At 61.2% G+C, this 112,787-nt stretch carries 105 protein-coding genes, 2 tRNA genes and 1 pseudogene (2 of these 108 cut by a window edge); 54 read left to right on the forward strand and 54 right to left on the reverse strand.

Features of this window, described 5'->3' with window-relative positions:
* The 3 genes in view from GGQ68_RS06735 to scpB are tightly spaced (at most 37 nt apart) and all read left to right on the forward strand, a layout consistent with a single transcriptional unit that may run on beyond the window.
* Positions 1-678 carry the 3' portion of a glycoside hydrolase family 3 protein gene (locus GGQ68_RS06735; RefSeq protein WP_183964283.1) on the forward strand. Its footprint begins 303 nt before the window's first position, so the window shows 678 of its 981 coding nt (coding positions 304-981); the start codon falls outside the window, past its left edge; its stop codon occupies positions 676-678.
* Between the two features lie 37 nt (positions 679-715).
* Positions 716-1,516, forward strand: coding sequence for a segregation and condensation protein A (locus tag GGQ68_RS06740; RefSeq protein WP_183964285.1), 801 nt, complete (start codon positions 716-718; stop codon positions 1,514-1,516).
* Complete coding sequence (scpB, locus tag GGQ68_RS06745; protein ID WP_183964287.1) at positions 1,509-2,168, forward strand: SMC-Scp complex subunit ScpB; 660 nt, start codon at positions 1,509-1,511, stop codon at positions 2,166-2,168. The genes GGQ68_RS06740 and scpB overlap by 8 nt, the downstream gene beginning before the upstream one ends.
* A 121-nt stretch (positions 2,169-2,289) precedes the next feature.
* Here scpB and GGQ68_RS06750 read toward each other — a convergent pair whose 3' ends face one another.
* The 4 genes from GGQ68_RS06750 to speB all read right to left on the reverse strand — a co-directional run bounded on the left by GGQ68_RS06750 (position 2,290) and on the right by speB (position 7,636).
* On the reverse strand, positions 2,290-2,484 hold the full coding sequence (locus GGQ68_RS06750; protein WP_183964289.1) for a hypothetical protein: 195 nt from the start codon (positions 2,482-2,484) through the stop codon (positions 2,290-2,292).
* An 83-nt stretch (positions 2,485-2,567) separates the two neighbouring features.
* The gene (locus GGQ68_RS06755) at positions 2,568-4,604 is read right to left on the reverse strand and encodes an ASKHA domain-containing protein (RefSeq protein ID WP_183964291.1); all 2,037 of its coding nucleotides are present in this window, start codon (positions 4,602-4,604) and stop codon (positions 2,568-2,570) included.
* A 696-nt stretch (positions 4,605-5,300) separates the two neighbouring features.
* Entirely contained in the window at positions 5,301-6,449 is a 1,149-nt protein-coding gene (locus GGQ68_RS06760) for a CaiB/BaiF CoA transferase family protein (RefSeq protein ID WP_183964293.1), read from the reverse strand.
* Positions 6,450-6,661: 212 nt separating this feature from the next.
* Positions 6,662-7,636: an agmatinase gene (gene speB, locus GGQ68_RS06765; RefSeq protein WP_183964295.1), complete on the reverse strand. Its 975-nt coding sequence runs from the start codon at positions 7,634-7,636 to the stop codon at positions 6,662-6,664.
* Positions 7,637-7,782: 146 nt separating this feature from the next.
* On the opposite strand from speB, the gene GGQ68_RS06770 reads away from it, so the two are divergent.
* From GGQ68_RS06770 to GGQ68_RS24250, 8 genes and pseudogenes are all read left to right on the forward strand, one after another.
* Positions 7,783-8,079 (forward strand): EF-hand domain-containing protein, encoded by a 297-nt coding sequence (locus GGQ68_RS06770; protein ID WP_183964297.1) that lies wholly within the window; start codon positions 7,783-7,785, stop codon positions 8,077-8,079.
* 113 nt (positions 8,080-8,192) lie between these two features.
* Positions 8,193-9,641 carry an IMP dehydrogenase gene (gene guaB / locus GGQ68_RS06775; protein ID WP_183964299.1) on the forward strand — a complete coding sequence of 483 codons (1,449 nt, stop codon included), beginning with the start codon at positions 8,193-8,195 and terminating at the stop codon, positions 9,639-9,641.
* 994 nt (positions 9,642-10,635) lie between these two features.
* Positions 10,636-14,148, forward strand: coding sequence for a chemotaxis protein CheB (locus tag GGQ68_RS06780; protein ID WP_183964301.1), 3,513 nt, complete (start codon positions 10,636-10,638; stop codon positions 14,146-14,148).
* A complete protein-coding gene (locus GGQ68_RS06785) occupies positions 14,141-14,506 on the forward strand; it encodes a response regulator (RefSeq protein WP_183964303.1) in 366 nt (121 codons plus the stop codon). The genes GGQ68_RS06780 and GGQ68_RS06785 overlap by 8 nt, the downstream gene beginning before the upstream one ends.
* Positions 14,507-14,995: 489 nt before the next feature.
* On the forward strand, positions 14,996-15,712 hold the full coding sequence (locus GGQ68_RS06790) for an endonuclease/exonuclease/phosphatase family protein (protein WP_246429291.1): 717 nt from the start codon (positions 14,996-14,998) through the stop codon (positions 15,710-15,712).
* Entirely contained in the window at positions 15,709-17,145 is a 1,437-nt protein-coding gene (gene cls / locus GGQ68_RS06795) for a cardiolipin synthase (RefSeq protein ID WP_183964305.1), read from the forward strand. Before GGQ68_RS06790 ends, cls begins: the two co-directional genes overlap by 4 nt.
* Before the next feature lie 253 nt (positions 17,146-17,398).
* On the forward strand, positions 17,399-19,765 hold the full coding sequence (locus tag GGQ68_RS06800) for a Tex family protein (protein ID WP_183964307.1): 2,367 nt from the start codon (positions 17,399-17,401) through the stop codon (positions 19,763-19,765).
* Positions 19,766-20,046: 281 nt separating this feature from the next.
* Positions 20,047-20,459: pseudogene (locus tag GGQ68_RS24250) on the forward strand (transposase family protein); the annotation flags it as partial.
* Positions 20,460-21,564: 1,105 nt separating this feature from the next.
* Here the strand turns inward: GGQ68_RS24250 and GGQ68_RS06805 are convergent.
* From GGQ68_RS06805 to GGQ68_RS06825, 5 genes are all read right to left on the reverse strand, one after another.
* Positions 21,565-23,652 carry a methyl-accepting chemotaxis protein gene (locus GGQ68_RS06805; RefSeq protein ID WP_343055880.1) on the reverse strand — a complete coding sequence of 696 codons (2,088 nt, stop codon included), beginning with the start codon at positions 23,650-23,652 and terminating at the stop codon, positions 21,565-21,567.
* Between the two features lie 91 nt (positions 23,653-23,743).
* A complete protein-coding gene (locus tag GGQ68_RS06810) occupies positions 23,744-24,925 on the reverse strand; it encodes a vWA domain-containing protein (RefSeq protein WP_183964311.1) in 1,182 nt (393 codons plus the stop codon).
* A gap of 246 nt (positions 24,926-25,171) precedes the next feature.
* Complete coding sequence (locus GGQ68_RS06815) at positions 25,172-25,342, reverse strand: apolipoprotein acyltransferase (protein ID WP_183964313.1); 171 nt, start codon at positions 25,340-25,342, stop codon at positions 25,172-25,174.
* A complete protein-coding gene (locus tag GGQ68_RS06820) occupies positions 25,339-26,736 on the reverse strand; it encodes a DUF2927 domain-containing protein (RefSeq protein ID WP_425502962.1) in 1,398 nt (465 codons plus the stop codon). Before GGQ68_RS06820 ends, GGQ68_RS06815 begins: the two co-directional genes overlap by 4 nt.
* 2 nt (positions 26,737-26,738) lie before the next feature.
* The gene (locus tag GGQ68_RS06825) at positions 26,739-27,191 is read right to left on the reverse strand and encodes a GNAT family N-acetyltransferase (protein ID WP_183964315.1); all 453 of its coding nucleotides are present in this window, start codon (positions 27,189-27,191) and stop codon (positions 26,739-26,741) included.
* A gap of 812 nt (positions 27,192-28,003) precedes the next feature.
* Between GGQ68_RS06825 and GGQ68_RS06830 the strand changes: the two genes are divergently transcribed.
* The 3 genes from GGQ68_RS06830 to GGQ68_RS06840 all read left to right on the forward strand — a co-directional run bounded on the left by GGQ68_RS06830 (position 28,004) and on the right by GGQ68_RS06840 (position 29,496).
* Positions 28,004-28,471: a GNAT family N-acetyltransferase gene (locus GGQ68_RS06830; protein WP_183964317.1), complete on the forward strand. Its 468-nt coding sequence runs from the start codon at positions 28,004-28,006 to the stop codon at positions 28,469-28,471.
* Positions 28,472-28,552: 81 nt separating this feature from the next.
* On the forward strand, positions 28,553-29,173 hold the full coding sequence (locus GGQ68_RS06835) for a hypothetical protein (RefSeq protein WP_183964319.1): 621 nt from the start codon (positions 28,553-28,555) through the stop codon (positions 29,171-29,173).
* Positions 29,174-29,256: 83 nt separating this feature from the next.
* Positions 29,257-29,496, forward strand: coding sequence for a hypothetical protein (locus GGQ68_RS06840; protein WP_183964321.1), 240 nt, complete (start codon positions 29,257-29,259; stop codon positions 29,494-29,496).
* A 17-nt stretch (positions 29,497-29,513) separates the two neighbouring features.
* On the opposite strand, the gene GGQ68_RS06845 is transcribed toward GGQ68_RS06840, so the two are convergent.
* Positions 29,514-30,353, reverse strand: coding sequence for an AAA family ATPase (locus GGQ68_RS06845; RefSeq protein WP_183964323.1), 840 nt, complete (start codon positions 30,351-30,353; stop codon positions 29,514-29,516).
* 436 nt (positions 30,354-30,789) lie between these two features.
* On the opposite strand from GGQ68_RS06845, the gene dksA reads away from it, so the two are divergent.
* The 4 genes from dksA (at position 30,790) to GGQ68_RS06865 (ending at position 34,542) form a co-directional block, all read left to right on the forward strand.
* On the forward strand, positions 30,790-31,212 hold the full coding sequence (gene dksA / locus GGQ68_RS06850; RefSeq protein ID WP_183964936.1) for an RNA polymerase-binding protein DksA: 423 nt from the start codon (positions 30,790-30,792) through the stop codon (positions 31,210-31,212).
* 103 nt (positions 31,213-31,315) lie between these two features.
* Positions 31,316-32,464 (forward strand): FAD-dependent monooxygenase, encoded by a 1,149-nt coding sequence (locus tag GGQ68_RS06855; protein WP_425502963.1) that lies wholly within the window; start codon positions 31,316-31,318, stop codon positions 32,462-32,464.
* 105 nt (positions 32,465-32,569) lie between these two features.
* Positions 32,570-33,553 (forward strand): XdhC family protein, encoded by a 984-nt coding sequence (locus GGQ68_RS06860; RefSeq protein WP_183964325.1) that lies wholly within the window; start codon positions 32,570-32,572, stop codon positions 33,551-33,553.
* The gene (locus tag GGQ68_RS06865) at positions 33,550-34,542 is read left to right on the forward strand and encodes a molybdopterin-binding protein (protein WP_183964327.1); all 993 of its coding nucleotides are present in this window, start codon (positions 33,550-33,552) and stop codon (positions 34,540-34,542) included. Before GGQ68_RS06860 ends, GGQ68_RS06865 begins: the two co-directional genes overlap by 4 nt.
* Before the next feature lie 89 nt (positions 34,543-34,631).
* On the opposite strand, the gene GGQ68_RS06870 is transcribed toward GGQ68_RS06865, so the two are convergent.
* The 3 genes from GGQ68_RS06870 to infC all read right to left on the reverse strand — a co-directional run bounded on the left by GGQ68_RS06870 (position 34,632) and on the right by infC (position 37,626).
* On the reverse strand, positions 34,632-36,272 hold the full coding sequence (locus GGQ68_RS06870) for a BCCT family transporter (RefSeq protein WP_183964329.1): 1,641 nt from the start codon (positions 36,270-36,272) through the stop codon (positions 34,632-34,634).
* A gap of 72 nt (positions 36,273-36,344) precedes the next feature.
* Positions 36,345-36,953, reverse strand: coding sequence for a class I SAM-dependent methyltransferase (locus tag GGQ68_RS06875; RefSeq protein WP_183964331.1), 609 nt, complete (start codon positions 36,951-36,953; stop codon positions 36,345-36,347).
* Positions 36,954-37,071: 118 nt separating this feature from the next.
* The gene (gene infC, locus GGQ68_RS06880; RefSeq protein ID WP_425502966.1) at positions 37,072-37,626 is read right to left on the reverse strand and encodes a translation initiation factor IF-3; all 555 of its coding nucleotides are present in this window, start codon (positions 37,624-37,626) and stop codon (positions 37,072-37,074) included.
* 184 nt (positions 37,627-37,810) lie between these two features.
* On the opposite strand from infC, the gene GGQ68_RS06885 reads away from it, so the two are divergent.
* Positions 37,811-39,421: a hypothetical protein gene (locus GGQ68_RS06885; protein WP_183964333.1), complete on the forward strand. Its 1,611-nt coding sequence runs from the start codon at positions 37,811-37,813 to the stop codon at positions 39,419-39,421.
* Positions 39,422-39,570: 149 nt separating this feature from the next.
* Here the strand turns inward: GGQ68_RS06885 and GGQ68_RS06890 are convergent, their stop codons facing one another.
* The 6 genes from GGQ68_RS06890 to cysG all read right to left on the reverse strand — a co-directional run bounded on the left by GGQ68_RS06890 (position 39,571) and on the right by cysG (position 45,115).
* Positions 39,571-40,416, reverse strand: a complete 846-nt coding sequence (locus GGQ68_RS06890; protein ID WP_183964335.1) for a ferredoxin--NADP reductase — start codon at positions 40,414-40,416, stop codon at positions 39,571-39,573.
* A gap of 94 nt (positions 40,417-40,510) precedes the next feature.
* Positions 40,511-40,873 carry a DUF934 domain-containing protein gene (locus GGQ68_RS06895; protein ID WP_183964336.1) on the reverse strand — a complete coding sequence of 121 codons (363 nt, stop codon included), beginning with the start codon at positions 40,871-40,873 and terminating at the stop codon, positions 40,511-40,513.
* A 44-nt stretch (positions 40,874-40,917) separates the two neighbouring features.
* Positions 40,918-41,703 carry a phosphoadenylyl-sulfate reductase gene (locus GGQ68_RS06900; protein WP_183964338.1) on the reverse strand — a complete coding sequence of 262 codons (786 nt, stop codon included), beginning with the start codon at positions 41,701-41,703 and terminating at the stop codon, positions 40,918-40,920.
* 3 nt (positions 41,704-41,706) lie between these two features.
* On the reverse strand, positions 41,707-43,380 hold the full coding sequence (locus tag GGQ68_RS06905) for a nitrite/sulfite reductase (RefSeq protein ID WP_183964340.1): 1,674 nt from the start codon (positions 43,378-43,380) through the stop codon (positions 41,707-41,709).
* Positions 43,381-43,424: 44 nt separating this feature from the next.
* The gene (locus GGQ68_RS06910; RefSeq protein WP_183964343.1) at positions 43,425-43,724 is read right to left on the reverse strand and encodes a DUF2849 domain-containing protein; all 300 of its coding nucleotides are present in this window, start codon (positions 43,722-43,724) and stop codon (positions 43,425-43,427) included.
* Entirely contained in the window at positions 43,724-45,115 is a 1,392-nt protein-coding gene (cysG, locus tag GGQ68_RS06915) for a siroheme synthase CysG (protein ID WP_183964345.1), read from the reverse strand. Before cysG ends, GGQ68_RS06910 begins: the two co-directional genes overlap by 1 nt.
* 142 nt (positions 45,116-45,257) lie before the next feature.
* Here cysG and GGQ68_RS06920 point away from each other — a divergent pair, with 142 nt between their 5' ends.
* Positions 45,258-45,713 (forward strand): Lrp/AsnC family transcriptional regulator, encoded by a 456-nt coding sequence (locus tag GGQ68_RS06920; RefSeq protein ID WP_183964347.1) that lies wholly within the window; start codon positions 45,258-45,260, stop codon positions 45,711-45,713.
* A gap of 115 nt (positions 45,714-45,828) precedes the next feature.
* Here GGQ68_RS06920 and GGQ68_RS06925 read toward each other — a convergent pair whose 3' ends face one another.
* On the reverse strand, positions 45,829-47,001 hold the full coding sequence (locus tag GGQ68_RS06925) for a cytochrome P450 (protein WP_183964349.1): 1,173 nt from the start codon (positions 46,999-47,001) through the stop codon (positions 45,829-45,831).
* Positions 47,002-47,057: 56 nt separating this feature from the next.
* Between GGQ68_RS06925 and GGQ68_RS06930 the strand changes: the two genes are divergently transcribed.
* The 7 genes from GGQ68_RS06930 to GGQ68_RS06960 all read left to right on the forward strand — a co-directional run bounded on the left by GGQ68_RS06930 (position 47,058) and on the right by GGQ68_RS06960 (position 56,019).
* Positions 47,058-48,827, forward strand: coding sequence for an ATP-binding protein (locus GGQ68_RS06930; protein ID WP_246429292.1), 1,770 nt, complete (start codon positions 47,058-47,060; stop codon positions 48,825-48,827).
* A 297-nt stretch (positions 48,828-49,124) separates the two neighbouring features.
* Positions 49,125-50,009, forward strand: a complete 885-nt coding sequence (gene purU / locus GGQ68_RS06935; RefSeq protein WP_183964351.1) for a formyltetrahydrofolate deformylase — start codon at positions 49,125-49,127, stop codon at positions 50,007-50,009.
* Between the two features lie 91 nt (positions 50,010-50,100).
* Positions 50,101-51,330 (forward strand): sigma-54-dependent transcriptional regulator, encoded by a 1,230-nt coding sequence (locus tag GGQ68_RS06940; protein ID WP_183964353.1) that lies wholly within the window; start codon positions 50,101-50,103, stop codon positions 51,328-51,330.
* 311 nt (positions 51,331-51,641) lie between these two features.
* Complete coding sequence (locus GGQ68_RS06945) at positions 51,642-52,646, forward strand: DctP family TRAP transporter solute-binding subunit (RefSeq protein WP_183964355.1); 1,005 nt, start codon at positions 51,642-51,644, stop codon at positions 52,644-52,646.
* Positions 52,647-52,792: 146 nt separating this feature from the next.
* Positions 52,793-53,824 (forward strand): DctP family TRAP transporter solute-binding subunit, encoded by a 1,032-nt coding sequence (locus GGQ68_RS06950; protein ID WP_183964944.1) that lies wholly within the window; start codon positions 52,793-52,795, stop codon positions 53,822-53,824.
* A 61-nt stretch (positions 53,825-53,885) separates the two neighbouring features.
* Entirely contained in the window at positions 53,886-54,575 is a 690-nt protein-coding gene (locus tag GGQ68_RS06955) for a TRAP transporter small permease (RefSeq protein ID WP_183964358.1), read from the forward strand.
* A 4-nt stretch (positions 54,576-54,579) separates the two neighbouring features.
* Entirely contained in the window at positions 54,580-56,019 is a 1,440-nt protein-coding gene (locus tag GGQ68_RS06960; protein ID WP_183964360.1) for a TRAP transporter large permease, read from the forward strand.
* 105 nt (positions 56,020-56,124) lie between these two features.
* Here the strand turns inward: GGQ68_RS06960 and GGQ68_RS06965 are convergent, their stop codons facing one another.
* Both GGQ68_RS06965 and tpiA read right to left on the reverse strand, forming a co-directional pair.
* Positions 56,125-56,367 carry a hypothetical protein gene (locus GGQ68_RS06965; protein ID WP_183964362.1) on the reverse strand — a complete coding sequence of 81 codons (243 nt, stop codon included), beginning with the start codon at positions 56,365-56,367 and terminating at the stop codon, positions 56,125-56,127.
* Positions 56,368-56,711: 344 nt separating this feature from the next.
* Positions 56,712-57,461 (reverse strand): triose-phosphate isomerase, encoded by a 750-nt coding sequence (gene tpiA / locus GGQ68_RS06970; RefSeq protein ID WP_183964364.1) that lies wholly within the window; start codon positions 57,459-57,461, stop codon positions 56,712-56,714.
* 119 nt (positions 57,462-57,580) lie between these two features.
* Between tpiA and GGQ68_RS06975 the strand changes: the two genes are divergently transcribed.
* Positions 57,581-58,474 carry an isopenicillin N synthase family dioxygenase gene (locus GGQ68_RS06975; RefSeq protein ID WP_183964366.1) on the forward strand — a complete coding sequence of 298 codons (894 nt, stop codon included), beginning with the start codon at positions 57,581-57,583 and terminating at the stop codon, positions 58,472-58,474.
* A gap of 55 nt (positions 58,475-58,529) precedes the next feature.
* On the opposite strand, the gene GGQ68_RS06980 is transcribed toward GGQ68_RS06975, so the two are convergent.
* The 5 genes from GGQ68_RS06980 to GGQ68_RS07000 all read right to left on the reverse strand — a co-directional run bounded on the left by GGQ68_RS06980 (position 58,530) and on the right by GGQ68_RS07000 (position 63,330).
* Positions 58,530-59,165 carry an aspartate/glutamate racemase family protein gene (locus GGQ68_RS06980; RefSeq protein WP_183964368.1) on the reverse strand — a complete coding sequence of 212 codons (636 nt, stop codon included), beginning with the start codon at positions 59,163-59,165 and terminating at the stop codon, positions 58,530-58,532.
* A 3-nt stretch (positions 59,166-59,168) separates the two neighbouring features.
* Positions 59,169-60,008: an ABC transporter permease gene (locus tag GGQ68_RS06985; protein WP_183964370.1), complete on the reverse strand. Its 840-nt coding sequence runs from the start codon at positions 60,006-60,008 to the stop codon at positions 59,169-59,171.
* A 9-nt stretch (positions 60,009-60,017) separates the two neighbouring features.
* Positions 60,018-60,839 carry an ABC transporter permease gene (locus tag GGQ68_RS06990; protein WP_221235549.1) on the reverse strand — a complete coding sequence of 274 codons (822 nt, stop codon included), beginning with the start codon at positions 60,837-60,839 and terminating at the stop codon, positions 60,018-60,020.
* 183 nt (positions 60,840-61,022) lie between these two features.
* Positions 61,023-62,288 (reverse strand): extracellular solute-binding protein, encoded by a 1,266-nt coding sequence (locus GGQ68_RS06995; protein WP_183964946.1) that lies wholly within the window; start codon positions 62,286-62,288, stop codon positions 61,023-61,025.
* Positions 62,289-62,346: 58 nt separating this feature from the next.
* A complete protein-coding gene (locus tag GGQ68_RS07000) occupies positions 62,347-63,330 on the reverse strand; it encodes an ABC transporter ATP-binding protein (RefSeq protein ID WP_183964374.1) in 984 nt (327 codons plus the stop codon).
* Positions 63,331-63,580: 250 nt separating this feature from the next.
* On the opposite strand from GGQ68_RS07000, the gene GGQ68_RS07005 reads away from it, so the two are divergent.
* Positions 63,581-64,267: a GntR family transcriptional regulator gene (locus tag GGQ68_RS07005; protein ID WP_183964376.1), complete on the forward strand. Its 687-nt coding sequence runs from the start codon at positions 63,581-63,583 to the stop codon at positions 64,265-64,267.
* Positions 64,264-65,097, forward strand: coding sequence for a GNAT family N-acetyltransferase (locus GGQ68_RS07010; RefSeq protein ID WP_183964378.1), 834 nt, complete (start codon positions 64,264-64,266; stop codon positions 65,095-65,097). The genes GGQ68_RS07005 and GGQ68_RS07010 overlap by 4 nt, the downstream gene beginning before the upstream one ends.
* Here the strand turns inward: GGQ68_RS07010 and GGQ68_RS07015 are convergent.
* The 9 genes from GGQ68_RS07015 to GGQ68_RS24680 form a co-directional block, all read right to left on the reverse strand.
* Positions 65,094-65,456 carry a TfoX/Sxy family protein gene (locus tag GGQ68_RS07015; protein WP_221235542.1) on the reverse strand — a complete coding sequence of 121 codons (363 nt, stop codon included), beginning with the start codon at positions 65,454-65,456 and terminating at the stop codon, positions 65,094-65,096. The two genes, GGQ68_RS07010 and GGQ68_RS07015, sit on opposite strands and share 4 nt — an antisense overlap.
* Entirely contained in the window at positions 65,422-65,805 is a 384-nt protein-coding gene (locus GGQ68_RS07020) for a HesB/IscA family protein (protein WP_183964380.1), read from the reverse strand. The genes GGQ68_RS07015 and GGQ68_RS07020 overlap by 35 nt, the downstream gene beginning before the upstream one ends.
* A 28-nt stretch (positions 65,806-65,833) precedes the next feature.
* Entirely contained in the window at positions 65,834-66,562 is a 729-nt protein-coding gene (locus GGQ68_RS07025) for a DUF3307 domain-containing protein (RefSeq protein ID WP_183964381.1), read from the reverse strand.
* The gene (locus GGQ68_RS07030) at positions 66,559-67,164 is read right to left on the reverse strand and encodes a CofD/YvcK family protein (protein ID WP_183964383.1); all 606 of its coding nucleotides are present in this window, start codon (positions 67,162-67,164) and stop codon (positions 66,559-66,561) included. Before GGQ68_RS07030 ends, GGQ68_RS07025 begins: the two co-directional genes overlap by 4 nt.
* Before the next feature lie 54 nt (positions 67,165-67,218).
* Positions 67,219-68,898 carry a mechanosensitive ion channel family protein gene (locus GGQ68_RS07035; RefSeq protein WP_183964385.1) on the reverse strand — a complete coding sequence of 560 codons (1,680 nt, stop codon included), beginning with the start codon at positions 68,896-68,898 and terminating at the stop codon, positions 67,219-67,221.
* A 260-nt stretch (positions 68,899-69,158) separates the two neighbouring features.
* A complete protein-coding gene (locus GGQ68_RS07040; protein ID WP_183964387.1) occupies positions 69,159-70,382 on the reverse strand; it encodes a glycerophosphodiester phosphodiesterase family protein in 1,224 nt (407 codons plus the stop codon).
* Positions 70,383-70,556: 174 nt separating this feature from the next.
* A complete protein-coding gene (locus GGQ68_RS07045; protein WP_183964389.1) occupies positions 70,557-70,919 on the reverse strand; it encodes an SUF system Fe-S cluster assembly protein in 363 nt (120 codons plus the stop codon).
* A gap of 156 nt (positions 70,920-71,075) precedes the next feature.
* Positions 71,076-72,494: a 30S ribosomal protein S6--L-glutamate ligase gene (gene rimK, locus GGQ68_RS07050; RefSeq protein WP_183964391.1), complete on the reverse strand. Its 1,419-nt coding sequence runs from the start codon at positions 72,492-72,494 to the stop codon at positions 71,076-71,078.
* A 119-nt stretch (positions 72,495-72,613) separates the two neighbouring features.
* Positions 72,614-73,444 carry a LytTR family transcriptional regulator DNA-binding domain-containing protein gene (locus GGQ68_RS24680; RefSeq protein ID WP_183964393.1) on the reverse strand — a complete coding sequence of 277 codons (831 nt, stop codon included), beginning with the start codon at positions 73,442-73,444 and terminating at the stop codon, positions 72,614-72,616.
* 320 nt (positions 73,445-73,764) lie between these two features.
* Between GGQ68_RS24680 and GGQ68_RS07060 the strand changes: the two genes are divergently transcribed.
* Positions 73,765-73,841 (forward strand) — tRNA-Asp (locus tag GGQ68_RS07060).
* A gap of 198 nt (positions 73,842-74,039) precedes the next feature.
* A tRNA-Asp gene (locus tag GGQ68_RS07065) sits at positions 74,040-74,116 on the forward strand.
* A 295-nt stretch (positions 74,117-74,411) separates the two neighbouring features.
* On the opposite strand, the gene mepK is transcribed toward GGQ68_RS07065, so the two are convergent.
* Positions 74,412-74,978 (reverse strand): peptidoglycan L,D-endopeptidase MepK, encoded by a 567-nt coding sequence (gene mepK / locus GGQ68_RS07070; RefSeq protein WP_183964395.1) that lies wholly within the window; start codon positions 74,976-74,978, stop codon positions 74,412-74,414.
* A gap of 324 nt (positions 74,979-75,302) precedes the next feature.
* On the opposite strand from mepK, the gene GGQ68_RS07075 reads away from it, so the two are divergent.
* The 5 genes from GGQ68_RS07075 to GGQ68_RS07095 all read left to right on the forward strand — a co-directional run bounded on the left by GGQ68_RS07075 (position 75,303) and on the right by GGQ68_RS07095 (position 80,428).
* Positions 75,303-76,955 carry a L,D-transpeptidase family protein gene (locus GGQ68_RS07075; RefSeq protein WP_183964397.1) on the forward strand — a complete coding sequence of 551 codons (1,653 nt, stop codon included), beginning with the start codon at positions 75,303-75,305 and terminating at the stop codon, positions 76,953-76,955.
* Between the two features lie 192 nt (positions 76,956-77,147).
* The gene (lpxD, locus tag GGQ68_RS07080; protein WP_183964399.1) at positions 77,148-78,239 is read left to right on the forward strand and encodes a UDP-3-O-(3-hydroxymyristoyl)glucosamine N-acyltransferase; all 1,092 of its coding nucleotides are present in this window, start codon (positions 77,148-77,150) and stop codon (positions 78,237-78,239) included.
* A 35-nt stretch (positions 78,240-78,274) separates the two neighbouring features.
* The gene (locus GGQ68_RS07085) at positions 78,275-78,535 is read left to right on the forward strand and encodes an acyl carrier protein (RefSeq protein ID WP_183964401.1); all 261 of its coding nucleotides are present in this window, start codon (positions 78,275-78,277) and stop codon (positions 78,533-78,535) included.
* Positions 78,532-79,740, forward strand: coding sequence for a beta-ketoacyl-ACP synthase II (locus GGQ68_RS07090; protein WP_183964409.1), 1,209 nt, complete (start codon positions 78,532-78,534; stop codon positions 79,738-79,740). Before GGQ68_RS07085 ends, GGQ68_RS07090 begins: the two co-directional genes overlap by 4 nt.
* 190 nt (positions 79,741-79,930) lie before the next feature.
* A complete protein-coding gene (locus GGQ68_RS07095) occupies positions 79,931-80,428 on the forward strand; it encodes a YciE/YciF ferroxidase family protein (RefSeq protein WP_183964411.1) in 498 nt (165 codons plus the stop codon).
* Positions 80,429-80,696: 268 nt separating this feature from the next.
* Here GGQ68_RS07095 and mnmA read toward each other — a convergent pair whose 3' ends face one another.
* Positions 80,697-81,845, reverse strand: coding sequence for a tRNA 2-thiouridine(34) synthase MnmA (gene mnmA / locus GGQ68_RS07100; RefSeq protein ID WP_183964413.1), 1,149 nt, complete (start codon positions 81,843-81,845; stop codon positions 80,697-80,699).
* A gap of 125 nt (positions 81,846-81,970) precedes the next feature.
* Between mnmA and sciP the strand changes: the two genes are divergently transcribed.
* The 5 genes from sciP (at position 81,971) to GGQ68_RS24565 (ending at position 87,593) form a co-directional block, all read left to right on the forward strand.
* On the forward strand, positions 81,971-82,249 hold the full coding sequence (sciP, locus tag GGQ68_RS07105; protein WP_183964950.1) for a CtrA inhibitor SciP: 279 nt from the start codon (positions 81,971-81,973) through the stop codon (positions 82,247-82,249).
* Positions 82,250-82,343: 94 nt separating this feature from the next.
* A complete protein-coding gene (ctrA, locus tag GGQ68_RS07110) occupies positions 82,344-83,060 on the forward strand; it encodes a response regulator transcription factor CtrA (protein WP_183964415.1) in 717 nt (238 codons plus the stop codon).
* Positions 83,061-83,142: 82 nt separating this feature from the next.
* A complete protein-coding gene (gene ligA, locus GGQ68_RS07115; RefSeq protein ID WP_183964417.1) occupies positions 83,143-85,257 on the forward strand; it encodes an NAD-dependent DNA ligase LigA in 2,115 nt (704 codons plus the stop codon).
* Positions 85,254-87,344: an ATP-dependent DNA helicase RecG gene (recG, locus tag GGQ68_RS07120; RefSeq protein WP_183964419.1), complete on the forward strand. Its 2,091-nt coding sequence runs from the start codon at positions 85,254-85,256 to the stop codon at positions 87,342-87,344. The genes ligA and recG overlap by 4 nt, the downstream gene beginning before the upstream one ends.
* A gap of 126 nt (positions 87,345-87,470) precedes the next feature.
* Positions 87,471-87,593, forward strand: coding sequence for a hypothetical protein (locus tag GGQ68_RS24565; protein WP_281374671.1), 123 nt, complete (start codon positions 87,471-87,473; stop codon positions 87,591-87,593).
* A 198-nt stretch (positions 87,594-87,791) separates the two neighbouring features.
* On the opposite strand, the gene GGQ68_RS07125 is transcribed toward GGQ68_RS24565, so the two are convergent.
* Entirely contained in the window at positions 87,792-88,244 is a 453-nt protein-coding gene (locus tag GGQ68_RS07125; RefSeq protein WP_183964421.1) for an iron-sulfur cluster assembly scaffold protein, read from the reverse strand.
* A gap of 74 nt (positions 88,245-88,318) precedes the next feature.
* Between GGQ68_RS07125 and hisI the strand changes: the two genes are divergently transcribed.
* Positions 88,319-88,678: a phosphoribosyl-AMP cyclohydrolase gene (hisI, locus tag GGQ68_RS07130; protein WP_183964423.1), complete on the forward strand. Its 360-nt coding sequence runs from the start codon at positions 88,319-88,321 to the stop codon at positions 88,676-88,678.
* A gap of 21 nt (positions 88,679-88,699) precedes the next feature.
* On the opposite strand, the gene gluQRS is transcribed toward hisI, so the two are convergent.
* From gluQRS to GGQ68_RS07150, 4 genes are all read right to left on the reverse strand, one after another.
* Entirely contained in the window at positions 88,700-89,560 is an 861-nt protein-coding gene (gene gluQRS / locus GGQ68_RS07135) for a tRNA glutamyl-Q(34) synthetase GluQRS (protein ID WP_183964425.1), read from the reverse strand.
* A 21-nt stretch (positions 89,561-89,581) separates the two neighbouring features.
* A complete protein-coding gene (locus GGQ68_RS07140) occupies positions 89,582-89,791 on the reverse strand; it encodes a hypothetical protein (protein WP_183964427.1) in 210 nt (69 codons plus the stop codon).
* Complete coding sequence (gene trmFO / locus GGQ68_RS07145; protein ID WP_183964429.1) at positions 89,788-91,140, reverse strand: methylenetetrahydrofolate--tRNA-(uracil(54)-C(5))-methyltransferase (FADH(2)-oxidizing) TrmFO; 1,353 nt, start codon at positions 91,138-91,140, stop codon at positions 89,788-89,790. The genes GGQ68_RS07140 and trmFO overlap by 4 nt, the downstream gene beginning before the upstream one ends.
* Before the next feature lie 97 nt (positions 91,141-91,237).
* A complete protein-coding gene (locus GGQ68_RS07150) occupies positions 91,238-92,020 on the reverse strand; it encodes an enoyl-CoA hydratase (protein WP_183964431.1) in 783 nt (260 codons plus the stop codon).
* A 52-nt stretch (positions 92,021-92,072) separates the two neighbouring features.
* Here GGQ68_RS07150 and GGQ68_RS07155 point away from each other — a divergent pair, with 52 nt between their 5' ends.
* A complete protein-coding gene (locus GGQ68_RS07155; protein ID WP_183964433.1) occupies positions 92,073-92,504 on the forward strand; it encodes a PaaI family thioesterase in 432 nt (143 codons plus the stop codon).
* A gap of 399 nt (positions 92,505-92,903) precedes the next feature.
* Here the strand turns inward: GGQ68_RS07155 and GGQ68_RS07160 are convergent, their stop codons facing one another.
* Positions 92,904-93,131: a DUF1127 domain-containing protein gene (locus GGQ68_RS07160; RefSeq protein ID WP_183964435.1), complete on the reverse strand. Its 228-nt coding sequence runs from the start codon at positions 93,129-93,131 to the stop codon at positions 92,904-92,906.
* Between the two features lie 94 nt (positions 93,132-93,225).
* Here GGQ68_RS07160 and GGQ68_RS07165 point away from each other — a divergent pair, with 94 nt between their 5' ends.
* The 4 genes from GGQ68_RS07165 (at position 93,226) to GGQ68_RS07180 (ending at position 97,079) form a co-directional block, all read left to right on the forward strand.
* The gene (locus GGQ68_RS07165; protein WP_343055883.1) at positions 93,226-94,629 is read left to right on the forward strand and encodes an aminotransferase-like domain-containing protein; all 1,404 of its coding nucleotides are present in this window, start codon (positions 93,226-93,228) and stop codon (positions 94,627-94,629) included.
* Between the two features lie 177 nt (positions 94,630-94,806).
* A complete protein-coding gene (gene rplM / locus GGQ68_RS07170) occupies positions 94,807-95,265 on the forward strand; it encodes a 50S ribosomal protein L13 (RefSeq protein WP_183964437.1) in 459 nt (152 codons plus the stop codon).
* Positions 95,266-95,267: 2 nt separating this feature from the next.
* Positions 95,268-95,762, forward strand: a complete 495-nt coding sequence (gene rpsI, locus GGQ68_RS07175; RefSeq protein WP_183964439.1) for a 30S ribosomal protein S9 — start codon at positions 95,268-95,270, stop codon at positions 95,760-95,762.
* A 99-nt stretch (positions 95,763-95,861) separates the two neighbouring features.
* Positions 95,862-97,079: a hypothetical protein gene (locus GGQ68_RS07180; RefSeq protein WP_183964441.1), complete on the forward strand. Its 1,218-nt coding sequence runs from the start codon at positions 95,862-95,864 to the stop codon at positions 97,077-97,079.
* Here GGQ68_RS07180 and GGQ68_RS07185 read toward each other — a convergent pair.
* On the reverse strand, positions 97,060-98,190 hold the full coding sequence (locus GGQ68_RS07185) for a glycosyltransferase family 4 protein (RefSeq protein WP_183964443.1): 1,131 nt from the start codon (positions 98,188-98,190) through the stop codon (positions 97,060-97,062). The two genes, GGQ68_RS07180 and GGQ68_RS07185, sit on opposite strands and share 20 nt — an antisense overlap.
* Positions 98,191-98,355: 165 nt before the next feature.
* Between GGQ68_RS07185 and pseB the strand changes: the two genes are divergently transcribed.
* Genes pseB through pseI form a run of 6 tightly spaced genes read left to right on the forward strand, consistent with a single transcriptional unit; the run spans position 98,356 to position 103,956 of the window.
* Entirely contained in the window at positions 98,356-99,354 is a 999-nt protein-coding gene (pseB, locus tag GGQ68_RS07190; RefSeq protein WP_183964451.1) for a UDP-N-acetylglucosamine 4,6-dehydratase (inverting), read from the forward strand.
* Entirely contained in the window at positions 99,354-100,502 is a 1,149-nt protein-coding gene (gene pseC, locus GGQ68_RS07195; protein ID WP_183964460.1) for a UDP-4-amino-4,6-dideoxy-N-acetyl-beta-L-altrosamine transaminase, read from the forward strand. Before pseB ends, pseC begins: the two co-directional genes overlap by 1 nt.
* Positions 100,499-101,188, forward strand: a complete 690-nt coding sequence (gene pseF / locus GGQ68_RS07200; protein WP_183964462.1) for a pseudaminic acid cytidylyltransferase — start codon at positions 100,499-100,501, stop codon at positions 101,186-101,188. The genes pseC and pseF overlap by 4 nt, the downstream gene beginning before the upstream one ends.
* 4 nt (positions 101,189-101,192) lie before the next feature.
* Entirely contained in the window at positions 101,193-102,347 is a 1,155-nt protein-coding gene (gene pseG, locus GGQ68_RS07205; protein ID WP_183964464.1) for a UDP-2,4-diacetamido-2,4,6-trideoxy-beta-L-altropyranose hydrolase, read from the forward strand.
* Positions 102,344-102,904, forward strand: a complete 561-nt coding sequence (pseH, locus tag GGQ68_RS07210; RefSeq protein WP_183964466.1) for a UDP-4-amino-4,6-dideoxy-N-acetyl-beta-L-altrosamine N-acetyltransferase — start codon at positions 102,344-102,346, stop codon at positions 102,902-102,904. The genes pseG and pseH overlap by 4 nt, the downstream gene beginning before the upstream one ends.
* Positions 102,901-103,956: a pseudaminic acid synthase gene (gene pseI, locus GGQ68_RS07215; protein ID WP_183964468.1), complete on the forward strand. Its 1,056-nt coding sequence runs from the start codon at positions 102,901-102,903 to the stop codon at positions 103,954-103,956. The genes pseH and pseI overlap by 4 nt, the downstream gene beginning before the upstream one ends.
* Before the next feature lie 14 nt (positions 103,957-103,970).
* Here pseI and GGQ68_RS07220 read toward each other — a convergent pair whose 3' ends face one another.
* The 9 genes from GGQ68_RS07220 to GGQ68_RS07260 form a co-directional block, all read right to left on the reverse strand.
* A complete protein-coding gene (locus GGQ68_RS07220) occupies positions 103,971-104,588 on the reverse strand; it encodes a TetR/AcrR family transcriptional regulator (protein ID WP_183964470.1) in 618 nt (205 codons plus the stop codon).
* Positions 104,589-104,648: 60 nt separating this feature from the next.
* Positions 104,649-105,524 carry a polyphosphate kinase 2 gene (gene ppk2 / locus GGQ68_RS07225; protein ID WP_183964472.1) on the reverse strand — a complete coding sequence of 292 codons (876 nt, stop codon included), beginning with the start codon at positions 105,522-105,524 and terminating at the stop codon, positions 104,649-104,651.
* 60 nt (positions 105,525-105,584) lie between these two features.
* Positions 105,585-106,529 carry an alpha/beta fold hydrolase gene (locus tag GGQ68_RS07230; protein ID WP_183964474.1) on the reverse strand — a complete coding sequence of 315 codons (945 nt, stop codon included), beginning with the start codon at positions 106,527-106,529 and terminating at the stop codon, positions 105,585-105,587.
* Between the two features lie 21 nt (positions 106,530-106,550).
* On the reverse strand, positions 106,551-107,471 hold the full coding sequence (locus tag GGQ68_RS07235) for a homoserine O-succinyltransferase (protein ID WP_183964476.1): 921 nt from the start codon (positions 107,469-107,471) through the stop codon (positions 106,551-106,553).
* A gap of 165 nt (positions 107,472-107,636) precedes the next feature.
* Positions 107,637-107,801: a hemin uptake protein HemP gene (gene hemP / locus GGQ68_RS07240; RefSeq protein WP_183964954.1), complete on the reverse strand. Its 165-nt coding sequence runs from the start codon at positions 107,799-107,801 to the stop codon at positions 107,637-107,639.
* 185 nt (positions 107,802-107,986) lie between these two features.
* Positions 107,987-108,844: an ATPase gene (locus GGQ68_RS07245; protein ID WP_183964478.1), complete on the reverse strand. Its 858-nt coding sequence runs from the start codon at positions 108,842-108,844 to the stop codon at positions 107,987-107,989.
* A 149-nt stretch (positions 108,845-108,993) separates the two neighbouring features.
* A complete protein-coding gene (locus tag GGQ68_RS07250) occupies positions 108,994-110,298 on the reverse strand; it encodes an OmpP1/FadL family transporter (RefSeq protein ID WP_183964480.1) in 1,305 nt (434 codons plus the stop codon).
* A 150-nt stretch (positions 110,299-110,448) separates the two neighbouring features.
* The gene (locus tag GGQ68_RS07255) at positions 110,449-111,315 is read right to left on the reverse strand and encodes a DMT family transporter (RefSeq protein WP_183964482.1); all 867 of its coding nucleotides are present in this window, start codon (positions 111,313-111,315) and stop codon (positions 110,449-110,451) included.
* A gap of 95 nt (positions 111,316-111,410) precedes the next feature.
* Positions 111,411-112,787 carry the 3' portion of a phosphatidylglycerol lysyltransferase domain-containing protein gene (locus tag GGQ68_RS07260; RefSeq protein WP_183964484.1) on the reverse strand. 492 nt of this gene lie beyond the right edge of the window, so 1,377 of the gene's 1,869 nt are visible here — the last part of the coding sequence; its start codon lies off the right edge, out of view — the gene reads right to left on this strand; the stop codon is at positions 111,411-111,413.

The following is a 112,787-nucleotide window of genomic DNA, read 5'->3' on the forward strand; positions in this document are numbered from 1 at the left end:
ATCATCGCGCATGGGCTGCGGGCGCTTGGCATTGATGGGAATTGCATCCCGACACTCGACGTGGCCCGCGATGAGACGCACGCCATTTTGCGCAACCGCTGTTACGGCACGGACGTGGACACCGTGGTTCGGCACGGGCGCGCGGTGGTGGATGGGCTGCTGGCCGGGGGCGTTCTGCCGGTGATGAAACATATGCCGGGACATGGGCTTGGCACGCTGGACAGCCACAAGGAATTGCCGCGTGTGGGGGCTGCGCGCTCTGACCTGGACGCGGTGGATTTCGCGGCTTTTGGAGCGTTGAAGGATGTGCCGCTCGCCATGTCTGCGCATCTGGTGTTCGAACAGATCGACCCGCGCCCGGCGACTATTTCGCCGGTCATGGTGGAGCTGATCCGCCAGCAGATCGGCTTTGACGGGCTTCTGATGACCGACGACATCAATATGGAAGCGCTCAGCGGCACTATCCCGGAACGCGGTGCCGCGGCACTGGCGGCGGGATGTGATGTGGTCTTGCACTGCCATGGCGACATGGGCGAGATGCGCGGCCTGTGGGAGCGCTGCGGAGAGTTGTCGGATGCGGCGCAGACCCGCGCAGAGGCCGCGCTGGCGGCCCGGCGCGCGCCCGACGATGTTGACATTGACGCGCTCAATGCGGAATTAGACGGCTTGATCGCCTGAGCGATCCCTGACCGCTCGCAACCCGCGAAAGGGCCATATGGCCGAGGATCTAGAGCCAGAGCCGCAAGAGCCTATCTCTGTCGCCGATCGGATGGCGGCGGAGGCTTTGGTCGTGGATGTGGACGGCTTTGAGGGGCCGCTGGATCTGCTGCTGAACATGGCACGGACGCAAAAGGTTGACCTGCGGCAGATCAGCGTGTTGGCGTTGGCGCAGCAGTATCTGGCGTTTGTGGACAAGGCAAAGACGCTGCGCATCGAACTGGCGGCGGATTATCTGGTGATGGCCGCGTGGCTGGCATTTTTGAAATCACGCCTGCTGTTGCCCCCCGATCCGGAAGAAGACGGCCCCTCCGGCGAAGAGCTTGCCGCGCATCTGGCCTACCAACTGGAGCGGTTGCAAGCCATGCGCGAGGCCGCCGCCAAGCTGATGGCGCGTGACCAGATGGGGCGCGACTTCTTTGCCCGAGGCCTGCCGGAGGAGATGGAGCGCACCCGCAAGGTGGTTTACACCGCGACGCTTCTGGACCTGATGCAAGGCTATGCCCGACTGCGCACGCGCGATGAGTTTCGGCCCTTTGTCATGGATCGCGACAAGGTATTTACGATGGAACAAGCGCTGGAGCGGATGCGGGGCATGATCGGGTTCGCCGGAACGTGGACGGATATTTCCTCATACCTTCCGGTTGGTTGGGGCGAGGAAGAAGGCATGTGGCGGTCTGCCACCGCAGCGACTTTTGCGGCCTCCTTGCAATTGGTAAAGGAAGGGCATCTGGAAATCCGGCAAGAGGATCTGTTTGCCCCGATTCAGTTGCGCCGGACGGAGACACGCGATGAGTGATACGGACAATGCCCCACGCGACAGCCTGTTCGAGCCGCCGGCCATGGCGGAGCAGGAGCGCATGGTTGAGGCGATCCTTTTTGCGACGGCGGACCCTGTGACCGTCAAGGAGTTGGGCGACCGGATGCCGCACGGGTCCGATCCGGCAGAAGCGCTTGTCTCCTTGCGCAAGCGGTACGAGGGACGCGGGGTGCAGGTGGTGCGTGTGGGCGACGCCTGGGCGTTCCGCACCGCAGCGGATCTGGGCTACCTGATGCAGCGCGAAGTGACGGAGACGCGCAAGCTGTCCCGCGCGGCGGTCGAAACACTGGCGATCATCGCCTATCACCAGCCGGTCACCCGCGCCGAGATCGAGGAAATCCGTGGCGTCGCCGTATCTCGTGGCACGGTCGATCAACTGCTGGAGATGGATTGGATCCGTTTTGGCCGCCGCCGAATGACGCCCGGGCGGCCTGTGACCTTCGTGGTCACGCAGGCTTTCCTCGACCATTTCGGGCTGGAATCGGCGCGCGATCTGCCCGGCCTTGCTGATTTGCGCGCGGCTGGTTTGCTGGACAATCGTCCCTCGCCGTTGGCCGCCACGGGACAGGACGAAGACGACGCAGATGCTCTGGAGGCCGGGGAAGGCCAGTCCGAACTGTTCGAAGATTGAGGGCAACCCACCTTAATCGCCAAATATTAGGCGCATTTTGGCGACAAGTCCTGGCAATGCAGACAGCATTGTCCGCCGCTTCGGCGCGCACACGCATTCTGAGATCTGGTATTGCAGCGTTTCAGGTCGTCACGTCAAAGGCGGGCAGCGGGGAGACAGGAACGTCGATCAGAACAGTCGCATGGTGGTTCATCAGGTGATCCGCCAGTTCGTGAACCGTGGCATCAATGCGGGAATGAACGCGGGCGATATCCGGATGGGTCAGTCGCGCGCGCACAAAACGGCGAGATATGGGAAACCAGATTGCCAGAAACATGGATGTGGTCCCGAGCAGCGGCACGCCCGCGTCGCGCAGCGCAAGCTGCGCCAGCGACGCCGCGCCGCCCGCTTCGAAAACGGTTAACGCCGCCGTCTGCGACGCCCGCCCGAGTCCTCGCCGTTGCTGTTGAAGCTGACATCCGGCAGCGTCACATGGGTCAGCAGGTTCGGAAAGGGGTCCGTCGCGTGCGGGATCGCATTGGCGTTGACAAAATGCTCCTGAAACTTCGGCTCGATGGCCGTTTCGACCTTGGTGATCTGCTTCACCATGGTTTCCACTTCGCGGCGCGCGGCCAGTGAACACAGGGCGATGCGCGCGCCGTGACCGGCGGCATTGCCCGCGCTGGTCACTTTTTCAAGCGGCACATCCGGGATCATGCCCAGCACCATGGCGTGCAGCGGCGAGATATGCGCGCCAAAGGCGCCTGCCAGCACGACCTTGTCCACCGTATCGGTGCCACGGGTGTCCATCAGCAGGCGCGCGCCGGCATAGAGCGCCGATTTGGCCAGCTGAATGGCGCGGATGTCCCCTTGGGTGACGGTGATCTTCGGGCCGCCCTCGGCGGTGCCGTCGAAGATCAGGTATTCGTGGGTGCGGCCCGTGGCGAGGCATCGGTCGGACCCGGTCTTCTCCGCCGAGCCGATCAGGCCGGATGGATCGAGCAACCCGGCGATGCGCATTTCTGCCACGGCCTCGATGATGCCGGAGCCACAGATCCCAGTGATCCCTGTTGCCGTGGTGGCCTCGGCAAAGCCGTCCTGATCCGACCAAAGGTCGCAGCCGATGACACGAAAGCGTGGTTCGCGGGTGGCGGGATCAATGCGAATGGCCTCGATCGCACCGGGAGCGGCCCGCTGGCCGGAACTGATCTGCGCCCCCTCGAAAGCGGGCCCGGTGGGCGAGGAGCAGGCGAGCACGCGTGTGGTGTCGCCAAGCAGGATCTCGGCGTTGGTGCCCACGTCGACCACGAGCGTCAGCTCCTCCTGTTGTCCGGGCTGCTCGGACAGGGCTACGGCAGCCGCATCGGCCCCGACGTGGCCCGCGATGCAGGGCAGGATATAGATCTGGCTGGCCGCGGGCAGGGCGGTCAGGGCCAGATCACGGGCGGTCAGGGACAGCGCATCCGAGGTGGCGAGGGCAAAGGGCGCCTGGCCCAGTTCCACGGGATCAATACCCAGCAACAGGTGGTGCATGACGGGATTGCAGACAAACACCGTCTCAAGGATGAGGTTGGTGTCCACCTCTGCATCAGCCGCGATGTCTTGGGTCAATTGGTCGATGGCCTCGCGCACCGCGCGGGTCATCTCGACCTCGCCGCCGGGGTTCATCATGGCGTAGGACACACGCGACATGAGGTCCTCGCCAAAGCGGATCTGCGGGTTCATGATCCCGGCGGATGCCTTCACCTCACCGGTGTCGAGGTCCACCAGATGTGCCGCAACGGTGGTCGACCCCAGGTCGATCGCCAGCCCGTACAGGCCGCTTTCATGCAGCCCGGGCCACAGCGCGATGATCTGCGGAGCCGCAGTCGCATCTGTCTTGTGCAAGGCCACGGTGATCTTGAAACCGCCTTTGCGGAGCACCTTTTGCAACACGGGCAGCAAGGCAGGAGACAGAGTGACGTCTGGTATCTCCCACTGCGTGGCCAGCGCGTGTTTGATGCGCTGCAAATCGCCTGTGGGATCATGCATGTCCGGCTCGGCCACTTCGATGTAATAGAGCCGCGTTGCCGGGTCCATGATGATCGGCTTGGCCGAGGCCGCCTTGCGCACCACTTGCCGGTGAACCTGGCTCTCCGCCGGCACGTCGATCACCACATCGCGCTGTACCGTTGCCTGACAGCCCAGACGTCGCCCGGGCTTCAGTCCCCGCACGCGGTCGTAGCGGTCCTCAACGGCGTTGACCTGCGACAGGGCGTCGTCGGCAACAGTGACCCCATGTTTCGAAAAGTCACCATAAGACGGCTGTACCTGACATTTCGAACAAATCCCGCGCCCACCACAGACGGAATCCAGGTCCACGCCCAGCTTCCGCGCGGCAGTGAGCACAGGCGTGCCAACAGCAAAGCGCCCGCGCTTGCCGGAGGGAGTGAAAATGACGAGTGGGTCTTGCGACATGGGAGGCTCCTGCACGTTCGTCGCGGAACATAGCGGTTTGAGACGCAAGGGAAAGCCGCTTCACGACCGGGGGGCGCGTAAAACCGTCGTTATCGCCGGTGACAGAAACGGTTGAGTTTTGTCGCATGCTGCCGTTTTTCGTGAGTACAGATCAATTCCGAGCTGTGCATGGGAAGACAAGTCATCTCATGCGGTTATGATCTTGGCACCGTGCGCTTCACGCAATTGAACAGTGAGGAAAGATATTGATGAAAAAAGTCTTGGCTACTCTCAGCCTCTTTGTGCCGCAGTCGTGGCTATCGACGTCCTACATAGTTGAACGCATTTCGATCCTGGCCGATGATCCAGACACATGTGAGCATGATTGGGACGTCGTTGCCGGTATTTTGTCTACCGTGGAGCTCCAAGTACAGTGCAGAAAGTGCGCAACCTATAGTGAGGTTCCCAACCCAACCAAAAAAGAATGGGAAGCCTGCGCAGGCGCCATGGAGAACCCGTATCCATGGGAAGATACATCGCGGATCAGATACTATCAGATAGACGGAACCATACATTGATCGTTAAGTCGATATCGGACAAAAACCCCATGACAAAACTTTTAGGCCAAAAAACGGTCCTTTGTTTTGCATGTTTCGCTGCTTGGGCAAATACTCCGGGGGTCCTGGGACTGGCGCCGAAAAGGCTGAGCAGACGCGCCTAGCCCTGTTCGAGCCATCGCAGGATTTCACCCCTGTTGCCATCCAGATCCGGCGCTGGCGCGCGCGAGGTCGGGTCGGGGGCATCGGTCATCTTGATGGGGTTGCCTGCCGCCTTGTACGCTTGTCGTCCGTTCTTATCCATGACGTCCACGACCATGTTGCGGGCAAGGATCTGGGGGTCCTTGAGAACCTGATCGATGGTCTGGATCGGGCCCGTGGGGATGCCGGCTGCGGTCAGCTTGGCAATCCAGAAGGCGCAGGTGTTGTCGAGCGTCACGGCCTCGATCAACCGTTTCAGCAGGCGGGCATTTTCGCAGCGCGCCGGGTTGGTGGCAAAACGTTCGTCGTCCGACAGCGGGAGGTTCAGACATATGCAGAGCTTTTCGAAAAGCTTGTCGTTGCCAGCGGCGATCACGAACAGCCCGTCAGCCGCATGGAAGGTTTCGAATGGCGTGATCGAGGGGTGCCTTGCGCCTGATGGCCCCGGCGCCTTTCCGGTCGTGGTGGTGAGCGCCACCGCATGTTCCAGAATGGCGAGGATGGAATCCAGCATGGCCACGTCGATTTTTCGGCCTTTGCCGGTGCGGTCGCGGTCCATCAGGGCCGCAAGGATGCCCTGGGTCAGATACATGCCCGCTATGATATCGCCGATGGAGGCCCCAACCCGCACCGGTTCACGGTCCTTCTCGCCGGTGATCGACATGACGCCGCCCCGTGCCTGCACGACCATGTCGTAGGCGGGTCGCTTGGCGTCGGGTCCTGTGTGGCCAAAGCCGGACACCGCCCCGTAGACCAGCCTGGGAAACGCAGCGTGAAGATCATCCCAGCCGTAGCCGAGCCGCTCCATCACGCCGGGGCGATAGTTTTCCACGACCACGTCGGCGCGCTCGAGCAGCTTCTCGAAGATCCGTCTGTCACCGTCTTCCTTCAGGTTCAGGGCAATGGATTTCTTGCTATGGTTTATGGCCGCGAAATAGGCCGATTTTCCGTCCTTGAAGGGGGGAAAGGCACGTGTGTCATCGCCTGTTTTCGGAGGCTCAACCTTGATTACGTCGGCGCCAAGGTCCGAGAGGGTCATGGTGCAAAACGGGCCCGCCAGGACGTGGGTCAGGTCAAGGATGGTGTAGCCTTTGAGGGGGGCGGTCATGCGATCGGGCTCCTGTGATGCTGCTCGCCTTATACAAGAACGTGCAGGGCGCGCGACAGCAAGGGAGGAGTGCGCCCCATCGCTGCATTGCGGCAGAGTGTGGCCGATGCGTTTGATCCCGATCAGGCTGGGTGAGGCGGCGTGATCCGAATGAGTGCTGCGCACGCTTTGTTTTTCGGGTTCGGTTGCTCGGGCCTCACCAAGGAAAAGGCTTAGCCCGAGGTTCGGGTGGTCAGGCCGTTGTGGCGGGCGTGGAAGACAAAGCCCAGAAGGTTGAGCAGGAGTTGGGCGGCAAGGATCGACGTTGATCCGGTTGGATCATAGTCCGGTGCAACTTCGACGAGGTCCATGCCGACGACAGGATGGTATTTTGCGACCTGTTGCAGCAGTTCGAGCACCTCGTAGTAGAGGAAGCCGCCGTGGCTGGGTGTGCCTGTGCCGGGCGCAATCGAGGGGCAGAAGGCGTCGATGTCGATCGTGATGTAGACAGGGGCACCTTGCGGGAGACGCGCGGCGGTCGCCTTGGGTCCGAGGGCACGGGTTTGGCGCACGGAGAGGATATCGGACCCGCGGCGTCGGGCGTCCTCGTAGCCGTCTCGCGCGGTGGAGGAGACATTGCGGATGCCCACCTGGGTCAAGCCGGTGATCCAGGGCTTCTCTGCGGCGCGGCGCATGGGATTGCCGTGGCCGCGGGTCACGCCGTGGCGTTCATCGACGAAATCCAGATGCGCGTCGATCTGCAGCAGGTGGAAGGGTTGCTGATCCTCGTAGGCTTCGATGCAGGGAATGTTGATCGAATGATCGCCGCCGAGTGTGACGGGCAGGGCGCCAGCGGCCAGCGCGGCTTCGACACCTTTGCGAATATTCGCGTGGCTTTGCAGCGTGTCGGTGTGGATGATGTCCGCGTCACCCATATCGGTGATCCGCACGCCGTCGAGGTAGGTTGTGTCATCTTCGTGATCATAGGCCCCGGCGTGGCCAAAACTGAACAGGGTGGAGGCCTCGCGGATGGCGCGCGGGCCGAAGCGGGTGCCGGAGCGCCACTGGGTGCCTGCGTCAAACGGCGCGCCGAGGATCGCAACGTCGGTGTCCAAAGCCGACCAATCCGGTTGGTAGGGCCCGCGCGCAAAGGTGCAGATCCCGGTGAAGGGCAGGTTCAGACGCCCGGTGTCGTAGTGATTGGTCATACACGTCCTTTTGGTTCGAGCATTTTCTGAACGAGATCGCCCGTTGGCGAAGCCTTGTCATGCGATGCCGATTCTATCCGCGGATCACATCATATTAACGCGTGACGTGTACAAAGGCCCGATAACGTCCTTGAAAGGAGACAGATATGTCGATGACACCCGTTTCAGGTCCTTTGCCACCTGTCGCGGCGCAGCCCGCAAAGCCACAACAGCAGCGGGCGCTTTCCGACACGTTCGACGAGGTTTTTGACGCGTCCAGGATTGTGCAAGAGTTGGACACCGACGGGGATGGCACGATCAGCGACCAGGAATTCGCGTTCTATCGTGCCGGCAAGCAAGCCCGCGGCGAGTTTGTCCCGGCGTCCGGCCCGGGTACACGCCCGGTGGCGCAATCGGAACAGGTCGCGCAGGCCACCGTTGATGAGCTGCTCAAACGGGTTTGACTGCGTTTGTCGCATTGGCCGGCATGATGCCGATATGCGATTCCACGGCTTTTCATTTCCCTCCGGTCATGAGAAAGGAACGTGCCAACCGATCCCTCCCAAGGAGACCCCCCATGGAGATTCGCGAGGCTCTGACCTTCGATGACGTTCTGCTTGTTCCTGCCGCCTCCAGCGTGCTGCCGTCCACTGCGGACACGCGCACTTGGGTGACCAAGAGCATTTCCCTCAATATTCCACTTTTGTCCTCTGCGATGGACACGGTCACGGAAGCGCGCATGGCGATCTCCATGGCGCAGGCCGGTGGCATGGGGGTGATTCACAAGAACCTTGATGCGGAAACGCAGTCGCGCGAAGTGCGCCGGGTGAAGCGGTTTGAATCCGGTATCGTCTACAATCCGGTCACGCTGCGCCCGGATCAGACTTTGGCGGATGCCAAGGCGCTGACCGAACGCTACGGGTTTTCCGGTTTTCCGGTGGTCGACGAGGACCGCAAGGTTGTGGGCATCGTCACCAACCGTGACATGCGCTTTGCCCAGCAGGACGACACGCCGGTTCGGGTGATGATGACATCGGGAAACCTTGCTATTCTGCAGGAGCCTGCCGACCGTGAAGAGGCGATTTCCCTCATGCGGGCGCGCCGGATCGAGAAGCTGCTGGTCACCGATGGTACGGGCAAGCTGACCGGTCTGCTGACACTGAAGGACACCGAACAGGCGGTTCTGAACCCCACGGCGTGCAAGGACGACCTTGGCCGTTTGCGCGTTGCGGCGGCAACGGGCGTCGGCGATGCGGGCTTTGAACGCTCTGCCATGCTGGTGGACGCGGGCGTCGATATCCTGGTGGTGGATACGGCGCATGGTCATTCGGCCGGCGTGCTGGAAGCGGTGACGCGGGCCAAAACCCTGTCGAGCAGCATTCAGGTGATTGCCGGGAACGTGGCCACCGCCGCTGCTACGCGCGCCTTGATCGACGCAGGCGCGGACGCGGTGAAGGTGGGGATCGGGCCGGGCTCGATTTGCACCACGCGCATGGTCGCCGGGGTTGGCGTGCCGCAGCTCACCGCGGTCATGGACTGTTCGAAAGAAGCGGGTGACATCCCGATCATCGCGGATGGCGGCATCAAGTTCTCTGGCGACTTTGCCAAGGCCATCGCGGCTGGCGCATCCTGCGCGATGGTTGGGTCCATGATCGCAGGCACCGATGAATCTCCGGGTGAGGTGATCCTGTATCAGGGGCGTTCGTTCAAATCGTATCGTGGCATGGGGTCGCTTGGCGCTATGGCACGTGGCTCGGCGGATCGGTACTTTCAGAAGGACGCGGCCAGCGACAAGCTGGTGCCGGAGGGCATCGAAGGTCAGGTGCCTTACAAAGGTCCTGCAGGCAATGTCGTGCACCAATTGGTCGGCGGCTTGCGTGCGGCCATGGGCTACACGGGCAACGCCACTGTGGCCGAGATGCGCACAAATGCGACCTTTGTGAAAATCACCGGGGCGGGACTGAAGGAAAGCCATGTGCACGACGTGCAGATCACGCGGGAGTCGCCGAACTACCGAATTGGCTAGACGCGTGTTGCCAAGTTGAATTTGTGAGGCCGGCGCACGTATGTGTTCCGGCCTTTTTGCTGGAACACATGCTGGACAGGGCGAGATCCGGACAGTGTGTCAGCGGCTTGCCGTATACAGGAAAAGATAGACCGTATTCCGAACGGATTAGGGTCGGACGCGGTCAGCTTGCATGTCGAGGCAACCCTTGGCCCGCTAAACCCCTCAAGATTTTCGCAGCGGCGTTGGGGCCGTTTTCTGGCGCAAGATCCGACTATTGGTGAGCGATGTCGTGCGGATGGCACATCTTTTGCCCAACTTTTCGAACTTTCACGTTAAACCAAGATTAGACGATGGGCGGCTTTTGAGTGGAATTTTATTTCACAATTCCAATTGCTTATGATGGCAGGGTGTGCTGAGGGAATGGCCATTACACGGCGATCAATACCGATTGAATGCGACGGTGTGACAAGGGCATGTTCTCGCGGGTGACGATAGAGGTTGCCAAAGAGTACGGCGCGGAAAAGACGGTGGTGATGGAAGTGAGCAAGCGAAGGCCATGCGGCTGCGTGAGCTTGCGCGTACCTCAAAGGGCAGCCTGTCGCGCCCCCCTATGGACGTAAGAAGCGCGGCGACTGCTTCATGTGAACCGCGGTCCGCAAACACGATTTGGCCGTGTCCAGTGTCCGTCCGATCCTCAGCCCGGAAATGGGAGTGTCGTCCTGGCACGCAACACATCGACGGCATGGCTTTCCCCCGCACTCAAAAAGTTGAAAGATCCCGACCACGGCGGGGCGGTCTTCTGGATGGCCGACAAGCAGTCCGCGCAGGGCGATGAAGCTGCCAGCTGACCATCAGATGACGTCGGTAACATGCAGTGTTGAAATGGATTGAGGGTCTTTGCCTGAGACATCGACGAATGTTGATGCGTGACAGCATGCTGAACCGTCTAATAGCTTTCATTGAAGCTGGTTCTTGTTATTAAGTTGTTAAAAGTTCTTGGGGGAACACGGTCATGTCAGTCATCCCGATTGTTGGTATCGGTGCATCCGCCGGAGGGTTGGAAGCCCTGAAAATCATGATCGGAAATACCTCTCCGCAGACCGGAGCGGCTTTCGTGATTGTCCAACATCTCTCTCCGGACCAGAAATCCATTCTGCATGAGCTTCTTCAGGGGCAAACCGATATGCCCGTCAGCCAGATCGAAGACGGCGAAGCGATACAGGCCAACCATTTTTACGTCGTTCCGCCGGGCACAGTCGCGAGCATCAAGGATAATCACCTGTATCTGGTAGAGCGCGACAGCGAAGACGCGTTGCATCGCCCCATCGACGCGTTTTTCAAATCGCTGGCGGCGGCGCGTGGCCGTAATGCCTATTGCGTGGTGTTGTCGGGGACCGGCAATGACGGTTCGGCCGGTCTGAAAGAGGTTAAAGGGTCGGGCGGGTTTGCCCTCGTGCAGGAAAGCAAGGGCGCGCGGTTCCCGGGGATGCCGGACAGTGCGGTTGCGACCGGGTTGGTCGACTTTATTTTGCCGGTGGAAAAAATCTCCGCGCGGCTGGATGAGATTATTCAGCACCACCTGCGTCTGAGCCGTAGCGATAATCAGGAAAGTCTGAAGGAAGAGATCGAAGCGGCGTTGCCGCGTTTCAGCGAGCGATTGCAGGCCGTTGTTGGCAATGATTTTTCTGACTACAAGCCTGGCACTCTGGTCCGTCGTATCGAACGCCGGATGGCGGTGCTGCGCATCCTGGATGTGGAGCGGTTCATCAAGACCCTGGAGGACAGCAATGAAGCGCGGCTTCTGGCGCAGGAGTTTCTGATCGGGGTCACGCAGTTTTTCCGCAATCCCGAAGCCTTCGAGGTCCTCAAAGACAAAGTCGTCGATCCTATTTTATCGAACTCCGAAAGCACGATCCGCATCTGGGTGCCTGGATGTTCGACTGGCGAGGAAGCCTATTCACTCGCCATGCTTTTCATAGAGGAAATGGAGGCCCGCGGTGACCGGCGTGTCCTACAGGTGTTTGGCACGGACATAGACACGCCGTCTCTCGTGTCGGCGCGCTATGGTCTCTATTCAGCCGATACGGTTGAGAAACTCAGCCCGGAGCGTCGCGAGCGTTTCTTTCATATCGAGAACGGCGAGTACCGGGCCGACCCGAAGTTGCGCGAAGTTTGCGTCTTTGCGCCACACAACCTGTTGCAGGATCCGCCATTTTCACGGCTCGATCTGATTTCGTGTCGCAATTTGCTGATCTATCTTTCGGCCAACCTGCAAAAGAAAGTGATCCCACGGTTCCATTTTTCACTGCGCGGTGAGGGGCATCTTTTCCTGGGGCCGTCCGAAGGGCTTGCCGGTGACGACAATCTCTTTGATGTGGTGGATAAGACCCATCGTATCTTTCGCAGAAATGCCAAGGCCACGACCAGCTTTTCGACGCTGCTTCAAAAACCGGGCCGTCCGAAGGCGCTGCCGGTCGAGATCAAGCAACCTGCACCGGAGCCGAACATGGCGCTCGACCTGTCACGCGAGACAGCGGTCGAGCAGGAATTTTTACGAAACCATGCCGCGCCATTTGCGCTCCTCTCGAGCAGAGGGGAGGTTCTGTACCTTTCCCGGAAGATGACCGAATTGGTGCGGCCGACGCAGGGTGCACCCTCCACCTTGGTTGACGCCTACCTGGCGAACGAATTGCGTCTTCCGGTGCGCACGGCACTGTCCGAAGCGATCAAGACCGGCGAGCCGATGCGCATCGAAAACATCGTTGTTGTGCAGGGTGATACGCGCCGCCTTTTCGATGTGGAGGTCAGCCCCAGCGGCTCGAATTTCATCTTGGTGTTGACCGAAGTCCGCGCCCTTGACGTCGACGATATCGGAGAGGCTGTCGGTGAAAGGGAGACAGCGGACCGTGACATCCTGGAGACCGAAAACGTCAAGTTGCGCAAGCAATTGACGGCAACGATGCAGGAATATGAATCCTCTGGCCAAGAGCTCAAAAGCAGCAACGAAGAGCTGATGAGCATGAATGAGGAACTGCAGTCATCCAACGAGGAATTGGAAACCTCGCGGGAGGAATTGCAGTCGATCAACGAAGAGCTGGAAACAGTAAATGCGGAGCTGCAGGAAAATAACCGGCTACTCATCCGCGCGAACTCGGACCTGAAGAACCTGTTTGAGGCAACCGATTTGGCGGTGCTGTTTTTGGACCGCGAATTCTGCGTGCGCAATTTCACGCCCTCGACCGTGGCACTGTTCGGCATCAGGCAGCGCGATATCGGGCGGCCGATATCCGATTTGTCGTCACGTATTGATTACCCCGATTTGGAAGCCGATGCCCACAAGGTCGACGAAACGCTTCAATCGTTTGAACGCGAGGTCACGATTCCCGCCTCCGGTCAGGTGTTTCTGCTGCGGATCAAACCCTACCGCACAACCGACAATCGGCTCGACGGCTATGTCCTGTCTTTTATCGATATCACGGATCGCAAGAGCTACGAAGAAACCCTCAAGCGGAATGAACGGGCTATGGCCCGGCAATATGCCGAATTGGAAAATCTTTACGACACCACGCCGGTCGGACTGGCGCTGATTGACACCGACTATAAATGGGTCCGTGTAAACGAATGCCTCGCTGAAATAAACGGTTTCTCTGTCGCTGATCATATTGGAAAGTCTTTCAAGGATCTGCTGCCGGCCCTCGCAGATACTTTGGAAAACGTCTGCCATCACGTTATCCAGTCCGGCCAGCCGTTGCTGGAGATCGAGATCGAAGGGGAAACCGTCGCAGCACCCGGGGCCAAACGCAATTGGATCGGCGATTATTACCCGGTCTGGCAGGACGGCAAGGTTTTTGCTGTGGGCATCTGTGTGCGCGAAGTGACGGACCAGGCGCGCATGATGCAGCGCATTCAAAAACAAAACGATCACCTGAATTTGCTGCTCGGAGAGTTGCAACACCGCGTCAAGAACACGCTTGCGACGATCAGTTCGATTTCCAAGTTGCTGCTCAAGGGCGTGGCTGGTGCGGTTGAATATCAGGCGCGTCTCGAAGATCGGCTTGGATCAATTTCCCGCACCCACGACCTGCTGACAGACGCCGACTGGTCAACGGCCAAGTTGTCCGAGATCATTCGCAACGAGGCCGCGCCATATGAACAACGAAACTTTGAACGTATCCGGATTACTGGTCCCGACCTCCGGTTGAGCTCAAAAGAGGCCTTGGCTCTTGGAATGGCGCTACATGAGTTGACCACCAATGCTGCCAAATATGGAGCACTGTCTGTCGAAGGAGGTCATATCGTTATCGGCACACAGTGCGATACGCGCGAAGTGGGAACCAAAGCGCGCATTGTCTGGAAGGAGTTCAATGGCCCCTTGATTGCGTCTCCGCCGGACAAAAAAGGTTTTGGCACCCTCGTGCTGGAGAGAGTCTTGGGGAGTGATCTTTCAGGCGAGGTTAAAATCGAATTCAACGAAGAGGGTCTCTGTTTTCAAATAGATTTCGAGCTGGAGGGAACGAATGAGTAACTCCGAGATACTTGTTCTGGAAGACGAAGCATTGATCGCGATGGATATTGAAATGACCTTGGCCGAGGCAGGGTTCAAGCAGGTTTCGGTCCATTCAAATGCTCAGTCCGCGCTCAATCGGATTGACGAGTGCAGACCTATGGCTGCGTTTTTAGACTTTAATCTTGGAAATGGTAAAAACAGCCTGACAGTTGCAGAAAAGCTGAAAAATCATAGTATCCCGTTTGTGTTCCTGACCGGATATACAGATGCGACAGTGTCTTTGCCCAGAAATCTTTCGGACACAAAAAGGATCGCCAAGCCATTTCGTAGTGCAGATCTTGTCAAAACGATCAACGAGATGGTGCCGCAGGCATAGGTGGTCGATTTTTTCACTTTTCAGTGCCGGTCAGGAACTCCTTGGAATTTCAGCATTCATAGCAGAAACGTAGCCTGAGCTTGATGACCTTTGGTCAAAGCCTCCCTCAGCCATGGAGAGAGTTTGATATCTTGAAACAGCGGCTGGCATGTTATCGGCTCTGATGATGTGACTGCCCGAGTGGCGTCCATGTGCCAAGGTGAGACTGCGATGGTCCGCATAAGGACGGTCATGTTGGAGATCATCAAGGACGGGCTCGATCTCGCGGAGGCGATGTTTAAGGCGTATGTTCGCAGGATCAGGCCAGACTGCGTGTGAAATCGCCTATATTATCTTCGATTGGCTGGCAGCGGTGCTTTTTGTCGGTGGCAGGTTTCTTTTCTACGGTGAGAGCGCAATCTGGCTCGGAAATGGATGATCCGACCGGCGGCGAGGTTGTTTGGCTTGCCACCAACAATCAGGTTATACGGCGTGACCGGGGAGCTGCGGTTGAATGACTATGACTGTTTCAATTGGGGAGGATGTGTGCGGATAGCCAGCTACAATATTCGCAAAGCCGTGGGGCTTGATTGGCGACGGGATCCGGACAGGATAGTCGATATCCTGGGCGAAATCGATGCGGACGTTATCGTGTTGCAAGAAGCAGATAAACGGATCGGCACACGAGCCGGCGTTTTGCCCTTGGACCGTCTGGAAAGTGAACTTGGCTACATCATGACGGACGTTTCGCTTCGCCCGCTCAGTCATGGCTGGCACGGCAACGCGATACTTGTGCGATCATGCTTTGCCGATCATTTATCCGAGCGGATCGAGTTGCCGATGGTGGAACCACGCGGGGCCGTTTCGGTTCGGCTGGAGCATCCGGATCTTGAAGTGATTGGTGTTCATCTCGGGCTCACGCCGGGCATGCGTCGCAAGCAAATGTGTGCTTTGCAAAAGGTACTGGCTGATCGTGATCATCCGGTGTTGCTGGCGGGTGATTTCAATGAATGGAATGCCGCGCGTTTCCCGTTTGATGCACCGGTAACTGTTGTTTCTCCGGGTCTGAGCTTTCACGCAAAGCGGCCAAAAGTTGCGTTTGATCGGTTTGTTCTCGGGCCGGGGTTGCGCGCTGAAACCGCATATGTACATCACTCGGCTTTGGCGAAAAAGGCTTCCGATCATCTGCCTATCGTCATCGACCTTGCCTTTACGGGGATCACATGATTCAGGCGCTTTTGCTCATTTTCCATGTGTTGATCGTCATAGGGGTGACGCTTCGCATATTGTTACGGGATGACTTTTCCCCACAGGCGCGGTTGACCTGGTTTGTCGTGTTGGTGGTGCTGCCATATGTCGGAAGCATCATCTATTTTCTGCTGGGTGAAACGGACCCCTGGAACAAGGCGACCAAGCGCCACAACGAGGTTTTCGACGAAATCCGAGCAAAGGCGTCCCATCTGATGGGGGCGCCGGAAGATACGGAAAGGCTCATCGATCCGCTGTACAGGCCAGCCTTCCTGTATGCGGCGTCGATCAACGGGTTTTATCCGGTCGCCAAAAGCCGCGCTGACTTAATGGCCGACGCTGAAGCCACGAACACACATCTCGTTGCGGATATAGACGCGGCGCAAAGCCATGTTCATGTGCTTTATTATATCTGGCTGGACGACAACACTGGCAGGGCCATTGCGCATGCGCTCATCCGCGCAGCACAGCGGGGCGTGACATGTCGGGCCATTGCGGACGGTTTGGGGTCCCGTGCCGTTATCAAGTCACCCCTTTGGCAGCACATGAAGGATGCAGGGGTGCAGATGGCCGTGGCCATGCCGTTGGACAACCCGATCCGCACAATCCTGAAAAGCCGCGTTGATCTGCGCAATCACCGCAAGATTACGGTGATCGACAGCAAGATCACTTATTGCGGCAGCCGAAATTCCGCCGATCCGGAATTTCGTGTCAAAGCCAAGTATGCGCCTTGGGTCGATATCATGCTGCGGTTCGAAGGCTCTGTCGTGGCGCAGAATGAATTGCTTTTTATCAGTGACTGGATGATGGCGACGGGGAAAATAATCGATGACATCACTCTGACGTCTCATCCTGTCGAGGGCGGTTTTCCCGCGCAGGTGATGGGGGATGGGCCGACGGAACGTCAGGGGGCCACGCCGCAGCTCTTTGCGGTGCTGATCGCCAGTGCGCAGGAGACTTTGACGCTTTCGACCCCGTATTTCGTGCCGGATGAGACAGTGTTGGAGGCCTTGTGTTCTGCGGCGCATCGCGGGGTCGCAGTGACGCTTATCTTTCCCAAAGTGAACGATAGCTGGATCGTCGCAGCTGCGAGCCGCAGCTATTACCGAAAGCTTTTGTCGGCAGGATGCGAAATACGTGAATTCAAAGACGGGCTTTTGCATGCCAAGACCCTGACGCTGGACGGCAAGGTCACCATGATCGGCTCATCCAACATCGATTTGCGCAGCTTTGATCTGAATTATGAAAACAACATTCTTCTGCAAGATCACGGTGTGACTCATGCCGTGCGTGAACGTCAGCAGGAATACATCGCTCGATCAGACCTCATGACCCTTGAAGAGGTGAACGCGTGGCCTCGACGCAAGCGTATCTGGCATAACGTGATTGCCACGATTGGCCCTGTCCTCTGACCGGCGCGTATGTGCCGGGCGAAAGGTCCGCGGGCACACCGATGCGGGGCGCGTGCAATTGGCAGGGTGCTGAAACCCCTGTGCGGAAGCCTGTTGATGCGTCTTGGCGTGGCCCTTCGGGACAGACGAAATTGGCATCGCGATGATTTGCCTTGCCGCTTTTTCGCGACCCTTTGCCGATGCGCCCGCAGGGGCTTGGCGGCATTTCCGCATGACGGTATGAGGGACCTCCCGCAGATCAGGAGTGCCCGTCTTGGACCAGACCGCAGAGCGTATCGCCCGCACCATCGCCACCGAAATCGCTGCCGCCCCAAAGCAGGTCGTCGCGGCGGTGGACCTGCTGGACGGGGGCGCAACCGTGCCCTTCATCGCGCGCTACCGCAAGGAAGCCACCGGCGGGCTGGACGACACACAGCTTCGTACTCTGGGCGACCGGCTGACCTACCTGCGCGAAATGGAAGCCCGCCGTGCCAGCATCCTGGACACGATCAAGGGGCAGGGTAAACTGACGGACGATCTGGCGCGCACCATCATGCAAGCCGACACCAAGGCCACGCTCGAAGACATCTATCTGCCCTACAAGCCCAAGCGCCGGACCAAGGCGATGATCGCCCGAGAAAATGGCCTTGCGCCCCTGCTGGAGCAGATCCGTGAATATCGTGGCAAGGACCCCGCACAGCTGGCCGAAGCGTTTACCGGCGCGTCGGTCGAAACGGTCAAGGACGCGCTGAACGGGGCGCGTGATATCCTGGCCGAGGAGCTGTCGGAAAATGCGCAGCTGCTGGGCGGCTTGCGCGATTTCATGATGCGCGAGGCCAAGATCACGGCCCGCGTTGTGCCGGGCAAGGAGCAGGAAGGCGCCAAGTTCTCCGACTATTTCGAGCATGAGGAAGACTGGTCCAAGATCCCCTCGCACCGGGCGCTTGCCATCTTGCGCGCGGCCAAGGAAGAGATCGTGACCATCGAGATCGCGCCGGACCCCGAGGCGGGTCAGCAGCGCGCCAAGGACATGGTCGCCGCCGCGATTGGCGTGCCGGGCCAGGCACCGGGCGACAATTGGTTGCGGGAGGCCGCCGCGTGGACCTGGCGGGTGAAACTGTCGTTGTCCATGTATGTCGACCTTCTGTCAGAGCTGCGCCGTCGCTCTCACGAGGAAGCGATCAACGTTTTCGCGCGCAATCTGAAGGACTTGCTGCTCGCGGCACCTGCGGGCAACAAGGCAACGCTTGGCCTTGACCCTGGCATTCGCACAGGTGTGAAGGCCGCCGTCGTGGATGCCACCGGCAAGGTTCTGGAAACCGCGACCCTGTATCCCTTTCAACCCAAGATGGACCTACGCGGTGCACAGGCAAAGATCGCAGAGATGGTCGCCCGCCATAAAGTCGAGCTGATTGCCATTGGCAACGGAACCGCGTCCCGCGAGACGGAGCGCATGGTTGCCGACACGATGAAGCTGATGAAAGGCGCGCAACCGACGAAGGTGGTTGTGTCTGAGGCCGGGGCCTCCGTCTACTCGGCGTCGGAACTTGCGGCACGGGAATTCCCTGATCTGGATGTTTCCCTGCGGGGGGCGGTGTCGATCGCGCGACGTCTTCAGGATCCGCTGGCCGAGCTGGTCAAGATCACACCCGAAAGCATCGGCGTCGGCCAGTATCAACACGACGTGGATCAGCGCCGATTGGCCCAGGCTCTGGCAGGGGTGGTCGAAGACGCGGTGAACGGCGTGGGCGTGGACCTGAACATGGCCTCAGCGCCGCTGCTTTCGCATGTGGCGGGCCTGTCTGACCGTCTGGCCGAAGCCGTCGTGTCATACCGCGACACCTACGGCGCTTTCGCGACCCGCAAGGCGCTGCTCAAGGTGCCGGGGCTGGGTCCGAAGGCCTTTGAGCAATGCGCGGGGTTCCTGCGCATCCGCGAAGGTGACGAACCGCTTGATGCCTCCTCTGTCCACCCTGAAGCTTACGCGGTCGCGCGCCGCATCGTCAAAGCCTGTGGGCGCGACATCCGTGACATAATGGGCCAGCCGGAGGCGCTGAAAGGCGTGCGGGCAGAGCAATTCGCCGATGACAGTTTTGGCCTGCCGACAGTGCGCGACATTCTGGGCGAGCTGGAAAAACCCGGCCGTGACCCGCGCCCCTCGTTCAAGACCGCGACTTTTGCCGATGGGGTTGAGGATATCAAAGACCTCAAATCCGGGATGGTGCTGGAAGGGACCGTGACCAACGTCGCGGCCTTTGGGGCGTTCGTGGACATCGGCGTACATCAGGACGGCCTTGTCCACGTCAGCCAGCTGGCGGATCGTTTTGTCAAAGATCCCCACGAGGTGGTCAAGGCGGGCGACGTGGTAAAGGTTACGGTGACCGAAGTGGACGTGTCGCGCAAGCGCATCGGTCTGACGATGAAGAAAGACGGGGGTGCTTCGGCCAAGGAAGATCGGTCTGCGCGCGACACGGGGCCACGTGGAGCGCGCGGTGGCGCAGGGCAGGGGCCAAAGGGCCGTGGTCCCGGTGGCGGCGGCCCGCGTGACAAGGGGCCGATGAGTAGCGCGCCCAAAGGCGGCAGTGCGGGTGGGACAGGTGCGTTTGGCGACGCGCTGATGGCCGCGATGAAGAAACGCTGACCCACCTCAGGTCTTTAGAAGCCGAGAAACCCTGCAAAAACAAACTCAGACGGCGCGCCCCTCAGGAGCGGCGTTTGCGTACGACCCAAGAGCTCTGAAGGCGGTGGACATCGGGGCGTGAGCCTCATGCGCGGTTGGGAGTGATGTTCGGTGAACAGCATGACGTAAGTTTGGAGCGCTGCGGTCGGTTCAGGAGCTTGCCCCGTTCGCACCACTGCGCGTAACACCCCGCTATCGCGATCCTGCCCCCTCGCAGTCTGCCCTTTGGTCGTAGCCATAGGGGCCGGAACATCGGTGTCATTAATAGCAGGTTACATGCAGTCGCGGACTTCAAGGGCCGCACGATCCGGCGTTTTCCCGGCCGCTGGCCACGCCCGTGACGACACCGGGGGCAGAGCCCACTGCCATACGCCGAATGGCCGTTGGGGTATCGCGGTTACGACGCAGACTGGTTTCGGGAAGATTTCAGCGACAAAGACAATCATCCCTGAACCCCAAGCCGAACGTCTCTGGACAAGCCAGGAAAATGCCAAAAGAGGCGCTACAAACGACGCGACAGGTCGGACGCCTGAAGGGTTGGCGCCGCGTCGCCAGATGCTCGAAGGTTTTCCTGTCAGACGTGCCACTCGCGGCAACCCGACCTGTTTCGGCTGAAACTTCAGGAGTCTGGAGCCTGCATTTCGGATCGGACTAGACACTCAGATTTCGTGACGCAACCTGCCTTTCAGGTGAAAGAAAAGTCGACGGCTCGCCTTGGAGCCAACTTCGATCCAATGATCTACGAAGATGTCCTGACTTACGCGTCACGGCGGCAAGCCCAAGCGCCCACTGGTCCTTTTCGACGCCGGGATCCAAGTGTGCCTCTTGACCCAGAACTCGTTCAAGCCACACTTGCGCGTCCGCTGACATGCTGCCTGGGCTGTCAGGCCAGTGCTTGGCGTCTCGACCCCGTGGCGGAGGATGGCGACGCTGGCCCCATGCCGCCGAACCTATGGTCAACAAAGGTGTTCGTTAACGACACGGGCATCAAACGTGTTGGAGACGGCGGGCGGCGGGCCCGCAAGTGTTGGGTGCAAGTCCGACAGGGCCATCTGGGAATGGAGCCCACCATGTTGGACATCCGCGCTGTAGAACTCACCCGCAACTGTGAAGGCGTTAGTACGAACCCGACGGACCTGTGCCGCCAAATTCCTTAGGACGAGCAGATCTGCACTGTGCTTGCGTCCGTTCGGCAGATTACGTCGCAACCGTCGGGCGGCCAGTAAGCAGCGCTTGAACGACACGCCACGTTGCTACTTTCCAATCATATAGTGCGACGCTGTCACTAACATAGTGATCTGCAAGATCAGTCATTTGTAGGCGCCGGACTATTCTTGGCGTGCGCCGAAATGAAATCCTGTGCGCGCACTACGGCCATGGTAGGGCGTTCTGGAACACTGGTTCGAAACCGAACCCTGTAGCCGGATCGAGGCGAAACCTCTCGTGACATGGCGAACCAGTGAATGACCGGTCACTTGATGCGCCGCCGCCAGGCCTTCGAAAAACGCATCGCCTCAAGAGATGACTTCCGTTGGACCGGAGAAATAAAAACTCATCGCGCGAATGAACCGATGATCAGCACTCAACGCCGCCGAGATCGTTCGTTTGATCTGACTTCATTGCGAACGGGTAGACTGCTTGCAAAGTTTCAGCAGCGCTATACTGCGCGTATAAAGTCAAAGACTTGGATAGTGTTTCAACACCAGACCACGTGTGGAAAAAGATAAATAGGTCACCCTACTTCATCAAACGTGGTGCAGCTATTCAGCAGCGAGAAGTCGTGCATGCGGGGCCTGCGTTTCGCCGGACTGAAACCGTCCGACCAGAAGCGCCAGCCGCTTTCCTTCGGCCGTGAGGCTGTCGCTTGCGGCCGAGGTTTGGTTGAACATGCCCGCGTTGGTCTGAGTATCCTTGTCCAACTGCATGACCGCAACGTTGATCTCGCCGAGACTGGTTTCTTGCTCCTCCGCCAAGGTTGCGATGCGTGCCACTTGACCGGTAACCTCGTCAATTGCGGTGACGATGTCTTTTAGAGCCTCACCCGTTCGTATGACGAGAGACACACCATGCTGCACCTTATCGCCGGACTGTTCGATCAAACCGCCGATCTGCTGGGCAGATTCAGCTGTTCGAGCCGCAAGTGCACGGACCTCGGCGGCCACGACCGCAAAGCCTGAGCCCGCTTCGCCTGCGCGGGCGGCCTCGACCCCGGCGTTGAGCGCCAAAAGGTTGGTTTGAAAGGCAATGTCATCAATCATACTGATAATTTGCGCAATTTCTTCAGAAGACCGTTCCACTTCCTTGATTGCGTCCACTGCGGCGCTCACCACGCCATTTCCGGCCTGTGCCTTATCTATCGCGGCCTTCCCGGAATTGTCTGCGGAGCGGGCGCCGCGTGTGCTTTCTTGCACGGCGTTGGTGATATCCTGAAGTGCGGCGGCGGTCTGTTCCAGCGTTGCGGCGCTGTTTTCGGTTCGGTTTGACAAGTCTTGCGCCGCGCGTCCGATTTCGCTGGCGGACGTGTTCACCGTTTCCGAACTATGGGCGATGTCCGATATCACATTTGAGAGCTGTTCGACGGCGGTATTGAAATCTGCGACCAGCTGTTCGTATCCTTGCCCCAGATCGTCGTTGAGACGGATATTGAGATTGCCAGCTGCCACCTCTTGCAAGCCTTCGGCCAGTCTGGTCACGACCATTCCCTGCTCTGCTTGACGGATCATATCGGCATCCCGAAGCTGCTCTGCTTCAACCAAACTGTCGCGGAACGCTTCGAGACCAGTTGCCAACTCGGTGATCTCGCGCCCGTGGCCCTTTAGATCATCGAACGCGAGGTTTGTGTCCCCCGCCGCCAATACACGCATCCGTTGCACAACGCGCGTAAGGTACGTGGTGAGACGGTGACCAATGATCCATGCCAGGGCGCCGCCTACAATCAATGCGCAGAGCACGGCGACACCAGTGACCATCGCAATTTGCGATTCGATCTGCTGATACGGCGCTCGTGGCAACAGGATATGTACCATGGCCACAGGCATTCCGGCGAAGTCCTTGAGCACATGAATGTCGCTCATGTAAGACTTTTCGCTTAGAGTAATTTCCTGCGGTTCGCGGGGCTGGTCTACAGCATCACGAACATCCTCAAGAGGAATGATTGCCTCGCCGTCATAGCCTGCGTGAAGACGGGTGTTGGACATCTCCGGATCTTCGAAATCCGTGAAGAGATCGTTCGGCAGAAGGTAAAGTTCAATGGCGGCATCGGTGCCTTCGATCATCTGCTCCAGCAAGCTCTGATCGAGCGGCAGACCAACTTCGACTGAGCCGGCGTGGTCGCCACCTGCCTCGATTGGGTGAATTGCCCGGATCACAAGCCCACTGCGGTCACGCTCTAGGCCCGCCAATGGCAGCCGGGATGCGTTCGCTTCAACCACAATCGGGCGAAAACTGGAAAGATCGTCACCGTAGGTGCTTGGATCGTGAACGCGCAGGATGGAGATTGCCTCCGGCGAATGGAATTGGAATTGCGCAATCCCGGTAGCCTCGGAAAATGCATCGAAATCCTTGGGAAATTGCCGTTGGAGTCCTTTTCGGTCTTCTTTGTCCACGGCGCGTTGCACGCGGGGCATTCCAGCAACCATGGCGGTGAAGCTCTCAGCGCTCTGGACACGGGCCTGCAGAACATTCTGGGCCCGCCCCCACAGTGCTGACAGTTCACGATCCGCGCCTTCGCTGGCGATCTGTTGAGACCCCAGATAAAGTGGTGTCCCGACGCAGGCGATGGCCAGGGTTGAGCAGAATAGGATCGCGAGTATGATTCGGGCACGCAGCGACATGGACATCTCCATCATTTGAGGCGCAGGGTGGCCAAGATGGGTGCCTATCGGGTTAACACAATCCGATTGCTGTACAGGATTTTAGACGTTTTTCATCGAGACGACATCAGCCAAGCATCTTCATGCCGCGGTCGAGGCCGTCGAGCGTCATGGGCACCATCCGGTCCTCGAAAATCTCTCGGATCATGTGGATACTTTGCGTGTATTGCCAATGGTTCGGCGGCACGGGGTTGATCCAGAGATGCTCGGGCCATTGTGCGCGCGCGCGCTGAAGCCAAACCTGCCCAGCTTCCTTGTTCCAATGCTCACTTGCGCCACCAGGGTAGGCGACCTCATAGGGTGACATGGACGCGTCACCGACAAAAATGCATTTGTAATCAGGACCATAGGTGTTGAGGACATCCCACATGGCGGTCTGGGCATCCCAACGACGTCGGTTGTCCGTCCAGACGCCCTCGTACAGACAGTTGTGAAAGTAGAAATGTTCGAGGTGTTTGAATTCCGCACGGGCGGCGGAGAAAAGCTCTTCGACGACCTGAATGTGCGGGTCCATGCTGCCGCCAACATCCAGAAACAAAAGAACTTTTACGGCATTTCGGCGCTCTGGCCGGGTTTGCACATCCAGATAGCCATTGTGTGCCGTGGCACGAATGGTGCCATCGAGGTCGAGCTCTTCGTGAGCGCCGTCGCGAACCCAGCGGCGCAACCGTTTCAGGGCAACCTTGATGTTCCGTGTGCCCAGCTCGACACCGTCATCCAGGTTCTTGAATTCCCTTTTATCCCAGACCTTTACCGCGCGTTGGTGACGCGATTCATCTTGCCCGATCCGGATGCCTTCGGGGTTGTAGCCGTAGGCGCCGAAGGGCGATGTGCCAGCGGTGCCGACCCATTTGGAGCCGCCCTGGTGACGGCCCTTTTGTTCCTCAAGCCGTTTCTTTAATGTTTCCATGAGCTTGTCAAAGCCGCCCATGGCCTCGATCTCGGCCTTTTCTTCGTCCGAGAGATGCTTTTCCGCCATCTTGCGCAGCCAGTCGTCCGGCAGGTCCATGGCGTTCATCACCTGATCGACAGGGATGTCCTCCAACCCTTTGAAAGAATGGGAAAACGCGCGGTCGAACCTGTCGAGGTGACGCTCATCCTTTACCATGGCGGTTCGCGCCAGATAGTAAAAGGCCTCCACATCATAGGTGGCGAGGCCCGCCTGCATGCCTTCGAGGAAGGACAGGTATTCACGCAAGGAAACCGGCACGCCGGCGCGACGCAGAGTATCGAAGAAGGGTACGAACATGCCTCAGTGGTAGCGTGCCGTCACAGGCGGGGCAATGGCAGGTTCACCGTGCGCACGGTCCGGTTAAGGCGGCGCGCGGTCCACCACATGTGGTGCTCATCGACCTTGCTGGCAGAGGCGTTAAGCTGTGCAAGACATGCGTTTACGATTTGGAAAGACGTGAACCGACCGGAAGTCTGGCAAAAACCGGTCGGTTGTTAACCTTTCGATGCAGCGTATGGATGACGTCGCGTCAGAATTGGTTAATCAGCCTAGTGCGATGCGGTGAATGATGATCGTAACGATCAGACCCACGAGCGAGAACGCGATGCAGTAAATCGTCGCGTATTGCAGAATATCGAGCTTGTTGCCCTTGCGGCGGGCTGCAGTCAGCCCGCCGATGATGGCGCCAGCAAGCGCCGCGAGTAGTACGATCATAGCGCGCCAAGGCTCCCTCTGGCGGGGTTCAGTGACCCGACCTCGCGCAGTTTGGCGCGGACAGCCCAGTCAGAGCCGAACCCGTATCGCGCCCAGCCCAGGGAGTCCAGTCGAACGGCGCGTGCCTCGGTTGGGCGACCGGCGAGATCCAGCGCTTCGGCCCGCAGCATCATGAGCGTCGCGAGCAAAGCAGCGTTTTCATGCCGGGCGGCCGTGTCCAGATGGGGTTGCAACAGGTAGATGGCATCATTTGCCCGGCCAGCGCTGATCGCATAAGCGGCCAACTGCGAGGCGACATAGGCGCGGTGCAGGGCGGTGTCAGGCCGGGTGCCGAAATAGCGCTGCGCGAGGACAAAGTGATCCTGTGCCTGCGCCGGATCCACCGATTGCAGCAATCGACCCATGGCGTAATGCGAGAATGCACGGCGGTGATCCGTCCAGCCCATCGCGGTGGCTGTTCGCAACGCGTTTGTTGCGGCCTGACGGCGCTGCGCGGCATTGGCCCCCGGGCCAAGCGCGGTTTGCACGGCGTCGATCCAGACACGCGGGGTCTTGGCCAGACGCTGCGCGCGTCCGCCCTGGCCGCGCGGATTGATCCGGGCAAAGATCGCGGGAAGGCGGTCGGCCACCTGATTGCGGGTCATGCCGGTTCTGATCGAAGGGTCGTAGTAGGCCCGCAGGATCGTCATGTCATAGCCGGTCAGCACCGTGTGGACATTGTCGTCGTTGAACACCGAGTCCGGCAGGCGGTAGAGGTCGTTGAGCGGGCCAAGCGCCTGGGCGAGTTCCTCATGCAGGCAATCGCGGACCTCTTGCGGGGCGGCATCTGCGGGAAGGAAGATCGCCAGGCGTTCGCGCGTCTTGAGCTGTGACCAGGAGGTCTGCTTGGTGCGGCGGGCGGCCTTGTATTCCTTCAGGGAGGAGACATTCGGCACCACGAAGCATGCAGCAGAGGGCAGAGTTTCGCGGATCTGCTGACGGGAGACAGCCTGCACCGTGATGTTGGCGTTTTGGCCAGAGGTGGCGGAAATGTCGATGCCCGCCTCGGTGCGAAGCCGATGCATCAGGCGGTTGAGATCGGGGGCAAGCGAGGCCGGCGGCGTGCCGGTGACACGGACGGTGATCGGCCCCTCGAACCGGGTGAAGATCGGCAACGGACGCCCGGATTCCAATGAGAAGGACAAGTCGAGGAAGTCGCGGGCCATGTCGGTGTTGGAGGCCACCGGCGCATAGGGATGCGGCACCGAGAAGCTTTTCATCGGTGGGAGGCTGGAGGACGTTTCAGTCGCTGTGGCGGCGCGGGTGGCGGTTTCATTGCTGGGCGCAACGGGCATGCACGCGCCAAGCAGGAGATACAGCGGGAGGATGAACCGGCGGGCTTTGCTGCGCATCATTCTCACCTTTGATACTTGATGAAGGGGGTCAGCACGCCCACGCGGTCGTACAGACGGCGGGCCGTGTCGTTGAACTCCTGGGTCAACCAGTAGACCGATGAGGCGCCTTGGGCGTCGGCTGCGGCATAGACGCCCTCAATAAGCGCCCGGCCAATGCCGAGGCCGCGCACGTCCGGAACGGCATAAAGATCCTGAAGATAACAGACGTCTTCGACCTTCCACGCATGGCGATGAAAGACATAATGCGTCAGCCCGACGATGCGGCCGTCCAGCTCTGCGATCAGCGCGTTGAAGTCGCGTGGATCGTCGCCCAGCAGACGCTGGAACGTGGAGGAATAGACGTTTTCCGGGACGCTCGATTCATAGAAATCGAGATATGCCGTCCAGAGTTCTCGCCACACGTGTTCGTCCTCGGCACGCAGGGCGCGCACGAGCGGGGCCTTCTTATGGGACACTAGTAAGCCTGCCTGCTTTTGGTTGCTCGGATGTCCTAAGCATCCAAGTTTTTTCTGTCCTCTGTTTGAACACTATAGGGCAAAAGCAGGGTTTCTGGACAGATGGATCTGGCGAGGCGGTTAAAATATTCCCGCCATCGGGAGTTGTGGGTAAATGTGCATGTTTAACAGTTTGTTAACCTGTGCACAGAAGCAACATTCATAGGTTGAACGGCCCTTTTTTAGGGTTGTTTAATCGCCCGGATAGTGTCCGAATTGAGGCGTTCGGGCGGGAGCGTGCATAAAAATTCACGACAATTCTGGGCCAATTTTAGGCACCAACAGCCCCTCGCTTGCCGGTGTTGCGATTCCTGTTTGAAGGCACGTTGATTCACCAACCGGAGGCTTTTTGACATCCTGGCCAATTGTCAGCTGCACCTGTCAGTTTTGGGGAGATCTTCGAAACGATAGCCTTTCGGCCTTTGCTTGGGACCTGTCGTATCGGCGAAGCGGAGGCGCTGCGCGCAGTCTGCGCTTCACTTCGAGGGTGGTGGTCCCAAAAACACTTGGCTTTCGCGCCAGTTGGTATGTTGCTGGGCGTCTTTTGGACTACTTTGGGCGATTTCGCGTACGGCGCAATCAATGACCCGGAACGCGTGATCTTATGCGTCTTCGTTCGGATCGTCCATTTGGTGCGCATGAGTACGACGACCATTGGCCCGGATAGCGAGGTAAGCGGTTTCTCGCCGATCCTGGACGGCTGGGTTGCGTGGTTGCCTGACGCTGTGGTGGGACGCGCGCAAAATGCCCTGACCGCCCCGAAGGAGGCCCAGATGACCGAGCTGACCCTGCGCCGGAACCGTGCGCGCGACCTGACCCCGCTGATCGAGCTGCTGTCCGATCCCGATGATCTTTTGCTGGTGAACCCCAGCGCCGGGCATCCGTTCGACCCGCGCGAATGGCAGGAGAAATGGCTGCAGGAGCTGGACGACGAGAGCTTTTATCTGCTGGACGGGCAGGGGCGAGAGGTCGGCTTCTTTGCCCTGCGCGTGGGCGTCGGGCCTGAGGTGCGTCACCTGACATATGTTTTCGTGGCCGAGGAATGGCGCGGTGGCACCGGGCATTTGATGGTACAGTGGGTCGAGGAGGCCGCGCGCGATCTGGGGGCACTGACCGTGACGCTGAAATGCGAGCTGGACAATCCGGCGGCCCTGCGGATTTACGAAGCGGCAGGCTACGAGGAGCTGAGCCGTCGCGGTGGCATGGCCTCCATGCGCAAGGATCTGGACAGCGCGGCCTGACATCACCGCATCCCGCTTGCCCTAGGAACCTCTGGACGCCCGGTGTTGTTGGGTCATGACGCACGACAACAGGAGGCTGACATGTGGGATTGGGTCGTATCGAATTCTTCAGGACTGAATACGCTGCTGAACATTGCGATGTTGCTGGTCTGGATCGGCTATCTGCAAGTTTTCCTGATGAGTTTTCAGCGCGCAAACAGGGCGATGATCCACATTGACAGCGCGGTGCAGGATGGGCGGGACGCCCGGTGCATCATCGCCAACATGGGGTCGGAAGCGGTCTACGTGGTTGGCGTGCAGGTCAAGCTGACAGACGGCGACAAGACGGTCGCCAGCCTCGTGAGCGACAGGTCCGAGCATACGCTGGCAGTGGACAAGGAGTTTCGCGGGCAGACCCTGCAAGGGCCATTGGCGCCGGGGGAATCCCTGGATGTGGGCAGCTTTCGCAACCTGTGCAGCCGGGCGGCCTATCGGTTGGGTCAGGACCTGAATCTGGACAATTGCACCAAGGTGGAAATCACGGTCGCCATCGCCGCCCAGCAGGCGCATCGCATTCTGGGCGCACACAAGAGTTTCTCCATCGAGGGGGACGAAAGCGCGAACCTGTCATTCCGGCCGGATCGCATTCTGACCGAACAGATTTCGTCGCGCCGTCGGCGCAAGGCGCTGGAGCAGCGAATGCTGGAGATTTCACCTGAGTGACGGAGCCTCTGGCGAACCAGTCACATTGTGACGGAACTTCCGCCGCGCCTTGTGCGTCAATCTACCTGAAGGGGAGATGTCTCATGACCAGAATGATGTTTTTGCCACAACAGATGATGATGGCGCAGATCCAGTTTTCGCAGACGATTTGGTCGCAATATATCAACACCACTCAGTTGATGATGCAGGCGGCCATGGGCCATTCGCGTGATCTGGCCGAGAACGCGGCGGGCAAATCGGCGGACGCCGCCGAAGTGATGACGCGCGACGCGCGAGAGGCGATGAAAACCGTGGCCGCGGCCGAGGGCAAAACCCCGGTCTGAGGGCCACGGCCTTTGGTCTACCGTTCGCGGCGGGCCATGAAGGCAAGGCGTTCAAACAAATGCACGTCCTGCTCGTTCTTGAGCAGGGCACCGTGCAGCTTTGGCAGGGCGTTGGCCCCGTCGCGTTTCAGATCTTCGGGCGTGAGGTCCTCTGCCAGCAAAAGTTTCAGCCAATCGAGCACTTCGGAAGTGGAGGGCTTTTTCTTCAGCCCCGGCTGATCGCGCATTTCAAAGAACTGGGTCAGGGCCACTGTGAGCAGCTGGTCCTTTATATCGGGGAAGTGGACGCGCACGATCTGGCGCAGCGTTTCTGCATCGGGAAACTTGATATAGTGAAAGAAGCAGCGCCGCAAAAAGGCGTCGGGCAGCTCTTTTTCATTGTTGGAGGTGATGATGACGATGGGGCGCGTTTCGGCGCGGATGGTCTCACCGGTTTCGTAGACGTGAAATTCCATCTTGTCCAACTCCTGCAACAGGTCGTTGGGGAACTCGATGTCGGCCTTGTCAACTTCGTCGATCAGCAGAACAACCTTTTCGCCGGCCTCGAAGGCCTGCCAGAGTTTGCCCTTCTTGATGTAGTTTGACACGTCATGCACGCGTTCCTCGCCAAGCTGGCTGTCGCGCAGGCGGCTGACGGCGTCGTATTCATAAAGACCCTGCTGTGCGCGCGTCGTGGATTTCACGTTCCATTCGATCATCCGAACCCCAAGCGAGCTGGCCACCTGGCGGGCAAGCTCTGTCTTGCCGGTGCCGGGCTCTCCCTTCACCAGCAGCGGGCGTTCAAGGGTGATGGCCGCATTCACGGCCATGGTCAGGTCGTCGGTTGAGACATAGTCGTCTGTGCCGTCAAAGCGCATGGGTCACTCCTGTTCGTTAAGGCCAGAGGTAGCGGTGTGTGCCAAGGGGTGCAAGCGCGCGACCATGTGACGCCGGGGGATCAGGGGGGCAAACTGGTTAATCGTGTGACGCAAAACTGTGCGGGTTGAGTCGCATTTTAGCTATTTGAGGCACGCAGGGGCTTGCACGCAGGGCGTGTGGATAGGGAGCGTTCTTACAGGTCAGCTGACTGTGATTGCGCTAACAGGGCGCGGGGAGAGGCTGTGCCGGTCGAGGCGTCACGCTGCTGCGCGGCATCGCTCACAAATCGTTTCACCCAGAGCGGGAAATGACCGTCTGGACCATGCTAAAGTGTAGTGACAATGCCTACTGATTTGTTTAAGTGCTGCCCGTAGGGGTGCCTGATATCTAGGGAATTTCGTGATGGCAGATATTGGCGTTGATGAGGGAGCGGACATGAAGGCCGAAACATTCTTGCCCGATGACTATCGTCCCGCAGAAGATGAACCTTTCATGAACGAGCGGCAGACGGAGTACTTTCGTCGCAAGCTGCTCAACTGGAGGTCGGAACTGCTGGAGGACAGCCGGGATACCATCGAGACATTGCAGGACAGCACGCGGAACATACCCGACGTGAATGACCGTGCGTCCGAGGAAACCGACCGCGCGCTGGAGTTGCGCACGCGGGATCGACAGCGAAAGTTGGTGAACAAGATCGACGCCGCGCTGCGTCGCATCGACGAAGGCGAATATGGCTACTGCGAAGTAACCGGTGAGCCGATCAGCCTGAAACGGCTGGACGCGCGCCCGATTGCGACAATGAGCCTTGAAGCACAGGAACGTCACGAGCGCCGCGAGAAGGTGCATCGCGACGACTGACCCCTACGGGTCCGAAACCGAAATATCGCGGGGCCTGCTCGGCGGGCCGATCGCAAGGACAACGCCGGGGTTTTCCCCGGCGTTTTCGTGTCGGGAGATGAAGATGATGGAAGATACCATTGTTGTCGGCGGCGGTATTGGCGGGCTTGCCGTGTCGCTTGCACTGCGCGCGCGGGGCGCGTCGTCGGTCGTGGTGCTGGAACAGGCCGAAGCGATCCGGGAAGTGGGCGCGGGGCTGCAGATCAGCCCGAACGGGTTGCGCGTGCTCGAAGCATTGGGACTGGCAGAGCGGTTTCGCGCGATCAGTGTCCGGGCCGAGGCGGTGAGCCTGCGCGACGGCCTGTCCGGGCGCGAGGTCACGCGGCTGGACGTGGGGGGATTGGGCGACCGGCAGTCCTACCGCTTTGTCCACCGCGCCGATCTGGTGGAGCTGTTGGCAAATGCGGCGCGCGAGGCGGGCGTCGAGATACGCCTGTCACAGACGGTCGCGCAGATCGAACCCGGCACACCGTCGCGGGTGATCTTGCAGAACGGAGCCGAGATGACGGCCAGCCAAGTGGTCGCAGCTGACGGGCTGCATTCGGTCGCGCGGCCTGTGCTGAACGGCCCGGCCCAGCCGTTTTTCACTGGGCAGGTGGCGTGGCGGGCTGTGGTGCCCAACGTGGTGGATCATCCGGCGCAGGCCTGGGTTCACATGGGACCAAAGCGACATATGGTCAGCTATCCGCTGCGCGATGGGCAATTCGTGAACCTCGTCGCAGTGGAGGAGCGTCGTGAGTGGGCCGAAGAAGGGTGGGCCCATACCGATGATGTCGCCAATCTGCGCCATGCGTTTCGCATGTTTACTGGCAAGGCGCGCGAATTGATCGACGCGGTGGAAGCGCCCGGCCTGTGGGGGCTGTTTCGGCATCCGGTGGCGGCGCGCTGGCATGACCACGGGGTGGCGCTGCTTGGGGATGCGGCCCATCCGACGCTGCCGTTTTTGGCGCAAGGGGCAAACATGGCGCTGGAAGACGCCTGGACCCTGGCCGCCGCAGATGGCGATCTTGCGCGCTACCAGAGCGCGCGGCGTGACCGTGTGGTCAAGGTGATCGAAGCCGCCAACGGCAATGCCTGGAAATACCACCTTAGCAATCCGGTGGTGCGCGGCGTCGCGCATCTGGGGTTGGGCATGATCGGTCGGCTGGCGTCGGATCGCCTGCTGCATCAGTTTGACTGGCTTTATCAGCACGACGTGACACAGCAGCGCTGAGGCGCGCGGGCGACTTTTGTGCAGTGGTGCTTGGTCCGGGTTGTCTTTAGGTTCAACGCCAACAGGGACCCGCGTCAGCGGAGCAACCTCAGAGGAGATAAGCGCATGGATCGGTTCGACGGCATTCCGGAGCAGGCCCTGGCCTGGCACAAGGCGGGCAAAGGCGCGGTTGTGGCCACGGTGGTGGAGACCTGGGGCTCCGCGCCGCGCCGGGTGGGGTCGCAACTTGCGATCTCCGGCGATGGCGTGATCGAAGGATCGGTGTCCGGCGGCTGCGTCGAAGGCGCGGTCATCGTGGAGGCGCTGGAGGCGCTTTCGGACGGGGACGCGCGCGAGTTGGAATTCGGCGTCTCGGACGATGATGCGTTTGCCGTGGGCTTGGCGTGCGGCGGAACGATCCGGGTTCTGGTCGAGCCGGTGGGCAAGGTGCTGCCCGAAGGGTTGCTGGAGGAGCTGTGTGCCGCGCGGGCCGAACGCCGGCCGGTCGCCTATATGGCAGACCTCGCCAGCGGCGCGCGGGCGTTGATCGGGCAGGGCGAGGCGACAGAGGCGTTGAACCAGCGGTTTCGCATGGATCGGTCGGGCTTTGACGAGGGCAGCCGCATCTTTATCGGCGTGCACAATCCGCCGCTGCGGCTGGTGGTGGTGGGCGCGGTGCACATCGCGCAGGCGTTGGTGCCCATGGCCAGAATTGCAGGCTACGATCCGATCATCATCGACCCGCGCGAGACATTCGGCTCCGAGGCGCGCTTTCCCGGTGAAAAGATTCTGAACGATTGGCCGGATGAGGCTGTGGAGGCAGCTGGTCTGGATTCGCGCACGGCGCTGGTGTTGCTGACACATGATCCCAAGCTGGACGATCCGGCGCTGGAAAAGGCGTTGCGGTCCGAGGTGTTTTATATCGGTGCCCTTGGCAGCACGCGGACCCATGGCAAGCGCGAGACCCGTCTGGAGGCCGCCGGGTTCACGCCGGAGGAGATCGGCCGCATCCACGGACCCGTGGGGCTGGACATCGGGGCCGCTGGCCCGGCGGAGATCGCGGTGTCGATCATCGCGGAGATGACGCGGGTGTTGAGGAAAGGCGCATGATCTTTGGGGATGTGGCGTTGGACGCGGCGGAGGGCGCGGTTCTGGCCAATTCGCAGCAGGTGCCCGGCGGCAAGCTGAAGAAGGGCATCGTGCTCGGGCCGGACGATGTGGCGGCGCTGCGCTCTGCGGGGTTGCAGTCGGTCATGGCCGCAAGGTTGGAGCCGGGAGACCTGTCCGAGGACGTGGCGGCGGAGCGATTGGCGCAGGCCTTGGTCCCTGATGCAGGCCGCGCGGGCCTGCGTTTGGGGCGCGCATCCACCGGGCGGGTGAACATCCACGCCGAGGCCCCCGGTGTGATCGAGGTCCTGGCCGAGCGCATCCAGGCGCTGAACGCGGTCGATCCGATGATCACGGTGGCCACCGTGCCAGAGTGGCAGCGCGTCGGTCCGCGGTCCATGGTGGCGACGGTCAAGATCATTTCCTACGCGGTGAGGGAGGCGGCTTTGGACGCGGCCTGCCATGCCGGGCAGAGCGCGCTGCGGCTGCGGCCCGTGGTGGCGCAGCGGGCCCAGCTTATCCAGACCTCTGTGTCCGGTGACGATGACGGTGCCAAGGGGCAGGCCGTCACGGCGGAGCGTCTGGATCGTCTGGGCGTGGCGCTGGGTCCGGTTCAGGTCGTGCCGCATGAGATCAGCGCCTTGGCCGAGGCGATCCGTGCGACGGACGCCGACGTGGTTCTGATCCTGACGGGATCTGCGACCTCGGACGTGGCGGACGTGGCGCCAGAGGCCTTGCGCGCCGCTGGTGGTCGGGTGGTGCATTTCGGGATGCCGGTAGATCCGGGCAACCTGTTGTTTTACGGGACATTGGGGGACCGGCCGGTCATTGGTCTGCCGGGCTGCGCGCGTTCGCCCGCGTTGAACGGGGCCGATTGGGTTCTGGAGCGGATGCTTTGCGGTGTTGAGCTGACGCCGGGCGATGTGGCCAGCATGGGGGTGGGCGGATTGCTCAAGGAGATCCCGGTGCGCGGACGCCTGCGCGAGGCGTAATCCGGCGCTACGCGCGGTATGTTTTGGGATGGGCAGAGATCCTGCCAACAGGAAAGCGGCCGCGCGAAGGGAGCGCGGCCGCAGGTCGTTTATTCGGCGGAGGTCTCTTTGGCGTCGCGGTGGAATTCGCTCAGCTCGGGCCGCAGGCCGATGGTGATGTGGTCAATGTCCTCCATGGCGAGGCCGCGCAACAGCGAGGGGATCATCATGCAGACCAAAAGGAAAATCGGCAGGCCGACCACAGTGATGACCTGTTGCAGCGCTGACAGGCCTGCCTCGCCGGCGAGCAGGATCAACATGGCAGCCACCAGCCCTTCGGCCAAGCCCCAGAACACCCGTTGGTGCACCGGGCCGGGAGTGGGCTGTCCGGTGCAAAGCATGTCGACGACAAGCGACGCCGAGTCCGAGGACGTGGCGAAGAAGATCGCCACGATGACCACAGCGAAGCCTTGGACGAAGGTGGCCATGGGGAACCCTTCGAGGAAGGCGAACATGGCGAGCGGTACGCTTTCTGCCACGGCGGCAGAAATCTGGCCCGCCTGGTCGCCCAGAGCCGCGCGTGCGCCCGCGCCAATGCCGTCGAATTCCATCGCCTGCCAGCCGAAGATGGCGAACCAGATCAGGGTAAACAGCGACGGGGCCATGAGCACGCCGAAAACGAACTCCCGGATCGTGCGACCGCGTGAGATGCGTGCCACGAAAAGGCCGATGAAGGGCGACCACGTCACCGTCCATGCCCAGTAGAACACGGTCCATCCGCCTTGCCAGCCCCAGCCGTCGGTATCGGGATTGTTGTCGGCGAGCATGTCGTTCCAGAATGCGAGGCGCGGCAGGTTTTCAATGTACAGACCAAAGGTCTCCACGATGCCGCGCAGCAGGAACAGCGTGGAGCCGAAGACCAGCACAAAGATCATGAGCCCGACGGCCATGCCGATGTTGAGGTTGGACAGAAATTTCACCCCCTTGTCGAGGCCCACCACGATGGAGGTCACGGCCACACCGGTCAGCACCGCGAGGATCATCACCTGCACCCAAGGCCCGTCACCGGTGCCAAAGAGCGCGTCGAGACCGGCGGCAATCTGGCTGGAGCCAAGACCCAAGGAGACAGCCACGCCAAACAACGTGCCAAGGATGGAAGCGATGTCGATGGCCTTGCCCACGGGGCCATGGATGCCCTCGCGCAGGAGGGGATAGAAGACCGAGGACACGCGCACCGGCAGTTCATAGCGATTGATGAAATAGGCGAAGGCCAGACCGGGCAGGGTGAAGATCGTCCAGGTGTGCAGGCCGAGGTGGTAGATCGCGATGGAAATGGCGTCCTGGGCCGCGGCCTCTGAGTAGGGTTCGATCCCCGGCAGTGGCGGGTTGGAGAAATGAGAAATCGGCTCCGCCACGCCCCAGAACATCAAAACGGTGCCGATGCCCCCGGCAAAGAGCATCGTGAACCAGCTGAGGTTTGTATACTCGGGCCGGGAGCCCTTGCGGCCGAGGCGGATGTGCCCGTGGCGGGATGCGGCGACCCATATGAGAAAGAACAGCCAGACATTGACGCCGAGGATGAAGAACCACCCAAGGTTCGTCACGATCCACGCACGGCCTGCGGCAAAGGCCTCTCCGATCGGACCGGGGAAAATCACAAGGGCCACGACGAAGACCAGCGTAAAGCCTGCGGAGGTGAAGAAGATGGTCGGGTCGGTTCTCAGCCGCAGCTTTTCTGCGAGTGTCTGCATGGAATGTCCCTCGGGTTATATTATGGTTAACCAAAGGGAAACGCGACGTGTTGCGGCGAAGTTCCGAGTTTTCTACCTGAGCTTGTCTGCGATCAGATCGACCAGCGCACTGCGCCCTGTGTGGCCTGCTCCGGAAGAGAGCTGTTTTTCGTATTCTGCGCAACGCAATATGTGCATATCGGCAAAGGCGTTGGTCAACAGCTCTGGCGTGTAGAGGTGATCTGGATGGCGCGGGCCGCCGCTGGAGAATTTCAGTTGCGTGACGCTGAAGCCGGACAGCATCAGGCGCCCTCCGGGTTTCAACGTGCGCTTCATTCCGGCGAAAACCTGATCTCGCAAAGCCGGTGGCGTGAATTGCCAGTGGATGGCCACAACGAGATCGTAGGTTTCCGGCTGCCAGTCCCAGGCGGCGATGTCGGCCTCGTGCAACTGCAAGGTCACGCCACGGTCCGATGCAAGACGCGCGGCCTTTTCCAGCGCGTTGGACGCGCCATCAAAGGCGGTCACCTCACACCCACGTTCGGCGAGAAAGACTGCGTTGCGCCCTTCGCCCTCTGCCACTGAAAGCGTTTTCGCCGCAGGAGGAATCATCCCGGCGTTGTCACTGAGGAACGCGACGGGCGCAGTGCCATAAAGGTAATCTGGGCGGTCGAACTTGGCGTTCCAGTCGAGAGGCTGCATGGCGGATCCAATGGTTTGTTACAGGAAACCGTATTTTGGAGGTCGGCCATTGGCAAGCGTCGGACATGCAAAAGGCCCGCCGGGTGGGGCGGGCCGTGTGCGTCGTTTACGATGGGGCTTATTTCGCCGGCGCCGGGCCGATCATCATGACCATCTGGCGGCCTTCCATCTTCGGCATGTTCTCGACCTTGCCGAGTTCCTTGACGTCCTCTGCCACGCGTTCAAGCAGTTCGCGGCCAAGGTTCTGGTGCGCCATTTCGCGTCCACGGAAGCGCAGCGTGACCTTCACCTTATCCCCATTCTCAAGGAATTTGATGACGTTACGCATCTTGACCTCGTAGTCGTGGATGTCAGTGCCGGGACGGAACTTGACCTCTTTGACTTCGATGATCTTCTGCTTCTTGCGGGCCTCGGATTCACGCTTCTGCTGTTCATACTTGAACTTGCCGAAGTCCATGATCTTGCACACGGGCGGGGTCGCATTCGGCGAAATCTCGACGAGATCAAGGCCGGCTTGCTCTGCCATTTCCATCGCGCGTTGGGGCGTTACGACGCCGACATTCTCGCCTTCAGCGCCGATAAGGCGGATTTCAGGAGCGCGAATGCGATCGTTTACACGAGGGCCAGTGTCACGGGTGGGCGGCGCGTTATGAGGTCTGCGGGCTATTGGAATGCTCCATCTTGTATTTCATCTCAGGGCGTCAAGGTAGACTTGGACGGCCCGTCTTTCAAGCGCCAATTGACCATATAACAGGGCGTTTTGGGCTGTTTTTGCTTGCGATTGCTGCATCGCGGCGGCACACCGAAGGCGGGCGTGCTGCTGCGTCATAAATCAATTCATCATAAGGGGCATCGTCATGGACAAGAAAATCCTGGCCGCCATCGTGGCTGTGGTTGCGATTGGCGCTTATTTCTTTGCAACAGGACAACAGGCGGACGAGGCACAGGACACGGTGACGGCATCTGTCGATCAGGCGACCGATACGGTAAGTGAAGAGGCCGAACAGATCGCGGCCACCGCCGAAGAGAGCGCTGACGCCGCAGCGCAGTTGGCGCAGGATGCCGCCGCCGAGACCAGTGAGGCGGTGGAGGCCGCAGCGCAGGCGGTGACGGATGCCGCAGCAGAGGCACTGGCCGCCACCCAGGGCGCGGCCGACAACGCCGTGGGCGCGGCGCGCGACGCGGTGGATGATGCGATCGAAGCTGCGGAAGGTGCGGCAGGCGCGGCGTCGGAAGCTGCGGGTGAGGCGGCGATGTTTGCCTCCGACGCGGCCTCGAAGGCGGCCCAGGCGGCTGAAGGCGCAGCAGAAGAGGCGGTCAACGCGGCATCTGTCGCAGCGGATGCCGCCGTGGGGTCTGGAACCGAGGCCGCTGCCGCAGCAGCAGAAGCCACCGCCAAAGCTGCCGAGGCGGCTACAGATGCCGCCCGGACAGCCGCCGCAGCTGCATCCCAGGCGGGATCGGCTGCGAAGGAAGCGGTGAAAACCGCGGCCGAAATGGCTGCCGAGGCTGGTGTCGAGACCGCGCAGGAGGCCTCCGAGGCCGCAGCAGGCGCTGCCGATATGGCAGCCGACGCGGCGGATTTGGCGGCGGACTCTGCCGCGCGCGTGGCGTCTGCCACCGAAACCACCGCTGAGGCGGCGTTGAGCGCCGCTGATGATTTGACAGATGCCACCGCTGAGGCCGTCACCGATGCGTCCGCCACGGCAGTGGAAACATCGGAAGCCGCCGCCGAGACGGCTGCCGAAGCGGCCGAGACTGCGGCGAATGCTGCGACCAGCGCGGCCCGCTCTGCGGAAAAAGCGGCCAAGGGCCGCGCGACACAGGTTGCGGAAGGCACATCCGAAGTTGCTTCGGACGGCGAAGAGACGGTGGCGATTGCAGTGGCCGAGGGCGCCGATACTGCGGATCAAGCCGCCTCTGAAATTGCCGAAAGCGCGGGAGATGCGGCCGAGGAAGCCGCTTTGATGGCGACACAAGCAGCAAATGCAGCGGTCGATGCGGCCGCCGAAGCGGTCGGCGTTGCAGCGGAGGCGAGCGAAGACACGACGGCCACGGGCGCCCTGGCGGTCAATGACACCGCTGCGGCCACGGCGGAAGCGGTGGATATGGCGGCGGATGCAGCAGCGGAGGCCGGCCTTGCTGCCAAGGAGGCCGCCAATGCGGCGCTGCAAGCGGAAAAAGCGGCTGACCTCGCGGCCAATAGCGGAGCGGAGGCTGGCGCAGAGGCCGAAGTGACCGAGGTGCCAGAGCCAGAGGTCGACACCGCCACCATTGATCTGGACGAGCTGCTCACGGTCGATGGCTTCGATTACGAGGCTCTGGTCGCCTACGTGGAAAATGCGGATCTGGATCTGCAAACCAAGGTTGCCAGCCAGGCCGCGCTGAAAACGGTGCAGGACAATCCGGATCTCACGCAAGTGGCTCTGGAGCAGATCAGAACGCTTCTTGGTCTCGACCAACAGTAAGGCGCTTTCGGGCGTTGCAACGACAGAAGGCCGCGCCGGACTGCGCGGCCTTTTTCGTAGGCTCTTGAGCGGAAACCTTCATGCGGGGTCACAAACGCAAAGGGCCGCACCCGAAGGCACGGCCCTGAAAGCTTACCAAGGCGTGTGGCTCAGTCCAGAAAGGCCTTTTCCACAACGTAGTGCTGCGGGTCGGAATTCGCGCCTTCCTTCAGGCCGTACTCCTCGAACATCTCCTTGAGTTCGAGATTGAAGGCGAGGTTGCCGCAAATCATGGCGCGGTCACTTTCGGGGTTCAGCGGTGCGACATCCAGATCACGAAACGCCTCGCCCGAGCGCATCAGATCGGTGATGCGGCCCATCTTGGGCGACTCTTCGCGGGTGGTGGTCGGGTAGTATTTGATCTTCTTCCAGAAGCCGTCGCCAATCACCTCGTTGAGAAGCTCGTCGTCCTTGAGGCCCTCGATCAGCTCGCGGCCGTAGGTCAGCTCCCCCACTTCGCGGCAGGTGTGGGTGATGACGATTTCGTCGTAATCCTCATAGGTCTGCGGTTCGCGCAGCAGCGAGGCAAAGGGGGCGAAGCCGGTGCCGGTGGCAAAGAACCACAGCCGCTTGCCGGGCAGCAGGGCGTCATGCACCAGCGTGCCGACAGGTTTCGGGCGCAGGACGATCTTGTCGCCGACCTTGATGTGCTGAAGGCGGGAGGTGAGTGGGCCGTCCTCGACCTTGATCGAGTAGAACTCCAGTTCTTCGTCCCAAGACGGCGAGGCGATGGAATAGGCGCGCAGCAGCGGTTTTTCGCGGCCCGTCTTTTCGTCCGTCGTCATCAGGCCGATCATCACGAATTCGCCGGAGCGGAAGCGCAACGACGAAGGCCGGGTGCAGCGGAAGCTGAACAGCCGGTCGGTCCAGTGCTTGACCGCGGTGACGGTCTGTGTGTCGGGAACGGCTTTCTTCGCGGGTGCGGGTTTTGCGTCTGTCACAACTGTCTCGGTCATAGTGTCCTCTCGCCGGTGTTTTGAACCGACGCCTCATGTCTAGCTTTGATCTGGGTCAGGGGAAAGCAGGTCGCGTGTCGCGCCCGGGATGTGCCTAGCCCCGCATCCGGGCCTGATAGTCATGTGCCCGCCAATCGGCACGGAACAGCCATTGCTCGGCGGGCTGCCGCTCTGCAAGATCGTCCGGGATTTCCACCTCGTCAAAGCCGCAGCGCCGCGCCATCGCATATTGGTCGGAGAGCACGTGACCCGCGGCCCGCAGCCGCCCGGTGAAGCCCTGAAGCCGCAGGATGCGCGCCAGTGAAAAGCCGCGCCCGTCGGCGGAGGACGGGAAGGCGATGCGGATATTCTTGGCCAGCGACGGGTCCAGCGTGGCCGGATCCGTGTCGGAGGCGAGGTCGAGAAAGTCGGTCTGGTCATCGGCGTGAAAGCCGTCGTCGCGGACGATGATCGTCATGGTGTCGGGTCCTTGTTCAGGGTCTGTAGGGCGAGAACCCCATGTTAGGAAGCGCTGCGGGAGGCCTTGCCGTCGGCGCCGAAGTGGATGCCGCATTCGACCTTGTCCTGACCGCGCCAGCGGCCTGCACGAGGGTCTTCGCCCGGCGCGACCTTGGAGGTGCAGGGCGCGCAGCCGATGGAAGGGTAACCTTGTGCCACAAGCGGGTGCTTGGGCAGTCGGTTTTCCTCCATGTAGGCGCGCACGTCGTCGGGCCCCCAATGGGCGAGTGGGTTGACCTTGATCCGGCCGGTGGCCTCTTCGAGCTCGAAGAACTCCATATTGGCGCGGGTCGGCGACTGGTAGCGTTTGCGCCCGGTGATCCAGCCGTCAAAGCCCTGCAGGGCTGCCTCCAGCGGGACAGTCTTGCGCAGGGTGCAGCAGCGGTCCTGATCGGTCATGTTCAGGGCCGTGTACGGATCGGTCTTGTCCACCAACGCCTGATCGGTGCGCAAGATGCGCAGGTCTTCGAGGTGCAGCCGCTCTGCCACGTCCTGCTGATAGGTCAGGGTCTCGGCAAACAGCAAACGCGTGTCGATGAACAGCACCGGCGTCTTGCGGTCGACCATTGCCACGAGATGCAGCAGCGCGACGGATTCCGCCCCGAAGGAGGAGACCATGGCGATCTTCCCGGCCTCCGGGTCGCGCAGTGCGCCTTGCAGCACAGCCGTAGCCGAGTGGTGGCGGTAGCGGGCGTTCAGCGTGGCGACGCGGGCGCGCTTTGCCTCCAGCTCGGCGGGATCGGGAGGGCGGGTGCCCCCGTCCGGCAGGGTATGTTCCATCACAGTCATGGCTCAGGCGGCCTTTGTCCGCTTTGACGGTTGCTCGCCGTAGAGCGCCGTCTTGAACGGGTCCATGCCAAGTCGGCGGTAGGCCTGCAAGAAGGTTTCTTCGGGGCCGTCACGGTGCGCGAGGTAGGTGTCCACGATGCGCTCCATCGCGGGAACAATCTCCTCGGCGGAAAAGCCGGGGCCGGTGCGGTCGCCAAGCGCCAGCGTTTCCGTGTGATCGCCGCCCAGCGTGACCTGATAGTTCTCGACACCAGCACGGTCGAGACCAAGGATGCCGATGTGGCCCACGTGGTGGTGGCCGCAGGCGTTGATGCAGCCGGAGATCTTGATCTTCAGCTCGCCGATCTCATGCTCCAGCTTCAGCTCGTCAAAGCGCGTGGCGATTTCCTGTGCGATCGGGATCGAGCGGGCGGTGGCCAGCGCGCAATAGTCCATGCCGGGGCAGGCGATGATGTCCGAGATCAGACCGATGTTGGCTGTGGCCAGCCCGTGCGCCTTGAGAATGTCGTGAACGGCGGGCAGGTCGGAGGTGTGCACATGCGGCAAGACGACGTTTTGTTCGTGGCTGATGCGCAGCTCGTCGTGACCGTAGTCGCGGGCGATCCGGGCCATGGCGCGCATCTGCTCGGCACTGGCGTCGCCGGGGGTTTCGCCATGGGCCTTCAGCGAGATCTGAACGATCGCGTAGCCGTCGACCTTGTGCGCCGACAGGTTGGTGTCGGCCCAGGAGCGGAACACCGGGTCCGCCTTGTAGGCCGCGCCATAGGCATCGGTCGGCACGTTGCGGAAGGCCGGGCTGCCGAACTGCGCCGCGATCTGGTGGAACAGGTCCATATGCGCGCCGTTGTAGGCCGGGCGCACCAGCTCGTAGCGGTCCGCGACACGGGCGCGGATGTCGTCGATGCCATGCTCGTGGACGGTGATCTTGATGCGTGACTTGTACTTGTTGTCGCGGCGGCCCAGCAGGTTCCAGACCGACACCACGGATTCCAGATAGGCGGGCAGGTCCTCGAGGCTGACCCACTCGGCAATGGTCTTGCCGATCATGGGCGTGCGGCCAAGCCCCCCGCCAACGATGACCTCTGCGCCCAGCTCGCCATTTTGCTCGTGCAGGCGCAGACCGATGTCATGCGCCCGGATGACAGCGCGGTCGGCCTGAGCACCGGTCACGGCGATCTTGAACTTGCGCGGCAACGCCTGAAATTCCGGGTGATCGGTGGACCACTGGCGGATCATCTCGGCCACGGGGCGGGGGTCGGCGACCTCGTCGGCGGCGGCCCCGGCAAAGTGGTCGGCGGTCACGTTGCGGATCGTGTTGCCGGAGGTCTGGATGGCGTGCATCTCGACCTTTGCCAGATCGTCGAGCATGTTCGGGATGTCGCCCAGCTCTGGCCAGTTGTACTGGATGTTCTGCCGCGTGGTGAAGTGGCCGTAGCCCTTGTCGTAGGTCTCTGCCAGATGGGCGAGCATCTCCATCTGTTCGGACCGCAGCGTGCCGTAGGGGATGGCCACGCGCAGCATGTAGGCGTGCAGCTGTAGATACAGACCGTTCATCAGGCGGAAGGGTTTGAACTCGTCCTCGGTCAGGGAGCCGTCAATGCGGCGTTCGACCTGCTGGCGGAACTGGCGGTTGCGCTCTGCCACGAAGGCGGCGTCGAAGTCAGAATAGGTGTACATGAGTGTCCTTTCAGGTGGCGCACATCAGCAGATGCGGCTGCCGTTCAGAGGTCGACTTGTTTGCCGTGAGCGTAGTTGGACGGGCCGGTGCGGCGGAATTCCTCGCGAAAATGCACAGGCTCCGGGCCGGTATCGGTGGGGGCCATGTCCGCGAGGTAGACACCGACGATTTCCGACTGGCGCGCGGAAGCTTCGACCAGACGCAGCTGCGCGTGCGCTTCGTCGGTGAGCACTTCGGCCTCGGTCAGGCGTGGGGTCCATTGGTCATCGGCGGACAGGTAGACCACCTCGCCGGACATGAGCGCGTTGGCCGTGACGACCTTGGGGGTAAAGGGGCGGGGCATCAGGAAACCTCCTGTTTGCGAAGATGCTGGACGGTGGGCAGGGCGTCGCGCGGAGCGAGGCCATACAGAATGAGCGCGGGGCCGTCGGGACAGCGGTCCAGATCGGCGGAAAGGGTGGCGAGCGAGGTCTCCAGCACATGCTGGTCGGCGCGCGAGGCGTTGGACACCACGGTGACCGGCGTATCCGGCGCGGCGGAATGCATCAGCAGGCGGCCCTGGATAAAGCGCGCGGCACGCTTGCCCATGTAGATCGCGGCGATCTGACCGGGTGCCGCCAGCGTGCGCCAGTCATGGTCTGCAAAGCCGTCGGTGTCATGCGCGGTGAGCAGGCGCACCTGCTGGTTGCGACCACGCTTGGTCAGGCTTTGACCGATGGCGGCAGCGGCGGCGGATGCGGCGGTGAGACCGGGCACGATTTCGTATCCGATCCCGTGATCGGTCAGCGCGTCGATTTCCTCGTCCAGACGCGCGAAAAGGGTCGGGTCACCGCCCTTGAGCCGAACGATTTGAGAGCCGTTTTGCGCGTGCTCTACCAACAGGGCGTTGATGTGCTCCTGGGGGGTCGAGGGGCCAAAGCCGATCTTGCCAACGTCGATCATGATGGCTTCGCGGCGGGCCAGTTCAAGGATCGCCTTGGGCGCAAGCCGGTCATAAAGCACCACATCGGCCTCATCGAGTTTGCGGCGGGCTTTCAGCGTCAGCAGGTCAGGGTCGCCAGGGCCGGACCCGACAAAGGCCACGAACCCCGCCCGTTCCTTGCGTGTCAGGTGATCGTCGAGCAGCGTGCCGAGCGTCTCCCGTACGGCGGCTTCGCCTTGGGGCAGGGCACGGGGGCCTGCGTTGAAATAATAGTCCTGCCAGAAATCCCGACGCGCCCGACCGAACGGTAGTTTTTCCGCCATCTTGCGGAACCCTTGGCCGATGCGAGCCAGCGTTCCTGTGCCAGCGGGGAGATGTTCCTCAAGGTGGGCCTTGATCGCGCGGGCAAGCACGGGGGCCGCGCCCTCGGTGCCGATTGCGACGGTGACAGGATCACGGTCGACGATGGCGGGCGTGATGAACTGGCTGTCTTCGAGGTTGTCGACCACGTTCAAAAGGACGCCCGCGCCATGCGCCAGACGCTGCGTGCGCGCGTCCTGCACATCGTCTTCGTCCGCCGCATAGACAAGCGCGGCGCCAATCAGGTCGCAGGCTTCCATCGGGCGGCGGTGCAGGCTCAACCGGCCCTCGGCGTCCCAGGCGATGATTTCAGGCGCCGGATCGGGGGCGTAAACATGCAGAGCGGCTTCTGTTTTGAGCAAAAGACGCAGTTTTGCCAAAGCCGCGTCCCCGCCGCCGGACAGCACGACGACACGGTTGCTCAGCGCGAGAAAGATCGGGAAGTGGCGCATGATGTGACCTCTGATAGCTTGCCTACATATAGGATATTGTCCCGGTTTTGGGCTATGGGTCTGGCTCAATAAGGAGGTTTGTTCTTGTCCTCGCGGGGAAATGGAGGAATATTCCCCTCATGGCGCAAATCAGGAACAGCGGATGAAGATCGACGACACCGACCGGAAAATCCTTGTGGAACTGCAACGCGATGCAAGTCAGTCGCTGGACGAGATCGCCAAGGCTGTGGGGTCGAGCAAAACCCCGGTGTGGAACCGGATTCGCAAGATGCGCGAGGCAGGGATCATCGGCCAGCACACCGTGTTGCTGGATGCCGAGGCGCTTGGGTTCGAGGCCTGTTTCTTTGTCCTGATCCGAACGTCAGAGCACGAGGCCGACTGGCAGCGCAAGTTCCTGACAGCCTTGCAGGAACGTCCGGAGGTGCAGGAAGCGCACCGGCTGGCCGGGGACATTGATTACATTCTGAAGGTGCGGGTGAAGAACGCGCGGGCCTATGATGCGTTTTACCAGGCGCTGATATCCGAGGTGAAGGTGCACAATGTGACGGCGCTTTTGTCCATGGAGGAGATCAAGACCACCGTTGCGCTGCCTTTGTGAGCCGGGCCGCGCTGTTGCGTGGGTGGCCTTTGGGCGCGGCTGCGCGCGCCAGCTGCCTCCGGCGGGAGTGTTTTTGCAGCGAAGAAGCCGCGAAGGGGTGGTTTCGGCGTCGGCTCTAGTAGGTCACATGCAGCGCCTCAAGGCCGTGGAAGTGGTATAGATTGGCGTAGCTTGGCGCTTTGGCCAGGCGTAGGTCCGGCAGGCGATCAAACAGGATGGGGAGCGCGGTGGTCAGCTCGAGCCGAGCCAGAGGCGCGCCGACGCAGAAGTGCAGACCCGCCCCGAAACTGGTGTTTTGCTGCGCGGTCCGGGTGGGATCAAACCGATGAGGATCGGGCCAGACGTCGGGATCCCGGTTCGCCGCGCCAAGCAGAAGGGCAACCTGATCGCCGCGTTTGAAGCTGTGACCGAAGACGGTCACGTCCTCATAGGCGTAGCGCGTGAACATGTGCAGCGGTGGATCATGGCGCAGGATTTCTTCGACCGTTTGCACGGCATTTTCCGGGGACACGCGATGCCCATCTGCCAGCAATCGGGCAAGGCCGTTGCCCAGGGTGTGCACCGTTGCTTCGTGGCCGGCGTTCAGCAGCAGGACGACCGTCGCGATCAGTTCCTCGGTCGAAAGACGATCGCCTGCTTCTTCGGCGGCGATGAGATGCGTCAGCAGGTCGTCGGTGGGGCGTTGGCGGCGATGGGCGATCAGGTCGGTGAGGAAGGCCGTGAACTCGGCGGCGGCGGCGCTTGCGGCGTCTTCGACCGCGCGGTCGCGGCGGGCCTGGTAAATGGCGACCATGGCATTTGACCAGCGCAGCAGGTCGCGCGCATGGCTGTCGGGCACACCGAGCAGAGTGCAGATGACCTCGACCGGCAGCGGTTGGCAGAGCATCGGGATAAGATCGGCAGTGTCTTTGGGCAGGGCGTCGATCAATGCATGGGTCCGGCGGGTGATGTCCGGCTCCAGCGCCGCGACCCGGCGCGAGGTAAAGGCCCGCGTGACCAAGCCCCGCAAGCGGGTGTGGCGCGGCGGCTCCAGCTCCAGCATGGAATGCGACTCGATGCTGTAAAAGGGGGCGAGGTGGTCGGGAATCGACTGTGCCAGCTCCGGCGGGATTTCCCGGCCAAAGCGGCGGTCGCGCAGCAGCGATGATACTGCACGGTGCGATACGGCACAGGGCATGTCGTATTCTGTCCAAAAGGCCATGTCTCCGCCCGCTCGAAGGCGGTCGTAGAACGGATACGGGTCCTGGACAAAGGCGGGATCGGTGGGGGATTGGGAAAGACGCAACATGGCGCGAGGTGACACAGGCTTGGCTTCGCTGGCAAGGGGTTGATAGGTTGGCCACCATGAAAGATGCGATGTTGCAGGGGGACACAGGCACGGGACCCGTGTTGAGGGGCAGGGCTTTGGCCGTGCTTGCATTTTTGCTGGCCGTTGCGCTGCTGTCGTGGGTGGTCTTTGGATACGGCTACGCGCAGGCCATAGGACAGGTGGCGGCGCGCGGTCGGGCTGATCTGGCGCTGGCCTCTGACCGTCTGGTGACGGGATTGCTGCGATATCGTGCCACGGCTGTCTTGCTGTCGGATCATCCCGTCCTGGAGGCGCTTCATTCAGGCGGTGATGTCGCGCAGGCGGAGCGTGTTTTGCTGAACGGCGCAGACCGGACAGGCGCGATCCTTGCGTTTTATGCCGATGTGGAGGGGCAGGTTCTGGCGTCCTCCGAGCCACAGGTGCCGGGTTCGCTGACGGCGCAGCCATGGTTTGCGCGCGCGACGCGCGGGGCGCTGGGGGCGGGCTACGGACTGGATCCGCAGAGCGGCGCGCGCATCTATTCCCATGCGGCGCCTGCGTTTGGTCCGGATGGGCGGGTGCGCGGTGTGCTGGTCATGGTCGTGGATTTGGAAGGCATCGAAGGCGCATGGCGCGGGTCGCGGCCATCGGTCTTTTTCACCACCGCAGCGGGCCGCGTGATCGTGACCAATCGCTCGGAAATGATGTTCTGGAAACTGGACGGCGTGAAACCCGTGAACGGGCAAGGGGTGCCCCAGGGGTTGGAGACGCGCATGGTGGCGGGCTACGAGATCTGGCACCAGAGTTGGAGCGATTACGTGCCGCCTCGTGCGCTGCATCTGACACAGAACCTGCCGGTGATCGGCATGATGGGCGAGGCGCTGATCGACGTCAGGCCGGCGCGGCAGATCGCGGCGTTACAGGCTGTTGTTGTTGCGGCGCTGTGCCTCGGGTTTGGCGCGGTGCTCTGGACGCTTGGCGCACGGCGGCGGGCACTGGCGCTGGCCAATACGCAGCTGGAGGGCCGTGTCCGGGCGCGCACGCGGGAGCTGGAAGGGGTTAACGCTGCCCTGCGCCGCGAGGTGGTGGAACGCGAAGATGCCGAAGACGCGTTGCGTCGGGCGCAGGCGGATCTGGTGCAGGCGGGCAAGCTGTCTGCCTTGGGTCAGATGTCAGCGGGCATCAGTCACGAATTGAACCAGCCATTGATGGCAATCCGCCAATTCGCTGAAAACGGCGAGGCCTTTCTGAACCGGGGCAAACCGGAGCGTGCGGGCGAGAACCTGTCACGCATTGCGGACCTTGCAGCGCGCGCGGCACGGATCATCAAGAACCTGCGCGCCTTTGCCCAAGGCGAAAGCGAGCCGATGACGCGCGTCGATTTGCTGGCGGTGATTGCGCAGGCGGTCGATCTGACCGAAGCGCGTCTGGTTGCGGATGGGGTGACGCTGGACTGGCAACCACCGGCGGAGGATATTCACGTGCGCGCGGGCGAAGTGCGGCTGGGGCAGGTGTTTGTAAATCTCATCAACAACGCCGCCGATGCCATGGCGGGTCAGCCCGTGAAGCATCTGACCCTCCGCGTGGAAACCGGGGAGCGTTTGGTGGTGCAGGTGCGTGACAGCGGGCCAGGCATCGCTGATCCGGAAAAGGTCTTTGAGCCATTTTATTCCACCAAGGAGGTGGGCGATGGCATGGGGCTGGGTCTGTCGATTTCCTATGGTCTGGTGCAGAGCTTTGGCGGCAAGATCCGGGGCGCGAATGTGGAGGGCGGCGCGGAATTCGCGGTGGAACTGGAGCCGTGGGCGGCGGGTGAGGCCGACTGAGCCAATGGGCAAGCGCAGCAGTCAACACGCCGCCGCGCGCCCCTGTCAGCCGGGGTATGGTGTGCTGCTCGGCGAAAGGAATCTTGTCGCGGTCGGATTCCGTGCTGAGGAAGTCGTTTTGCGCCGCGAGGGACGCGCAGGTTTCCGATGGTATGCAGCCAGTAAGCGATTGTTGCGAACAAAGTTGAAAAGACGGCCAACCGGGAGGACGGCGGCATATTCAAGGCTCTGTCTCGCTGCTACCGCATCATTCAATGACCGTTGCGCGCCCGCGCGCCCCTGACCGGAGACCCTCCCATGACCCGTTACGCCCTGACCGTAGCCTGTCCCTCGACCCGTGGCATCGTCGCTGCGGTGTCCGCTTTTCTGGCCAATCATGGCTGCAACATAACCGACAGCGCGCAGTATGACGACCTCGGCACGGGCCAGTTCTTTATGCGCGTCAGCTTCAACTCCGAGACCGGAGCAACGCTGGACCAGCTTACCACCGATATGGAAGACGTGGGCGGCGAGTTCTCCATGGACTATGCTTTCCATGACGAGACGGCGAAGATGAAGGTCGTGGTGATGGTGAGCCGTTTTGGCCACTGCCTGAACGATCTGCTGTACCGCACACGCATCGGCGCGCTGCCGATCGAAATCGTGGCCGTGATTTCCAACCACATGGATTATCAAAAGGTCGTGGTGAATGCGGATATTCCGTTCCATTGCATTCCCGTGACCAAGCAAAACAAGGCGGAGGCCGAGGCGCGTATCCTGCAGGTGGTCGAGGATGCCGAGGCCGACCTGATCGTGCTGGCGCGCTACATGCAGATCCTCAGCGACACCATGTGCCAGAAAATGTCCGGTCGGATCATCAACATCCACCACTCGTTCCTGCCGTCCTTCAAAGGCGCGAATCCTTACAAGCAAGCTTACGAGCGTGGTGTGAAACTGATCGGGGCGACCTCGCACTATGTGACCGCCGACCTCGACGAAGGCCCGATCATCGAGCAGGACACGGTGCGCGTCACCCATGCGCAATCGGCAAGCGATTACGTGTCGCTGGGCCGCGATGTCGAAGCGCAGGTGCTGGCGCGGGCCGTGCATGCCCACGCGCGGCGGCGCGTGTTCCTCAACGGTGACAAGACCGTGGTTTTCCCGGCATCACCCGGCTCCTACAGCTCTGACCGCATGGGGTGAACGTCGTACCGGTTGAACCCGGCGCGCAGTTGAGCCAGATCTGGACCCGGGTGCCATGGCATCCGGGTCTTTTCGTGGAAGGTGTGGCGCGATGATCAGGCAGGTGCTTTTGGTGGATGACGATGCAGCGGTGCGCGAGGCCTTGGGTCAGACGCTGGAACTGCACGATTTTTCTCCGGTCACTGCCGGGTCCTTTGTCGAAGCCAAGGACCGCATCGCATCGGATTTCGCCGGGGTTATCGTCTCTGATATTCGGATGCCGGGGCGCGATGGGTTTCACCTGCTGGATTATGCGCGCGAGGCTGACCCCGATTTGCCCGTTATCTTGCTCACGGGGGAGGGAGATATCCCCATGGCGGTGCGCGCCATGTCGCGCGGGGCCTTTGGGTTCCTGGAAAAACCTTGTTCTCCCAAGGAATTGACCGCAGTTGTCGAGCGTGCCCTGACGGTGCGCGGCATGGTTCTGGAAAATCGCCGGATGAAGGCGCAGCTGGAAGCATCCGATCCGGCGGCGCGGATGATCTTTGGGCGCTCGCCACAGGTCGAAACGCTGCGGGCGCAGGTTCGCGTGGCGGGGCGCGCGGGGACAGAGGCGCTGGTGCTGGGCGCGCCGGGCAGTGGCGTGTCCAAGGTCGCGGAAGTCATTCACCTGTCGTCGCTGTTGTCGAAGGGTCCGTTCGTGAAGCGCGCCGCCGCCGGGCTGGACCGAGCCGGACTGGACATCGCATGGGAGGCGGCGCAGGGCGGGGCATTGTTCCTTGATGAGCTCGGCCAACTACCGGAGGACACGCAAGTTGCGTTGTCTGACGCGCTGGAGCGTGGCGGCGCGCGCCTGATCGCGGGCACCACACAGGATCTGCGCCGTGCCGTGGATGAGGGGCGGTTGTCCGCGGATATTTACTACCGATTGGAAGTTTGCCAGGCGCGTATCCCGTCACTTGCAGAACGCCCCGAGGACATTCCGGTTCTGTTCGGTCATTACGTCGCTCAGGCGGCGGAGCAGGCCGGGATCGAGGCGCCGAGAATTACGCCGGAACACGAGGCCGGGTTGATGGCGCAGGAATGGCCGGGAAATGCGCGGTCTCTCATGTCTGCGGCCATGCGATTTGTCCTTGGGATGCCGGATGAGCTGTCGCAGGCAAAGGATCTGGGTCTGGCAGAGCAGATGGCGCAGGTGGAGCGGTCCTTGCTCGCGGCCTCGCTCGGGCGGCACAATGGACGTGCGTCAGAGGCCGCGAAGGCGCTGAAGCTTCCGCGCAAGACCATGTACGACAAACTTGCGAAATACGGGCTGAAACCCGAGGCGTTCAAGCGAGACTGACGGGTGGGGGCGATGCTGGCTTTCAACCCCCGTTGACCGAAATGTGACGAATCAAACCTTGAATCTGTGCGGAAACTCGCACAAAGGCCAAATCCGGCTGTGCGGAATCCCGCACGCCTGAAATGCAAGGCAGGCATGTTCAAGGCGCATGGCTTTTGCTATCATCATGTTATCAGGCGCAAAATTCATCCATCCCAAGTTTTTGTTCCAGCAGTCTTGCGCTGTGAATCGCTCGTGGCTCTTTTAACGGCATTCGCTGCCCTGAGGAGGGGCAGTGGGAAACACAATTTTGTATTCTTGGGAGGATACCAATGAACAAGTTTCTCATGACCGCAGCCGTGGCCGCCCTGAGCGTGACCGGCGCAACTGGCGCAATGGCCGCCTGCGACGAAGGCGAAATGGTTATCAAGTTCAGCCACGTCACCAACACCGACCGTCACCCCAAGGGCATTGCTGCCTCATTGCTCGAAGAGCGCGTAAACGAAGAGATGGACGGCACCGCCTGCATGGAGGTCTTCCCGAACTCCACGCTTTACAATGACGACCAGGTGCTCGAAGCGATGCTGCAAGGCGACGTGCAACTGGCCGCGCCGTCGCTGTCCAAGTTCGAGCAGTTCACCAAGAAGTTCCGCATCTTCGACCTGCCGTTCATGTTCAAGAACATCGACGCCGTGGACGCGTTCCAAGCGTCAGAGACCGGCGAAGCGATGAAGGAAACCATGTCCCGTCGTGGTCTGCTCGGTCTTGCATTCTGGCACAACGGCATGAAGCAGATGTCGGCCAACAAGCCGCTGATCTCTCCCTCCGACGCCGAAGGCCTGAAGTTCCGCGTCCAGAACTCTGACGTGCTGAAGGCGCAGATGGCGGCGATGGGCGGGTCCCCGCAGCCGATGGCATTCTCCGAAGTGTACGGCGCGCTGCAAACCGGCGTTGTCGACGGCCAGGAGAACACATGGTCCAACATCTACGGCCAGAAGTTCTTTGAGGTGCAGGACGGCACCACCGAGACCAACCACGGCGTGCTCGACTACATGCTGGTGACCAACATCGACTGGTGGGAAGGCCTCGACGCTGATGTGCGCGACCAGCTTGCGACGATCATCGAAGAAGTGTCCACCACCCGGAATGCCGAGTCCGCGAAAGTGAACCAGGAAGCCAAGCAGGCCGTGATCGATGCCGGTGGCGAAGTGCGCGAGCTGACCGCAGAGCAGCGTGCTGTCTGGGTCGACGCGATGAAGCCCGTGTGGGAAGAATTCGTCGAGGACGTGGGTCAGGACAACATCGACGCCGCTCAGAAAATCAACGAGTCCATGTAATCGTTGAACTAGACTCTCCCGCCGGCTGTTTCAGTCGGCGGGATGATATTCTCGGTATCTGACAATACCTTGCGCTGCGCTGTGCATATGCGGAACCTTCTTCACCGGACTGAGAAGTCCCAAGGGAGAAAATGGAGGACCCCATTATGAAGACGACGTTTTCCGCCGCCGCAGCCGTGGCCGCGAGCCTGTTCGCATGCGCTGGCGTGGCCCAGGCCGAAGGTATCACCGGGTGTGACGAGGGCGAGGTGACGATCAAGTTTTCACACGTCGTGAACACCGACCGCCACCCCAAGGGGATTGCGGTCAGCCTGTTGCAGTCCCGTGTAAACGAGGAAATGAACGGCGCCGCCTGCATGGAGGTCTTTCCGAACTCCACGCTGTACAACGACGACCAGGTGCTGGAGGCGATGCTGAATGGCGACGTCCATCTTGCCGCGCCGTCGCTGTCGAAATTCGAACAGTTTACCAAGCAATTCCGCATCTTTGATCTGCCGTTTCTGTTCAGCAACATGGAGGCGGTCAACGCCTTCCAGCAAAGCGAAACCGGCCAGGAGATGAAAGAGGGCATGGTGCGCCGTGGCCTTTTGGGGCTGGAGTTCTGGCACAACGGAATGAAGCAGATCTCGGCCGATGTGCCGCTGGTCAATCCCGGTGATGTGGCCGGATTGAAGATGCGCGTACAGGCCGCCGATGTGATCATCGCCCAGATGGAAGCGCTTGGCGCATCGCCGCAACCGATGGCATTCTCCGAGGTATATGGCGCGCTTCAGACCGGCGTGGTGGATGGCCAGCAGAACACGTGGTCGAACATCTACGGGCAGAAGTTCTTTGAGGTGCAGGACGGCATCACGGAGACCAACCACCTGTTGCTGGATTACATGGTGGTGACGTCCGTGGATTGGTGGGACGCACTCGATCCGGCCATCCGCGACCAGTTCAGCCAGATCCTGCGCGAGGTGACCGAGGCCCGCAACGGCGCGTCCGAGGCGGTCAACCAGGAAGCTCGTCAGGCAATCATCGATGCCGGTGGCACGGTCCGTGAGCTGACGCCGGAGCAGCGCCAGGCCTGGGTCGATGTGATGCTGCCGGTCTGGAAGCAGTTCGAGGACGACATCGGCGCCGAAAAGATCGAAGCCGCCAAACGCATCAACGCAGAGATTGCGTCTGGACAGTAATTATTCACCGGCTGGGGGCAGGCGCCTCTGGCCGGGCATCAAACAACGAAGGGGATGAAGGATGTCAGGTGATCACGAAAGGCCGGACAGTGGCTTTGGCTACGTCATAGATGAATTGGAGAAATCCGCGATTGCGCTGATCTTGGGCGCGATGACCCTCATCACCTTCATCAACGTCGTGCTGCGATATGGTTTCAACACCGGGCTGATCTGGGGGTTGGAGGCCACGTCGCTGCTGTTTGCATGGCTGGTGGTGTTTGGCGTCAGCTACGCGGTCAAGACGACGGCGAACCTTGGGGTCGATGCGGTTGTGAACATCGTGCCACCGGCGGGTCGCCGAGTTCTGGCGCTGATCGCCGCTGGCATCTGCATCGCCTACGCTTTGTTGATGTTGAAAGGGGCGTGGGATTACTGGGCCAACTTCGCCAACCTGCCGCAGACCACGGGGCGCTGGTTCCCCACCGGGTTCGAGGACATGACCCGCACCTCCTACCGCAGCTGGTATGAGGTGATCGACATTCCGATGCCGGAGTGGCTGCGGTTCATCGAACCCTGGATCAACGAAGGCGAAGCCTACGAGAAGATCCCGCGCTTTATTCCGTATTTCATCTTGCCGTTCGGCTGCCTGCTTTTGCTGTTCCGGTTCATTCAGGCGACCGTCCGCATCGTGCGCGGTGACTCCCACAGCCTGATTGTTTCTCACGAAGCCGAAGACGCCGTCGAAGACGTCGCACATATGAACAAGGACTGATCCCATGGATGTCGTACTTCTCTTTACCATGGTGATCGGCCTGATGCTGATCGGCGTGCCGATTGCGGTGTCGCTCGGCTTTTCGTCCATCGTGTTCTTGCTGTTCTTGTCGGACACCTCGCTGAGTTCCGTCGCGCAGAGCTTCTTTCAGGCGATGGCAGGGCACTACACGCTGCTGGCGATCCCGTTCTTTATCCTTGCCTCGTCATTCATGTCGACGGGCGGCGTGGCGCAGCGGATCATCCGCTTTTCCATCGCCATCGTCGGGCATTTGCCGGGTGGTCTGGCCATCGCGGGCGTATTCGCCTGCATGATGTTCGCGGCGCTGTCCGGGTCGTCGCCCGCGACCGTTGTGGCCATCGGATCCATCGTCATCGCCGGGATGCGTCAGGTTGGTTATTCCAAGGATTTCGCTGCCGGGGTCATCGCCAACGCGGGTACGCTTGGCATTCTGATCCCACCGTCCATCGTGATGGTGGTCTATGCCTCCGCAACGGACGTTTCGGTTGGCCGCATGTTCCTGGCCGGTGTGATCCCGGGCCTGATGGCGGGCAGCATGTTGATGGCGACGATCTACATCATCGCCAGAGTGCGCAACCTGCCGCGCGGCGAATGGAAGGGCTGGGACGAGGTTTGGTCCTCCGGCGCGGATGCGGTCTGGGGCCTGCTGCTGATCGTGATCATCCTTGGTGGCATCTACGGCGGTGTGTTCACGCCGACAGAGGCCGCAGCGGTTGCAGCTGTCTACGCCTTCGTGGTTGCGAACTTCATCTATCGTGACATGGGGCCACTGCGGGCCGAGGATGGACATCACAAGGCCCTGTGGGAAAAACCCATCGCGCTGGTGACGGCCTTTTTCCACCGCGACACGCGTAACACCTTGCTGGACGCGGGCAAGCTGACGGTCACGCTGATGTTCATCATTGCCAACGCGCTGATCCTGAAGCACGTGCTGACCGATGAGCAGATCCCGCAGCAGATCGCCGGGGCCATGCTGGACGCGGGGTTTGGGCCGGTCATGTTCCTTGTGATCGTGAACGTCATCCTGCTGATCGGCGGTCAGTTCATGGAACCGTCGGGCCTGTTGGTCATCGTCGCACCGCTTGTGTTCCCGATCGCGTTGCAGCTGGGCATTGATCCGATCCATCTGGGCATCATCATGGTGGTGAACATGGAAATCGGGATGATCACGCCGCCAGTGGGTCTGAACCTCTTCGTCACCTCAGGCGTGGCGGGGATGCCGATGATGCGTGTGGTGAAAGCTGCGCTGCCGTTCCTGGGCGTGCTCTTCGTCTTCCTGATCATGGTGACCTATATTCCGATCATCTCGACCTGGATGCCGAACGAGGTCATGGGACCGCAGATCCGTTGCGAAGGCGCGATGCTGCCATCGGAACCGCTGGAGCGCGCTTTCTGCGAGGCGAATGGTTTCGGCGCAAACTGATCCCCCGATCAGCGTAAGAAAAAGGCCACCGAAGCGGATGCTTTCGGTGGCCTTTGTCATTTGGTCGGGACGCTGGCGCGGCTGCCCATGCGACGTGTGCCGGTCTCAGCGGCAGACGGTGACAAGCTGGCCGTTGCGATACGTGCGGTAGGGGCTGTTGCAGACGTAGTAACGCTTTTCCTTGGGCCGTTTCGCTTCCTGCACGGCGAGGGTGCCGAGTACACCGAGGACGACACCGCCGACGACATTGCGCTCCTTTTGGTTCAGCGCGGCAGCAGGGGTGGGCATGGACAGGGACGCGACCATGGCAGTGGCGGCGACGAGGGCGGTTAGGGATTTGGCAGACATGGAAATTTCCTCTTTTGAAAAACACAGGCCATAGCCTGAGATCAGGCGCCCGGCAGAGAGGCGCCTCACGCGAAAGAATGCCCGCAAGTCCTGCCGGAAAACGATAGCACGGGCTGGTTATCGGATAACATGCGGGGGGAAATCGGCGTATTCGGGTAAACCGGACTTTGGCCGAAATAGTTGGCAGCCCTCGCAAGGAGGGAAATTGCCGGTCTGTGCCGTCTCATTGAAGGAATTTCGTGCACGAAATTCGGCGTTTCCAAAACCAATGAGCGAAACGAAGGTCTGCCCCTTCAGAAACAAGTGTCGCCGGGCGGCCCTATGCGGGCGCCCGGCGGGAAATTTTACTGAGCGCTTTTGTTCAGCGCATCAATGATGGGCACGAAATCCTCGGCCTTCAAAGAGGCGCCGCCCACCAGCGCGCCATCCACGTTGGAGGTGAGAAAGATCTCTTCGGCATTTGCAGCCTTCACCGAGCCACCATAGAGCAGCCGCACCGAGCGGCCCACACCCGCGCCAAAGCGCCGTTCCAGGCGCGAGCGGATGAAATCATGAACTTCGCCGATCTGTTGAACCGTCGGAACCTTGCCTGTGCCGATCGCCCAGACGGGTTCGTAGGCCACCACAAGATTGTGGCCGGTCGCCTCGTCGGGAATGGATGACGCGAGCTGGCCGCCGATGATGTCGAGCGTGTTGGAGGCTTCAAACTCGTCGAGCGTTTCGCCGACGCAGACCACGGCTTTGAGCCCGGCGGACCACGCGGCGCGGCACTTGTTGCGGATCAAGGCGTCGGTTTCCTCGTGGTCGGTGCGGCGCTCGGAGTGGCCGAGGATCACGTAGGTCGCGCCCGCGTCCGCGAGCATCTTTGCCGACAGATCGCCGGTATGTGCGCCCTTGGGCTGGTCGTGGCAGTCCTGGCCGCCCAGCGCAATCGGGCCCGCCTGTTCCACGGCGCTGGCGATGAGTGTGGCGGGCGGGCATATCAGAACCTCTGCCGTGCCTTTGTCTGCGGCCGTAGCCATGGCCGACAATTCCTCCAACGCGGCGCGTGTGCCATTCATTTTCCAGTTGCCTGCGGCGAGTTTGGTGCGCATTCGATAGCCCTCCTGTCACTTTCGCGAAGTGTCACGCTGCACGCGCAAAGGTCAAGGGTCCTTGCTTAACAGCGGGGCGCGTGGCATGGCACCCGCGTCATTTGAAAGGGGCCAAGCCAATGATACCCAGTCTGGACGCCGCAAAGATCGCCACCCGCGACCCGCAAACCCTGGACGCGTTGCGGGATGCGGCCTTCGACATCGGGTTTCTGAAGGTGCGCAACACGGCGATCCGGCCCGCACGCATGCGGCTTGTGTTGGCGGCCTACCGTGCGTTCTTTGACCTGCCGGAGAAACAAAAGCGCGTTGTCGACATGGCCGTGACCGGGGCCAACCGGGGGTGGGGTGCACCGCAGTCGGAGCAGGTCGATCCTGATGCCAACCCGGACTACAAACAGGTGTTCGACAGCGGGTTCGAGGCCCCTGAGACGGGTCTGTCAGTCTATGCATCCAACCTGTGGCCCTCAGAGCCAGAAGGGTTTCGCGCCGTGATCGAGGCCTATTACCGCGATGCCAGCGCTGTGGCCATGGATTTGCTGCGTGGCATCGCCGAAGGGATTGGCGAGGACCGGCATTACTTTGACGACAAGTTCGACCGCCCCATGGCCTTGCTGCGCGGCAACTATTACCCGCCGCGACCCGATTGGGCGGGGGACAAGGATTTCGGCATCGCGGCGCACACGGACTACGGCTGCCTGACGTTGCTGGGCAGCGATGGCGTGCCGGGGCTTGAAGTCCTGGGACGGGATGATGAATGGCACGCGCTTCAGGCGGCACCGGGGGAGTTCGTCATCAACTTTGGCGAGATGCTGGAGATGTGGACCGGCGGGCGGGTGAAGGCAACGCTGCACCGTGTGCGCGGTTCGACGGACGAACGGATTTCAGTGCCCCTGTTCTTCAACCCGAACCACGACACCAACGTCGCGCCTATGGGTTCCGGGCAGGTGATCCGCGCCGGTGACCATCTTCAGAAGCGGTTCAAGGAAACCTACCGGCACCTGCAATCGACCTGAGGGTTGGCAATGGCGTTGCCGTTGGCCGCTGGGTGGTCCTCATGTGGCGCAGCCCTCAGCGCGTCATCCACAGCATCGCGCGCGCGGCGCTTTCAACCGGATCGATGACGGGGCAGGGAAGCTCTGCACGCATGGCGGCGATGACCTTGACCATGCCGGCGCAGCCCAGCACGATTGCGTCTACCTGATCTTCCTCCAAGGCGCGCCGTGCCTGCGCCAGAATAGGCGCACAGGCGGCTTGCGGGTCGCGCTCCAGCTCCAGCACGGGCACGTCGGAGGCGCGCACGCGACCAAGGTGGCCGCTCAGCCCGTATCCCACGATGTTCGCCTCGATCACCGGCACGGAAACAGACAGCGTGGTGACCACGCTGAACCTGCGGTGCCGCAGCGCGCAGTCGAAGAATGCAGCCTGCCCCAGACCGATCACGGGGCAGGGCGCGCGTTTGGCCGCCTCCGCCAGCGCCGTGTCGTCAAAGCAACCGACGATGATCCCCTCTGCCGTTACCGTGTCGATCAGGCGCAACAACGGCCCCTCCGCCAGGGCACCATCCTCGCGCCCTTGGATCGCGGGAGGGCCGTCGTGCGATGTCATGGCGTCAAACATCAGGTCCGGTGTCGCGGCGCGCGCCGCCGCGAGCATGGACTGTGTCATCGCCTCTGTGCTGTTTGGATTGATGATCAGGACGGACATGGCTCAGATCATCCCTTTGCCTGCGTCGGAGCCGGCCCGTTTGCGCCGCCGTCCGATGATCCAGGCCATCACCAAGAACACCCCGATGATGGCAAAGGAAAACAGCGTCGTCAGTGTGCCCAGCGCAAAGATCACCGGCGTCGTGACGTTTGTGGTCATGCCGAAGATCTCCAACGGCAGGGTGTTGTAGCTGCCTGCCGTCAGCAATGTCCGCGCAAATTCATCATAGCTGAGCGTGAAGCCGAACAGAGCCACCCCGATCAGGGAGGGGGCGATGATCGGCAGCACCACGTGGCGGATGGTTTGCCAGGGGGACGCCCCAAGATCGCGGGCGGCTTCCTCGTAAGACCGATCAAAGCGGTTGAACACGGCGAACATGATCAGCAAGCCAAAGGGCAGCGTCCACGTCAGCTGAGAGCCAAAACCGGAGGTTGCCCAATGCACCTTCAGCCCGCCTTGTGAAAAGATGAGCCCAACGCCAAGCGACACAAGGATTGAGGGGATCACCAAGGCCGTGATGATCAGGTAGAACAGGATCGCGGAGCCCTGGAACCGCTTGCGAAAGGCAAGACCGCCAAGCACGGAGACCACCACGGTGGTCACCATGACCATCAAGCCCAGCACCAAAGAGCGCCGGAAGGCTCCCCAGATGTCGCCGACGGCCTGCTCCTGGAACAGATCGCGAAACCAGTGCAGCGACACGCCGCGCATGGGAAAGGTCAGGCCGCCTTCCGGGCCCTGGAACGACAACACCGCAATGGTGAGCGTCGGCCCGTAAAGGAACAGGAGAAACAGCGCAAAGAAGGCTGCAAGGATGTAAAAGGAGCGGGGACGCGGTTCCAAAAGGCTCTCCTAGAGTTCTTTGCGAATGTCGACGAAGCGCAGCAGGATGCCGATCACCAGCAGCACGGTTACCAAAAGCACGACGGCTGTGGCCGAGGCGGACGGATACTGCAGCAGCGAAATGTCGTTGGAAATCAGACGCCCGACATTTGCGGATTGCGATCCGGACATGAAACGAACGGTGATGAAGTCGCCCATCACGAGGGTGACCACGAAGATGGTGCCGATCATGATGCCGGGCTTGGTCAAAGGCACGATCACATGCCACAGGGTCTGCCATCCGGACGCGCCGTTGTCGGCGGCAGCCTCGATCAATGAACGGTCGATGCGCATCATCGTGTTGAAAATAGGCACGACCATGAACAGTGTGTAGAGATGGACAAAGGCGAGGATCACGCTGAAATCACTGAACAAAAGCCACTCAAGAGGCTCGTCGATCACGCCCCATGACATCAGCGTGGAATTGGCCAGGCCATTGCGCCCCAGAAACGGAATCCACGAAATCATCCGGATGATGTTCGACGTCCAGAACGGGATCGTACACAGCAGAAACAGCGCGACCTGCCAGGTCAGCGAGCGCACGTGGAAGGCCAGGAAATAGGCGGCGGTAAACCCGATCCCGAGGCAGAAGACCCAGGTGATAAACGCATATTTGAAAGTATTGAAAAACACCCGATAGGTCACATCCGACCCAAAGAGAAACGCGTAGTTGTCGAACTGGAAGGCCGGGTAGATCGACCATTCGGTCGCCCCCCAGAAGCTCACGATCGCGATCATGATGATCGGCATCACCAGAAATACCGACAGCACCAGAACCAAGGGCGACGCCATCAGCCATCCCGTCACATGCCGGTTCTTGAAAAGCTCAGACACTCTGTCGCTCCCTGTTCATCGCCGCCCGCAAGGTGCGCGACGTGTGGGCCACCTCATCGGCGCCCCTGCTTCTTTGCTTCAAAAATCTCTCGGGGGTGCAGGGGGCCGAAGGCCCCCCGTCTTGTCGCCTTGGGTAAACGCTTATGAAGCGATGAACTCGTTCCATTTGCGGACCATGTACTGGTTTTCGTCCATGACAGCGTTCCAGCACGCCACCTGGCCCATGCGTTCCTCGAAGGAGCCGCCATCGCGAACGTCGCCTGCCTGCGCCAGCACATCCCCGGTCGGAGACGTGATCTCGCCCGTGGCCGGCTTGCCCTCGAACCAGTAGCCCCACTCATTCTCGGACATGAACTCTTTCGAGGTTTCAGGCACAGCCGAGTAGTAACCCTGACGCATCAGGTAGCCGCCGACCCAGCCGGAGAGGTACCAGTTGATGTATTCGTAGGCTGCGTCCAGTTCCATGCCGGACAGAGATTGCGACAGACCGATGCCGCCGCCCCAAGAGCGATAGCCTTCTTTCAGCGGCTGGTAGACGCAGTCGATGCCGCGGGATTTCACGGCCGTGATCGCGGGCGACCACATTGACTGAATTACCACTTCTCCAGATGCCATCAGGTTGACGCTCTCGTCGAAGGTCTTCCAGAAGGCGCGGAACTGGCCGTTCTGCTTGGCCTCGGTGAAGATCGCGAAGGTCTTGTCGATCTCCTCGCGGGTCATGTTGCCCTTGTCGCCGTACTGGATTTCGCCCATGGCCTCGCAGACCATTGCCATGTCCATGATGCCGATCGACGAGATGTCGAGGATCGAGGCCTTGCCCTTGAACTCGGGGTTCAAAAGCTCTGCCCATGTCTCGATCGGGCGGCCGATCAGGTCGGGGCGGATGCCCAGCGTGTCGGCGTTGTAGATCGTCGGGATCAGCGTCATCCAGTTGGTCTGCTCGTCGGCAAAGGTCCGGGCGCCAGGCTCTGGGATGAAGCCTACGGTATGCGGCGCAGTGCCTTGGGCAATTACGCTGTCCTCTGTCAGCTTGCCGGATTTGAAGATGCCGACGATCTTGTCGTAATTGGCGATCTTCGACACATCCATTGCCTGCAGGTTGCCGGTCGGCCAGACCTTCTTGCAGATCCAGTATTCGATGTCCGCGATGTCAAAGCTGTCCGGTTGCGTCGCGGCGCGCTGCGTGACGCTGTCCGAATCCAACGCGGTCATCTCCAGCGTGATGCCAAGGTCTTCCTTCACCTTGTTGGCCACATCGTTGAGGTTGGATACGCCTGTACCGAACTGGCGCAGCGTGATGTTCTTGATCTCCTGGCCCCAGACCATCGGTGCGGGCAAGGCGGCTGCAGCCAGAGCGGCACCGCCGGTTTTCAGCAGAGCGCGCCGCGAATAGCGGACTTTCGAAATCGTTGTCATGGGTGTCTCCCTTAGGTCCCTGTCGGTCTTTTTGGTTTTTTAATGCGGCTCAGGCGCGCAGCGGGTGCGCGGCTGTGCCGTCCCAGTCGAGGCCAACGGCCTCGCCCACATCCTTTGGTGCCCCAAAGAAATCCTTGTCTGTCAGCAGGGCGGTGACCTCCTGGTCACCGGCGACCTTCGCCGTCAGCGCCACATGGGTGCCCTGATATTCGACGGTGATGATCCGGCCTTCGAGCTTGGCGGCCCCCGGTGTGGCCAGCCGCAATTCGTCAGAACGTACCGCCACTTTGCCCTCCGCGAGGGAGATCACGTTATGACTGCCCAGAAACTGCGCAACAAAGGCGGTGGCAGGCCGGTCGAACACGTCTCGGGTCGGGCCCGCCTGTTCGATCACGGCGTTGTTCATCACCACGATCTCGTCGGCGAGGGCCAGTGCTTCGTCCTGGCCGTGGGTGACGTGAATGAAGGAGATGCCCAGCTCTTTTTGCAGCTTGCGCAGCTCGGAACGCATCCGAACCCGCAGGAACGGGTCGAGCGCCGACAGCGGCTCGTCCAGCAACAGCACTTGCGGACGGGTGATCAGGGCGCGGGCCAAGGCGACACGCTGTTGCTGACCGCCGGACAATTGGTCGGGCAGCCGGTCGGCAAGATGGGTCATGTCGACCAGTTCCAACATCTCCATCGCGGCTTTGCGGCGCTTGTCCGGGTCGGTGCCTTTCATCTTCAGTGAAAAGCCGACGTTCTCCGTCACGTTCAAATGTGGAAAGAGCGCGTAGCTCTGGAACATCATGGCGGTGCCACGCTTTGCCGGGGGCAGGCGACCGATGTCGCGACCGCCCAGCAGTACATTGCCGTCACTGACGGTTTCATGCCCGGCGAGCATCCTCAAGGTCGAGGATTTCCCACACCCGGACGGTCCCAGAAGACAGGCATAGGTTCCCGCATGAAACAGATGGTTGATGGCATCCACAGCCGTGGTGTCGCCGTAGCGCTTGGTCAGACTGACAAGTTCAAGATCAAGATCGGATCGCATGTGGCCCCCAGAGAAACTGACGTCACCATGACGAGCGGGGGTTCCTTGGGTGAACTGAAACATGCGGCTTTGTGATGGGTGTGCCGGGCAATTGCTTAAATCGAAGTCACCGCTGTCTTGAATTGTGCAAAATAAAGGCGGTGATTGTGCACAATATGGCCAGGCGCCGTGCACGATATCCGTTGGTGTTGTCGTCCTGATTGGCATCTGGCAAGGAATCACGGGTAATATTGGAGCCTCTTTCGCGCCTATGTCCGACACGCGTTCCCACCCTGCCTCGCCCGATACTCTGGCCATCAGTCTGACGGAGGCGATTCACGAACACCGCGTTCTGCCCGGCATGAAACTGTCCGAGGACGAGGTGGGCGACATCTATGGCGTCGGACGCACGGTTGTACGGCAGGCGCTGCGGTCGCTGGCCCATGACGGTCTGGTGAGCATTGAGCGCAATCGCGGCGCGTTCGTGGCGCGTCCGTCGGTCAAGGAGGCCCGCGAAGTGTTCGAGGCGCGCGCCTTGCTGGAGCCTCGCATGGCGCGCGCCGCCGCTGAGCGCACAACAAAGGAGGACATGGCTCTTCTGCGCGCCCACATCGCAGACGAGCACGCCGCTCTGGACGCGGGTCAACACGGGCGGGCGCTGAACCTGTCCGGTCATTTCCATGTCGAAATCGCCCGCATCGCCGATCAGGCAACGGTGGAAGGTTTCATTCGACAGTTGGTCTCACGCTCTTCCCTGGTAATTGCGCTCTATTGGCGCCGTCGCAACGCCATGTGTGAAAGTCATGCGCACCATGCGCTGTTGGAGGCATTGAGCGCGCACGACGGGGCAGGGGCCGAGGAGCTGATGAAGGGCCATCTCCTCGACCTGTTGTCACAACTCGATCTGCGCGATCAGGCATGGACGGGCGTTTCTCTGCGTGAGGCGCTGCGCCCATGACGCTGTGCCGCGTGATACGCCCCGAGGAAATGCCAGTTGTTCTGGGCTGGGCCGCCGCTGAAGGTTGGAACCCCGGTGTAGAGGATGCAAATGCCTTTCTTGCCGCTGATCCCGGCGGGGTCTTTGTGGCAGAGGAAGACGGTGCACCGGTGGCTGCCATCTCTGTCGTCAACCATTCTACAGACTTTGCTTTTTTGGGATTGTACCTGTGTTTGCCAGAGTATCGGGGGCGCGGCATCGGACTTGCGCTGTGGACCTACGCCTTGGCCCATGCCGGATCCCGGACGGTTGGCTTGGATGGTGTCCCTGCACAGCAGAAAAACTACCGATCGTCCGGATTCGAGCCTGCGGGTCAAACGGTCCGCTGGCAGGGTGTGCCGCGTGGTCTGCCGACCCCGCCAGATTTGCCGTTGGCGTTGCCTCAGGATTTGGATGGGATGGTTGCCTTGGAAAACGCGGCGTCCGGATGGGCGAAGCCAAAATTCCTAAACGCCTGGTTCCAGCAATGCCAGACGCGCGCCACCTTCGTAGATGGCACGTCGGGCATTGTAACGGTCAGATTATGTCAGGTCGGCGTGAAGATAGGGCCGCTTGTGGCGCAAAATTCGGATCAGGCTCGGAGGCTGATCGCGCAGGCCGTGGTTTGGGCCAAGGCTCATGCGGCGGAACAGATCGTTCTGGACGTGCCGCAAAGCGCCACTGGGATGACTGAAATTTGTCGGCAGATCGGTCTGGAACCGGGCTTCGAAACCGCGCGCATGTATCGTGGTCCGGAAAGCCCTGAAGCGCCCAAAGGTTTCTACGCCGTGGCCTCGTTGGAGCTGGGCTAAAGGTGCTGTAGCGCCGCGCGCGCCAGATCGCAGGCCGCTTCGGGATCGTCCTCGCAGTCGGGCGGCAAGGTCCAATAGGGCATCGCCGCAGATTTGCCGTCTTTGCGCGGGTAGGTCCAGCGGGTGCACCCCATGCCTTCTAAAACTGGGATGAAGGCTCCCACACCCTTGATCATGATTCCGTAATCGGAGTGGACCAGCGCGAAGATCGTTCCGCGATGATAGAGACACAGACCGCCCATCATGCGGCGCGTCGTCAGATCACCAAGATCGGAAAACAGGTCCGTGGCATAGGCGATCTCTTCTGCCGAGATCGCCACAGGATCAGCTTTGCGCGCCGCGTTCGGCGGCCAGCTCATCAATGTCCTTGAACTTGATCGACTCACCGCAGCCGCAAGCGTCCGTGACGTTCGGGTTGCGGAACTTGAAGCCGGATTCCAGCAGCGCGGTCTCGTAGTCGATCTCTGTGCCGAACAAGAACATCTGCGCCATGGGCGCGATGAGCACGCGCGCGCCATCCTTTTCCACAACTTCGTCGTTCGCCTCGGGCGCGTCGACGTAGTCCATGGTGTACTCCATGCCTGCGCAGCCGCCCTTTTTCAGGCCGATCTTCAGGCCGAAGCGGGCGTCACGCTCCATGAGCTTGCGGATCTGTTTCACCGCCGAGGCGGTGATGGTCACGGGGGATTGGCCGGGAATGGCGAACATGAGATGCCTCTTTGATTACGTTCCTAACCTAAGGGATCCCTGCCGAAATCTCAAGGAGGGCTGACGTGGTATAGCCGCATCCCATCGCCCACAGGAAAGAGGCCAACGTGCCAACGATGACATATTCGGCGGTTTTCTGGTCATCGGTGGCTTCCTTGAAGCGCAGGATCGACTTGGCGGTGATGAGAAAACCGATGGCGGCGGGCTGATCGACCAGTATCAGCAAGAAGATCAGCGCGCGTTCAAGTTGACCAATAAGCCGCCCGGCCTCTGGCAGGCCGCCGCGAGGTAGATGCTCGGAGAAGCGACTGGTCAGCATCCCCACGGCGTAGCCGCCCGCCAGCACGGCCGCGATGGCTCCGGAGAGGATCAGCGCAACGGGCAACAGCCAGATCGCCTGTGCGGCGACGGCATCATTCAACGCGCCGGGATAGCGGAATGCGATCCATCCCAACGTCCCGATGTGCAGCGCCTGATCAACCAGAAAGGCCTGGAAACCGTTGCGCGCCGGCGCAGGCAAGGCGTAGCTTTTGGCGGCGTCAATGACGAGATGCGCCAGCATCACCAAAAGCGCCAGCTGCCATGTGCCACCCAGCACCAATGTGGTCAGAACACCGTGAATCGCAACATGCAGCAGGAGGATGAAAACATTGCGCTTTCGGGCGGCCATCCATGCGGGTTGGAACAGGAAATCGCCAAGCATATGCGCCAAAAGAAGCGCTGCGAAGACGTTCAACATGGGTTGTGTCAGGATCATTCCGCAGCCTCCCATGCTGTGAGCGCCGCGTCGAGAGCGGGGTAGCCCGCGGCGTGCAGGGCCTGATCGACCGCTTGACGCGAGATGCCCAACTGATCCGCTGCGCTGGCCCGTGGGCCAGCGTCCGGTGGGAGCATCAGTGTGACAGCGCGGGCCTGCGCTTGGGTCCAGCCAAGCGCGAGGTGATCGGCCAGCACCACCGTCGAGTGCATCGCGCCGCCCGACGCGTGCGCCATGCGCGCGCCGCCGTCCAATGCGTCCAGCAGGCGCCCGGAGGCTGTGTAGCCTGCGCCATGGGCAGCATTCAGGTCGGCTGTGTCGGTGAGCGGGCCGGTGTCCCGCGCAATGGCGATGCGGGTGGCGCGGGTTTTGTCCAGCCGCCGCAACCTCGCCGCGATCCACAGGGCGACCCGCAGGTCATAGCGGGGCGTGTCCATCGCGATCTGCCAGCCGTCGCCGCCGCGACGTGCAAATCGCGCTGTGACACCCCAATCGGCCAGATTGTCGACGACGCCGCCGACCTCTGCCAAAGTGGCATCGAGGTCGGGGATCCTCAGCGCGGTGGAGGCAATCACGTCACCGGTCAGAACGACATAACTCATAGGCAAGCTTTATTGCTTGCATTTAGATAAAGCAAGCGAAATCGCTTGCGCGCCTCACGCGGCCTCGACAATGTTGGTTTCCGGGAAAACCGGCATGCCCTTGGTCTTGGCCATCTGGTTCATACATTTCACCAATTTTTCCCGCGCGATGCAGGTCAAATCCCACGACGTGTTCGGGTCCTTGCAGGGGAGAATGAACAAAACTTCAACGCCAAACACATCCTGCCCGGAAATGCGGACCTGTGCCTTTTCACGGTCATCCAACTGGTCCGGGTCAAGATCATCCATGACCTCTTCGAAACAGCTGCGGAGCTCTTCGATATCGACGGTCGGGACAAGTTTGAACGAAATAACCCGCTGCATCTCCGGCTCTTTCAAAGTCCAGTTTTCGAAGGTTTCCGAGACGAATTCATTCACCGGCACCACAAGACGGATTCCCGTCCACACGCGCAGTTGCACAAACGTGAAGTTGATGCGTTCCACATGGCACAGCGAGCCTTTGAAGACGACTCGATCGCCGATACGTGCAGACTGGTTCAGCGCGATCTGCATGGATGACAGGATGTTTGACAAGATCGTGCGCGCCGCAAAGCCGACGATCAAGGTCAGGGCCCCGGCCGATGCGAGCAGCGAAAACCCGTAGGTGCGGAACAGGTTGGCCGACGACAGCACGATACCAAAGCCGACGAGGAAGACCACCAGCACCAGGATGCGCCGAACGGCGGCAATACGCGTGGCCTGGCTGCGGGTTTCGTCGAATTGTTTGCGGGTCAGGTCCATTTCTTCGAACCCGGTGATCTGGTCGAGAACAACCTCGATCACATTGACGATCAGCATCAGAATGGCCGTGACAAAGCCTGCAGCGATCATGGGCGATATCACGGAGCTCAGGCGTCCCGAGAATACAAAAACCGTCTGTGTCCCAATGGAGACCAGCAAAGCAATGGCGGCGATGATCATGGGCAGCCGCGCGGCGCGGAACGCGGCGGAGGTGATGCGGTGCGTGGCGTGGCGCCCGACGCGTGTCAGCAGTTTGGAGGTGCCCCAACCAACAAGGCCGGCAAGCAAAAGCAGGACCGGCAGGCCGATGACCTCCCACCACATCAGCCCCCAGAAGGCCGTGTTGCGCAGCTGATCCGGCAGCCATTTTTCAAAGCGCGACGGTCCATAGGCATCGTACAGCGCGGGGATTTTCTGCACGGTGTGGCGCGAAATGACCCAGACAGGATCTTCGCCGTCGGCCTTGATTCGATCAAGCCGGATGGCTGCGGGGATGCCGTCCAGCTCGATTTCCCAGACCAGCAGGGACCGACGCTTCATCCCGGCGGTGGCGGCATTCGAGGTTTCACGCGCATCCATTGCATCAGGCCGGTCGATGATCTGGCCCCAATTCAATACGGCGCGCCGCTGCATCACGGTCATCAACTGACGCGCGAGCATTGTGCCGGTCTCTGCCTGCTCTTCGGGGGGGATGGCATTGAGGTTCAGCAGGTGCGCGGGCGCGGTGTCCTTGATCTGGTCTTGTGTGCCCGGCTCGCCACGGCGCTCGTCGTACCGCAGCAGGGCCTCCATCGTCGCGCGTGGTGTGGCGCGACCAATGACGTCCGGCACTGCGCCAAGGCCGCTGTTGAGGGTCTCGACTTCGAACCACGGCGTTTCCTGCGCATTGGCAGGGGGGGAGATGGCAAAGAGAAAGCCCAGCAGCAGAGCCGCCAGGCGAAAGGTCTTCTTCATGCTGTCACCCTGCATCAGCGGGCCATCGCCGCAGCGCGGACGTCACAAACAGGGGTGTCGGCGCACGGCGTTGTGACATCGTAATGACCGGTCCAGAGTGGCAGGGTCGGATGAAATGTATGATCAAATATGTGTCGCATAGGGATCAAACGTCAAACCTGCGAAGCAGTTCCCGAAAACGTGATGATCTCTTAACAGAGCCGCATTCTGCGGCGGCAAAACGCGCCCCTCATTCGAAGGGGCGCGTCTGTCGATGGAGCTTACAGCCCTTTGCAGTTCGCGTAATAGGTCACCGTGGCGGGCCAGTCGGCGAAAACGCCCTGCACGCCAACTTTCTGTGCCAGCGCATCCAGAAGCGTGAAGTAGTCGCCGTCCGTATCGATCACCGAGTCCAGGCCCGAGAAATACCAACCACCACCATTTGCGAGCGGGCCGGAACGTTCCAGCGACCAGGTGATGATGCCGAGGTCGGCTTCCTTCGCCTTCTTGGCGAGGGTGGAGGGCACCAGTTCACCGTCTTCGACCGTCACCAGCATGAACAGCGGGGGCGCGATGTAGTTGATGCCCATGTCCTTGAGCTCGTCCATGGTGTTGGGCCAGTTGGCTTCATCCATCGCCGAGAAGGTTTCACCCTCATACTGGTCCATCAGATAGACAGCCTGTTCGCCATACTCACCGGCGGTGTCGACCCAGTGCTTTACGATCTCGATGTCAAAGGACTGAGGCCAGACGCGCGCGGGGTCGATGCCTGCGTCGCGGTATTCCTGGATCATCTTGTCGGCATAATCGGCGTAGGTGAAGCCGTCGAAGGGCATCTCGACCGAAGGCGCCTTCAGCTCCGGCGTGAAATCGGCGCCGAGGCTGTCGAACAGTTGAATGGATTCGGCGTGGGTCAGCAGCGTCGCGTCCTGATTGAACAGCGTGGTGCGCCATTCGGCGTTTCCGCCCTGGAACTCTTCGGCTGTGGTGGCGGCGCGGTTTGCGCTGTCCATTTTCGGTGCGAGCGTCTGGAATTCGGCCAGCGTCAGGTCGGAGGTGCGGCACTCTGCGGCGGCATCTGCGCCATCGGCGGCGGGCGAGAACGGTGTCGTGCACTTGTCCGCCAGATCCGTGGTCAGGATGTTGGTGGTGGTGTGCAGGTCATTCTGAGCGTGACGGCAAACCAGTTCCTTGTCGGAGGTAAAGGTCACGTCACATTCGAGAACACCGGCGCCCATTGCGGCGGCGGCACGGTTCGACTCGGCGGTATGTTCCGGGAACATCAGCGGCGCGCCACGGTGGCCAATGGAGAATTTCGTCGTCTCAGGCGTCTGTGACAGGCAGGCCATCATCTCATCCTTGAGCGGGCCGTCTTTCATTTTTGACACGAGATAGCCGGGGCGAACGCCGTAGGTCAGACCGCTCTGATAATACATGGCATCGGTATCGGCAGCGACCTGAGTGGCCGCCAAAGTGGCAATCACGGCGAGACGTGTTGTAAGCATGGGATTTTTTCCTCTGAATTGGATGATGGACCCAATGCGCCCGCAGGGCAACGACCGCATGACAGCACTGTAACGCGAGGATGAAAGATACGTTAAGGCATTGTAACGGACGTCATGAAAAAGGCGCGCAACCCGGGGAGTTACGCGCCTTTCTAAATACTGATGTGGCGAAGCTTACATGAAGCCGAGTTCAAGCCGCGCCTCGTCGGACATCATGTCCATGCCCCAGGGCGGCTCCCAGGTGATCTCGACATCGACAGTTTTCACGCCGGCGACGGGTTCAATGGCCTCTTGCAGCCAGCCGGGCATCTCGCCCGCCACGGGACAGCCCGGAGCCGTCAGCGTCATGATGAGGCGCACATCGTTTTGGTCACTGATTTCAATCGTGTAGACCAGACCCAGATCATAGATGTTCACCGGAATCTCAGGGTCGTACACCGTGCGACAGGCTTCGACCACGGAGTCGTACAATGCATGGTCTGTGCTCGACGGCGCGATCAGCGGGGCGCCTTCAAGCTGTTGGCTCGCATCGGTCATGTCTGTCCTCGTCGCTGTAAACCTGAGCATTCATATAGGGATCGCATCGTGCCGGGTAAAGGCCCCGGCTGGAAAGGGTATTGCGCGATTTGTGTTCCGTCGCGGACAGGCCGGGGTGCTTGGGGGCAAAACCCGATCTGTCCGCGACAGGTGTCATCAATCCTCGGAATCGATCCGCTTGCGAACCGGGGCAGGGCGGACCTGTGCCTCTATGTGCTCGAAAACGATTTCGGCGAGGTTCTTTTTCGTCGCTGTTTCAATCCCTTCAAGACCGGGTGAGGAGTTCACCTCCAAAACCTTCGGCCCGGCTTCGGATCGCAACAGGTCCACGCCCGCGATGTTCAGACGGAAAGCCTTGGCCGCTCGCAGGGCGGTTTCGCGCTCTTCCTTGCTGATGCGGACAACCTTGGCAGATCCGCCGCGGTGAAGATTCGACCGGAAGTCGCCGTCTGCGCCAGTGCGTTTCATGGCGGCGACCACCTTGCCGCCGATCACGAGACACCGAATGTCCTCGCCTGCGGCTTCCTTGACGAAATCCTGCACGAGGAAATTCGCTTTCAGACCACGAAAGGCGTCGATCACCGACTCGGCGGCCTTTTTCGTTTCCGCCAGAACCACGCCCTTGCCTTGTGTCGACTCGAGCAGCTTCACGATCAGCGGCGCAGTGCCTACCAACCGCATCAGCGACTGCGTGTCCTTGGGGGAGGCGGCAAACGCCGTGTTCGGCATCCCGATCTTGTGCCGGGCCATGAGCTGGTGGGCGTGCAGCTTGTCACGCGACGCCAGAATGCCCTCTGATCCGTTCAGGCAAAAGGTGCCGATGGTCTCGAACTGGCGGATCACGGCCGTGCCATACGCGGTGATCGACGCGCCGATGCGTGGAATCACCGCGTCATACCGAGGCAGGCGCTTGCCGTCGTAATGCACTTCGGGTGTCAGAGCGTTGATCTGCATGTAGCAGCGGGTGGTGTCGATGACCTCCACCGTGTGACCGCGCTTTTCACCTTCTTCCACAAGGCGACGCGTGGAATAGTTATCCTCCCGCGACATGACCGCGATCCGCAAGGATCGGTTCGGCGCAGCGCTGCGGACCCGCGACGTGGTGTAGACATCATACGACAGCCGAGGCTGCTGAAACCGGTCTGTCGCCACGATCGTGATGTGATCCTTCAGCGCCTCGCGCCCCAGCAGCATCCGTGACGCCATGTTGGACCGGTCGGTCAACGTCACCTCGATCCGCCAGCTTTCGTCGCCGACGCGCAGAGTAGGCGCGATGACGTAGCGCATTTCGGATTCACCGTTGGAGGACGTCACCTGACGACGATCCACAATCCGCGCCGAGCAGGGAATCACCAGATCTTCGCGTCCCGGGACCGGATGCACGGTAAAGCGGACTTTGGGCGCGCTGGCACTGCCAAATGTCTCGATGTCAAAGGCATGCAGAGCAGATGTGCGGGCCCCGGTGTCCACTTTGGCGCGCAAGGCAGGGAGGCCAAGGTCGGGCAGGGCAACCCATTCCTCCCAGCCAAACCGGATCATGTCGGTTTCTGGCTGTTCCTCGGGTGTGTCGGTCATTCGTGCCATCCATTGGTCGTGCCGCAGCGCACATGCGCCGCAGTCGTGAAAAGACTAAGTTGCCTGAAGACCTAGCGCGACGCGGCCTGGATGTCATGCGCGAAGCGGGATGCGGAATGTCATGCGTGCGCGGCGAGCCAGTCGCGCACGCTGTCTACACGCGACCGTGCGACCGGCACACGGGTCCCATCACTCAGGCGCAGAACATGTTTGGCGCCTTCTTTTTCAAGAGCTTGCGCCGCATGGACCGCCACCCACCAGGATCTATGCGGCTGAATGCCGTCTTCGGGATCGGTCTGCGCCACAATATCTGACAGGCGCACACGATGGGTCATGGTTTCACCGTGCATGACCACCTGTACGTGATGTTCTCGGGCCTGGATGTGGCAGACGCCAGCCAATGGCACAGGTTCCGATCCGATCAGGATCTGACGATGAGGCGCTTCGGGCTCGGGGGCCTCGGGCACAGGGGACGGCTTTGGTGCTGCCTCGTGGATGTAGCGCAGGTAAAGCGTCAAGAAAATTTCGGTCACGATCAGATATACAATGACCTGCTGCACCGAAATGATGCTGAGGTCGCCGTCCGTCACGACGTGGACCAATGCCTCGGACAGGGTCAGTGTCGGGGCCATGATGGCGATGGACATCAGCGGGTTGAAAACGGCGAAGGTTCCCGTCCGCCGCTGAACCCAGGCCAAGCCAAATAAAAGCGAGATATGCGTGAGTATGAAGGTGCCGAAGAACGTGATCCAGACGATCGCAAATGCCGGTGGCGTTAATTGACCGATCAAACCCGGAGGATCGGCAAAGACCAAGATCGCGAGCACAAAGCACAGATAGATCTGCGTCCTGCGATCCACCAACTTCAAGGCAAATTCAATTGGGTCGAGGCTGTGCCGCGTTCCGAAGACGTCGATGAACACCACTGGAAATGTCGAGTTGGTCGGCACGGCGTTTTCCTCGGGTCGGTTGCTACCATCTGGGGCTGCACCTGTCTGTTCGATAAACATCGGTGCCGCAAGCATTCAGCGCGTCAACTTTAGCATATTAAGCTCGCTGCATGAACCTTCCCCACCAACCCAGGTGCGACGCAGGCCGGTTTTCGGCGGTGAAATCGGCGGTTTTCAAATGGGGTAAAAAACCTTCACAAAAGTGCTTGACGGGTCTGGCCGTTGTCCCTAAAAGCCCCCTCACGCCACGAGGCAGACGCGACACGACGGACCGAACGGAACGGATGGAGCGGACGCAGCGGGGCGCTGGAAACGGCAGAGCGGTTGTAGCTCAGATGGTTAGAGTACCGGCCTGTCACGCCGGGGGTCGCGGGTTCGAGCCCCGTCAACCGCGCCACTTCCGTTTCATCGAAAGGCCCTCGCAATTGCGGGGGCTTTTTCGATTCCGGGGATCTCGGATAGTGGCTTTTGCGCGCGAAATCCGTGTCAGAACGCGCGCGTTTCAAGGGCGCAAAACGCTTGTAAATTTCTCCCCCGATTTTCGTGTTTTTCCGCTTGCCCTCATCTGCGCCGGGGGCTATCAGGCCCCCATAGCGCGGTTGTAGCTCAGTTGGTTAGAGTACCGGCCTGTCACGCCGGGGGTCGCGGGTTCGAGCCCCGTCAACCGCGCCACTTTCCCCCTTCGATTTGTTGTGACACATGCCCCTGATAGGGGCGGATCGAAGGTCAGGATGCACCCCCACATTTTTTGATGATTTTCTTCGGAACCTTTGACGGACACTTGCGTTCACCTGTCAGAGAATTCGAAGCGTAGGGTTTTGCGCAAATGTTGAAAACGCAGCGTCAGGTATTCCTGACTGACCCTAAATCGAAGTGTGTGCCAACTTGCCTCGCAAGCGAGGGCAGGCAAAGGGAAACGAAAAAGGCGCCACGTGGGCGCCCATTCGAAAAAGTGAGGTAGATAGAGTTACGCGCCCCAGCTGCGAACAGGGCCGCAATCCATGTGGACGAAATTGGAGCCGGAATATCGACCGACGCCGCCGCCACGACATGCCGCAGCCGCTTTGGCCATTTGCGACACCGAGCGCGTAGATAGCCGAAGATCGGCAGCTTGTCCGCGAAGGTGACGAGAATTCTTTGCCACGCCAGAGGACCGCGATCTCAGCATCGCATTTGTCTTCGGCGAGCGATAGCCGGAGATGAGCATGTAGGGCTCCGAGCAATCCATCAGATTGTGAGCCGCACACATGATGTCCACTGTACGCGGATCAATGGATTTGACGTCGTCCGTGCGCCAGTCGCGCATGAAGAGGTTTATCTCCTTGAGCGAGTCAGCGAGGTAGTCGCCCTCGATCCAGTAGATCATGTCAATTCGCTCACCCGTTCGCCCCGAATACATATGCAAGCGACGAATATCGCCTGCGCCGCGCAAGAAGCCCGCGGCGTTGGAGTAGGTGGGTGCTGCTGCAACAGTTGTTGCAGCGAATGCACCGAGGAGGCCCCGGCGCGTGATACGCATATTGTTTTCTGTCATGTAAGGCGCCTGTCCCGTGGTCGCTGTTACCTGTTTGCGCAGATCGTTGCTGCGCACCTGCCATCTATCCCCAGATGTCTTCCTCCGTATTGCACGAATCGAGCACTCCATAAAGCGGGATTTATTATGAATTTTAGCTTTCAAGCGGAAGTTGGCAGAAACCCGCGCAAGGCAATGAGGGTGTGGCGCAAATGCGCAGATCACGCACATGTCACTGCAACGCGCCGTTGGCTGCCGCATAGTGAAGCATTAAGCGTTTACAGGCTTACGACATTGATACACAAGTTTAATATTGCCGGGGATGTTATGCACAAGGGGTACGGAATGCGCGGTCAGCAGAAGTTTTATGAACAAATTGGAGGGCGCATCCAGTCGCTCTTCGTGGCTGGTGCCGTTGCTGGTCTGTTGGCTTGTGCGCCCGCAATAGTCAGCGCCGAAAATTTTTCGTTCAAAGTGACGGCGTACAAGCAGGCCGTTGCCGAAAGCCTCGGCGACGAAGAAGGGATCGCGGCGTTCTATCGCGCGCGTGGATTCGAGCCGATCTGGACCGGCGACGACGCGGCCAGCACGGACCGCCGCCGGGCCTTGATCGAAAGTTTCGGATTGGCCGACGTGCACGGCCTGCCGACGGCGAAATACGACGCGCGCGCCCTGATGAACAAGATGGCAGCGGCCAGGACAGGCCGGGAACGCGGTCTGCTCGAGGTGGAGCTTAGCCGGACATTCATCAGCTTTGCCAATGACTTGCAGTCGGGTATCATTGACAATCCGGGTCGCGTCGACAGTCAGATCAAGCGTACCTTGCCGCGCCGCGCGCCTGAGGATCTTCTGACTCAGTTGATTGAACAGCGTCCTGAAGCCGTGTTGCGCAACCTGGTGCCGCCGACGGCTGAATATTCTCGTTTGATGCGGGCCAAACTGGAGCTGGAACGCAAGATCCGTCATGGCGGGTGGGGCGCGACGGTGTCCGCCTCCAAGCTGGAGCCGGGGCAAAGCGGCGACCGCGTCGTCGCCCTGCGCAACCGTCTGGTGTCGATGGACTACCTCGCGCCATCCCTGACCACCACATACGACAGCGCCATGGAAGCCGCCGTACGGCAGTTTCAGGACGATCACGGGCTGAACATCGACGGCGTGGCTGGCTCTTCGACCCTGCGGGAAATCAACGTCGCACCAGAAGACCGCCTGAAATCGGTCATTGTCGCCATGGAACGTGAGCGTTGGCTCAACATCGAAGGCGGGCGCGGCAAACGCCACATCCTCGTCAATCTCGTCGATTTCCACGCTCAGATCATCGACGACGACAAGCTGACATTCGAGACCCGCTCCGTCATTGGGCATCAGGATCACGACCGTCGCACGCCGGAATTCTCCGACGTCATGACCCACATGGTGATCAACCCGTACTGGTATGTGCCGCGCTCGATCATTGTCGGGGAATATCTGCCGCTTCTGCGATCCAACCCGGGCGCTGCCGGCCATCTCGATATCATCGACTCCCGTGGGCGGGTTGTGAGCCGGGGGCAGAGCTTTGCGCGCTTCTCCAGCAGCAGTTTTCCGTATTCGATGCGGCAACGTCCCGGGCCACGCAATGCGTTGGGAACGGTGAAGTTCATGTTCCCCAACAAGTATAACATCTACCTGCACGATACGCCGTCGCAGAGCCTTTTTGCGCGCGAAGTCCGGACGTTCAGCCATGGCTGTATCCGCCTTGATGACCCGCACGATTTTGCCTACGCGCTGCTGGCGCCGCAGACCGCCGATCCGGTGAACTATTTCCAGTCGATCCTGCGGTCCGGCCAGAACACAAAGGTGAATCTGGAGCAGAATGTCCCGGTTCATTTGATTTACCGCACGGCCTTCACGCCCGCGAAAGGTCATGTGAATTACCGCCATGACATCTACAACCGCGACGCCCGCATCTGGGAGGCGTTGCAGGCCGAGGGCGTGTCCTTGATGACCCATTGGGAAAGCTGAGCAACTGCTTCCTTTCGTCTTTGTATCTGGATCACACGCACGACCCTCAGGGGTCGTGCGTTTTGTTTTGCCGTGTACCGGAAATGTGCGGCCTTGGTCGGGCGGACCTTTGCGCAGCGCGAGGCCTGCGGGATGGACATTTCGGGGCCTGGGCGCTTAGACCTTGGCCAAGAAGCGGTGAGGGACACGACCATGCATTATACTGTGGGACAGATTGCCGAAGCGCTCGGTGTCACGGCTGAGGGCGATCAATCGCTGGAGGTGTCCGGTGTGTCCGAGCCTCAGACGGCGTCAGCATCGCAAATTGCGCTCGCCATGAAGCCGGAGTTCGCCTCGCGGATCGGCGACGGCCAAGCGCGGGTCGCGATGCTCTGGAATGGTGCCGATTGGCGCGGCATGGGGCTTTCGGCGGCCTTGATGGCGCCGCGCCCGCGCTTTGCCTTGTCCGGGCTATCTGGAATGATGGATCTGGGGCAGGGTTACGGTGACGGTATTCACCCCTCTGCCTTCGTCGATGAAACCGCCGAGATCGGCGAAGGGGTCAGCATTGGTCCCATGAGCGTCGTGATGGCCGGGGCAAGGATTGGCGCGGGCAGTGTGGTTGGGCCGCAGTGTTTCGTGGGCCAAGACGTGGTGCTTGGTACCGAGGCGCTTTTGCACACGGGTGTAAAGCTCATGGCGCGGGTGCGCATCGGCGCGCGTTTTGTCGCACATCCCGGCGCGGTGGTGGGGGGCGATGGTTTTTCCTTCGTGACGCCGGAACCTTCGGGTGTCGAAAAGGCACGCGCCAGCCTTGGCGAAGAGGGTAACGAGACAGCGCAGCCCTGGGCGCGCATCGCCTCGCTCGGCGCGGTAACGGTGGGCGACGATGTGGAGATGGGCTGCAACGCCTGTATCGACCGCGGCACCGTGCGCGACACGCAGGTGGGCAACGGTGTGAAGATGGATAACCTTGTCCAGATTGGCCACAACGTGGTCATCGGGGACGACACGATGGTCTGTGCCGGTGGTGCGGTCGCCGGGTCGTCCGTGCTGGGGCGCAATGTGGTGGTCGGTGGCTGTGCCGGAATTTCCGACAACCTCAAGATCGGGGATCGCGTGATCCTTGGCGGCGGGACCATGGTCTTGTCCAATGTGCCGGAGGGCCGCGTGATGCTGGGCTATCCGGCGATGAAGATGGACAGCCATGTGGAAAGCTACAAGGGCCTGCGCCGCCTGCCGCGATTGTTCCGCGATGTGGCTGACCTGAAAAAGGCGGTTTCAAAGTTGACGTCGAATGACTAGATCTTCGGCAACTTAGGGTGACTGGGGCCAGATCAATGAACGTCAAGGACAAGGTGATCGAGATCGTCGCCGAGCAAGCCATGCTTGAGCCGTCGGACATTACCATGGAAAGCACGCCAGAAAGCATCGGCATCGATTCTCTGGGGTTGGTCGAGGCGATCTTTGCCATCGAGGAAGCCTTCGACATCTCCGTGCCATTCAATGCAAACGCACCAGAGGAGTCCGATTTCGACATTTCCTCTGTGGCGACCATCGTGGCTGGAATCGAACGGCTGATTGCCGAGCAAAAGTCGTGAAACGGGTTGTCATCACCGGCGCGGGCACGATCAACGCGTTGGGTCAGGACGTGGCATCCACGCAGGAGGCCATGCGCGAGGGCCGCTGTGGCATCGGTCCGCTGGAATTTCGCGACGTCGAGCGCCTGACCGTCCGGATCGGTGCGCAGGTCAAAGGCTTTGAGCCTGAGAGCGTGTTCAACCGCCAGCAGCTGTCGCTATATGACCGTTTCACGCAGTTCACACTGATTGCCGCACGGCAGGCGGTGGCGCAATCGGGACTGACGTTTCACGGCGAGATGGCAGACCGGTCCGGCGTCGTCCTGGGCACCTCCGGCGGGGGGCTGACCACGCAGGACGAGAACTACCGCGCGGTCTACGAGGAGGGGAAGAACCGCGTTCATCCCTTTGTCGTGCCGAAATTGATGAACAATGCCGCCGCAAGCCATGTGAGCATGGAGTTCAACCTGCGCGGCCCAAGCTTTACTGTCGCCACCGCCTGCGCCTCGTCAAACCATGCCATGGGGCAGGCATTTCAGATGATCCGTTCGGGCATGTGCACGGCCATGATCACCGGCGGGTCAGAGGCGATGCTGTGTTTTGGCGGTGTGAAGGCCTGGGAAGGGCTGCGTGTCATGTCGCGCGACGCCTGCCGACCGTTCAGCGCCACGCGCAACGGCATGGTGCAAGGCGAGGGGGCGGGCGTCTTTGTCTTCGAAGACTACGACCATGCACGCGCCCGCGGGGCGGAGATCCTGGGCGAAGTTCTGGGCTTTGCCATGACCTCTGACGCGGCGGATATCGTGATGCCGTCGAAACAGGGCGCGGCCCGCGCGATCTCTGGCGCATTGCGCGACGCGCAGGTGGACCGCACGCGGGTCGGCTATATCAATGCTCACGGCACCGGAACGGCGGCAAACGACAAGACCGAAAGCGCCGCCGTGGCGGATGTCTTCGGCACTCATGCGGACGATTTGATGATCTCTTCGACCAAGTCGATGCATGGTCATTTGATCGGTGGGACCGGCGCGGTAGAGCTGTTGGCCTGCCTGATGGCGCTGAACGACGGAATAATCGCGCCCACCATCGGCTACGAGGAACCGGACCCTGAATGCGCGCTCGATGTGGTGCCCAATGAGGCGCGCGAGCGGGAGGTGGACGTGGTGCTGTCCAATGCCTTTGCCTTTGGCGGCTTGAACGCGGTGCTGGCATTGGCCCGCATCTGAGGCGTAATCCGGCGGAGCGCTGACGCGCGCTCTTCTCTCGGCCTGACGCCTCCGGCTTTCGGCCTCGGGCCGTGTGTGGGACCGTGGGTGAATCTGCGTAGGCGGAAATCCGGTTGGCTGCGTTTTGCTCAGGAACTCCTGTGGCTGCCGCGGGTTGAGTGGGCAGAACAGAACAACAGGAGGAAATCTCATGTCCCTCAATTCCCTGAAAGACGTCTACGTTGATCAATTGCAGGACCTGCACAGCGCATGTCGCCAGTCCCACGCTGTGATGGACTCGCTCAAAGAGGCCGCCAAAAACGAAGAACTGCGCAGTGCTCTTGGCGCCGGCAAGGACGGCATTGCCGACGGGCTGACCCATCTCGAAGCGCTGATCAAATCGCATGGAGCAGATCCCAAAGGCGAGCACTGCAAAGGTATGGAAGGTCTCGTGGCCGAAGCAAAGGCGCACGGTCTGAACCAAGACTTTGGCAACGACGATGCGCGAGATGCCATGATCATCACGCAATACCAGCGCATGGCGCACTATGCGATCGCCGGCTACGGGTGCTGCGCGGCCTTTGCGAACCGCCTTGGCTTGACCGAAGACGCGGCGACGCTGGGCGAGATGCTGGATGCGTCCTGGTCCGGTGACCGTCACTTCTCAGGCATTGCGCAAGGTCAGGTGAACAAAGCGGCGGCTGAATAACCTTTCGCGGATGACCATTTTGACGAACGCCAATGCACTTCTTGTGTAAGATTTGAATGAAGCGCACATTTATTATGAAAACCGCCCCGGCGCCAAAGCGACGGGGCGGTTTTGTATCTTGCGAGCAATCAGGTCATCAATACCGTCAACAGTCCGCGTCCACCTGCCGTTCCGACCAACGCTGTGATCTGTGAAAGCGAACCGTCGGGTCACGCATGTGTCCCACTGGGCCGTTGATGTGCTTCAGAACACGTTCGGCCGAGGCGTATCAGCCCCGCCAGATCCATCCGCCGCCGTAGATACGGCTGTCACCCTCGGCATGGTCCTGCGCGTAGAACACACAAGCCTGACCGGGGCTGACGCCTTCCTCTGGTGTCAGCAGCTCCACCTCTGCTTCTGTGTCCGACAGGGGACGCACGATGGCCTCACGCGGGGGACGCGTGGAGCGCACCTTGACGCTCAGCTGCCACTCCTTGCGAGAGGTGAAAGGCTCGTCTCCCAGCCAGTTGATCTCTCGCACCGGGATGGTGCGCGTGGCCAGCATTTCCTTCGGGCCGACCACGACATGCTTCTTGTCCACATCCAGACGGACCACGTAAAGCGGCTCCTCCAGGCCTCCGATCCCCAAACCGCGCCGTTGTCCAATCGTGTAGTGGATCACACCTTTGTGTTCGCCCAGAACACGGCCGTCCGCGTGCACGATCTGACCCGGTTCCGCAGAGCCGGGGCGCAGTTTTTCGATGACGCCCGCATAATTTCCGTCAGGAACAAAGCAGATATCCTGCGAATCCGGCTTGTTCGCCACCACCAGGTCGTACTTTGCGGCCAGTTCACGCGTTGCATCCTTGCTCGGAAGGTGTCCAAGCGGGAAACGCAGAAATTCCAACTGTTCCGGTGTCGTGGAGAACAGAAAGTAGCTTTGATCGCGGTTGGCGTCGGTCGCGCTGTGCAGCTCCGGCCCGTTGTCGCCTGACTTGCGCTGGATGTAGTGCCCGGTGGCCATGACATCCGCCTCGAGATCCTTGGCAGTCTCCAGCAGATCCTTGAACTTCACCCGCTCATTGCAGCGGATGCAGGGCACAGGCGTCGCGCCGCCAAGGTAACTGTCAGCGAATTCGTCAATCACCGCTTCTTGGAAAATATTTTCATAATCAAGAACATAGTGGGGGAAGTTCATTTCCTCCGCGACCCTTCGAGCATCATGGATGTCGATCCCCGCACAACATGCCCCCTTCTTGGACAGGGCCGCGCCATGGTCGTAGAGTTGCAGCGTCACACCGATGACATCATAGCCCTCGTCCTTGAGCATGGCGGCCACAACCGAACTGTCGACGCCGCCGGACATGGCGACGACGACGCGCGTTTGCGATGGGGGCTTGCGCAGGCCCAGGCTGTTGAGGGGCATGTCTTCGGGCATTGAACGATCTCCGTGGATTGCGCGGAATATAGGAAAAATCGAAATACTCTCAAGGGGTGGTTTCAGCCGTCGTTAAGAGCTGAAGCGGTTTAGTCCTCCAGCACGCGATGCTCGGAGGTGTGATGATGTACCTGAAAAAGATCGACGGCCCACGCGCCGTGAGGCTGCCCGACGGATCGACGATGACACGGGCGGACCTTCCGCCGTCGTCAACGCGCCGCTGGGTGGCTTCGCGCAAGGCCGCAGTGGTGAAGGCTGTGCAATACGGATTGCTCAGCCAGGATCAGGCAAAAGAGCGCTATGCGCTTAGCGAAGAGGAGTTGATGGAATGGGTAAACGCAGCGAAACTTCATGGTGAAGATGCCTTGAAAGTGACGAGAGTTCAGAAGTACCGTCAACCCTAGGTGGTATAATTCATCTTCCTGAGATACGGTAACAGGGCGTTAACCTTTTTCAATCACGTTAGTCATAGCCCAAAAGACACCCTGGAGACTGCATATGCGTATTTTGCTTGTGGAAGACGATCCTACCACCTCCAAGAGCATCGAACTGATGTTGAGCCATGCGAACCTCAATGTTTATTCGACGGACATGGGGGAAGAAGGCATCGACCTTGCAAAACTCTACGATTACGATCTTATTTTGCTTGACCTCAACTTGCCGGATATGAACGGTCACGAAGTTCTACGACAGCTTCGTGTGGCGCGGATCGACACGCCGATCCTTATTCTGACGGGCGAGGACGACACCCAATCCAAAATCAAAGGGTTCGGATTCGGTGCCGATGACTACATGACAAAGCCGTTTCACCGCGACGAGCTTGTGGCACGCATTCATGCCATCATCCGCCGTTCCAAGGGGCATTCGCAGTCGATCATTCGAACCGGGAAGATTTCCGTGAACCTTGACGCCAAAACGGTGGAGGTCTCCGGCAAGTCGGTTCACCTGACTGGGAAGGAGTACCAGATGCTGGAACTCCTCAGCCTGCGGAAGGGCACGACCCTCACCAAAGAGATGTTTCTGAACCATCTGTACGGCGGAATGGACGAACCAGAGCTGAAGATCATCGACGTTTTCATCTGCAAATTGCGGAAAAAACTCTCGGAAGCCACCGGTGACGACAATTATATCGAGACGGTCTGGGGCCGCGGCTATGTCCTGCGCGATCCGGAGCCAAACCAGGATGAAGCAAAAGCCATCGCAGCGAACGGTTAAAACTTCTGAGGCTGATCCGCTGGACGTTACCATGGGTCGGCCCTATCACTCCTAGGACGACAGGGCGTCCGAGGATATGGGCATGACAGACATTGCGGTCGAAACATTGACCGAAGATCAGGCGCGCGATGAACTTCGCGCGCTTTACGATCTTCTGGCGCAGGCCAATACAGCGTATCACACCTCTGACGCGCCGGAGCTTTCCGACGCGGAGTATGATCGACTGAAACGCCGCAATGCCGAGATCGAGGCACGTTTCCCTGATCTCAAGCTCGAAGACAGCCCGTCTGACCGTGTCGGAGCTGCTCCGGCGGAGGGGTTCTCGAAGGTGCGCCATGACGTGAGAATGCTCTCATTGTCGAACGCCTTCGATGATGGCGATATCGTCGACTTCGACGAGTCCATCCGCCGCTATCTTGGCTTCGGGACCGAGGATCATCTTTCTTTCACCGCAGAGCCCAAAATTGATGGCTTGTCTCTATCCTTACGCTATGAGGCCGGCGAACTCGTCCGTGCCGCGACGCGCGGCGACGGACAGGTGGGAGAGAATGTCACTGCAAACGCCCGCACGGTTGACGATATTCCACAACGCCTCGATGGCGCGCCGGACGTTCTGGAGGTGCGCGGCGAGGTCTACATGTCCCATGCCGATTTTGAAGCGCTGAACGAACGCCAGGCCGCGCGTGGAGGGAAGCTGTTCGCCAATCCGCGCAATGCGGCCGCGGGCTCCCTGCGCCAACTCGACAGTAAGATCACGGCCGCCCGTCCGTTAAAGTTCTTTGCCTATGCATGGGGGGCTTTGTCCGACCCGCTGTCCGACACTCAAATGGGCGCAATCAAACGGCTGTCAGAACTGGGGTTTCAGACCAACCCGCTGACGGAACTCTGTACCGGCCCCCAAGACATGCTTGAGCACTATCGCAAGATCGAAGCGCAGCGCGCCACTTTGGGCTACGATATCGACGGCGTGGTGTACAAGGTGGATGACCTCGCGCTGCAGGACCGGCTCGGGTTTCGCTCGACCACCCCACGATGGGCCATCGCACATAAATTTCCGGCGGAATTGGCCTGGACCCGCCTGGAGGCCATCGACATTCAAGTGGGCCGCACGGGGGCCTTGTCTCCTGTCGCGCGGCTCACTCCGGTCACCGTGGGCGGCGTTGTGGTGTCCAATGCAACGCTGCACAACGAAGATTACATCGCCGGACGCGACAATGCCGGTGCAGACATCCGGGGCGGCAAAGACATCCGGCTCGGGGACTGGGTGCAGGTCTACCGCGCCGGGGATGTGATTCCCAAGGTCGCCGACGTCGATTTGACGCAGCGCCCCGACGATGCTGTCGCCTATCAGTTCCCCACCCAATGCCCCGAATGCGGCTCCGACGCGATCCGCGAGGAAGGTGACGCTGTTCGACGCTGCTCTGGTGGTCTTATTTGTCCCGCGCAAGCCGTTGAGAAGATGAAGCATTTCGTTGGACGTTCGGCCTTTGACATTGACGGGCTGGGGGCCAAGCAGGTCGAACAATTCTACGCGGATGGCTGGATCAAGGAGCCCGCCGACATCTTCACCCTGCGGGACCGCTACGGCAGCGGGATGCAGCAGTTGAAAAACCGTGAAGGCTGGGGCGAAAAATCGGCGCAAAAACTGTTCGACGCCATCGACGCCCGCAGAAACATTCCGCTTGGTCGACTGATTTTCGGCCTCGGTATCCGGCATGTTGGGGAGAGCGCGTCCAACCTGCTTGCACGCCATTACGGCACTTGGACGGCCTTCGAGGCAGCCATGCAAGCCGCGCAGCCCTGCGAAGGTGACGCGTGGGAGGAGCTGTTGTCCATCGACGGCGTCGGTGCTGTCCTGGCGGAATCCCTGGTTTCGGCAATGAACCAGGAGGCGGAGCGCGCCTCCATGGACCGTTTGGTGGCGCAACTGAAGGTTCAGGATGCGGAACGACCTGATACTGACGGCTCTCCGGTTGCGGGAAAAACCGTGGTCTTCACCGGGTCGCTGGAGCGGATGACCCGCGCCGAAGCCAAGGCGCGCGCCGAAAAGATGGGGGCCAAGGTCTCTGGCTCGGTGTCCAAAAAGACAGACATCGTGGTGATTGGACCCGGCGCCGGATCGAAGGAGAAAAAGGCCCGTGATCTGGGCCTGACCGTTCTGGACGAGGATGCCTGGCTGGAGCTGATCGGCGGATGAGCGGACGGCCCGAGGTTCTCTGGCCGCTGTTCGCGGACCTCAAGGTGCTGGATGGGATCGGGCCAAAGTCGGCCCAGTCGCTGGGGCAGACAGGGATCGAGTCGCCGCGCGATCTCCTTTACACGCTGCCCTACAGCATCACGGACCGGCGGTTGCGCGACACGGTGCAGGGGGCGGATCTGCCCGGAGTTGTCACTGTCGCGGTGACGATCGGGCGTCATTGGCCGCCACGCAGCCGCGGTGGGGCCTACAGGATCGAGGTCGAAGATTCGCTCACCCGGTTTCAACTGGTCTTTTTTCGCGGCAACGCGGATTACCAGCAAATGCTGCTCCCGACCGGTGAACGGCGTATCGTGTCGGGCCGCGTCGAGCTGTTTGATGGCGTGCCGCAGATGGTCCACCCGGATCATGTGCTGCAGGAAGACGAGGCGGATCAGCTTCCGGCCTTCGAGCCGATTTATCCGCTGACAGGGAATATCACGCAAAAGCTGATGGTGCGCAGCATTGCCGATGCCATGAGCCGCGTGCCCGACCTTCCTGAATGGATTGAGCCATCGCAAAAAACGCAGGAAAACTGGCCGGACTGGGCGGAGGCCCTGAGGGCCGCGCATGCCCCGGACGGGACGGACGCCTTGTCACCAACGGCGCCTGCGCGCGCGCGACTGGCCTATGATGAACTGATGGCGCACCAGTTGACGCTTGGCCTCGCGCGTGCGGACAGACGAAAACGGCGCGGGCTCGTATCGCAAGGCGATGGACGGTTGCGCAATAAGGTTTTGAAATCGCTGCCATATAGACCCACCGGCGCGCAAGTCCGAGCGATTGATGACATCACCGAAGACATGTCCCACCCGGAGCGGATGAACCGGTTGCTTCAGGGCGACGTGGGATCGGGCAAGACATTGGTCGCCTTCATGGCCTTGCTCACCGCCGTTGAGGCCGGCGGGCAAGGTGTCATGATGGCGCCGACCGAAATCCTCGCGCGCCAACACATGGAGGGGCTTCAACCCCTCGCAGAAAGCGCCGGTGTTGTGCTGGAGTTGCTGACCGGACGCGACAAAGGGGCGGAGCGCAAAGCCAAACTTGCCGCATTGGCACAGGGCAACATAAAGATCCTCGTCGGCACCCATGCCGTGTTTCAGGCCGACGTCGTCTTTGATGACCTGCGGCTGGCGGTGGTTGACGAACAGCATCGCTTTGGCGTGCGACAACGTCTGGAGTTGGGGAAAAAGGGGGCTGGCGCGGACGTTCTGGTGATGACGGCCACGCCGATCCCGCGCTCCTTGGCCTTGGCCCAATATGGCGACATGGATGTCTCCGTGCTCGACGAAAAGCCACCCGGTCGCAAGCCCGTGAAAACCGCCTTGCTGTCGACGGAGAAAATCGGCGACGTCATCGACCACCTGCGCAAGGCGGTGACGGAGGGGCGTCAGGCCTATTGGGTCTGTCCCTTGGTTGAGGAGAGCGAAAGCTCCGACCTGATCTCCGCCGAGGCGCGGTTTGAAAAGCTGCGCGCGGTTCTCGGAGAGGACGTGGTGGGGTTGGTTCACGGCCAGATGCCCGCCGCGGAGAAAGACGCCGCCATGGCGCGTTTCGTTGCCGGGAAGACCAGCGTTCTGGTTGCCACCACGGTGATCGAGGTCGGTGTCAACGTGCCGAATGCCTCCATCATGGTGATCGAACGGGCAGAGATCTTTGGCCTTGCACAGCTGCACCAGCTGCGCGGTCGCGTCGGACGGGGGGAGGCGGCTTCCACCTGCCTGTTGATGTATCAGCCGCCGCTGTCAGAGAGCGGCATGAAGCGGCTGACCACCCTGCGCGAAACCGAGGATGGTTTTCGCATCTCAGAGGTCGACCTGGAGATGCGTGGCGCGGGCGATCTGATCGGCGTGGCGCAAAGCGGGCTGCCGCGGTTCCGCGTGGCAGATCTGGAACGTCAGGCGGCCCTGATGGCGGTGGCACAGTCAGATGCGCGAAAGCTGCTCGCCCAGGATCCGACACTCGAAAGCCCGCGCGGCAAGGCCGCCCGGATGCTGCTCTGGCTGATGCGTCAGGACGAAGCGATCCGCTTGATCGGGGTCGGATAAACGGCCACGCGCGGCGTGTTCTCCTGCGTGTTCTTCTGTTTTCACGAAATGTTCTCATTTAGTTCTTTACAGGTGATTAAGAACATGAGAACAAAGGGTCAACAAACGGAACATCGGAGTGACCCAATGCTCGATATCGTCAAAGCCACGCTACACCGCCAGCAAGGCCAACTATGGCAAGATGCGCTTGGTGGGGTCAGCCTCGTCGTGATCCTCTTTGGTGCGCTACATCTTCCGTCTGTCCTGTAACTTTCGACTTTCTGCCCGCGTGCAAGCGACCACCAGCACCATGCGCCTTGTCCCGGCGTCGGTGTTTGTCCCCCAGTCGGTTTCCTGCCTGTAACCGATCTTGGTGGTTTCTGACCGTCACGCACTTTTACCGCCGCCTCCTGTCCCGGAGTGCGGCGGTTTTTTTATGTAAACTTGATAGAAGGACCGCGAGGGCGCTTAGCCGGTCTGCGCGGTCCGTGCCTCGGCGGCGGCCTCCACAGCGGCGTCCAGCGCCAGCAGGATCGACGCATGGCGGTTCTTGTAGGCACTTGCCGGGCGCAGCACTTCCAGCCCCTCAAAGGGCGCAGGCGGGGTCGGGCCATCGGATTTCAGCATATCGCGCAGCGCGTCCCGAGCGGCTCCGATCTGTTCAGGGGTTTGGCCGACGATCGCACCGCCCACCACAGAGGCCGCAGCCTGACCCAAGGCACAGGCCTTGACGTCCTGCGCGTAGCCGCTGACTTTGCCATCACGCATGTTCAGATCCACGGTGACCGTAGATCCGCACAGCGGCGAACGTTTCTTCACCGAGGCATCGGGCGCATCGAGACGGCCCAGATGCGGGATGTCGGCGGCCAGCTCCAAAATGCGGCCAGAGTACAATTTGATCAGATCGGTTTCCGCAGTCATGCCTTGGGCTTTCGCTTCGGGAAGGTTCTAAATACATAGGCAGCCAATAGCGGCAAGCAAAAGGTTTTTCACCCATGTCCTTCGATCCTGCGACCTTGGTCTATGATGAGCGCGGCCTGATCCCCTGTATCGCCCAGGCAGAGGGCAGCGGAGAGGTGCTTATGATGGCCTGGATGAATATCGAAAGTGTTAACAAAACGCTTGAGACCCGTCGCGTAACTTATTGGTCTCGTTCACGTCAGGCGTTTTGGGTGAAAGGCGAAACCTCCGGTCACACGCAAGAGCTGGTGGATCTGCGGGTGGATTGCGACCGCGATTGCCTGCTCGCGGTGGTGCGTCAAGAAGGCCCAGCCTGTCACACGAACCGACGGTCGTGTTTTTACACGTCGGTCACCGAAGGGACCGAAGTCGAGATCATGGCACCCATGGAGTAGAATTCTTTTAACGCCAAAGGCTTACAGGCCGATCTTCTGCCTGATATCCCTCGGCGTCATTCCCTCGGCGCGATAGACTGCGATGGCCCGGGCGTCGTCTCGCTTTGCCAGGCGTTTACCGTGTTCATCGCGGATCAACACATGGTGATGATAGCGTGGCGTAGCCACCTCAAGCAGCGTTTGCAGCAGCACATGGATGCGCGTCGCGTCGAACAGGTCCGCGCCGCGCACCACATGCGTGATGCCTTGAGCGGCATCATCGACGACGACGGCAAGGTGATAGGCTGCACCCGCGTCACGCCGCGACAACACAACGTCGCCAACGTTGTTAATCATGGCGTTACGAGACAGTAGAATTTCTCCTGTCTCACCAGACAGCCCGGCACCGCCCTCGGTAAACGTCAGCGGGAGAGCCTCTCGCACGTGGTGCATGGCGGCGTCCATGTTCAGACGTAGCGTCTGGTCCTTGGGGCGCGGCCCTGCCAGCGGCCGGTCGGGGCGGCAGGTACCGGGATAGATCAGCCCATCGGGGCCTTCGCGCGGGGCGTCCTGCGGGGCGGACAAGGCCTCGCGAATGTCCCGGCGGGTGCACCCACACGGGTAAAGAAGCCCCATGTCCCAAAGCTGATCGAGCGCGGCGTCGTAGTCTGCCATGTGGTTGGATTCACGTCGGCAGGGTGTGGGCCAATGAAGCCCCAGCCAATGGAGATCGTCGTAAATCTGCTGCTCCCATTCAGGGCGCGCGCGCGACTGATCCAGATCGTCGATCCGCAGCAGGAAATTGCCCCCAGCCGCCTGCGCCATGCCAAACGCCAGAAGCGCCGAGTAGGCATGGCCCAGATGCAATGGGCCTGTGGGGCTGGGGGCAAATCTTGTTTTCATACAGTGCGTTGGGCGTCGATCTTAATCTCGATTTCCGTAGCGACGCGCGCGTCTCTCCTCACCGGCCTGATAGATCAAAATCCAGGCCAGCAGAATGAACATCGGGTGCGTCAACCCGCCGGAAAAGATGATCGCCGATATCCAGATGATAAAGACGACGATCGACAGGAAAATCCGTCCCAGCAACAAGATCGACAGCGGCGGAAGAAAGAGGGCAAGGACGTAATTCATGCAAGCTCCTTTTGCGTGGCCAGCCAGTCGGTCCAGCAGGCCTTTGCCCGATCAGTATAGGCCTTGTAGCGGTCTTTTCGACCACGACGGCCACCTTTCAGCCCATCCAGCGGACGGAACAGGCCGAAATTCACGTTCATCGGCTGGAACGTCTTGGCCTCCGCGCCGCCGGTGATGTGGTGGATCAGCGCGCCGTGCGCCGTGTCCTGAGGGACGGAGGCCAGAGGCTGCCCAAGGATCTCTGCCGCAGCCAGACGGCCCGCGACCAACCCCATGGAGGCGCTTTCCACGTAACCTTCGACACCCGTCACCTGTCCGGCAAAGCGGATGTTGGGCTTTGACCGCAGCCGCATCTGATCGTCCAGCAGCGTCGGCGAGTTCAGGAAGGTGTTGCGATGAATCCCGCCCAGTCGCGCGAAAGACGCATCTTCAAGCCCGGGAATCGTTTTGAAAACAGACGTTTGCGCGCCATACTTCATCTTCGTCTGGAAGCCGACGATGTTGAACAGCGTGCCAAGCGCATTGTCGCGGCGCAGCTGCACCACGGCGTAGGCTTTCGTCTCCGGGTCGTGCGGGTTGGTCAGCCCGACAGGTTTCATCGGCCCGTGGCGCAGCGTCTCGCGGCCACGTTCCGCCATGACCTCGATCGGCAGACACCCGTCGAAATACTTGGCGGTCTCGCCTTCGTGGAATTCGGTTTTGTCGGCGGCAAGCAGCGCGTCGATGAAGGCCTCGTACTGATCCTTTGTCATCGGACAGTTGATGTAGGCCTTCTGCTCTTCTTCCGTCTCGCCCTTGTCGTAGCGTGACTGCAGCCAAGCCACGTCCATATTGATCGTTTCGGCGTAGACGATGGGCGCAATCGCATCGAAAAAGGCAAGGCGGTCGGCACCGGTCTCTGCCTGAATGGCCGCGCCGAGCGCCTCTGACGTCAACGGGCCAGTGGCAAAGATCCAGTGCCCCTCGGATGGCAGCTCCGTGATCTCCTCATGGCTGACGGAGATGTTCGGATGCGCCGCGATCTTGGCCGTCACAGCGGCGGAAAATGCATCGCGATCCACGGCCAGCGCGCCGCCCGCGGGCAAGCGATGGGTATAGGCGGTGTCCATGATCAGCCCGCCGGCCTCGCGCATTTCCCAATGCAGCAGGCCCACGGCGTTCTGTTCATGGTCGTCCGACCGGAACGAGTTGGAGCAGACCATCTCACCCAGATCGCCGGTGCGATGGGCAAAGGTTTCGACCTTGGGGCGCATCTCGTGCAGGACGACCTGAATGCCAAGGTTTGCGGCCTGCCAGGCGGCCTCTGATCCGGCCATTCCGCCGCCGACGATGTGGAGTGTGTGTGTCATGAGCGGGATTTAGGCGATGCGAGGCGCCGTTCCAAGAGGGAAGTCATGCAGAACACGCCCGATTGGGGGCGCAGCCCGCGCCGCGCCCTTTACATCGTCACGCCCAATCCGGCGCGCGCTTTTCCAGAAACGCGGTGATGCCTTCATCCGTATCGCGCCAAAGCATGTTTTCCACCATGACATTGCCGGCATAGGCATAGGCTTCGTCCAGCCCCATGGTCATCTGCTCGTAAAACGCGGATTTGCCGATCTTGACGGCGGCCCCCAGCTTGGCCGCGACGGTTTCCGCCAGCGCGCGGGTCCGCGTCTCCAGGTCTTCCGGCGCCACGGCGTGGTTGATCAGCCCGTGAGCCAACGCCTCCTCCGACGATAGGAACTGTCCGGTTGTCAGCATCTCGAACGCTTTCTTGCGCGGGATATTGCGGCTCAGCGCGACCATCGGTGTCGAACAGAACAACCCGATGTTCACGCCGTTCACGCCAAAGCGCGTGCCCTCTGCCGCCACCGCCATGTCGCAGGACGCCACCATCTGACAGCCCGCCGCCGTGGCGATGCCATGCACCTGCGCAATGACAGGCTGGGGCAGGCGGGTCAGCCCGGTCATCACGCTGGCGCAGCGTGTGAACAGATCGGCATAATAGGCGCGGCCTTGGTCCTCGTGGTCGCGCGCCGCCTGCATCTGTTTCAGATCATGCCCGGCGCAAAACGCCTTTCCCGCGCCGGACAGGATCACCACGCGCGTTTCGCGATCCGCGTTCAGCGCGTCGATCTGCTCTTGCAGCGCGGCCAGCATCTCATCCGACAGCGCGTTGAGGTTGCCGGGGCTGTTCAGCCGCAGGTGTGCGATGCCGCCCGCGTCGTGACGTTCCAAAAGTGTCATCTTGTCCTCCCTTTGCAGGCGAGGTTAGCTGGCCCCAAACAGGGAGGAAAGCATGGAGATCATTATCGGCCGCGAAGAGATGTCGGCCTATCTCGAAGAGGTGTTCCCACAAGTCACCGGCATGTTCGGCATCGACCATATGGAGCCGGGGCTGGTGCGGATGCGGCTGCACAATGACGAACGACATCTCAGGCCGGGAGGCACGGTTTCTGGCCCGGCGATGTTCAGCCTTGCGGACGTGGCGGCCTACGTGGCCGTCATGATGCATGTGGGCGAGGAGGCACTGGCCGTCACCACGCACTGCAGCATCGATTTCATGCGCAAGCCGGTCTCAGGCGTGGATATCGTGGCGGAGGGGCGCGTGCTGAAGCTTGGGCGCGCCCTCGCTGTGATCGACGTGCTGCTCTACTCCGAGGGCAATGAGCAACCTGTCGCTCATGCGTCGCTCACCTATTCGATTCCACCGAAACGCGCGGAACGATAAGAGGCGGCTTCGGGTTCTCCCTTCAGATGACTTAACGCACTATGAAAGGGAGACCCAACATGTCCATTGCCAGCACATTGCGCCGCGCGGCAAACAGTTTTGCCCGGTCCAAATCACACAAACGCGCCGCACCCCGCGGTCGCCAAAGCACACAAAGCCAATTGGCCCGCATGGCCACACGGTTTCTGAAAAAGAAAACCTGATCTTGGTTTCAGATCGCTGAACGTGCCCCTTGTCGGGCGCGTTTTGCGTTGCATCAAGAGGATCCCGGCCCGGCCTTGAATTTGCGGCTATTCCGCGCCGCCTGAACCCGGCCTGACCAAAGCTGACCCAAGGTCCTGCGAGCTGTACCGAAACCGTCCCGGACCCCTGGGTGATCCGAGACGGTCGGGCAGGGTGTCAGCCTTCCCAGAATGGGCGGCGTATTTCCTGCCGCGCCTGATCCGGCGTTACGCCGATATCACGCAACAGATGGTCGTCGAGCCCTGACAGATCGTTTCGGGTACGACGCAGGACATCCCATTTCGCAACCAGAACAGCAATCCGCAGCGCCACGATGCTCACCGCCGGAAGCGGGGCGTGGGAAACGAGGTAGCTCAGATCTTTGCGTGCGATCATGTGTGCCATGGGAATGTCCTTTTTTAATTGTATTGACACATTTTGCCATTTTGTGGCAACAATGTTGGTACATAATATGAATGTACTGGTCGAGGAAAACATTGTGCTCGATACAATTCAAACCGGCTTTGCAGCGCACGCGGATGGCCCGAAATACCGCGCGGTTTGTCACGCTTTGCGTGACGCGGTGGAGCAGGGCGCTCTCCAGGTCGGCGATCGTTTGCCGCCGGTGCGGGAACTGGCGTGGCAGCTCCGTATCACCCCCGGGACCGTGGCCCGCGCCTATACGATCCTCACCGATGAAGGGCTGCTGAGGGCTGAGGTCGGGCGCGGCACATTCGTGGCGGACCGCAGTACGGTGGAAACCGAGTACGCCAATGTGCCCTTGGTGAAATACCTACCCCAAGCCTCTGATATCACGAACCTATATTACTCTCGTCCGCCGGATGTGGGGCAGGTGGCCTTGTTGCAGGACGCCATGCGCTGTCTTGGCCAACTCCCCGCGCAAGCCTTGTTGGAATACCCCAGTTCCGAACGCTTCGGCCCGACGCGCGCCGCCGCCTTGCGCTGGATGGCAGATGCCGTCCTTGGCCCCGCGACGGAGACCGATGTGGTCTTGTCCCACGGCGGCCAGTCCGGCGTGATGATGGTCATGCAGACCGTGTTGCGCGGTCCCGCGCCGGTAGTTTTGGTCGAGGAACTCTCTTACCCCGGTTTTCGCCGTGCAGCGGAATTGGCACGCGCCAAAGTCGTCACTGTACCAATGGATGCGCAAGGGTTGATTCCCGAAGCCTTGGATGAATTGGTACAAAAGCACGATGCGCAGCTGCTTTGTACCAGTGCCGAGGTGCACAATCCCACCAGCATCTTCACCCCGCAATCCCGGCGCGAAGCCATTGCCAACGTGGCCGCCAAGCGTGGCCTCGCCGTGATGGAGGACGATTGTTACCGTCTCGCGCCATCGCGCGCGCCCACCTATCGTGCGCTTTTGCCGGATCTGGGCTGGTACGTTTCGTCGATTTCCAAAACCCTTGCCCCTTCGCTGCGCGTTGGCTTCGTGGTTGCGCCGCAATCGCAGGCCGCAGCGCTGCGCCGCACGGCGGAACACGGGTTCTTCGGCCTCGCGGTGCCGCTGGCCATGCTGACAGCCGATTTGCTCACGCGGCCCGAGACCGTGCAAACCGTCGAGCGGCTGCGCGAAGAAACCGCGCGCTACGTGCGTTGCGCGGTCAATCTGCTGGGCGGGTTTGACGTGTCCTATAGCGAGGACGTCCCGTTCCTCTGGCTGAAACTGCCGGAGCGCTGGCGCGTCGGGGCGTTCGTTCAAGCGGCAGAGGCGGCTGGCATCACGCTGCGCGGCGCCGAACACTTTGTCCCGCGCGATGGCATTGTGCCACAGGCGGTGCGCATCTCCGTGAACGCGCATATACCGCTTGAGGACTTCGAACGCGCCATCCTGCGCATCCGGCACCTGCTGGACACACCGCCAGAGGGCCTGGCGGTGTGATCTGGTCGAGTCTGCGAAAAGCGTGGGGTATTTAGATACCTTAATTTTAACTACCTGATTTTGCTTGTTTAATTACGACTTTTCGATATTGACTGGGGCGCTGGCACGTTTATAACCCGCCCATCGGATTTCGGACTGGGGGAGACCCCGGCTCATCTCAATAAAACGGACGATATCATGAAAACCTTCTCTGCAACTCCGGCAGATATCGACAAGAAGTGGATCGTGGTCGACGCTGAAGGCGTTGTCCTCGGTCGCCTCGCGTCGATCATCGCCACCCGCCTGCGCGGCAAGCACAAGCCTTCCTTCACCCCCCACATGGACATGGGCGACAACGTGATCGTTGTGAACGCCGACAAGATCCAGCTGACGGGCAAGAAGCGCCAGGAAAACTTCTACTGGCACACCGGCCACCCGGGCGGCATCAAATCCCGCACCAAGGAACAGATCCTCGAGGGTGCACACCCGGAGCGTGTCGTGTTCCAGGCGGTCAAGCGTATGCTGCCGGGCAACAAGCTCGCGCGTAAGCAGATGACAAACCTGCGTATCTTCGCTGGCGCCGAACACGGTATGGAGGCGCAGAAGCCCGAAGTGCTCGACGTCAAGGCAATCAACAAGAAAAACACGCGGGTGTAATGATGGCTGATCAGATCTCTTCTCTGGACGAACTCGCCCAGGCCGTGACCGACGACATCGGCGGCGTTCAAGGTGTTGAAGAAGCACCGCGTGAGCCGGTTCGCGACGAACTGGGCCGCTCCTACGCAACCGGCAAGCGTAAAGACGCTGTCGCACGCGTCTGGATCAAGCCGGGCTCCGGCAAGGTCGTGGTGAACGGCAAGGACCAGGACAAGTACTTTGCACGTCCGGTGCTTCAGCTGATCCTGCGTCAGCCGATGCAGATTGCTGGCGTCGAAGGTGAATTCGACGTTTACGCAACGGTCAAGGGCGGTGGTCTCACCGGTCAGGCCGGCGCGGTCAAGCACGGCATCTCCAAGGCGCTGCAGCTGTACAACCCGGAGCTGCGTGCAGCTCTGAAAGCGGCTGGCTTCCTGACCCGTGACTCCCGCGTTGTGGAACGTAAGAAGTTCGGTAAGCGCAAAGCGCGTCGTTCCTTCCAGTTCTCCAAGCGTTAATTCGCGACATCTGTCGAACAATCGGGCGGTCCATCGCGGACCGCCCTTTTTCTTTGGTACGTTCGCCGCAACGGCATATCCTAAGCTGATCGGGTGCCCATGAAAGATCGTCCAAAACCGCAGCAATCCCGCCGAGCCGGTCTGATCTTGCGTGCCTTGCGTGAATACAGGCGGCGGGTCGGGCGCGGCGTGACCTCCGGTCCCGCGCCTCGGTTGGGCGTTCGGGGCAGCATGCGCGTCATCCGGGGCGCGTGGGCGTTGACCTTCGTGTCCTCATTGAATTTCGAATCCTTTTGCGCATCGAACAAAAGCTTGGTGATGCTCGATACGGTGTCGCCGCAAAGCAAAGCGGCGGGGATCGTTTCCACACTGGAACAGGCGGGCCTGCCGCGCGAGGCGATTGCCCAACCCGGGCGCCTGTCGGCCTTTCGGCGGCTCGGTATCAAGTGTCGTGCCGTCGCCTTGGCGTTCCGGGCCGAGCCTTGGCGCCGCCGTCTGCAGGTGAACGACCTGGTGCTGGTGGTCGCCAGCCTGCTGCATGCGGAACGATTTTCCGGTCTTTCGACGATGACCGTGCATATCGGGGATCGCTCGCCGCGCCGTATTGCGCTGGCGACCGGCGCGGCGCTGGCGGGTCGCCCGACACTGTATTGGCAGAATGGCTTCCACGATACGGCCATACCGGACCTCGGATACCAAGAGGCCGCGATATTCAACGCAGAGGCGGAAGCGGCGCTGGCAGGACGGGCCACCCGCCTGTGGGCAATCGAGTCCGGCCGGACCGCGGATCTGCGCGTGCCCGCCCGGATCGAGCGGTTGGGGGTGGCGACAAATGCCTTTGTCGGCACCGAAATCGACACCATGCGCAGCCGGATCGACCAGCTGTTTCCCAACGCCCGTGTTGCGCTTCGCCTACATCCGCGTGTGTCCAGCTTTGATGCGGGGCGTGTGCCGGACTGGGACGTCCGCCCGCGCGCGGAGAGCCTCGGCGACTTTGCCATGGGCTGTGATGTGGTTATTTGCGGGAACACCGCCGCGCAGATCGAAATCCTGAAGGCGGGCACACCCGTCATTCATTCTGCCGGGCTCGATCCGCATGGCTTCGATTTGTACGGATACGCGGCGCGTGGCATCAGCTTTGGTTTGGAGCATTGGTCCGAGGGAGACGTCCTGAAAGACCTGACCAGATTTTACCGGGCAGACGGGTGGAACCAGAGGTTGCTGACAGAAATTGGCGGCCCCTCGGAAAATGTGCCGCCCCTGCGCGATCTCGTTGGCCGTCTTCTGGAGCGCCCCGCTAGTGGCCGCCTGACGTGACCCGGTCATAGACCGCGCGCATCCGGGCGACGTGTGCCTCTGTTGAAAACCGCGCGATTGCGGCCCGCTGTGCCTCTTCCGCCAAGCTGGTGGCCACCTGTCGCTGGGTCAAAACCCGCTCCACAGCTTGCGCCATACGCTCTGCATCGTCGGGGGGCACCAGGATGCCGGTCTTGCCGGTCTCGATGATCTCCGTATGACCACCGTCCGCGCTGGCGACCACAGGCGTGCCAAGCATCTGTGCCTCTACCAGCGTGCGCCCGAAGGCCTCTTTGACAGCGGGGGCGACCAGCACATCTGATCCCGCGATCCAGGGGCTCACCGGGTGACGCGTCCCGGTGAGGTGAAAGTGCGCCTCAAGGCCATCCACCTGCCGCACCGCTGCAACCACCTCTGACGTCATCTCGCGGGACGCGGCGCCGATCATCAGGAAATGCAGCGTATCATGGCCCATCGCCTTCAGACGCCGGGCGACATCCACAAAGATCAACGGGCGCTTGCGTGGGGCGAGGTTGGCGACGCAGCACACAAAACGTGCGTCCACAGGCAGGCCCAATTGCTGACAAATGTAGTGGCGCGCGGTCTCTGGATCCGTCTGGATGGGCGCGGCAAATGGATTGTAGACCACCTCCGCCTTGGCACGCATATCAGCGGGAAACCCGCGGGCAATGTAGTCGGAAACCGCGATAACGGCGCTGGCGCGCACGGCGGCGCGGGCGTGTTTGGATGCCTTGGCCGGGGTGCGCTGATGCCAGACATGCGGCAAGCCCATCGCGCGGGCCGCCGGTCCCCAGGTCATGTGCATCCGCATATCCTGCGTGTGGACAAGGCCAATGTCATGCGTGCGCAGAAACCCGGCCAGCGGCGCGCGTGACATCAGCCGCCTGAGCCCGCGTTTCACGGTGCTGCCTTCGATGTAGCGCACGGCGGGCGCCGCGATCCAGTCGATGCCTTCCTCCCGGAGATAATCGCACAGCGGGCCGTCTTCGTGCAGGGCGACGACGGGGGTATAGCGTTCGCGCGGCAGGCTTTGTGCCAGGATAAGCGAAGAAATATGGCTGCCGCCAACGCTGGTCCCGGTGTAGGGGAACAGGACTTTAATCGGGTTCATACAGGCTCCGGTCTCTGGAGTGTCACGGTAGCCGAGCCCTCCGGGGCGTGCAACGGGCCGGGCGGCGCATCATCTGGCCAAAGACTGGCGGCAGTGATATTGCACCGGAAAGGGCGGCCATCGCATGCCGCCTGTGCAAAAAAATCCGGAGCATTTGACCCCGCCATGTTCGACAACAAAACCATTCTCGTGACCGGTGGCACTGGCTCTTTCGGCCATGCTTTCCTGTCGATGACCCTCGCGCGGTACAATCCCAAGAAGGTCATCATCTATTCGCGTGACGAGATGAAGCAGTGGAACATGGCGAAGCTCTTTGGCGATGATCCGCGTGTTCGCTTCTTTATCGGCGATGTGCGCGATCGTGACCGCCTGTACCGCGCCTTCGACGGGGTGGATTACGTGGTGCACGCCGCCGCAACCAAGATCGTGCCCACGGCGGAATACAACCCCTTCGAATGCATCAAGACCAACGTCAACGGCGCGATGAACGTCATCGACGCGGCCATCGACAAGGGCGTGACAGGCGTCGTTGCGCTGTCGACGGACAAAGCCTCCAGCCCGATCAACCTGTATGGCGCCTCGAAGCTGGCCTCTGACAAGCTGTTCGTCGCGGGCAATTCCTACGCCGGTGGCCACAAGACGGCCTTTTCCGTGGTGCGCTACGGCAACGTGATGGGGTCGCGGGGCTCGGTCATCCCGTTTTTCATGTCGATCAGGGACAAGGGCGTCCTGCCGATCACCGATCCGCGCATGACCCGCTTCATGATCTCGCTCGACGAGGGGGTGGAGCTGGTCTGGCACGCCTTCGCCGACATGGTCGGTGGCGAAATCTACGTCAAGAAGATCCCCTCCATGAAGGTCACCGACATTGCCCGTGTGGTGGCCCCGGAGTGCAAGACAGAGATCGTCGGCATCCGTCCCGGTGAGAAAATCCACGAACAGATGGTCGGGACCGAGGATGCGCCCTTTACCTTCGAATACGCCGAACACTTCAAGATCCTGCCGAACCTGAACGATTGGTTCAACGACAGCGCCCGGATCAAGGACGGGGTGAAGGTTGCCGACGATTTTGTCTACTCCAGCGACAGCAACGCGGACTGGATGACGGATGAGGCGCTTTCGGCCTGGATCGAGGGCAACCGCAGCAAGATCGGAGCCATCTGATGATTCCCTACGGGCGGCAAGATATCTCGGAGGAGGATCGTGCAGCCGTTGACGCGGTGCTGCGGTCCGATTTCCTGACGCAAGGGCCTGCGGTGCCTCGGTTCGAGGAGGCGCTCGCCGCCCGCGTCGGTGCCTCCCACGCGGTCGCGGTGAATTCGGCGACCTCTGCCTTGCACATGGCGGTGGCCGCACTTGGGTTGGGGCAGGGCGATCTGCTCTGGACGACCCCGATCACCTTTGTCGCCTCCGCGAACTGCGGGCGCTACTGCGGTGCGGATGTGGATTTCGTCGACATCGACCCCGAGACCTTCAACATGTGTGCCGATGCGCTCGAAGCCAAACTGGCAATTGCCGAGGCCGCCGGACGCCTGCCCAAGGTCATCGTGCCCGTGCATATGTGTGGCCAGTCGCCGGACATGATCCGCATCGGCGCGTTGGCCCGACGTTACGGCGTCCGCGTTGTCGAAGACGCAAGCCACGCCATCGGGGCAGATTATGACGGCAAACCGGTCGGGGACTGCGCCCATTCCGACGTGACGGTCTTCAGCTTTCATCCGGTCAAGATCATCACCACCGCCGAAGGTGGGCTGGCAACGACAAACGACCCCGCACTCGCGGAGCGCATGGCGCTGCTGCGCAGCCACGGCATCACCCGTGACGACGCGCTGATGACCGAGCCGTCTCACGGTCCGTGGTATTACCAGCAGATCGACCTTGGCTGGAATTACCGCATGACGGAAATGCAGGCCGCACTTGGCCTCAGCCAGCTGTCGCGGCTGGACCCGTTCGTGGCGCGTCGCAGGGCGCTGGCGGATCGTTACGACAATGCCCTACAAGAGATGCCGCTGTCGATCCCGGGGCGTGACCCAAAGGCCGACAGCGCCTGGCACCTCTACGTCATCCGGTTGCACGACAAGACGCGCCATCGCGCGGTCTTTGAACGGCTTCGCGACGCCGGGATCGGCGTGAACCTGCACTATATCCCGGTTCACCTTCAGCCCTATTACAAGGCGTTTGGCTTCGCGGAAGGCGACTTCCCGCAGTCCGAGGATTACTATGCGCGCGCCATTTCCATCCCGCTTTATGCCGGTCTGAGCGATGCCATGCAGGACGAGGTGATCGCCGCGCTCACCGAGGCGCTGTCTTGACGCTTTGCGTGATCCCGGCGCGGGGCGGCTCCAAACGCATCCCGCGCAAGAACATCCGCCCGTTCCTCGGGCGTCCGATGATCGCATGGTCCATCGCGGCGGCGCAGGAGGCCGGTGTCTTTGATCGTATCGTTGTCAGCACGGACGACCCGGAGATCGCAGACTGCGCGCGGGCCGAGGGGGCAGAGGTGCCCTTTGTGCGCGCGGCAGAGTTGTCCGATGACACCACGCCAACCGTTCCTGTCATTGCCGATGCCATCGCACAGGTGTCCGTGCCCCCGGATACGCCGGTCTGCTGCCTCTATGCCACCGCGCCGTTCGTAACCGCGGCGGCGCTGAAGGACGGCCTGTCGCTGCTCAACGACGAGCACGCCCGCAGCGTGGTGTCCGTGACGAGTTACCCCTTCCCGATCCAGCGCGCGCTGAGCCGCGATGACGACGGGCGCATCGCCATGGTCGATCCTGGCCTCATGCAGACCCGCAGCCAGGACCTGCCGGAGCGGTGGCACGATGCCGGGCAATTCTACTGGGCAAGCGCCGGGGTCTGGGCCTCTGGCGGGGGAATGTTCGACACCGGGGCCCATGGCCTTGTCCTGCCGCGCCACCGGGTTCAGGACATCGACACCGAGGAAGACTGGCAGCGCGCCGAGTTCATGATGCAGGCCTTGCAGGCCGCCGAGGGCTGACCGCATGAGCGCCGCGCCCCCCTCGTATGATGCCCCTCAGATCGTGATCCGCGCCGATGCCTCCCGCGACATCGGCACCGGCCACGTGATGCGATGCCTGACGCTGGCCGAACAATTGCGCCGCACAGGCTACGCGGTGCACTTTGTGTCACGCGATTTGCCGGGCCATCTGGGCGCACGCATCCAGGCGGAGGGGTTCAAGCTGAGGCTGCTGCCCGCGCCGACCGAGACCGTGTTGGCCCCCGACGGCCCGGCCCACGCGGTCTGGGCCGGCGTGCCCTGGCAGGTGGACGCCGATCAGACCCGCGCCGTGATGGAGGCCACGTCGCCCGCATGGCTGATCGTCGACCATTACGCCTTTGATGCGCGCTGGCAGAAAGCGACGCTTACGCAAGGCACCCGGTTGATGGTCTGGGACGATCTGGCGGATCGCCCGCACGCCTGCGATTTGCTGCTCGACCAGAACCTCGGACGCACGGCAGATGCCTACGCCGGCTTGGTCCCCGAGGGCTGCCGTATCCTCGCCGGACCGCAGTTCGCCGTGTTGCGCCCTGAATTCGCCGTCGCCCGCCCGCAGGCGCTTGAGGCCCGAACGGGGCGTGATCTGCGGCGTATCACGGTCTCCATGGGCGGTGTCGACCTGCCCAACGCCACCGGACAGGTGCTGTCGGTTCTGGCACAGACCCGCGCCGCACACGACCTTGAGATCGAAGTCATTCTGGGCAGCCGTGCGCCCGCCATCGACGCCGTGCGCGCGCAGGCAGAGGCGATGCCGCAAACCGTCGAGGTTGCCGTGGATGTCACCGACATGGCCGTACGCATGGCGCGAGCTGATCTCGCCATCGGCGCGGTCGGCGGCACCACGTGGGAACGCTGCACGCTCGGACTGCCCAGCCTGCTGCTTACCATCGCGGAAAACCAGCGTCCTGCGGCGCAAAAGATCCACGATGCCGGCGCGGCTCATCTGCTTGGCGATATCTCCGACCCGGACTGGGGCGCAGAGTTGGCGCGCTGGTTGGCGGCATCGGACAGGGCCGCGCGGATGCGCGTCATGGCCGACACTTGCGCGCGGCTCTACGATGGGTCTGGCGTGGGGCGCGTGGTGGCCGCGCTCTCCGGCAGCTCTGACATCGCTCTCAACACGGAACAGCAGCCATGACATCAAGCGACATTTTCGGCGTTCTGCGACCCGCAACAGAGGCGGACCTGGGCCACATGCGCGCCTGGCGCAATCACCCTGCCGTGCGGGCGATGATGTATACGCAGCACGAGATTTCCGCCGACGAACACGCATCATGGTGGGCGCGCACTCAAACCGACGAAAGCGCGCAGTATCTGATTTATGAACGCGACGGCCGATCGATTGGCGTGGTGGGCGTGACGCAGATCGACCGCCGCAACGGCACGGCAAACTGGGCGTTCTACGCGGATCCCGATGCCCCGCGCGGCAGCGGCTCCTGCATGGAATATCTCGCGCTCACCTATGTGTTCGAGACGCTCGGCCTGCGGAAACTGAACTGCGAGGTGTTGGGCCGGAACAGTCGCGTGCTGCGGATGCACCTGCGCTTTGGCTTTGCCGAAGAAGGGGTGTTTCGCGATCACGTGCTGATTGACGGGCTGGCCGAAACCGTGCATCGGCTGGCCATATTTGCCGAGGACTGGGCGAAAATTTCGTCACAGCAGGCGGCAGGACTAAGGGAGCGGACAGGACAATGACGCAGGATCTGACACTTTCCATCGACGGTCGCAAGATCGGCCCGACCCATCCGCCTTATGTCATCGCCGAGATGTCCGCCAACCATAACGGTGATCTCGATCAGGCGCTGCGGTTGATCGACGCGGCGAAAGACAGCGGCGCGGATGCCGTCAAACTTCAGACCTACCGTGCGGATACGATCACGCTCGACAGCGACGCCCCGGAGTTTCGCATCAAAGGCGGTCTTTGGGATGGCCGCAGGCTCTACGATCTCTACGAAGAGGCCCACACCCCTTGGGAGTGGCACGCGCCGCTGTTCGAACACGCGCGCAGCATCGGGTTGACGATCTTCTCCTCGCCCTTCGATCATACCGCCGTCGAGCTGCTCGAAGGGCTCGACGCACCCGCCTACAAGATCGCCAGCTTCGAGGCCGTCGATCTGCCGCTGATCCGCCGCGTCGCGCAGACCGGGAAACCGATGATCATCTCGACCGGGATGGCCAATCTGGAGGAAATCCACGAGGCGGTGGCAGCCGCACGCGGGGCAGGGTGCGAGCAGATCGTTGTCCTGCAATGCGTGTCCGGCTATCCGGCGCCCGCATCGGATTACAATCTGCGCACAATGCCGGACATGCAACGCGAACTCGGGCTGCCGGTCGGCCTGTCGGATCATACGCTGGACAACACCACGGCCATCGCCAGCGTGGTGCTCGGTGGCTGCGTCATCGAAAAGCACTTTACCCTTGATCGCAACGGCGGCGGGCCGGACGACAGCTTTTCGCTCGAACCGGCAGAGTTCAAGGCCCTCAGCACCGCGGCGCGCACCGCTTGGGAAGCCTTGGGGACGGTGGACTATGGCCAAAAATCTTCCGAGATGGGCAATGTCACCTTCCGGCGCTCATTGTACTTCGTCAAAGACCTTGCCGCCGGGGAGGTTATCACGCCGGACGCGGTGCGCAGTGTGCGGCCGGGTTTCGGCGCAGCGCCAAAGCATCTGGACAATATCCTCGGGCGGCGCGTGCGTCAGGCGGTTGCGGCAAAGACCCCGGTCAGCCTGGACAACCTCGACTGACAGCTCCTGCCGGGCTACGCATCCGGTGGGATCAGACCAAGTCCGCGCAGATACACCCCAATCCCGCTTTCCAGCAGATCCTCTGGTGGAAACGGCGATTGGGTGCCGGGGGAATTGCGCGCAAACAGCTCCACCACGCCGTGCGACATGGCCCAGATATGCGCGGAAAACATCGATGCCGGCGGGCGTTTGTCCTCGGGGATATGTTCGGACAGACGCTTGGCGGCCTCTTCCATGACACCGCGCGCGCGGGCGGAGATCTGCGCCAGCTCCGGCGAGTGGTTCACCGAAATCCCGCTTTCGAACATGGCGATGTAATGGCCCGGATACCTGCGCGCAAAGGCCAGATAGGCCCGCCCGCAGGACTCGAACGCCGCCAGATCAGAGGGCTTGCCCGCGTTGTAAGCGTATTCCAGGACATCCGCGAAGATCTCGTAGCCCTGCCGCGCGGCTTCTGAAATCAGGTCTTCGCGCCCGCCGAAATGCCGGTAGACCGCCGCAGGCGTGACCCCGGCCTGCTTGGCCGCCTCCGAGAGGGTAAAGCCCGTCGGACCTTTTTCCTCGATCAGTTTCAGCGCGGCCTCGACAAGCGCCTGGCGCAGATTTCCGTGATGATAGCCACGTTTGGGCATAGGGGGCACAGGTCTCCTTTCGCAGGGACATAGCCTGCACAAGCGGTCGGCGAAAGAGGCTCAGGCGTCCCAGATATCCGGCCCGCCGGTGATCGACGCGTCGGGATGGCCGGTTGTCTGCGCGTCCTTGCGGTCATAATCCAGATGGGTCAGCACATGGCGAATGGCCGCCAGGCGCGCGCGTTTCTTGTCATCCGACCGGATCACCGTCCAGGGCGCGGCGGCGGTATGGGTGCGGGTCAGCGTCTCTTGTATGGCCGCGGAATAGGCATCCCAGCGTTTCAGCCCCTCCACATCAATCCAGCTCAGCTTCCATTGCTTCAACGGATCGCTTTCGCGTTTCAGGAACCGGCGCAGCTGTTCGGCACGCCCGACGTTGAGCCAGAACTTGAACACATGGATACCCTCATCCACCAACATGCGTTCAAAAGCAGGTGCCTGGGCAAAGAAATGTTCCCGCTGCGCATTGCTGCAAAAGCCAAAGACATGCTCCACCACGCCGCGATTGTACCAGGAGCGGTCAAAGAACACGATCTCTCCGGCGGCGGGGAGGTGGTCGATGTAGCGCTGGAAGTACCACTGCGTTGCCTCGCGGTCGGTGGGTTTTGGCAGCGCCACCACACGCGCGCCACGCGGGTTGAGGTTCATGCGAAACCGTTTGATCGTGCCGCCTTTGCCCGCCGCATCGCGCCCCTCGAAAACGATGGCGATGCGATGCCCATGCTGCTTGGCCCAGGCTTGGACTTTCACCAATTCGATCTGGAGCGCCTCCATCTCCGTCTCGTAGGCCTTGCGCGACATCTCCGTGTCATACGGGTAGGCGCTGCTGAGGATGTCGTCCTTACCAGCGTCCTCGATGGCCGTGCGCACGTCTTTTGGCGCATCATTTTCGGCATATTCGGTAATGGCACCGTCGAATGGCAGATCTTGTGGCATGGTCATCGTCCCCTGTCTTGTCCCGACTATGGCCGGGGCGGGCGCGCTTGGCAAATCGCCTTAGCTCCGCACCGCGCGACGATGCGCCCGATGAACGGCTTCGACGACTGCGCCTTCACGGGCGTGATGCGGCATGTGGCCGATCCCCTCGAGCACGGTCAGATGTGCATTGGGACGTTTCGTAGCCAAAGGCTCCGAGTGGATGTGCAGCGGCACAGTATCGTCGGCGTTGCCGTGGATCAGTTCAATGGGCATGGCCAGCGCACTGTAGCGCTGCGCCTGCGCTGATATCTGATCCAGCAGACCGGCGCGGTGCAACGCGTTGGCGCGCAAAGCGCCGGGCCGGATCGTCAAGTCCGCCCCGATGTGCGCGTCATATCCCGGCGGCATATCTTGCGGGTTGAACACTCCGGCAATGGCCTTCTTGATATAACCTTTCGGCACCCATGCCGCCTCGAACGGGATGGCCATTGGCCCCAGAACCCGGTGAGAATTTATCCGGTACAGCCAAGACATGCCCCCATCCCAGGGGTGCGACGGGCTGGCGACCAGCACCAGCGCCGACAGCGTTTCGGGGAATTCCACCGCCCAAGCCAAGGCCACCGACCCGCCGTAAGACTGCCCCATGACCACCGGCTGCGCCAATCCCAACGCCCGCGACGCTTTCATCAGCAACGTCGCCTGTTCCACGAGGGTCTCGCCGCCCTCATGCAGACTGTCGGTATAGCCCATGCCCGGGCGGTCAAAGGCCGTGACGCGGTAGTCCTGCGCCAGCCGATCCATCAGCGAAAACGTCATGTCGCGCAGATTGCCGGACATGCCGTGGATCAGCACCACGTCTGGCCCTTTGCCCCGTGTCACGTAATGCACGCGGGTGCCGTCAACCTCGACAAACCGGCCCTCAGGTGGAAAAGCCGCTTCCGCGGCGCGGGTCCGCTGCGTTGCGCGCAGATGGCTCAGACCCCAGGCCGCCACCGCACCGCCAAGCACATAGAGCCCCAACATCTCAGCCCCCAAAGCGCCGCATTACGTGCCGATAGCCTGCATATCGAAATGCGTGGTTTGATAGATATGGTTGATCCAGTTGCCATACAGCAAATGCGCGTGGCTGCGCCAGGCGTTGCGCGGCGTCTTGCTGGGGTCATTGTCGGGATAATAATTTGCCGGCACGTTGATCGGTTTGCCCGCCGCCACATCGCGGTCGTACTCTTCCTTCAATGTGCCGTTGTCATATTCCAGATGGTTGAAGACATAAAGCGCACGATGCGCCGGGTCCTCGACCAGACCGGGGCCGGTTTCGTCGCTGTCGATCAGGATCGGCAGACCAGCAGCCCGAAGCTCGTCACGGTGCAATTCTGTCCAGCGCGACACGGGCATCACGAACCGGTCCGAGAACCCCCGCAGATAAGGCGAGGGGGCGTCCTGCGCCGTGTGCCAGATCGCGCCAAAAGCTTTCTCGTCCAGCAGGTGCTTCTGAATGCGGTGGAAATGGTACAGCATCGCCATGCCGCCCCAGCAGACACCAAAGGTCGAATGCACATGGGTCTGCGTCCAGTCAAAGACCTGGGTCAGCTCTTCCCAATAGGTCACATCCTCGAAGGGAATCTGCTCGATCGGGGCGCCGGTGATGATCAGCCCGTCGAATTTGTCCCCGCTGGCCAACACCTCGGCGAAGGAGCGGTAAAACGCCTCCATATGCTCGGCGGCGGTGTTGCGGGTCTGATGCTCCGTCATGCGGATCAGCTGGAAATCGATCTGCAGGGGCGTCGCGCCGATAAGCCGGGCAAACTGGTTCTCGGTCTTGATCTTCATGGGCATCAGGTTCAGCAACCCGATGCGCAGGGGCCGGATATCCTGCGTTGCCGCCTGTTCCTCGGACATGACCATGACGCCCTCGCGGGTGAGCACATCAAAGGCAGGCAAGTCCGAAGGCAGGCGGATAGGCATGGTAAAATCCTGTGGCTGTTGTCGGCGTGACAGATAGGGCAACAGCGCCGCTCTCACAAGGGTCGCAACGGTTTGCGCTCTGACACTTCACAGGAATAGTTCAAGCTGGGTAAAGCGCGTGTAAAGCCGCGCCAAAGCGTGCTTTGACCCTCGCTGCTGCCTGCTTCACTTGGTCAGGATCAGCTTCCCGGCGCGGGTGATCCGCAAGGTGTAGACCTGGCCGTTCAGATCGATCTCGGCCTTTGTACCTTCGGGGATCAGGGCCTGTGCGTCATAGCGCGGCGTGGCATCGGCATAGGCCAAGGAGGAGCTATCTATCTGGAAGGACATGGGCTTTTTCTCTCGTTCATCTGTCATGAAGCGGGCCATCCGCAAAGCTTGTATCGTCAGCCTATGGTTCACGAGTATTTTTGTCAAGTTTACTTACCCGTGTTTTTCCGCCCGTAAATTCAGCGATGACATCGCAAAAGGCCACGCGCAGAACGCATGGCCTTCGTGAACAGTCTGGAGGTTGTTCAGGCGGGCAGGGCCTCGGCAATCAGCCGTTCGAAATCATCCGCCGTTTTGACCTCTGCCACATCCGCGGCATCCAGCGTGATGCCCCAGTTGTTGGCCATGTCTTCGTAAATCGGCTGCCGGTGCGCCAAAGCCTGCGCATAGGTCCAGCGGATAAAGGCATCCGGGTCGACCTCGGTCTCCGTCAAACCGCTTTCCGCCAAGTAGCGCGCCCAACCATTGGCCAAGAAATCCGGACGGTAGGCCATCGGCTTCGGCGCGCGATCAAACCGGCGGACCAGTTCCTCGGTATGCGCCTCAGAGCCGCGGATCCACACCATCAGCGCCACCGACGACAGCGCAGTCAGAATAGGGTCCGTCGGGTCAGCCGGGTCCACCCATTCACAAATCGACCCGCCGGTGTCGCAGACGAAATGCGGATAGCCATAAAGGTCGTCGGCCCGGTCGATGAAATAGCTGGTGTCCAGCAGCGCCTGCCGCTCCGCCCGTTCAAATTGTGACTGGCGCAGAGTGTAGTCGCCCATGCTCATGCCGCCACGGGCCGGATCGCCGGGCTTGCCCAGATAGGTGGACACCGGCGACAGGTTATCAAAGGTGATGTTGGAGCCGATATAGATCGAATCCGTCATCAAAAGGTCCCGCAGGAACGGGTTTTTCATCGCTTCACGCTTGGCATTGTCCGCGATGTATTCGCCCATGTACCGCGTGCCGATGCGATAATCGATCGAGTAGTGAAACCAGCCCCCGGCGTCGCGCAGCATCTTGGACACATGGGTTTTGCCCAGACCAGACATGGCAAACAGCACGACGCGCTTGTGCGGGGCCTTCAGCCAGTCAGCAGCAGTGGGGTAAAGCATAGGCTGTCTCATCGTCTTGTGATCCGGAGCGCAGGGTTACGCGCCGTGCGCCGTCGCGTCAAATGGCGTTTGGCGCGGGGATCTTGCACGCATGAAAAAGGCCGCCCGGAATCTCTCCGCGCGGCCAGATAAAGCGATCTTCGATACGATCAGAAATTCATATCCAGCTTGAAGCCGATGCCAACGACGTGGTTGTCGGTCATTTCAGCCTGCGCGACGCCACCAACTTCTGCCTTCGCATCGCCCAGAACAGAGTAGTTGATCCCGCCGGAGATGTTCAGCGGGCCATCGGTCCAACGCCCGCCCAGCGAAATCCCCTTCAAACCATTGGTCGGCCCAAGCGGGGAGACAAGATCGTCACCTTCCGGCTCGTAGCTGAACGTCAGCGACCCGGCCAGTTTGTCCGAGAACTGCCGCGCCACGCCCAGCGTGTAGCGGTTGCTGTCATCCAGATTCACCAGATCGGAACCCAGTGCGGTGGGCACCAGGTCCACGGCCGAAAAATCGGTCCAGCGCCATGTGGCCGTAAGCAGTGTGCCCGCTGCGATCCCGGTCTGGGCTTCCAGGTTAAAACTCTGCGGCGTGACGAAATCGACTTCGTCATTCACCGTCACCAGGCTGCCAGCCACCGGGCTGTAAATGGTCTCGGTCGTGTCGGCCTTGTGCTTGGTTTCAAAATGGTAGGTGCCGGAGATACGCATCGCGATGTCGGGGATCTCGTAGGCCGCGCCGATCAAGTAATGCGGCTGCGTCGACTTATCCATTTTGAAGTTGTAGCCGCCGTTCGCAAGAAACTGACCGGCATTTGCCTGCACGCTTGCGCCGATATTTCCAAGATCGGTGGCGAGGTTGCCCGTCGATGTCGGCAGGGCCAGTATCGTCGGCGCCAAGGCACCCGCCGCCGCTGGATCGCCCTGCAAAGCCGCGCCGAGCGTTCCCGCGTCTACGCCGATTGCGCGCGCGGTTCCGGCCAGATTGATCGCGGTCGCATAGCCGACGCCATTCAGGGCGACAGTGGCGTCAAGCCGTTCCGCCGATACACCACCAAAGACGCTGAAACGATCGCTGAACTTGTAACGCGCCACACCCGTCAGCGCGACGGAATTGAAGTCCGCGCTCGTGCCGCCAAGGCGTGTGGTGAACGGGCTGGAGTCATAGCTGATATCCGCGCCATACGGATTGTCGATAATCAGCGCAAAGCTCGCTTTATCGTTGATATCATAGGTGTAGCTGACACCGAATTGGCCATAATCCTCGGCCACGCTGTCGTAAGAGCCGCCGCCGGCGATATCCTCGCCGCTGACCTCGGGCATGACGATGCCGTAGCTCAGGGTCGTTGTGCCGCCCGGCGAAAAGATCGCCGCGACGCTCTGACCGGATCGGTCCAGACCGGCGGCCATGGCTGTTGTGGCGCTGAGGGCCAGCACGGTGGCCCCTGTCGTGAAAGTTTTCATGGTGTTGTCCCTCATCCCTGAAATCAGGAAGTCTCCGGGGATCAGCCTAGACGCGAGACAGTAGTCCAATCAATTTTGACGGTACGTCACTGTATTGTGAATCTTTGTGAGTCACGTTTATGTAACAGTAAATTATGCGTAAAAATCGGTTTACGCGCGGCGCGCACGGGTCTCGTATCTGATGTTTGCGTAATTCGCCGCAAATATCACCGCCGCGCCGAGCAGAACCAGCGGGTCCAGCGGTTCCTGGTACAAGATGATTCCAACCAAGGCGATCACCGGAAGCCGGGCAAAATCAATCGGCATCACAACCGTGGCCGGCGCCAGGCTGAGCGCTGTCGTCAAACAGAAATGCGCCACCAGCCCCGCAAAAGCGATCAGCGCGACCCAGGGCCAGCTTTCGGCGGCAGGCAAGGCGATATCCCCGTCGATCCCGGCACAGATCAGACCAAAGGTTGCCTGCGTCACCGTGAGCCAGAACAGGATGCAGGTGATGGTTTCGGTCCGGGTCAGCAGCCGGGTAAAGACCGCCGATCCCGCAAATCCGATTGCGGCCAGCGCCGCGGTCAGTTGCCCGAACTCCAGCGTGTCGGGGGAGGGGCGCGTGACAATCAGAATGCCGATGAACCCCACGACCGCTGCAAGGATCCGGTTCTTCGTCAGCCGCTCGCCAAGGATCAGCGCGCCCATCAGCATCACCCAGAAGGGAGACGTGAATTCCAGCGCAAAAACCTGTGCCAGCGGCAGTACGGTGATCGAATAGAACCATAGGTTCTGCCCGGAAAAGTGAAACAGATTGCGCACGACTTGCAGGTGCATTGACCGGGTGGTGATCTGCTGTCTGGTCCGTGCAAGCGAGGCTGCGACAACAACGAGCACCACGCCGATAAGCGACCGATACAACATGATTTCAAACGTATCGAGGTCGATGCTGACCGCGCGTCCGGCAATGGCCATAGTCGTAAAAGAGGCGATAGCCCCTGTCATCCAGAGGCATCCGCGCAGTGTATCGTTCATTGTCGGCTCGTTCGCATGAGTGTTGCGCGCATCTGGTCAGAGCCGGGTCTGAATGTCCACCGCTTGTGCGACAAGCTGCCCCTTTTTTCAGTCCCTTAGCCGGCTCTGCGCAGGTCATGCTGCGCGACATCCTCGGGCGTGGGTCCCAACAGCGGCGTGACGAGAGCGTCCAGATCCCAGATATCCTGCTGGCTGCGCGGCAGCGGCGCCGGGGTGAGGATGCCCTGACGGATGTCCGCCGCGCATATCGCCAGCGCCAGCGCGTTGGGGGCGCCGATATACAGGGACCGCCAGCGGGGCGCAAAGCTGGTCTTGAAGCGGGCCAGTCCGGCACAATCCGCGATCCGCTTGGGCAGCGACGGGTGGGGCAGGGCCGCAAGGCTCACCTCGGCCAACCCTTCGGCACGTGCATGGTCGATCACCGTCTGGATCAGCCCGTGCATGGTGCCTTGCGGCAGGTCCGCCATGTGTCGCAGCACATCCAGCGACAGGGCATCTCCCGCCTGCAACCAGCTTGTGAACGCCACCAGTTCCCCATTCAGCCACGCGCCGAACATTGGTTTGTCGCGCAGGAACAGCGGGCAGAACCGCCCCATGGTCAGACCACGCTCCGCACCGTGAAAATCTTCCCAAGCGGTGTGAATCTCTGTCATGCGCTCCCAGTCGGGCGTGGTGATCGGGCCATAGGTCACGCCTTCCTTTTCAGCTTTGCGCAGGAAGCGGCGCAACTGACGGTGCTCTGGCCCGTCCAGCGCATGGCGGGCCGGATCAATCACCGCTTCCACCGCAAAGGGCACCACATGCCAACCCGCGCGCCGGGCCTCCGCCGCATCGCGGGCGGCGAGCTTATACAGGCAGGCCAAGCGGTTTTCCGATCGCGCGACACGGCGCAGCTCTGGCAGCAGCGCGGACAGGCGGCCTTCGGTCGCGCCAAGGAACAGCGTCAGCGCCTGCGGTGTGCGCAGCGCAACCCCCTCGGCGGACAGTGTCGCGATGGCCGCATGGTCGTTCTGCGCGGCAATTCCGATCTCCGCGCGCGCGCCGGTCAGCTTGGCGTCGAGCGGCGGCAATTGACGATGACTGTGGGCGGGCATCAGCAGGGCCCAAGCCGCACCCGTCACACAAGGGATCGCGTAATAGATGACGCGAAAGGCAATCAGCGCTGCCGCCAACTCGGGCGAGGCCGCCCCGGGCATCACGGTGATCAACGCCAGCTCGAACGGGCCGACGCCACCGGGTGTGCCGCCAATCATCCCCGCGCCAAGCGCCAGCGTGAAGGCCGCGATCAACACCGAAAGGCTGGGCGCGATCTCCGCCGGCAGCAGGACATGCAGCGCGGTCCCGGCAAAGATCACGTCCACGGCCGCCAGCGCGGTCAGCGTCAGAAAGGCGGACACCGAAGGGAGGTCAAACCGCCGCCCCAGCACCACAAGGCGCGGCGTCCGCAGCAACAGCCCGCAGAGTGCGGTCAG

The organism is Sagittula marina (assembly GCF_014196795.1).
Lineage (GTDB): Bacteria > Pseudomonadota > Alphaproteobacteria > Rhodobacterales > Rhodobacteraceae > Sagittula > Sagittula marina.

What these genes read in the sequence shown, in the direction of transcription:
- GGQ68_RS06740 (WP_183964285.1), top strand. Translation starts at nt 716, where the DNA reads ATGGCCGAGGATCTAGAGCCAGAGCCGCAAGAGCCTATCTCTGTCGCC.
- scpB (WP_183964287.1), top strand. Translation starts at nt 1,509, where the DNA reads ATGAGTGATACGGACAATGCCCCACGCGACAGCCTGTTCGAGCCGCCG.
- GGQ68_RS06750 (WP_183964289.1), bottom strand. Translation starts at nt 2,484, where the DNA reads ATGTTTCTGGCAATCTGGTTTCCCATATCTCGCCGTTTTGTGCGCGCG.
- GGQ68_RS06755 (WP_183964291.1), bottom strand. Translation starts at nt 4,604, where the DNA reads ATGTCGCAAGACCCACTCGTCATTTTCACTCCCTCCGGCAAGCGCGGG.
- GGQ68_RS06760 (WP_183964293.1), bottom strand. Translation starts at nt 6,449, where the DNA reads ATGACCGCCCCCCTCAAAGGCTACACCATCCTTGACCTGACCCACGTC.
- speB (WP_183964295.1), bottom strand. Translation starts at nt 7,636, where the DNA reads ATGACCAATCACTACGACACCGGGCGTCTGAACCTGCCCTTCACCGGG.
- GGQ68_RS06770 (WP_183964297.1), top strand. Translation starts at nt 7,783, where the DNA reads ATGTCGATGACACCCGTTTCAGGTCCTTTGCCACCTGTCGCGGCGCAG.
- guaB (WP_183964299.1), top strand. Translation starts at nt 8,193, where the DNA reads ATGGAGATTCGCGAGGCTCTGACCTTCGATGACGTTCTGCTTGTTCCT.
- GGQ68_RS06780 (WP_183964301.1), top strand. Translation starts at nt 10,636, where the DNA reads ATGTCAGTCATCCCGATTGTTGGTATCGGTGCATCCGCCGGAGGGTTG.
- GGQ68_RS06785 (WP_183964303.1), top strand. Translation starts at nt 14,141, where the DNA reads ATGAGTAACTCCGAGATACTTGTTCTGGAAGACGAAGCATTGATCGCG.
- cls (WP_183964305.1), top strand. Translation starts at nt 15,709, where the DNA reads ATGATTCAGGCGCTTTTGCTCATTTTCCATGTGTTGATCGTCATAGGG.
- GGQ68_RS06805 (WP_343055880.1), bottom strand. Translation starts at nt 23,652, where the DNA reads ATGATGGAGATGTCCATGTCGCTGCGTGCCCGAATCATACTCGCGATC.
- GGQ68_RS06810 (WP_183964311.1), bottom strand. Translation starts at nt 24,925, where the DNA reads ATGTTCGTACCCTTCTTCGATACTCTGCGTCGCGCCGGCGTGCCGGTT.
- GGQ68_RS06815 (WP_183964313.1), bottom strand. Translation starts at nt 25,342, where the DNA reads ATGATCGTACTACTCGCGGCGCTTGCTGGCGCCATCATCGGCGGGCTG.
- GGQ68_RS06820 (WP_425502962.1), bottom strand. Translation starts at nt 26,736, where the DNA reads ATGATGCGCAGCAAAGCCCGCCGGTTCATCCTCCCGCTGTATCTCCTG.
- GGQ68_RS06830 (WP_183964317.1), top strand. Translation starts at nt 28,004, where the DNA reads ATGACCGAGCTGACCCTGCGCCGGAACCGTGCGCGCGACCTGACCCCG.
- GGQ68_RS06835 (WP_183964319.1), top strand. Translation starts at nt 28,553, where the DNA reads ATGTGGGATTGGGTCGTATCGAATTCTTCAGGACTGAATACGCTGCTG.
- GGQ68_RS06840 (WP_183964321.1), top strand. Translation starts at nt 29,257, where the DNA reads ATGACCAGAATGATGTTTTTGCCACAACAGATGATGATGGCGCAGATC.
- GGQ68_RS06845 (WP_183964323.1), bottom strand. Translation starts at nt 30,353, where the DNA reads ATGCGCTTTGACGGCACAGACGACTATGTCTCAACCGACGACCTGACC.
- dksA (WP_183964936.1), top strand. Translation starts at nt 30,790, where the DNA reads ATGAAGGCCGAAACATTCTTGCCCGATGACTATCGTCCCGCAGAAGAT.
- GGQ68_RS06855 (WP_425502963.1), top strand. Translation starts at nt 31,316, where the DNA reads ATGATGGAAGATACCATTGTTGTCGGCGGCGGTATTGGCGGGCTTGCC.
- GGQ68_RS06860 (WP_183964325.1), top strand. Translation starts at nt 32,570, where the DNA reads ATGGATCGGTTCGACGGCATTCCGGAGCAGGCCCTGGCCTGGCACAAG.
- GGQ68_RS06865 (WP_183964327.1), top strand. Translation starts at nt 33,550, where the DNA reads ATGATCTTTGGGGATGTGGCGTTGGACGCGGCGGAGGGCGCGGTTCTG.
- GGQ68_RS06870 (WP_183964329.1), bottom strand. Translation starts at nt 36,272, where the DNA reads ATGCAGACACTCGCAGAAAAGCTGCGGCTGAGAACCGACCCGACCATC.
- GGQ68_RS06875 (WP_183964331.1), bottom strand. Translation starts at nt 36,953, where the DNA reads ATGCAGCCTCTCGACTGGAACGCCAAGTTCGACCGCCCAGATTACCTT.
- GGQ68_RS06885 (WP_183964333.1), top strand. Translation starts at nt 37,811, where the DNA reads ATGGACAAGAAAATCCTGGCCGCCATCGTGGCTGTGGTTGCGATTGGC.
- GGQ68_RS06890 (WP_183964335.1), bottom strand. Translation starts at nt 40,416, where the DNA reads ATGACCGAGACAGTTGTGACAGACGCAAAACCCGCACCCGCGAAGAAA.
- GGQ68_RS06895 (WP_183964336.1), bottom strand. Translation starts at nt 40,873, where the DNA reads ATGACGATCATCGTCCGCGACGACGGCTTTCACGCCGATGACCAGACC.
- GGQ68_RS06900 (WP_183964338.1), bottom strand. Translation starts at nt 41,703, where the DNA reads ATGACTGTGATGGAACATACCCTGCCGGACGGGGGCACCCGCCCTCCC.
- GGQ68_RS06905 (WP_183964340.1), bottom strand. Translation starts at nt 43,380, where the DNA reads ATGTACACCTATTCTGACTTCGACGCCGCCTTCGTGGCAGAGCGCAAC.
- GGQ68_RS06910 (WP_183964343.1), bottom strand. Translation starts at nt 43,724, where the DNA reads ATGCCCCGCCCCTTTACCCCCAAGGTCGTCACGGCCAACGCGCTCATG.
- cysG (WP_183964345.1), bottom strand. Translation starts at nt 45,115, where the DNA reads ATGCGCCACTTCCCGATCTTTCTCGCGCTGAGCAACCGTGTCGTCGTG.
- GGQ68_RS06920 (WP_183964347.1), top strand. Translation starts at nt 45,258, where the DNA reads ATGAAGATCGACGACACCGACCGGAAAATCCTTGTGGAACTGCAACGC.
- GGQ68_RS06925 (WP_183964349.1), bottom strand. Translation starts at nt 47,001, where the DNA reads ATGTTGCGTCTTTCCCAATCCCCCACCGATCCCGCCTTTGTCCAGGAC.
- GGQ68_RS06930 (WP_246429292.1), top strand. Translation starts at nt 47,058, where the DNA reads ATGAAAGATGCGATGTTGCAGGGGGACACAGGCACGGGACCCGTGTTG.
- purU (WP_183964351.1), top strand. Translation starts at nt 49,125, where the DNA reads ATGACCCGTTACGCCCTGACCGTAGCCTGTCCCTCGACCCGTGGCATC.
- GGQ68_RS06940 (WP_183964353.1), top strand. Translation starts at nt 50,101, where the DNA reads ATGATCAGGCAGGTGCTTTTGGTGGATGACGATGCAGCGGTGCGCGAG.
- GGQ68_RS06945 (WP_183964355.1), top strand. Translation starts at nt 51,642, where the DNA reads ATGAACAAGTTTCTCATGACCGCAGCCGTGGCCGCCCTGAGCGTGACC.
- GGQ68_RS06950 (WP_183964944.1), top strand. Translation starts at nt 52,793, where the DNA reads ATGAAGACGACGTTTTCCGCCGCCGCAGCCGTGGCCGCGAGCCTGTTC.
- GGQ68_RS06955 (WP_183964358.1), top strand. Translation starts at nt 53,886, where the DNA reads ATGTCAGGTGATCACGAAAGGCCGGACAGTGGCTTTGGCTACGTCATA.
- GGQ68_RS06960 (WP_183964360.1), top strand. Translation starts at nt 54,580, where the DNA reads ATGGATGTCGTACTTCTCTTTACCATGGTGATCGGCCTGATGCTGATC.
- GGQ68_RS06965 (WP_183964362.1), bottom strand. Translation starts at nt 56,367, where the DNA reads ATGTCTGCCAAATCCCTAACCGCCCTCGTCGCCGCCACTGCCATGGTC.
- tpiA (WP_183964364.1), bottom strand. Translation starts at nt 57,461, where the DNA reads ATGCGCACCAAACTCGCCGCAGGCAACTGGAAAATGAATGGCACACGC.
- GGQ68_RS06975 (WP_183964366.1), top strand. Translation starts at nt 57,581, where the DNA reads ATGATACCCAGTCTGGACGCCGCAAAGATCGCCACCCGCGACCCGCAA.
- GGQ68_RS06980 (WP_183964368.1), bottom strand. Translation starts at nt 59,165, where the DNA reads ATGTCCGTCCTGATCATCAATCCAAACAGCACAGAGGCGATGACACAG.
- GGQ68_RS06990 (WP_221235549.1), bottom strand. Translation starts at nt 60,839, where the DNA reads ATGGCGTCGCCCTTGGTTCTGGTGCTGTCGGTATTTCTGGTGATGCCG.
- GGQ68_RS07000 (WP_183964374.1), bottom strand. Translation starts at nt 63,330, where the DNA reads ATGCGATCCGATCTTGATCTTGAACTTGTCAGTCTGACCAAGCGCTAC.
- GGQ68_RS07005 (WP_183964376.1), top strand. Translation starts at nt 63,581, where the DNA reads ATGTCCGACACGCGTTCCCACCCTGCCTCGCCCGATACTCTGGCCATC.
- GGQ68_RS07010 (WP_183964378.1), top strand. Translation starts at nt 64,264, where the DNA reads ATGACGCTGTGCCGCGTGATACGCCCCGAGGAAATGCCAGTTGTTCTG.
- GGQ68_RS07015 (WP_221235542.1), bottom strand. Translation starts at nt 65,456, where the DNA reads ATGAGCTGGCCGCCGAACGCGGCGCGCAAAGCTGATCCTGTGGCGATC.
- GGQ68_RS07020 (WP_183964380.1), bottom strand. Translation starts at nt 65,805, where the DNA reads ATGTTCGCCATTCCCGGCCAATCCCCCGTGACCATCACCGCCTCGGCG.
- GGQ68_RS07025 (WP_183964381.1), bottom strand. Translation starts at nt 66,562, where the DNA reads ATGATCCTGACACAACCCATGTTGAACGTCTTCGCAGCGCTTCTTTTG.
- GGQ68_RS07030 (WP_183964383.1), bottom strand. Translation starts at nt 67,164, where the DNA reads ATGAGTTATGTCGTTCTGACCGGTGACGTGATTGCCTCCACCGCGCTG.
- GGQ68_RS07035 (WP_183964385.1), bottom strand. Translation starts at nt 68,898, where the DNA reads ATGAAGAAGACCTTTCGCCTGGCGGCTCTGCTGCTGGGCTTTCTCTTT.
- GGQ68_RS07040 (WP_183964387.1), bottom strand. Translation starts at nt 70,382, where the DNA reads ATGCTTACAACACGTCTCGCCGTGATTGCCACTTTGGCGGCCACTCAG.
- GGQ68_RS07045 (WP_183964389.1), bottom strand. Translation starts at nt 70,919, where the DNA reads ATGACCGATGCGAGCCAACAGCTTGAAGGCGCCCCGCTGATCGCGCCG.
- rimK (WP_183964391.1), bottom strand. Translation starts at nt 72,494, where the DNA reads ATGACCGACACACCCGAGGAACAGCCAGAAACCGACATGATCCGGTTT.
- mepK (WP_183964395.1), bottom strand. Translation starts at nt 74,978, where the DNA reads ATGACAGAAAACAATATGCGTATCACGCGCCGGGGCCTCCTCGGTGCA.
- GGQ68_RS07075 (WP_183964397.1), top strand. Translation starts at nt 75,303, where the DNA reads ATGCGCGGTCAGCAGAAGTTTTATGAACAAATTGGAGGGCGCATCCAG.
- lpxD (WP_183964399.1), top strand. Translation starts at nt 77,148, where the DNA reads ATGCATTATACTGTGGGACAGATTGCCGAAGCGCTCGGTGTCACGGCT.
- GGQ68_RS07085 (WP_183964401.1), top strand. Translation starts at nt 78,275, where the DNA reads ATGAACGTCAAGGACAAGGTGATCGAGATCGTCGCCGAGCAAGCCATG.
- GGQ68_RS07095 (WP_183964411.1), top strand. Translation starts at nt 79,931, where the DNA reads ATGTCCCTCAATTCCCTGAAAGACGTCTACGTTGATCAATTGCAGGAC.
- mnmA (WP_183964413.1), bottom strand. Translation starts at nt 81,845, where the DNA reads ATGCCCGAAGACATGCCCCTCAACAGCCTGGGCCTGCGCAAGCCCCCA.
- sciP (WP_183964950.1), top strand. Translation starts at nt 81,971, where the DNA reads ATGTACCTGAAAAAGATCGACGGCCCACGCGCCGTGAGGCTGCCCGAC.
- ctrA (WP_183964415.1), top strand. Translation starts at nt 82,344, where the DNA reads ATGCGTATTTTGCTTGTGGAAGACGATCCTACCACCTCCAAGAGCATC.
- ligA (WP_183964417.1), top strand. Translation starts at nt 83,143, where the DNA reads ATGACAGACATTGCGGTCGAAACATTGACCGAAGATCAGGCGCGCGAT.
- recG (WP_183964419.1), top strand. Translation starts at nt 85,254, where the DNA reads ATGAGCGGACGGCCCGAGGTTCTCTGGCCGCTGTTCGCGGACCTCAAG.
- GGQ68_RS24565 (WP_281374671.1), top strand. Translation starts at nt 87,471, where the DNA reads ATGCTCGATATCGTCAAAGCCACGCTACACCGCCAGCAAGGCCAACTA.
- GGQ68_RS07125 (WP_183964421.1), bottom strand. Translation starts at nt 88,244, where the DNA reads ATGACTGCGGAAACCGATCTGATCAAATTGTACTCTGGCCGCATTTTG.
- hisI (WP_183964423.1), top strand. Translation starts at nt 88,319, where the DNA reads ATGTCCTTCGATCCTGCGACCTTGGTCTATGATGAGCGCGGCCTGATC.
- gluQRS (WP_183964425.1), bottom strand. Translation starts at nt 89,560, where the DNA reads ATGAAAACAAGATTTGCCCCCAGCCCCACAGGCCCATTGCATCTGGGC.
- GGQ68_RS07140 (WP_183964427.1), bottom strand. Translation starts at nt 89,791, where the DNA reads ATGAATTACGTCCTTGCCCTCTTTCTTCCGCCGCTGTCGATCTTGTTG.
- trmFO (WP_183964429.1), bottom strand. Translation starts at nt 91,140, where the DNA reads ATGACACACACACTCCACATCGTCGGCGGCGGAATGGCCGGATCAGAG.
- GGQ68_RS07150 (WP_183964431.1), bottom strand. Translation starts at nt 92,020, where the DNA reads ATGACACTTTTGGAACGTCACGACGCGGGCGGCATCGCACACCTGCGG.
- GGQ68_RS07155 (WP_183964433.1), top strand. Translation starts at nt 92,073, where the DNA reads ATGGAGATCATTATCGGCCGCGAAGAGATGTCGGCCTATCTCGAAGAG.
- GGQ68_RS07160 (WP_183964435.1), bottom strand. Translation starts at nt 93,131, where the DNA reads ATGGCACACATGATCGCACGCAAAGATCTGAGCTACCTCGTTTCCCAC.
- rplM (WP_183964437.1), top strand. Translation starts at nt 94,807, where the DNA reads ATGAAAACCTTCTCTGCAACTCCGGCAGATATCGACAAGAAGTGGATC.
- rpsI (WP_183964439.1), top strand. Translation starts at nt 95,268, where the DNA reads ATGGCTGATCAGATCTCTTCTCTGGACGAACTCGCCCAGGCCGTGACC.
- GGQ68_RS07180 (WP_183964441.1), top strand. Translation starts at nt 95,862, where the DNA reads ATGAAAGATCGTCCAAAACCGCAGCAATCCCGCCGAGCCGGTCTGATC.
- GGQ68_RS07185 (WP_183964443.1), bottom strand. Translation starts at nt 98,190, where the DNA reads ATGAACCCGATTAAAGTCCTGTTCCCCTACACCGGGACCAGCGTTGGC.
- pseB (WP_183964451.1), top strand. Translation starts at nt 98,356, where the DNA reads ATGTTCGACAACAAAACCATTCTCGTGACCGGTGGCACTGGCTCTTTC.
- pseC (WP_183964460.1), top strand. Translation starts at nt 99,354, where the DNA reads ATGATTCCCTACGGGCGGCAAGATATCTCGGAGGAGGATCGTGCAGCC.
- pseG (WP_183964464.1), top strand. Translation starts at nt 101,193, where the DNA reads ATGAGCGCCGCGCCCCCCTCGTATGATGCCCCTCAGATCGTGATCCGC.
- pseH (WP_183964466.1), top strand. Translation starts at nt 102,344, where the DNA reads ATGACATCAAGCGACATTTTCGGCGTTCTGCGACCCGCAACAGAGGCG.
- pseI (WP_183964468.1), top strand. Translation starts at nt 102,901, where the DNA reads ATGACGCAGGATCTGACACTTTCCATCGACGGTCGCAAGATCGGCCCG.
- GGQ68_RS07220 (WP_183964470.1), bottom strand. Translation starts at nt 104,588, where the DNA reads ATGCCCAAACGTGGCTATCATCACGGAAATCTGCGCCAGGCGCTTGTC.
- ppk2 (WP_183964472.1), bottom strand. Translation starts at nt 105,524, where the DNA reads ATGCCACAAGATCTGCCATTCGACGGTGCCATTACCGAATATGCCGAA.
- GGQ68_RS07230 (WP_183964474.1), bottom strand. Translation starts at nt 106,529, where the DNA reads ATGTTGGGGCTCTATGTGCTTGGCGGTGCGGTGGCGGCCTGGGGTCTG.
- GGQ68_RS07235 (WP_183964476.1), bottom strand. Translation starts at nt 107,471, where the DNA reads ATGCCTATCCGCCTGCCTTCGGACTTGCCTGCCTTTGATGTGCTCACC.
- hemP (WP_183964954.1), bottom strand. Translation starts at nt 107,801, where the DNA reads ATGTCCTTCCAGATAGATAGCTCCTCCTTGGCCTATGCCGATGCCACG.
- GGQ68_RS07245 (WP_183964478.1), bottom strand. Translation starts at nt 108,844, where the DNA reads ATGCTTTACCCCACTGCTGCTGACTGGCTGAAGGCCCCGCACAAGCGC.
- GGQ68_RS07250 (WP_183964480.1), bottom strand. Translation starts at nt 110,298, where the DNA reads ATGAAAACTTTCACGACAGGGGCCACCGTGCTGGCCCTCAGCGCCACA.
- GGQ68_RS07255 (WP_183964482.1), bottom strand. Translation starts at nt 111,315, where the DNA reads ATGAACGATACACTGCGCGGATGCCTCTGGATGACAGGGGCTATCGCC.